Annotated in this window: 84 protein-coding genes, 2 tRNA genes and 1 pseudogene (2 of these 87 only partly in view); 37 read left to right on the top strand and 50 right to left on the bottom strand. The window is 32.2% G+C overall.

Going from position 1 to position 115,343, the window contains the following annotated elements:
- Window positions 1-308, bottom strand: partial view of a gliding motility lipoprotein GldB gene (gldB, locus tag Q4Q39_RS13695; protein WP_303283077.1) — the start only. Its footprint begins 655 nt before the window's first position; the window shows 308 of its 963 coding nt (coding positions 1-308); the start codon lies at window positions 306-308; its stop codon lies beyond the left edge, outside the window.
- Window positions 309-544: 236 nt separating this feature from the next.
- On the opposite strand from gldB, the gene nadE reads away from it, so the two are divergent.
- Together nadE and Q4Q39_RS13685 are read left to right on the top strand one after the other, a co-directional pair.
- Window positions 545-1,333 carry an NAD(+) synthase gene (gene nadE, locus Q4Q39_RS13690; protein ID WP_303283076.1) on the top strand — a complete coding sequence of 263 codons (789 nt, stop codon included), beginning with the start codon at window positions 545-547 and terminating at the stop codon, window positions 1,331-1,333.
- Window positions 1,334-1,431: 98 nt separating this feature from the next.
- Window positions 1,432-2,064 (top strand): response regulator, encoded by a 633-nt coding sequence (locus tag Q4Q39_RS13685; protein WP_303283075.1) that lies wholly within the window; start codon window positions 1,432-1,434, stop codon window positions 2,062-2,064.
- Here the strand turns inward: Q4Q39_RS13685 and dnaG are convergent.
- The 3 genes from dnaG to Q4Q39_RS13670 form a co-directional block, all read right to left on the bottom strand.
- On the bottom strand, window positions 2,059-4,017 hold the full coding sequence (gene dnaG / locus Q4Q39_RS13680) for a DNA primase (RefSeq protein WP_303283074.1): 1,959 nt from the start codon (window positions 4,015-4,017) through the stop codon (window positions 2,059-2,061). The genes Q4Q39_RS13685 and dnaG overlap by 6 nt on opposite strands.
- A gap of 350 nt (window positions 4,018-4,367) precedes the next feature.
- A complete protein-coding gene (locus Q4Q39_RS13675; RefSeq protein ID WP_303283073.1) occupies window positions 4,368-4,856 on the bottom strand; it encodes a hypothetical protein in 489 nt (162 codons plus the stop codon).
- A gap of 122 nt (window positions 4,857-4,978) precedes the next feature.
- Window positions 4,979-5,455: an Hsp20/alpha crystallin family protein gene (locus Q4Q39_RS13670; RefSeq protein WP_303283072.1), complete on the bottom strand. Its 477-nt coding sequence runs from the start codon at window positions 5,453-5,455 to the stop codon at window positions 4,979-4,981.
- A 431-nt stretch (window positions 5,456-5,886) separates the two neighbouring features.
- On the opposite strand from Q4Q39_RS13670, the gene Q4Q39_RS13665 reads away from it, so the two are divergent.
- A complete protein-coding gene (locus tag Q4Q39_RS13665) occupies window positions 5,887-6,687 on the top strand; it encodes a class I SAM-dependent methyltransferase (RefSeq protein ID WP_303283071.1) in 801 nt (266 codons plus the stop codon).
- 86 nt (window positions 6,688-6,773) lie between these two features.
- Here the strand turns inward: Q4Q39_RS13665 and Q4Q39_RS13660 are convergent, their stop codons facing one another.
- Complete coding sequence (locus Q4Q39_RS13660; RefSeq protein ID WP_303283070.1) at window positions 6,774-9,278, bottom strand: DUF5686 and carboxypeptidase-like regulatory domain-containing protein; 2,505 nt, start codon at window positions 9,276-9,278, stop codon at window positions 6,774-6,776.
- A gap of 149 nt (window positions 9,279-9,427) precedes the next feature.
- On the bottom strand, window positions 9,428-10,405 hold the full coding sequence (locus Q4Q39_RS13655; RefSeq protein WP_135877236.1) for a pyruvate dehydrogenase complex E1 component subunit beta: 978 nt from the start codon (window positions 10,403-10,405) through the stop codon (window positions 9,428-9,430).
- Between the two features lie 655 nt (window positions 10,406-11,060).
- Between Q4Q39_RS13655 and Q4Q39_RS13650 the strand changes: the two genes are divergently transcribed.
- The 5 genes from Q4Q39_RS13650 to Q4Q39_RS13630 all read left to right on the top strand — a co-directional run bounded on the left by Q4Q39_RS13650 (window position 11,061) and on the right by Q4Q39_RS13630 (window position 16,194).
- Window positions 11,061-11,807: an electron transfer flavoprotein subunit beta/FixA family protein gene (locus tag Q4Q39_RS13650; RefSeq protein WP_303283069.1), complete on the top strand. Its 747-nt coding sequence runs from the start codon at window positions 11,061-11,063 to the stop codon at window positions 11,805-11,807.
- A gap of 104 nt (window positions 11,808-11,911) precedes the next feature.
- Complete coding sequence (locus Q4Q39_RS13645; RefSeq protein WP_303283068.1) at window positions 11,912-12,871, top strand: electron transfer flavoprotein subunit alpha/FixB family protein; 960 nt, start codon at window positions 11,912-11,914, stop codon at window positions 12,869-12,871.
- Between the two features lie 121 nt (window positions 12,872-12,992).
- The gene (locus tag Q4Q39_RS13640; protein WP_303283067.1) at window positions 12,993-13,607 is read left to right on the top strand and encodes a bifunctional nuclease family protein; all 615 of its coding nucleotides are present in this window, start codon (window positions 12,993-12,995) and stop codon (window positions 13,605-13,607) included.
- Between the two features lie 17 nt (window positions 13,608-13,624).
- Entirely contained in the window at window positions 13,625-15,166 is a 1,542-nt protein-coding gene (locus Q4Q39_RS13635; protein ID WP_303283066.1) for a NupC/NupG family nucleoside CNT transporter, read from the top strand.
- Window positions 15,167-15,369: 203 nt separating this feature from the next.
- The gene (locus Q4Q39_RS13630) at window positions 15,370-16,194 is read left to right on the top strand and encodes a thymidylate synthase (RefSeq protein ID WP_303283065.1); all 825 of its coding nucleotides are present in this window, start codon (window positions 15,370-15,372) and stop codon (window positions 16,192-16,194) included.
- 57 nt (window positions 16,195-16,251) lie between these two features.
- On the opposite strand, the gene Q4Q39_RS13625 is transcribed toward Q4Q39_RS13630, so the two are convergent.
- Complete coding sequence (locus Q4Q39_RS13625) at window positions 16,252-16,548, bottom strand: isoamylase early set domain-containing protein (protein ID WP_303283064.1); 297 nt, start codon at window positions 16,546-16,548, stop codon at window positions 16,252-16,254.
- 280 nt (window positions 16,549-16,828) lie between these two features.
- Between Q4Q39_RS13625 and Q4Q39_RS13620 the strand changes: the two genes are divergently transcribed.
- On the top strand, window positions 16,829-17,743 hold the full coding sequence (locus Q4Q39_RS13620; protein ID WP_303283063.1) for a dihydrofolate reductase: 915 nt from the start codon (window positions 16,829-16,831) through the stop codon (window positions 17,741-17,743).
- Between the two features lie 104 nt (window positions 17,744-17,847).
- Window positions 17,848-19,773, top strand: a complete 1,926-nt coding sequence (locus tag Q4Q39_RS13615) for a glycoside hydrolase family 97 protein (RefSeq protein ID WP_303283062.1) — start codon at window positions 17,848-17,850, stop codon at window positions 19,771-19,773.
- A 193-nt stretch (window positions 19,774-19,966) separates the two neighbouring features.
- Here the strand turns inward: Q4Q39_RS13615 and pdxR are convergent, their stop codons facing one another.
- On the bottom strand, window positions 19,967-21,466 hold the full coding sequence (gene pdxR, locus Q4Q39_RS13610; protein WP_303283061.1) for a MocR-like pyridoxine biosynthesis transcription factor PdxR: 1,500 nt from the start codon (window positions 21,464-21,466) through the stop codon (window positions 19,967-19,969).
- Window positions 21,467-21,565: 99 nt separating this feature from the next.
- Between pdxR and Q4Q39_RS13605 the strand changes: the two genes are divergently transcribed.
- The 6 genes from Q4Q39_RS13605 to Q4Q39_RS13580 all read left to right on the top strand — a co-directional run bounded on the left by Q4Q39_RS13605 (window position 21,566) and on the right by Q4Q39_RS13580 (window position 27,092).
- Window positions 21,566-22,228, top strand: a complete 663-nt coding sequence (locus Q4Q39_RS13605) for a pyridoxamine 5'-phosphate oxidase family protein (protein WP_303283060.1) — start codon at window positions 21,566-21,568, stop codon at window positions 22,226-22,228.
- 4 nt (window positions 22,229-22,232) lie between these two features.
- The gene (locus Q4Q39_RS13600; protein WP_303283059.1) at window positions 22,233-22,763 is read left to right on the top strand and encodes a DinB family protein; all 531 of its coding nucleotides are present in this window, start codon (window positions 22,233-22,235) and stop codon (window positions 22,761-22,763) included.
- A gap of 229 nt (window positions 22,764-22,992) precedes the next feature.
- Entirely contained in the window at window positions 22,993-24,549 is a 1,557-nt protein-coding gene (locus tag Q4Q39_RS13595) for an NAD(P)/FAD-dependent oxidoreductase (RefSeq protein ID WP_303283058.1), read from the top strand.
- A gap of 272 nt (window positions 24,550-24,821) precedes the next feature.
- Window positions 24,822-25,712: an ACP S-malonyltransferase gene (gene fabD / locus Q4Q39_RS13590; RefSeq protein ID WP_303283057.1), complete on the top strand. Its 891-nt coding sequence runs from the start codon at window positions 24,822-24,824 to the stop codon at window positions 25,710-25,712.
- Entirely contained in the window at window positions 25,713-26,237 is a 525-nt protein-coding gene (lspA, locus tag Q4Q39_RS13585; RefSeq protein ID WP_303283056.1) for a signal peptidase II, read from the top strand.
- A 54-nt stretch (window positions 26,238-26,291) separates the two neighbouring features.
- On the top strand, window positions 26,292-27,092 hold the full coding sequence (locus Q4Q39_RS13580; protein ID WP_303283055.1) for a class I SAM-dependent methyltransferase: 801 nt from the start codon (window positions 26,292-26,294) through the stop codon (window positions 27,090-27,092).
- Between the two features lie 35 nt (window positions 27,093-27,127).
- Here Q4Q39_RS13580 and Q4Q39_RS13575 read toward each other — a convergent pair whose 3' ends face one another.
- The 7 genes from Q4Q39_RS13575 to Q4Q39_RS13545 all read right to left on the bottom strand — a co-directional run bounded on the left by Q4Q39_RS13575 (window position 27,128) and on the right by Q4Q39_RS13545 (window position 41,402).
- The gene (locus Q4Q39_RS13575; RefSeq protein ID WP_303283054.1) at window positions 27,128-28,405 is read right to left on the bottom strand and encodes a metal-dependent hydrolase family protein; all 1,278 of its coding nucleotides are present in this window, start codon (window positions 28,403-28,405) and stop codon (window positions 27,128-27,130) included.
- 217 nt (window positions 28,406-28,622) lie between these two features.
- The gene (locus Q4Q39_RS13570) at window positions 28,623-30,098 is read right to left on the bottom strand and encodes a RagB/SusD family nutrient uptake outer membrane protein (RefSeq protein WP_303283053.1); all 1,476 of its coding nucleotides are present in this window, start codon (window positions 30,096-30,098) and stop codon (window positions 28,623-28,625) included.
- An 18-nt stretch (window positions 30,099-30,116) separates the two neighbouring features.
- Entirely contained in the window at window positions 30,117-33,248 is a 3,132-nt protein-coding gene (locus Q4Q39_RS13565) for a SusC/RagA family TonB-linked outer membrane protein (protein WP_303283052.1), read from the bottom strand.
- 263 nt (window positions 33,249-33,511) lie between these two features.
- A complete protein-coding gene (locus Q4Q39_RS13560) occupies window positions 33,512-34,993 on the bottom strand; it encodes a helix-turn-helix domain-containing protein (RefSeq protein ID WP_303283051.1) in 1,482 nt (493 codons plus the stop codon).
- 602 nt (window positions 34,994-35,595) lie between these two features.
- A complete protein-coding gene (locus tag Q4Q39_RS13555; RefSeq protein ID WP_303283050.1) occupies window positions 35,596-36,489 on the bottom strand; it encodes a hypothetical protein in 894 nt (297 codons plus the stop codon).
- Window positions 36,490-36,501: 12 nt separating this feature from the next.
- Complete coding sequence (locus tag Q4Q39_RS13550; RefSeq protein WP_303283049.1) at window positions 36,502-38,196, bottom strand: SusD/RagB family nutrient-binding outer membrane lipoprotein; 1,695 nt, start codon at window positions 38,194-38,196, stop codon at window positions 36,502-36,504.
- An 11-nt stretch (window positions 38,197-38,207) separates the two neighbouring features.
- Window positions 38,208-41,402 carry a SusC/RagA family TonB-linked outer membrane protein gene (locus tag Q4Q39_RS13545; protein ID WP_303283048.1) on the bottom strand — a complete coding sequence of 1,065 codons (3,195 nt, stop codon included), beginning with the start codon at window positions 41,400-41,402 and terminating at the stop codon, window positions 38,208-38,210.
- A gap of 537 nt (window positions 41,403-41,939) precedes the next feature.
- On the opposite strand from Q4Q39_RS13545, the gene Q4Q39_RS13540 reads away from it, so the two are divergent.
- The 3 genes from Q4Q39_RS13540 to Q4Q39_RS13530 all read left to right on the top strand — a co-directional run bounded on the left by Q4Q39_RS13540 (window position 41,940) and on the right by Q4Q39_RS13530 (window position 45,101).
- Window positions 41,940-42,722 (top strand): LytR/AlgR family response regulator transcription factor, encoded by a 783-nt coding sequence (locus tag Q4Q39_RS13540; RefSeq protein WP_303283047.1) that lies wholly within the window; start codon window positions 41,940-41,942, stop codon window positions 42,720-42,722.
- Window positions 42,723-42,725: 3 nt separating this feature from the next.
- The gene (locus tag Q4Q39_RS13535) at window positions 42,726-43,841 is read left to right on the top strand and encodes a sensor histidine kinase (protein WP_303283046.1); all 1,116 of its coding nucleotides are present in this window, start codon (window positions 42,726-42,728) and stop codon (window positions 43,839-43,841) included.
- A gap of 135 nt (window positions 43,842-43,976) precedes the next feature.
- The gene (locus Q4Q39_RS13530) at window positions 43,977-45,101 is read left to right on the top strand and encodes a sensor histidine kinase (RefSeq protein WP_303283045.1); all 1,125 of its coding nucleotides are present in this window, start codon (window positions 43,977-43,979) and stop codon (window positions 45,099-45,101) included.
- Here the strand turns inward: Q4Q39_RS13530 and galE are convergent.
- Both galE and Q4Q39_RS13520 read right to left on the bottom strand, forming a co-directional pair.
- The gene (gene galE / locus Q4Q39_RS13525; RefSeq protein WP_303283044.1) at window positions 45,098-46,120 is read right to left on the bottom strand and encodes a UDP-glucose 4-epimerase GalE; all 1,023 of its coding nucleotides are present in this window, start codon (window positions 46,118-46,120) and stop codon (window positions 45,098-45,100) included. The two genes, Q4Q39_RS13530 and galE, sit on opposite strands and share 4 nt — an antisense overlap.
- The gene (locus Q4Q39_RS13520; protein WP_303283043.1) at window positions 46,113-47,270 is read right to left on the bottom strand and encodes a DegT/DnrJ/EryC1/StrS family aminotransferase; all 1,158 of its coding nucleotides are present in this window, start codon (window positions 47,268-47,270) and stop codon (window positions 46,113-46,115) included. The genes galE and Q4Q39_RS13520 overlap by 8 nt, the downstream gene beginning before the upstream one ends.
- Window positions 47,271-47,353: 83 nt before the next feature.
- Between Q4Q39_RS13520 and Q4Q39_RS13515 the strand changes: the two genes are divergently transcribed.
- Entirely contained in the window at window positions 47,354-48,634 is a 1,281-nt protein-coding gene (locus Q4Q39_RS13515) for a 3-deoxy-D-manno-octulosonic acid transferase (protein ID WP_303283042.1), read from the top strand.
- Between the two features lie 145 nt (window positions 48,635-48,779).
- A complete protein-coding gene (locus Q4Q39_RS13510; protein ID WP_303283041.1) occupies window positions 48,780-49,121 on the top strand; it encodes a hypothetical protein in 342 nt (113 codons plus the stop codon).
- A gap of 15 nt (window positions 49,122-49,136) precedes the next feature.
- Here the strand turns inward: Q4Q39_RS13510 and Q4Q39_RS13505 are convergent, their stop codons facing one another.
- The 5 genes from Q4Q39_RS13505 to Q4Q39_RS13485 form a co-directional block, all read right to left on the bottom strand.
- Window positions 49,137-49,370 carry a hypothetical protein gene (locus tag Q4Q39_RS13505; protein ID WP_303283040.1) on the bottom strand — a complete coding sequence of 78 codons (234 nt, stop codon included), beginning with the start codon at window positions 49,368-49,370 and terminating at the stop codon, window positions 49,137-49,139.
- A 19-nt stretch (window positions 49,371-49,389) separates the two neighbouring features.
- Window positions 49,390-52,725: a VCBS repeat-containing protein gene (locus tag Q4Q39_RS13500; RefSeq protein WP_303283039.1), complete on the bottom strand. Its 3,336-nt coding sequence runs from the start codon at window positions 52,723-52,725 to the stop codon at window positions 49,390-49,392.
- A gap of 13 nt (window positions 52,726-52,738) precedes the next feature.
- A complete protein-coding gene (locus Q4Q39_RS13495; protein ID WP_303283038.1) occupies window positions 52,739-56,059 on the bottom strand; it encodes a VCBS repeat-containing protein in 3,321 nt (1,106 codons plus the stop codon).
- Window positions 56,060-56,328: 269 nt separating this feature from the next.
- Window positions 56,329-57,744 (bottom strand): RagB/SusD family nutrient uptake outer membrane protein, encoded by a 1,416-nt coding sequence (locus Q4Q39_RS13490; protein ID WP_303283037.1) that lies wholly within the window; start codon window positions 57,742-57,744, stop codon window positions 56,329-56,331.
- A 25-nt stretch (window positions 57,745-57,769) separates the two neighbouring features.
- Window positions 57,770-60,748 carry a SusC/RagA family TonB-linked outer membrane protein gene (locus Q4Q39_RS13485; protein WP_303283036.1) on the bottom strand — a complete coding sequence of 993 codons (2,979 nt, stop codon included), beginning with the start codon at window positions 60,746-60,748 and terminating at the stop codon, window positions 57,770-57,772.
- Window positions 60,749-60,994: 246 nt separating this feature from the next.
- Here Q4Q39_RS13485 and Q4Q39_RS13480 point away from each other — a divergent pair, with 246 nt between their 5' ends.
- Together Q4Q39_RS13480 and bglX are read left to right on the top strand one after the other, a co-directional pair.
- The gene (locus Q4Q39_RS13480) at window positions 60,995-61,870 is read left to right on the top strand and encodes an AraC family transcriptional regulator (RefSeq protein WP_303283035.1); all 876 of its coding nucleotides are present in this window, start codon (window positions 60,995-60,997) and stop codon (window positions 61,868-61,870) included.
- A 414-nt stretch (window positions 61,871-62,284) separates the two neighbouring features.
- Window positions 62,285-64,582, top strand: a complete 2,298-nt coding sequence (bglX, locus tag Q4Q39_RS13475) for a beta-glucosidase BglX (protein ID WP_303283034.1) — start codon at window positions 62,285-62,287, stop codon at window positions 64,580-64,582.
- Window positions 64,583-64,855: 273 nt separating this feature from the next.
- Here the strand turns inward: bglX and Q4Q39_RS13470 are convergent, their stop codons facing one another.
- The 8 genes and pseudogenes from Q4Q39_RS13470 to Q4Q39_RS13435 all read right to left on the bottom strand — a co-directional run bounded on the left by Q4Q39_RS13470 (window position 64,856) and on the right by Q4Q39_RS13435 (window position 72,813).
- On the bottom strand, window positions 64,856-66,457 hold the full coding sequence (locus tag Q4Q39_RS13470) for an MFS transporter (protein ID WP_303283033.1): 1,602 nt from the start codon (window positions 66,455-66,457) through the stop codon (window positions 64,856-64,858).
- A 983-nt stretch (window positions 66,458-67,440) separates the two neighbouring features.
- A complete protein-coding gene (locus tag Q4Q39_RS13465) occupies window positions 67,441-68,466 on the bottom strand; it encodes an Abi family protein (RefSeq protein ID WP_303283032.1) in 1,026 nt (341 codons plus the stop codon).
- 290 nt (window positions 68,467-68,756) lie between these two features.
- Window positions 68,757-69,110, bottom strand: a pseudogene (locus tag Q4Q39_RS13460) (IS1595 family transposase); the annotation flags it as partial.
- 168 nt (window positions 69,111-69,278) lie between these two features.
- A complete protein-coding gene (locus Q4Q39_RS13455) occupies window positions 69,279-69,479 on the bottom strand; it encodes a hypothetical protein (protein WP_303283030.1) in 201 nt (66 codons plus the stop codon).
- A gap of 254 nt (window positions 69,480-69,733) precedes the next feature.
- Window positions 69,734-70,039 carry an HNH endonuclease signature motif containing protein gene (locus Q4Q39_RS13450; protein WP_135877203.1) on the bottom strand — a complete coding sequence of 102 codons (306 nt, stop codon included), beginning with the start codon at window positions 70,037-70,039 and terminating at the stop codon, window positions 69,734-69,736.
- A gap of 218 nt (window positions 70,040-70,257) precedes the next feature.
- Window positions 70,258-70,926, bottom strand: coding sequence for a response regulator transcription factor (locus Q4Q39_RS13445; RefSeq protein WP_303283029.1), 669 nt, complete (start codon window positions 70,924-70,926; stop codon window positions 70,258-70,260).
- 10 nt (window positions 70,927-70,936) lie between these two features.
- Window positions 70,937-72,610 carry a hypothetical protein gene (locus Q4Q39_RS13440; protein WP_303283028.1) on the bottom strand — a complete coding sequence of 558 codons (1,674 nt, stop codon included), beginning with the start codon at window positions 72,608-72,610 and terminating at the stop codon, window positions 70,937-70,939.
- A 41-nt stretch (window positions 72,611-72,651) separates the two neighbouring features.
- Window positions 72,652-72,813 (bottom strand): hypothetical protein, encoded by a 162-nt coding sequence (locus tag Q4Q39_RS13435; protein WP_303283027.1) that lies wholly within the window; start codon window positions 72,811-72,813, stop codon window positions 72,652-72,654.
- A 371-nt stretch (window positions 72,814-73,184) separates the two neighbouring features.
- Here Q4Q39_RS13435 and Q4Q39_RS13430 point away from each other — a divergent pair, with 371 nt between their 5' ends.
- Window positions 73,185-73,907: a hypothetical protein gene (locus Q4Q39_RS13430; RefSeq protein ID WP_303283026.1), complete on the top strand. Its 723-nt coding sequence runs from the start codon at window positions 73,185-73,187 to the stop codon at window positions 73,905-73,907.
- A gap of 39 nt (window positions 73,908-73,946) precedes the next feature.
- On the opposite strand, the gene Q4Q39_RS13425 is transcribed toward Q4Q39_RS13430, so the two are convergent.
- From Q4Q39_RS13425 to Q4Q39_RS13385, 9 genes are all read right to left on the bottom strand, one after another.
- Window positions 73,947-76,532 (bottom strand): beta-mannosidase, encoded by a 2,586-nt coding sequence (locus Q4Q39_RS13425; protein ID WP_303283025.1) that lies wholly within the window; start codon window positions 76,530-76,532, stop codon window positions 73,947-73,949.
- 160 nt (window positions 76,533-76,692) lie between these two features.
- Window positions 76,693-77,616 (bottom strand): T9SS type A sorting domain-containing protein, encoded by a 924-nt coding sequence (locus Q4Q39_RS13420; RefSeq protein ID WP_303283024.1) that lies wholly within the window; start codon window positions 77,614-77,616, stop codon window positions 76,693-76,695.
- Between the two features lie 104 nt (window positions 77,617-77,720).
- The gene (locus tag Q4Q39_RS13415; RefSeq protein ID WP_303283023.1) at window positions 77,721-79,316 is read right to left on the bottom strand and encodes a sodium:solute symporter; all 1,596 of its coding nucleotides are present in this window, start codon (window positions 79,314-79,316) and stop codon (window positions 77,721-77,723) included.
- Between the two features lie 46 nt (window positions 79,317-79,362).
- Complete coding sequence (locus Q4Q39_RS13410) at window positions 79,363-80,916, bottom strand: cellulase family glycosylhydrolase (RefSeq protein ID WP_303283022.1); 1,554 nt, start codon at window positions 80,914-80,916, stop codon at window positions 79,363-79,365.
- The gene (locus Q4Q39_RS13405; RefSeq protein ID WP_303283021.1) at window positions 80,909-81,967 is read right to left on the bottom strand and encodes a glycoside hydrolase family 130 protein; all 1,059 of its coding nucleotides are present in this window, start codon (window positions 81,965-81,967) and stop codon (window positions 80,909-80,911) included. Before Q4Q39_RS13405 ends, Q4Q39_RS13410 begins: the two co-directional genes overlap by 8 nt.
- A 35-nt stretch (window positions 81,968-82,002) precedes the next feature.
- A complete protein-coding gene (locus tag Q4Q39_RS13400) occupies window positions 82,003-83,547 on the bottom strand; it encodes a cellulase family glycosylhydrolase (protein ID WP_303283020.1) in 1,545 nt (514 codons plus the stop codon).
- 8 nt (window positions 83,548-83,555) lie between these two features.
- On the bottom strand, window positions 83,556-84,503 hold the full coding sequence (locus tag Q4Q39_RS13395; RefSeq protein WP_303283019.1) for an SGBP N-terminal domain-containing protein: 948 nt from the start codon (window positions 84,501-84,503) through the stop codon (window positions 83,556-83,558).
- 12 nt (window positions 84,504-84,515) lie between these two features.
- The gene (locus tag Q4Q39_RS13390; RefSeq protein WP_303283018.1) at window positions 84,516-85,985 is read right to left on the bottom strand and encodes a RagB/SusD family nutrient uptake outer membrane protein; all 1,470 of its coding nucleotides are present in this window, start codon (window positions 85,983-85,985) and stop codon (window positions 84,516-84,518) included.
- 10 nt (window positions 85,986-85,995) lie between these two features.
- Window positions 85,996-89,070, bottom strand: coding sequence for a SusC/RagA family TonB-linked outer membrane protein (locus Q4Q39_RS13385; RefSeq protein WP_303283017.1), 3,075 nt, complete (start codon window positions 89,068-89,070; stop codon window positions 85,996-85,998).
- A gap of 212 nt (window positions 89,071-89,282) precedes the next feature.
- On the opposite strand from Q4Q39_RS13385, the gene Q4Q39_RS13380 reads away from it, so the two are divergent.
- The gene (locus tag Q4Q39_RS13380; RefSeq protein WP_303283016.1) at window positions 89,283-90,143 is read left to right on the top strand and encodes an AraC family transcriptional regulator; all 861 of its coding nucleotides are present in this window, start codon (window positions 89,283-89,285) and stop codon (window positions 90,141-90,143) included.
- A gap of 487 nt (window positions 90,144-90,630) precedes the next feature.
- On the opposite strand, the gene Q4Q39_RS13375 is transcribed toward Q4Q39_RS13380, so the two are convergent.
- The 3 genes from Q4Q39_RS13375 to mutS form a co-directional block, all read right to left on the bottom strand.
- Window positions 90,631-90,714, bottom strand: a tRNA-Leu gene (locus tag Q4Q39_RS13375).
- Window positions 90,715-90,740: 26 nt separating this feature from the next.
- Window positions 90,741-90,812, bottom strand: a tRNA-Gly gene (locus Q4Q39_RS13370).
- Window positions 90,813-90,931: 119 nt separating this feature from the next.
- A complete protein-coding gene (gene mutS, locus Q4Q39_RS13365) occupies window positions 90,932-93,544 on the bottom strand; it encodes a DNA mismatch repair protein MutS (RefSeq protein WP_303283015.1) in 2,613 nt (870 codons plus the stop codon).
- Between the two features lie 559 nt (window positions 93,545-94,103).
- Here mutS and Q4Q39_RS13360 point away from each other — a divergent pair.
- Window positions 94,104-94,637, top strand: a complete 534-nt coding sequence (locus Q4Q39_RS13360; protein ID WP_303283014.1) for an RNA methyltransferase — start codon at window positions 94,104-94,106, stop codon at window positions 94,635-94,637.
- Window positions 94,638-94,756: 119 nt separating this feature from the next.
- On the opposite strand, the gene Q4Q39_RS13355 is transcribed toward Q4Q39_RS13360, so the two are convergent.
- Together Q4Q39_RS13355 and Q4Q39_RS13350 are read right to left on the bottom strand one after the other, a co-directional pair.
- Window positions 94,757-96,076, bottom strand: coding sequence for a beta-helix domain-containing protein (locus Q4Q39_RS13355; RefSeq protein WP_303283013.1), 1,320 nt, complete (start codon window positions 96,074-96,076; stop codon window positions 94,757-94,759).
- A 51-nt stretch (window positions 96,077-96,127) separates the two neighbouring features.
- Entirely contained in the window at window positions 96,128-97,006 is an 879-nt protein-coding gene (locus tag Q4Q39_RS13350) for a hypothetical protein (RefSeq protein ID WP_303283012.1), read from the bottom strand.
- Window positions 97,007-97,229: 223 nt separating this feature from the next.
- Between Q4Q39_RS13350 and Q4Q39_RS13345 the strand changes: the two genes are divergently transcribed.
- The 3 genes from Q4Q39_RS13345 (at window position 97,230) to Q4Q39_RS13335 (ending at window position 98,859) form a co-directional block, all read left to right on the top strand.
- Window positions 97,230-97,658: a DUF1801 domain-containing protein gene (locus tag Q4Q39_RS13345; RefSeq protein WP_303283011.1), complete on the top strand. Its 429-nt coding sequence runs from the start codon at window positions 97,230-97,232 to the stop codon at window positions 97,656-97,658.
- A gap of 196 nt (window positions 97,659-97,854) precedes the next feature.
- Window positions 97,855-98,343, top strand: coding sequence for a Panacea domain-containing protein (locus Q4Q39_RS13340; RefSeq protein ID WP_303283010.1), 489 nt, complete (start codon window positions 97,855-97,857; stop codon window positions 98,341-98,343).
- On the top strand, window positions 98,344-98,859 hold the full coding sequence (locus tag Q4Q39_RS13335) for a hypothetical protein (protein ID WP_303283009.1): 516 nt from the start codon (window positions 98,344-98,346) through the stop codon (window positions 98,857-98,859). It abuts the gene before it with no gap.
- A gap of 118 nt (window positions 98,860-98,977) precedes the next feature.
- Here the strand turns inward: Q4Q39_RS13335 and folK are convergent, their stop codons facing one another.
- The gene (gene folK / locus Q4Q39_RS13330; protein ID WP_303283008.1) at window positions 98,978-100,108 is read right to left on the bottom strand and encodes a 2-amino-4-hydroxy-6-hydroxymethyldihydropteridine diphosphokinase; all 1,131 of its coding nucleotides are present in this window, start codon (window positions 100,106-100,108) and stop codon (window positions 98,978-98,980) included.
- A gap of 194 nt (window positions 100,109-100,302) precedes the next feature.
- Here folK and Q4Q39_RS13325 point away from each other — a divergent pair, with 194 nt between their 5' ends.
- From Q4Q39_RS13325 to Q4Q39_RS13305, 5 genes are all read left to right on the top strand, one after another.
- Window positions 100,303-100,599: a GIY-YIG nuclease family protein gene (locus tag Q4Q39_RS13325; RefSeq protein WP_303283007.1), complete on the top strand. Its 297-nt coding sequence runs from the start codon at window positions 100,303-100,305 to the stop codon at window positions 100,597-100,599.
- Window positions 100,600-100,663: 64 nt separating this feature from the next.
- A complete protein-coding gene (locus Q4Q39_RS13320; RefSeq protein WP_303283005.1) occupies window positions 100,664-101,368 on the top strand; it encodes a queuosine precursor transporter in 705 nt (234 codons plus the stop codon).
- A 134-nt stretch (window positions 101,369-101,502) separates the two neighbouring features.
- Window positions 101,503-104,175 (top strand): AsmA-like C-terminal region-containing protein, encoded by a 2,673-nt coding sequence (locus Q4Q39_RS13315; RefSeq protein WP_303283004.1) that lies wholly within the window; start codon window positions 101,503-101,505, stop codon window positions 104,173-104,175.
- Window positions 104,176-104,382: 207 nt separating this feature from the next.
- The gene (rpsU, locus tag Q4Q39_RS13310) at window positions 104,383-104,577 is read left to right on the top strand and encodes a 30S ribosomal protein S21 (protein WP_169672274.1); all 195 of its coding nucleotides are present in this window, start codon (window positions 104,383-104,385) and stop codon (window positions 104,575-104,577) included.
- A 186-nt stretch (window positions 104,578-104,763) separates the two neighbouring features.
- Window positions 104,764-105,387: a LysE family transporter gene (locus tag Q4Q39_RS13305; protein WP_303283003.1), complete on the top strand. Its 624-nt coding sequence runs from the start codon at window positions 104,764-104,766 to the stop codon at window positions 105,385-105,387.
- Here the strand turns inward: Q4Q39_RS13305 and Q4Q39_RS13300 are convergent.
- Window positions 105,384-106,178, bottom strand: coding sequence for a DUF2797 domain-containing protein (locus Q4Q39_RS13300; RefSeq protein ID WP_303283001.1), 795 nt, complete (start codon window positions 106,176-106,178; stop codon window positions 105,384-105,386). The two genes, Q4Q39_RS13305 and Q4Q39_RS13300, sit on opposite strands and share 4 nt — an antisense overlap.
- Before the next feature lie 42 nt (window positions 106,179-106,220).
- On the opposite strand from Q4Q39_RS13300, the gene Q4Q39_RS13295 reads away from it, so the two are divergent.
- The 3 genes from Q4Q39_RS13295 (at window position 106,221) to Q4Q39_RS13285 (ending at window position 111,362) form a co-directional block, all read left to right on the top strand.
- Window positions 106,221-107,735, top strand: a complete 1,515-nt coding sequence (locus Q4Q39_RS13295; RefSeq protein ID WP_303283000.1) for a GH3 auxin-responsive promoter family protein — start codon at window positions 106,221-106,223, stop codon at window positions 107,733-107,735.
- Between the two features lie 127 nt (window positions 107,736-107,862).
- Window positions 107,863-109,419: an OmpA family protein gene (locus Q4Q39_RS13290; RefSeq protein ID WP_303282999.1), complete on the top strand. Its 1,557-nt coding sequence runs from the start codon at window positions 107,863-107,865 to the stop codon at window positions 109,417-109,419.
- A gap of 341 nt (window positions 109,420-109,760) precedes the next feature.
- Complete coding sequence (locus tag Q4Q39_RS13285) at window positions 109,761-111,362, top strand: OmpA family protein (protein ID WP_303282998.1); 1,602 nt, start codon at window positions 109,761-109,763, stop codon at window positions 111,360-111,362.
- A 254-nt stretch (window positions 111,363-111,616) separates the two neighbouring features.
- Here Q4Q39_RS13285 and clpX read toward each other — a convergent pair whose 3' ends face one another.
- From clpX to Q4Q39_RS13265, 4 genes are all read right to left on the bottom strand, one after another.
- Window positions 111,617-112,849, bottom strand: a complete 1,233-nt coding sequence (gene clpX, locus Q4Q39_RS13280) for an ATP-dependent Clp protease ATP-binding subunit ClpX (RefSeq protein WP_303282997.1) — start codon at window positions 112,847-112,849, stop codon at window positions 111,617-111,619.
- A gap of 76 nt (window positions 112,850-112,925) precedes the next feature.
- Window positions 112,926-113,600 carry an ATP-dependent Clp endopeptidase proteolytic subunit ClpP gene (clpP, locus tag Q4Q39_RS13275; RefSeq protein ID WP_303282996.1) on the bottom strand — a complete coding sequence of 225 codons (675 nt, stop codon included), beginning with the start codon at window positions 113,598-113,600 and terminating at the stop codon, window positions 112,926-112,928.
- Between the two features lie 143 nt (window positions 113,601-113,743).
- Entirely contained in the window at window positions 113,744-115,072 is a 1,329-nt protein-coding gene (gene tig / locus Q4Q39_RS13270; RefSeq protein ID WP_303282995.1) for a trigger factor, read from the bottom strand.
- A gap of 231 nt (window positions 115,073-115,303) precedes the next feature.
- On the bottom strand, window positions 115,304-115,343 hold the final stretch of the coding sequence (locus Q4Q39_RS13265) for a phage holin family protein (protein ID WP_303282994.1). 308 nt of this gene lie beyond the right edge of the window; the window shows 40 of its 348 coding nt (coding positions 309-348); the start codon falls outside the window, past its right edge; it ends in the stop codon at window positions 115,304-115,306.

Genomic DNA, 115,343 nt, shown 5'->3' with positions numbered 1-115,343 from the left:
GATTCTATCTCCAACTCCGTTTCATCGAAATCTTTAAATTCCTTTTCAACAGCATTAAATAATGCTATTTGTAACGTATCTTGTGTTTTAGCAATCCAAAATGAATCTTTATATTTTTCTGAAAACATAAAAGGATATGCCTTCTTCAGTTCTGGTAAACTTTCTTGGGTGGCATTTGCAAATAATAAATCAAAACGTTCTACCTTAATATCAGTACTTATATTAGCTATTTCATTTTCTAAAGCATTATTATCTTTACAAGAAATGGCTACCATTATTGGTATTAAACATAATAATAAATTCTTCATATAAAACTTAAACGACATAAATTTTTATTAATTGAGTGATTCGTTTATTTTTGTTTGCAAAGGTACTATTCTTATATCAATTTGATTATGAAATAACATATAAGAAACGACGTTGCTTTTTTTTATTTTATGATGTTACGATTAATTTTCATAGTAAAAGTTATAAAATGAAAAATGAACAAGTTGGTTTAAGCTATTTTATAATTTAATTGATATTAAATTTAAATTCATTTAATATGCAAACAGAAAAAGTTGTAGATTATATTGTTAACTGGTTAAAAGATTACGCAACAAATGCAGGTGTTAATGGTTTCGTAATTGGTATTTCTGGCGGTATTGATTCTGCAGTAACCTCTACATTATGTGCAAAAACAGGTTTAAATGTGCTATGCATAGAAATGCCAATTCACCAAGCAGAAAGTCATGTAACCAGAGCGCAAGAACATATAGCACAGCTAAAAAATCGATTTGACAATGTAAGTGATACACGTACCAATTTAACTCCAGTTTTCGAAGAATTTAAAACCGAAGTCTTTTTTGATGGTGACCAAGCAACAATAGATATGGCTTTAGCAAATACGCGAGCACGATTACGTATGACGACACTCTATTATTATGCAGGACTTTATAAACTGCTAGTTGCTGGTACAGGAAATAAAGTTGAAGACTTTGGTGTTGGTTTTTACACTAAATATGGTGATGGTGGTGTTGATTTAAGCCCAATTGCCGATTTGGTAAAATCTGAAGTTTATAAAATAGGAGACTATTTACAAGTACCAGAGTCTATTATGCAGGCTGCTCCAAGTGATGGATTATTTGGTGATACCAGAAGTGACGAAGACCAAATAGGAGCATCTTACCCAGAACTCGAATGGGCAATGAAAATGGACGATGAAGGCAAAAACGCAAATGATTTTTCTGGTAGAGAATTAGATGTTTTTAAAATTTACAAGCGTTTTAACACAGCTAATAAGCATAAGATGATTCCTATACCTATCTGCAACATTCCCAACTATTTAATGTAGGATTTTGTAGGTTATTAAAAAAAACACTACATTTACGGCAAGCTTACTCTCTCAATTATAATACTAATCTCTAACTAAATATTATAAAAGCTTTTATTATGATAAAATTATTAATAGCGGACAATCACCCAATCACAAGAAAAGGGTTAGAAGTTCTTTTTTCGGCATCTCCCAATATCAAAATTGTGGGAAGTGTAGAAGATGGTGAAGCCATCTTAGAATTCATTAAAAAAAATCCTGTAGACATTATTTTAACCGAAGCAGACTTCCCAAAATTAAATGGGTTAACTGTTTTACGTTATTTAAAAAACGACTATCCCGACATTAAAACCATTATTTTCAGTGGTCAACCGGAAGAAGTCTATGCCATAAACGCCATTAAAGCTGGTGCATCTGGTTTTTTAAATAAATCAGTTAATGTTATAAGTATCAACGAGGCTATCTTGAAAGTGCATGACGGAGGAATTCATTTAAGCAATGAATTAACTCAACAATTAGCATTTGGAAATAGAGTTAACAAAAGTGGTACTTTTTACAAGAAACTTTCAACTAGAGAAGCTGAAGTTTTAAAACTGCTAACGGTTGGTAGAAAAAACAAAGAAATCTCTAAAGAGCTAGACATTAACGAAAAAACGGTTAGTACTTACAAAGCAAGATTAATGCGTAAGTTAAAAGTTACTAACTTAGTTGATTTAGTTAATCAAGCTAAACTTAGCGAACAATTACTATAACACACGATTTAATTTTCTAGAGAGTAGCATTTTTAATCCAGAATAGTCTTTGACTTCTTCAAGAATATTTCTATTTACATCGTTTTTTCTTTGTAATGTTTCTTGTTGAAATTCCTTTACTTTTTGGTCTATTAAAAAGCATCTTAAGCTTAAAATTGTTTCACTAACCAATTGTGCGATACTTTGTGTTTTTTCTTTAGGAAAAATATTCATACGATTCCAGTCATCTAATGCATAACGTTCATCTTCCATTAAAATAGATGTAATTTCACTAGATGTCTGGTTATCAACTGTATTTATAAACGATTTAAGCTCAAAATGCGGATTCTGATTCAGTGCATCTATAATACTATAATATAGACTTTTAAATTGCGCATTAGAAAATTCCATTTCATCATCTTGAAGGTCTAGAAATATTTTTTCGAAGACCTTCGCTTGATGAATTACTGGTTCTAAAATTAATTCACCTTTATCATTTTCTTTTAAAACCAAATCCTCAAAATCTTCAACTTTATTACCATAGAGCAATAAGACTTCAATAATCTTTCGTTCCAAAACGTACTGCACATCAACCTTTTCAACAGGTTCTTGATGTTTTATAACTTCAAATGCTTTTTGATCTTTTTTAAACTGTTTATTTTCTTCTTGTGACTCCTTTTTATTAATTTGAGCCAATGTAGTAAATAGAACTTCCTCACTAATGTCCATTATTCTGGCACATTCTTGAATATAGATTTCCTTTTTTATTTGATCAGGAATTTTAGAAATACTATTTACAATATCTCTAACCGTATCTGCTTTTTTAATAGGGTCATTCTTTGATTCTTCAAATAAAACAGATGCTTTAAATTGAATAAAATCTTTTGCATTCTCATCCAAATAAAAAGTAAGTTCTTCTAGGGTGTTTTGTTTTGCAAAACTATCTGGATCTTCGCCTTCTGGGAAGGTACAAACTTTCACATTCATACCTTGCTCTAGAATAAGGTCTATACCTCGCAACGAAGCACGCATACCTGCTGCATCACCATCAAAAAGCACGGTGATATTTTTTGTCAGCCTATTTATAAGTCTAATTTGCTCAGATGTTAATGCGGTTCCTGATGAAGAGACGACATTTTTCACACCCGTTTGATGAAATTGAATAACATCTGTATATCCTTCAACTAAATAACAGTTATCTTGTTTAGCAATACCTTGTTTAGCATGATAAATACCATATAGCACGTTACTTTTATGGTAAATATCACTTTCTGGGGAGTTTAAATATTTAGCAGCTTTCTTATCATTCGTTAATATACGACCACCAAACCCTAAAACACGGCCGCTCATACTTTTAATAGGAAACATAACACGTCCTTTAAACCTATCAAAACGTTTAGCGTCCTTTACAATGGTAAGCCCTGTCTTTTCTAAATAGTCAATATTATAGCCTTGCTTTAGAGCCTCATCTGTAAAGGCTTGCCACTCGTCAAGCGAATACCCTAAATCAAATTTCTCAATAGTTTCTTGAGTAAATCCACGTTCTTTAAAATAACTTAATCCAATTGATTTTCCTTGATCAGTTTTATGTAGTATTTTTTGAAAATATGTATTTGCAAACTCACTCACTAAATACAAACTTTCACGTTCGTTTGCTTGTTCTTTTTGCTCGTTAGACTGTTCGGTCTCCTCTATTTCAATATTATACTTTTTAGCAAGATATTTTATGGCCTCAGGATAAGTAAAATGCTCGTGTTCCATTAAAAAGGATACAGCAGTCCCTCCTTTTCCTGTTGAAAAATCTTTCCATATTTGCTTTACAGGCGACACCATAAAACTTGGTGAACGCTCATCACTAAAAGGGCTTAAACCCTTAAAATTAGTTCCTGCTTTTTTAAGGTTTACAAAATCGCCAATAACTTCCTCTACACGAGAAGCTTCAAATACTTGGTCTATAGTTGTTGCTGATATCAAACTGTTCTGTCATTCCTGCGAAAGCAGGAATCTTTTAAATTGAAAATAAATTCCTTGTATGAGGAATAGCACTGTAAAAGTAATACAAACTATTGATATTAGAAACTTAAGATTTTTTGAATTTTACTTTGCAAGAATAATAATGTGTTTACTTCTATTTTCAAAATATAATTCACTAAAACTAAATCATATTTATAAGACATTAATCTTATAAATATACATACCATAAAAAAAGTCTACCTTACTTTTTATAGAAAACTTGTTTCTAAACTTATTACATTTGAAAAGAGAAATAAACACAATTATCTTTATAAATTGTTTTAGGTAATGCGAAAAACGACACCATCTGATTAGTTTTCTTCTTCAGGTTTTATAAATTCTGACTGGTATTTTTCTAAAAATTTCTTCTGTCTTGCAATCATTTGCTGTCTTATTTTGTCAATATCCATAAAGTCTTTTCCAAAACTACTTCCAAAAAAATCGTCATTAAAGAAACGTTTACTAAAAAGTGAATCTTGAGAAAAAACATCTTCAAACCCTTGATTTTCAAATTTTGAAAAACTCGAGAAAAATCTTGATTTATAAGATTGCATTAAACTATCTCTATCTATAGATGAAAGATTATTTAACTTACTGTCAGATGACCAAGAATAAATACTATCATACCTTATTAAATTCCCATTTTCATCAAATTCTTTATCAACTTTCCAAGCCCCTTTAGGCTCTTCAACTATATTATTTTTACTATTTTTCGGTTCTTCTTTTTTTGTTTCGCTTTTTTGTCCGTTACAACTTACACTCAATAAAACTGTTAGCAATAATAAAATACATTTTTTCATTGTTTTAAATTTTAAGATTAAACATTTTTTAATCATATTAAATAATTAAAAACTTATTGTTAGAACGAGGCTGATCTTTCAGCCTCGTTCTAAACATTTAACTATAAAATTTAGTGATACAATTATGAAATTTTAATTGTTCTTGCAGGCTTTTGTTTTGCCTCTTCTTTTTTTGGTAAAAGAATGCTTAAAATGCCATCTTTATAGTTAGCATTAATTTTTTCATCATTTACGCTTTCTGGTAAGGTAAAAGTTCTTCTGAACGAAGAGTAACCAAACTCTCTACGAGTATAATTCTCCTCTTTATGTTCATTTTCTTCATTTTTCTCTGTGAAAATTGATAATACATGATTGTCAAGATCCAGATGGAAATCTGATTTTTTTAGACCCGGAACCGCCATTTCTACCATAAAAGAATCTGCAGTTTCTTTTATGTTAACTTTTGGCAAGGTAATTCCAGTATTGAAATTTGATGTAAATACTGAAGGTAGATCTCTATTAAAAATATCATCTAACCAATTGGATAAACTTGGGAAGTTAACATTTGAATTTGTGTTTGCTAAACTTCCGCTTTTAGGAACATTTACTAAATTGCTCATAATTACAAAATTTTAAATTAAACATGTTTTCAAATTTGAAATCTTTTAATACTTCTTTTTTTTCAAACAAATCAAATAAAATACCAAAATGAAAAAAGTCTATTTTAGGCTAATATTGTATGAAATATTGTCATAATTATGAATAATTGTCATATTTATCCCTAAATAAATGCCATATTTATATTTTTACTTTCAGTTAAACTCCTGGAATCTAATATAATAAACTAACAACTGTTGAAACAAAGCCTTAAAAAAGCACTACATAAAACAATGTTATAGTACTTTACAAAAAATAAAAAATAATGCTAAATTACGTGCTTAAAAAAGGCCGTTACCGTTTTACTACATCTTATTTTCCCTTTGGAAAATGCTCCCGTAAAACTGCAGCTTAATATTTACGAATATATCATCGTAAAAATTAAATTTAAAAAATGAGAATTGTAGATACACTTAAATTTAAATTACTAAAAATCAAACCTATTCAATATTATTTTTTAGGCAAGGCGCATCTAAATGATAAATTTTACATTAATGACCATAAAAAGGGGGAATTAGAAAAAAAGAAAACACCTTCAAGAACTGAAATAATTAACCATATTTTATCTCTTTTTGACACAAAAACCACTTACCTTGAAATTGGTGTTCGCGACCCAGATGAAAATTTTAATCTTATCAATGCCGATAAAAAATATTCTGTAGACCCAGGCATAGAATTTGAAGAAAACCCCGTTGACTTTGCCTTAACTAGTGATGCTTTTTTTGAACAGCTTACAAATGGAAAAATCTTGTCTAAGGACATTAAGTTTGATGTTATTTTTGTTGACGGCCTTCATCTCGCAGAACAAGTTAATAAGGATATTGAAAACGCATTGAAGTATATCAAAGAAGATGGTTATATCGTAATTCATGACTGTAATCCACCAACAGAATGGCATGCCAGAAGTGAACATAATTACAGGTATACACCCGCGCGCCATAATTGGAATGGAACTACGTGGAAATCATTTCTAAAATGGCGATGCAATGACCTTGTAAAATCATGTTGTATTGATTCGGATTGGGGAGTTGGAATTCTATCAAAAACCCATCCAATAGGTAATAGCATTGACAAAATAGGTGAGTTTTATGAATATAATGAATTGAATGATAACAGAAAAGAATACTTAAACCTAATAGACTTTGAGGCGTTTAAAAATAAGGTGGACGTTATCCATCATAAAGCATCACATTAATCCCATCTTTCTATTTTTTCTTATTATGCATTCATAACTATTTTTATAAATAGAAATCAAATAGGCTGCAACAAATAAATAGGATTTTAAAAGTGGAATCCAAAGGTACCAGTAATACCAAATTTTCTAGCATCAGGATAGTCAACCTCATCTAAATAATTACCTCTGAAGTTAAAATCTATTCTGAATACTTTAAAAATATTACCAACACCCAAACTGTATTCATAATACATTTTATCTGATGGCGCAGCCAAAGGAATCTCATTGGGATTACCAGTTGTGCTCAATAAAATATTTTCATCAGAAACCTCTCCCCACACACCGCGTATACTCACAATTTCACGGAGATTAAGTTTCCTTAATAGTGGGATTCTCGAAAATACACGTCCGTTAAAATTATGTTCTAAATGTAACGATGCATATGTATCAGACACAAATTCGTAAAAGTCCAATTGAGAAAAGGTATTATAAATAGAAAAATACGTTTGATTTCCTGGTATAACGCTTAACAATCCTAGTGGCACTTCTCCAAAGGTCTTCCCCGCTTCTACTGTTGTGGTTAATCTACCAAAACCACCAACTTGCCAAGGCTGTATATAAGAGAACTGTACTTTTGTATAATCGAAATCACTATCAAGTACACTCTTATCACCTCGCGTTACTTGCGCAAATATCCGCGCAAAATCATCATTAGCCACACGACGTTCTACACCAAAACCTGTCATCTTTCTTTTTGGAAAGAAGGACATCGATAAGGTCGTTTCAAACTGCTTGATTTCTGATGCCACACCTGTAGCTGTATTATAATCCAAACTAAAAGTAGGAGAGGCAGACTCTAAAGTTCTGTAGTTACCCCCCAACCTAAAAATAACATTACGCCACGGTTCGGCTTCAATAGCTAAACTGGTTAAATTTATGGCCGTTAGCTTATCATTGGCACCTGTTCCAACAACTGATGAAGATGCTAAACTTCTTCCCAACACATCTGTAGAAGTCGTTAAACTCGCTCCTATTTGTTCCACATCACGACGATTACCTCCAGAAATAATAAGTCTACTCTTTTTATCTAACAACCACTTTCCGGAAATACCATATTTAAATTTATCATCCTCAAAACCGTAAGCAACGAATCCTTCTAATCTCCAAAGGTCATTTCTTCCAAAATAAGTACGTCCACCCGCTCGCAAACGTAATCCTTCCACTTCATTAAATCCAAAGGTTGAAAAAATAGGCCCATAATCTAATGGTAAGGTATTAAACTCTATATAACCCGATGATAAAATACTTCCTAAATTATATAGTTGTTTGAATTTCTTGACTGTTTTTAACGTGTCAAGCATTTTATAAACACCTTTTTCGTCTTTATTTAAAGCCTCTAAACGATTTTCTGCCCAAAAATCATCTCCCCGATGATAAACATCTTTATCATAGTTATAAACCTCTTGGTCATAGAATTTATCATCCAAATCTTTATCAAACGCATAATTATCATATAAGGTGGTACGCTTACCATAAACACCACGCGATTTTTCCTTTTTGTTAAAGGCAAAATCAGACATCATATAATCACGTTTTACAAGAAACAACGAATCATTTAATACTTCAAACTCCTGTTCTATATAAATCTCTTTTACCCAGTTAATATTAGCGCTTTTTGAGGCTTGCAAATTAATTTCTTTAATAGCATATGTACTATCTGCCACCCAAAAATCACCTTTAAAAGTGAGCTCGTTTTTTCGTCTTGGATAATAAATAATATTGTAACACCATTTATTATCTATAAACGTACTATCGGACAATACGTAGTTATAAGTACTAATTCCAGTTTTAGACAAAGGACTTACAAAACTCTTATCAAAAAACTTTAAATAATTATCGTATATATTATAATCGGAATACAAATCATTAACAAAATCAATCACTATTTGATTATCACTAAATCCAGAATTTTTATTTCCTTTTAGAACTTCTTTTTCTTTATTAATAATATTATCTCCATAAACTCTAGAAACGGCTTCGTTTATAAACATTGGCAAATATGTTTTACCAGTAACATGCGACGTATCTACTTCGTTAAAAACAAACTCCATACCTCTAAAAAGCCTACTCTTAATAAGTGCACTATCTATAGTATTGATATCAAATTCTACTTTTTCGTATTTATCGTATTCGTATTGTTTATATAGATTTAAACCATTTCTACGCTTGTGCTCCCAGATTTTTCTAAGTAAATCTATAGCTGGATTATTCTTTTTAGATTGTTTTCCTGTGGTTATAACAACCTGATCCAGTTCACCAAGTTGTTCTTTAATCGTAAACTTTAAATTATAATTCACTTTCTTCTCTAAGGTCACATGTAATGTTTCATATCCAATAAAAGAAACGGTGAGTCCACTCCAAGTCTCATCAGACTCTAAATAGAATTTCCCATTTTCATTGGTTATGGTTCCAATAGTAGATCCTTTAAAAATAACATTAGCAAAAGATACTGGTTCATTAAACTCGTCAAACACATAACCACTAACTTTAGTTTGAGCTATTGCAAAAAACACATTTAGTAGGTAAAGAGCAAAAAGTATTTTTATCTTCATCAAAATATTTTAATTATTTCTATAAAGACAAATATAAGTTGCCTTTGGTTGCATAAAATTGAAAAAATATAGTTTGAATCTATTCATAATATAAAAAACTTCATCAACAATCGTGCTAATGAAGTTTCTATAACGTAAAAAATATTAATTTATTTGTATAATACTTTTTTTACTGCTTTAATAACATCATCACTATTAGGTAGCCATTCTGCTAGTAAAACTGGTGAATATGGTGCAGGTGTATCTGCGGTATTAATTTTTACAATTGGAGCATCTAAATAGTCAAATGCTTCACTTTGTACTAAATATGTAATTTCGGTAGCTACATTCCCAAAAGGCCATGCTTCTTCCAAAACTACCAATCTGTTAGTTTTTTTAACCGATTCTACGATTGCTTTTCTATCCATTGGACGAACCGTACGTAAATCTATAATTTCACAAGAGATATTTTCTTTAGCCAATTCATCGGCTGCTTTATAAGCCTCTTTTATAATCTTCCCAAAAGATACAATCGTTACATCTGTTCCTTCTCGCTTAATCTCTGCAACACCTAAAGGCAATATATATTCACCTTCTGGCACTTCACCTTTATCACCATACATTTGCTCGCTTTCCATAAAAATAACTGGATCATCATCACGAATCGCAGCTTTTAACAATCCTTTGGCGTCATATGGATTTGATGGTACCACAACTTTTAATCCCGGTGTGTTTGCAAACCAGTTTTCAAATGCTTGCGAGTGTGTCGCTCCTAATTGACCTGCAGAAGCAGTAGGGCCACGAAATACAATTGGACATTTAAATTGTCCACCAGACATTTGTCTGATTTTTGCAGCGTTGTTTATAATTTGGTCAATTCCAACTAAAGAAAAGTTAAAGGTCATGTACTCAACAATAGGTCTATTACCTGTCATTGTAGAACCAATAGCAATCCCTGCAAAACCAAGCTCTGCAATTGGCGTATCAATAACGCGTTTAGCTCCAAATTCATCCAACATACCTTTCGACGCTTTATAAGCACCATTATATTCTGCTACTTCTTCACCCATTAAATAAATGCTTTCATCTCTGCGCATTTCTTCGCTCATGGCTTCACAAATAGCCTCTCTAAATTGAATAGTCTTCATTAACTTAATTTTAATTCGAGTTGCAAAAATAGGAATTATTGATTATAATTTGATATAAAAACTAACAGTAAAATTATTCACAAAAAAAAATTATTAATTTTATAGAAATTATACATGAATAATGAGGATTCGTTACTTTAAATTAGTTCCCTTTCTTTTTATTTCTTTCCCTACAATACTATGACGTGTTATTTCTATATGATTTTAGATCTATATTAAAAACCCAGAAACAGATATCAATTAAAAACCTACTTTATTTTATAATTTCTAATATTAAAAATCAACAGCCTTATTTTGACATGCCGGAAACATTGAAAATAAGTTTTTTTGTAAAATTTTAATCTTGGATAAAAAGTATCCATCAAGAAATAACAAGAAATAAGTAAATGATCTTTACTTTATAAAAATATTTCTTACCAATAACGAAGCAAAAGACCTAAAATTCATAAAGAAATGTCAATATTTATGCTTTTTTGATAATTTTAACGAATATTTACTATGCATGCATAGTAAATATTCGGAATAAAATAATTACCTTCGTATCCTTAAAATTAAGTCACTAATTGTAATTTTTAAAGGATTGTTTTTCAAATACTAATTACAAAAAAACTGACTAATTAACTTAAATAAAACTAAACGATTAAATTGTTATAATATGAAAATATTAGTGTGCATTAGTCATGTTCCTGATACGACTTCTAAAATTAATTTTAGTGAAGGTGATACAAAATTTGACACCAACGGTGTTCAATTTGTTATAAATCCAAATGATGAATTTGGTTTAACTCGTGCTATGTGGTTTAAAGAAAAACAAGGCGCCAACGTTACTGTTGTAAATGTCGGTACTGCTGACACAGAGCCTACGCTTCGTAAGGCTTTAGCTATTGGTGCAGATGCTGCTATTAGAGTAAATACAGTAGCGTCTGATGGCTTTTCGGTAGCAAAGCAATTAGCAAACGTTGTTAAAGATGGGGCTTACGATTTGGTTATTGCTGGTCGTGAATCTATCGATTATAATGGAGGTATGGTTCCTGGTATGATTGCAGGATTAACCAGTGCTAACTTTGTAAACAATTGTATTGGTTTAGAAGTTGATGGTACTTCTGCGAAAGCTGTAAGAGAAATTGATGGTGGAAAAGAAACAGTTTCTACATCCTTTCCATTAGTTATTGGCGGTCAAAAAGGATTGGTTGAAGAGAGTGATCTTAGAATACCAAATATGAGAGGTATTATGATGGCTCGTAAAAAACCTTTAACAGTTGTTGAACCTATTGATGCTAGTGCTGAAACAACATCTGTTAAATTTGAGAAACCTGCTCCAAAAGGTGCCGTGAAACTAGTATCAACAGATAATTTAGACGAGTTAGTAGACTTACTTCACAACGAAGCCAAAGTTATTTAATCGCAGATTAAATAATTCTGAATTCATTTTCAGAATCTTAACAAGAGAAAATAATATTAATGAGATCCTGAAACAAGTTCAGGGTGACAAAAAGTAAAATTTTTATGTCAGTTTTAGTATATACAGAATCAGAGCAAGGCACATTTAAAAAAACAGCTTTAGAAGTTGCATCTTATGCCAAAGCAGTTGCCAATCAATTAGGAACAACAGTTACAGCCTTAGCAATCAATGTAAGCGATGCCACTTCATTAGGAAATTATGGTGTCGATAAAGTTTTAAATGTATCTAATACACAATTAGAGTCTTTTAATGCTAGCGGCTATGCAGAAGCTATTAAACAAGCGGCAGAAAAAGAAGCTGCCCAAGTCATAGTAGTAAGCTCCAGTGCCGATAGTAAATATTTAGCACCTCTTTTAGCAGTAGGCTTAAACGCAGGATATGCTTCTAATGTTATTGAAGCACCAACCAGCACATCTCCTTTTACGGTAAAACGTACCGCTTTTACGAATAAAGCTTTCGAAATGTCTCAAATTAATACTGATGTGAAAATCATAGGTGTTTCTAATAATTCATTTGGATTGGTAGAAAATAGTAGTAACGCTTCCGCAGAAGACTTCTCGCCTTCAATTTCAGATTCAGGAGTTACAGTAGAATCTGTTGATAAAGCAACAGACAAAGTCACCATTGCCGATGCAGAAATTGTTGTATCAGCTGGTCGTGGATTAAAAGGTCCTGAGAACTGGGGTATGGTAGAAGAATTAGCAGACGTTTTAGGAGCAGCAACTGCATGTTCTAAACCTGTTTCAGATTTAGGATGGAGACCTCATAGCGAACATGTTGGTCAAACAGGTAAACCTGTAGCATCAAATTTATATATTGCCATTGGAATTTCCGGAGCCATCCAACATTTAGCTGGAATTAATGCATCAAAAGTAAAAGTGGTCATTAACACAGATGCCGAAGCTCCTTTCTTTAAAGCTGCGGATTATGGTATTGTTGGAGATGCGTTTGAAGTTGTCCCTAAGCTTATAGAGAAATTAAAAGCTTTTAAAGCGCAACAATAAATAATTTTTTATAAATTGTATAGTCGTATAGAACTGCTTAAATTAGCACTAAATACTTAAATCTGTCTTAGTCAGTTGGTAAAGTCCTAATTTAAACAGTTCTTTGCGTTTTTTATAAATTATGAGTTTAGTAAGATTAAATATAAAAGGAATATCCTATAGTCAAACCCAAAACGGTGCTTATGCCCTAATTTTAAACGAATTAGACGGCGACCGCAAACTTCCAATTGTCATTGGTGCTTTTGAAGCACAGTCGATTGCCATTGCTTTGGAAAAAGAAATTAGGCCTCCAAGACCATTAACGCACGATTTGTTTAAAAATTTTGCCGATCGTTTTGATATAGTTGTAAAACAAGTTATTATCCATAAACTGGTTGATGGTGTTTTCTACTCTAGCTTAATTTGCGAACGCGATAAAATTGAAGAAATTATAGATGCCAGAACCAGCGATGCTATCGCTCTAGCACTTCGTTTTGACGCGCCAATTTTTACTTATAAAAATATTCTTGATAAAGCTGGAATATACTTAAAAGTGAATCCGAAGGATGAAGAAGAAAACCAAGACAGTATTTTGGTAGACGATTTAATTTCTACCGAGTTAGAGCCAGATGCACCTCGTGAAAACCTTAAAGGCAAAACACTTGAAGAATTACATAGCTTATTAGATGAATCTGTTTCTAATGAAGATTATGAAAGAGCTGCGCATATTCGTGATGAGATCTCAAAACGAGAATAACATTTACTTTTTATTATATGAAACAGTTCTCTTTGGTCATTGTCTCTATTTTTTTCCTATTGACATTTTCAGTCATAGCTCAAGAGGCAAATGAAACAAAACTGTTGGATTCCGTTCAAAATAAAACAACTGTTCAACAAACTGTACCTGTAACTAATTCCATAGATACTTTAAACATAAATACGGATTCTAAAGCTGAAGATGTATCAACAATAGGCACTACAGACACTTCTGCTAACGCTATTATTCCAAGTCAAGGGTTTTCTATGAAGAGTTTATGGCGTGGGACTTTAGGCATGATTTCTTTAATATTAATAGCATTTCTTTTTAGCAGCAACAGAAAAGCTATTAATTGGAAAATTGTTGGTATTGGTTTAGCTTTCCAGTTATTAATTGCTGTTGGAGTTTTAAAAGTTGAATTCATCAAAGGTATTTTTGAATTTATTGGAGGCCTTTTTGTTGAAGTCTTAGAGTTTACAAGAGCTGGCAGTAAATTTTTATTTGAAGGTTTAGTTGTAGACATGGATACATTCGGGTTTATATTTGCCTTTCAGGTATTACCAACTATCATATTCTTTTCAGCTTTAACCTCTGTTCTATTTTATTTGGGTATTATTCAAAAAGTGGTAAAGGCCATGGCCTGGTTACTTTCAAAAGCCTTAAAAATTTCTGGAGCAGAAAGCTTAAGTGTTGCGGGTAATATCTTTTTAGGCCAAACAGAAGCACCTCTTTTAATAAAGGCTTATTTAGAAAAAATGAATAAGTCCGAAATACTTTTAGTCATGATTGGTGGTATGGCAACCGTAGCGGGTGCTGTACTTGCTGCCTATATTGGCTTTTTAGGAGGTAATGACCCAGAACTTAGATTATTTTATGCCAAACACCTTTTAGCCGCATCTGTTATGGCAGCTCCAGGTGCTATTGTTATTTCAAAAATATTATATCCTCAAACGGAAGATGTAAACACAGACGTTAAAGTTTCTCAAGAAAAAATTGGCGCTAACTTTTTAGATGCTATTGCCAATGGAACGACCGAAGGTTTAAAGCTTGCAGTCAATGTAGGTGCCATGCTTTTAGTATTTGTTGCTTTTATCGCTATGTTTAATGGTATGCTGGGTTGGGTTGGTGATATCTCGTCTTTAAATACATGGGTTATTAACAATACACCGTATAAAAGCTTATCTCTTGAATTAATTTTAGGCTATGTATTTGCTCCACTCATGTGGCTTATTGGTGTTGCAAAAGAAGATATGGCTTTAATGGGGCAATTACTAGGCATTAAATTAGCCGCGAGTGAATTTATAGGTTACATTCAATTGGCAGATTTAAAAAACACCTCTAATGCGATTCATCTTAATTATGAAAAATCTATAATCATGGCAACCTATATGCTGTGTGGGTTTGCTAATTTTGCTTCTATAGGTATTCAAATTGGCGGTATTGGTTCTTTGGCTCCAGGACAACGAAAACTATTATCACAATTTGGTATGAAAGCACTTATTGGAGGCACTATCGCTTCATTAATTTCTGCTACTATTGCAGGAATGATTATTGGTTAACAAATTCCTGTGGAGATTGGAATCTCGTCTTTATAGTTAATAACTTTATAATATATATTAAAACATCAAGCATTAAAACTTGATGCTTTTTTTTATTTTTATCACCAATTATTTTGTCATACTGAGCGCAGTCGAAGTATCCTAAATAAAGATTTCATAACATTTTTAATTTAAAAAGATTCCTGCCTTCGCAGGAAGTTACTATGCAGCAATATCACGACTTAGTAAAGCACGTTTTAGAAAACGGAAATGAAAAAGGAGACCGTACTGGCACTGGTACTAAAAGTGTTTTCGGACATCAAATGCGATTTAATTTAAGTGAAGGCTTTCCAATGGTTACCACTAAAAAACTACACTTAAAGTCAATTATTTACGAATTGCTTTGGTTTTTAAAAGGAGATACTAATATTAAATACCTCACAGAAAACGGTGTTCGTATTTGGAATGAATGGGCAGACGAAAATGGTGATTTAGGCCCCGTTTATGGCCATCAATGGCGTAACTGGAATAGCGATGAGATAGATCAAATCAAAGAAGTCATCCATGCTTTAAAAAATAATCCTAACAGTCGAAGAATGTTAGTCTCTGCCTGGAATCCATCAGTATTACCAGACACTTCAAAATCATTTGATGAAAACGTCGCTAATGGTAAAGCAGCATTACCACCTTGTCATGCTTTTTTTCAATTTTATGTAGCTAATGGAAAACTTTCGTGTCAACTATATCAACGAAGTGCAGATATCTTTTTAGGGGTCCCTTTTAATATTGCATCTTATGCTTTATTTACAATGATGATGGCACAAGTTTGCGGTTATGAAGCTGGCGAATTTATTCACACATTTGGAGATGCTCATATTTACAGCAACCATTACGAACAGTTGGAATTACAATTATCCAGAGACATAAGACCATTACCAAAAATGATATTAAATCCAGAGGTAAAAGATATTTTCGATTTTACTTTCGATGATTTTACTTTAGTAGATTATGATCCACACCCCCACATAAAAGGTGCAGTAGCGATATAAAAAAAGGTGTTTTCTTTCTATAGAAAACACCTTTTTAATAACTAAGGTTGGATTTAACTAAACGTTTAATACACCGTTTTCTGCCGATGCATAATCGCTCCAGGCAAAAGCATCTGCCTGATCATCATTAATGTAAGTCCCATCAACAATATATCTAAACTCATAAGAGTTATCTTTTTCTAAATCTACAGTTCCCTTAAACGTACCATTTTTAAGCTTCTTAAGCGTTGTTGTTTTTGTATTCCATTCATTAAAAGTCCCAACTACGGTTACTTCATTTGCTTCCTTAGCTGGTACAGAAAAAGTAACCTTGCAAACTGGTTTGCTCTTTAAGTATTGTTTTGTAATTGCCATAATTTTATATTTTGTGTGTTGTTTATACAGTAAATTTATAAAACTATTTTGCTTCTTTTTGTATATAATCTGGAAAACCAAAAAGAATTATCAATTTGTTAAGTATTGCTTTACATTTATTTAAACTACATAAAATACCTACATCATATTTATGAGATTGTTAAACTCAATTTTTTGTTTTACACTTGATTATCAGTGGTTTTGAAACAAAAACGATTTTATTTTAAAACACAAAAAATTCAACAAAATATTATAACTTTACATCTCTTATCAAATACTTATGTTTGGAAAAAAGAAAGAACAGCCTCAAATAGACAAAGAGCAATTAGAACTGATTCAAAATGCACAAAAACGTATTAAACAAAAGAAACGTTTATACGTTCATTTCGTTCTTTTTTTAATTGGTTCTATATTTATAATTATTGCCAATACCGTTCTGGATATAGGTAAAGATTTTAGACCTTTTGATAAAGAATGGTTTTTATCTGCCATTTTTGTTTGGCTTTTCTTTTTCCTTTATCATGTGTTTAATGTATTTATTACACATAAATTCATGGGGAAAGCTTGGGAGCAAAAACAATTGGACAAACTCATGCTTCAACAGAAGCTAAGAATAGAGCAGTTGAAAAATGAGCTTAAAAAGGAAGCACCTATTATTGCAGAAAGTGAACATTATAATGAATCTCTAAATAAAAAAGATAAAACGTCTGAGCTTACTATCATAGTTGCTGCTGCACAAAATGATGCTATTGGTAAAGACAACAAACTCATCTGGCATTTAAGTGACGATTTAAAACGCTTTAAAAGTCTTACGAATGGCCACCATATCATTATGGGGAGAAAAACATTTGAAAGCTTCCCAAAGCCCTTACCTAACAGAACACATGTTGTGATTACTAGGCAAACTGATTATCAGGTTCCCGAAGGTGTTATTGTAGTGAATAGCTTAGAGGATGCTATTAGTGCTGCTAAAAATGATCCGCAACCATACATAATTGGTGGTGGTGAAATATACAAACAAGCCCTATTGCTAGCCGATAAAATTGAACTAACACGGGTACATGAAGATTTTGAAGCCGATGCTTTCTTTCCAAAAATAGATGCATCTGTTTGGAAAGAAACTGCCAATGTATTTCATACTAAAGATGAAAACCATGAGCATGAGTTTTCGTTTTTAACTTATGAGAGGAAGTAGATCAAGACTGATTTGTAAAAATTAACTCCGTTTAACATAAAATATACAACCTTAAAACGGTTTCATATTAAGTTGATGGCGTTCATTAAAAAGAAGGAGTGAATATGAAAAATAAGACATTAATACTATTATCATTTGTGAGTCTATTATCCTGCTCAAAACAAGATGATTTTATCTTATCATCACCCAATGGAGAATTACAGGTAACTATTAGTAATAAGGATAATACTAGTGCTTTTTCAGTAATCTTTGCAATGGATACAATTCTGAAACAATCTACTTTTGGTTTACTGGTAGATGAAACAAACTATTCTGAAAATGTATCGTACTTAGACTTAACTAAAACCGAATTTGATGAAATATGGACAACAGTAAATGGCAAGCAATCTACCGTTCGCAATCATTATAATGAATATAAGCTTCGCGTTGCTAAAGCAAAGGAAGAAAATAAATTCCATGAAATTATTTTCAGGATATATGACAAGGGTTTTGCCTATCGATATAATTTTCCTCCAGATGCCATAGGAGATAGTCTAAAAATTGAGCAAGAACTAACACAACTAAATATTAACGGTGATTTCACCTATTGGGCTTATAATGGCGAGAATCATAACATGGGGCCTATTATGAGATCAGGAAAAAATATTAACAAGGTTCGTATTCCTGTTGTCCTACAGTTGGCCAATGAGAAATTCATGGCCATTCATGAAGCTGAGATAGTTGAATTTGCACCTTTTTCTATTAATGCTTCTCTAAACAATCAATTACTTGGATTTAATACCACATATTCAAGTCGTAAAGAATCTTTCAGAACTTCATGGAGAGTTTTTATGATTGGAGATAAAATAGGTGATTTAGTTGAATCTAATTTACTGGTAAATTTGAACGAGCCATGCAAAATTGAAGATCCCTCATGGATTAAACCTGGGAAAACAATGTGGGATTGGCGTGTTTGGGGTTATAAAGCCCAAGATGGTTTTGAATATGGGCTCAATACCAAATCACATAAGAGATTGATTGATTTTGCTTCAGAAAATAACATCCAATATTTATTGATTGATGCTGACTGGTATGGTTCTGAATTTAGTAAAACTTCAAATCCAACAACTTCTAGGGAAGGGATAGATATTGTAGATTGCATGCAATATGCCAAATCGAAAAACATAGGAGTTATTCTTTACCTGAATGACATTGGTGCTAAAAAATTTGGATTGGAAAGAGTTTTAAAGCAATTTTCAGAATGGGGTGCAAAGGGTGTGAAATATGGTTTTATGAGAGGCACGGTAGAGGAGAAAGTTAGACAGACCCGAAACGTTGTTGAGTTGTGTGCAAAGTATAAGCTAACCGTAAATTTTCATGATAACCCAATTGCACCTAGTGGTGATCGTAGAACATATCCAAACCTTATTACAAAAGAGTTTGGGCATTCCCAAGCTGATGCTAAAAAATCTTATTTCCCCGAGACTGCCGTAAATCAACCCTTAATAAATATGATAGCAGGGCCACTGGATTTATGCAATGGATGGTTCGATTTGAACAACGCCCATAAAGAAGGAAGACCGAGGGTATTTAAAGAAATCCCTGGCACTGTAGTAGCCGAGGTAGCTAAGCTTATTACTATTTATACGGGCTGTGCAGTTTTACCAGATAGCCCTGAAGAATATTTAAATAAGGATGACCTTTTTGATTGCATACGAAACATACCTGCACAATTTGATAGCTTCAAAGTACTTGATGCCAGATTAGATGAGTTTGTGAGCGTTGCACGAAAATCAGGTACGGATTGGTTTATCGGTTCACTAACCAATAGAGATTCACGCACAATTATATTGGATTTAAGCTTTTTACCGAAAGATAAAAAATACGAGGCAACTTTATACGAAGATTCTGAAGACTCCCATTTTCTTCACAACAAAGAATCTTATACTATTCGAAAGCAGCAGGTTAACTTTACTACAAAACTTTCGGTAAAAATGGGTGCAGGAGGTGGAAATGTTATATATCTCAAAAATATCAGTGATCCCCAATAAAATAACGAAACTCCACCATTTTATATAAGTAATAGCAGGGAAAGTGTAATATTTTCGACTTGTAGCCCGCTAAAGCTGTATAGCGGTTTGGCAGGTAAATGCCATGCAATCTGCCACTACTCATACAATGTACCGTTACCCAACATTAAAAAACTTCACGTTAAACTTTCAAAACACAGGCAATACAGATATACTAGTAACTAAAAGATTCTTGTAAATCAATATCCTGCATCGTTTTTTTAAACCGCCTAACAAACTCCTTAGCCTCCGTTTCATTATAACATGAAAACCCCATTCTTATAGCATTGTGTTTACAATTTGTTACATCATAACGTTGCCACTCAGAAATGATTAATTTATGCTCTTTGGCAATTTCTGTAACAGTATCCCATGAATACTTTTTATTTAAGGTTACCCATAGTGCCATACCACCTTTTGGAATTTCAAAAGACAAATAATCACTTAATTCTTCCTTAAGAAGGTTACAAAATAAATCACGACGGTCCTTATATATTTTAACAACCTTTTTAATATGCCTATCCAAACTTCCATCTTTAATAAAACTAGAAAATGTTAATTCTAAAATAGCATCGCCCTGTCTATCTACAAAACGTCTTAACTTGGCACATTCGTCTACAAAAGCTTTGGGTGCAACTAAGTAACCCACTCTAAAAACAGGCGCTACTGTTTTACAAATAGAGCCTATATAAATAACGTTCCCACAGGTATCATGACTCGACAAAGGCAAAATAGGTGCATGATTATAATGAAAGTCGTAATCATAATCATCTTCGAGAATAGCAAAATGATAGGTTTTAGCCAAGTTTAAAAGATGCATTCTACGTTTTGCACAAAGTGTCACAGTTGTTGGGTGATGGTGATGTGGTGTGGTATAAACCGCTTTAACTGCATAATTTTTACATAGCTTTTCTATGTCGTGCGTGTCCAATCCGTGCTCATCCACTTTAACTCTGAGTAATTTAGCATGTGCATATTCAAACGTCGTATCCGCAGAACTATAGTTGGTCTCCCCTACTATGATATAATCCTGATTTTCAACCAGTAATTGAGATGCTAAGAACATCCCCATCTGACTGCCTCTGGTTATAAGAATATTATCTTTAGTAATATTTAAGCCTCTGGTTTCACTCAAATAACATGCTAAGGTTTCTCTTAATTCTAAATTACCGTAAGTCGTTCCATAATTCATATATTTAAGCGTGTGTTTTTTATTCGCAATTTTTCTATAAATAATCGATAATTCTTTAACTGGCGCCAGTCTTTCATCCGAAACACCATCATTCACATACATATAATCATCTAAATGATCTTGTGGAAATTTTCGAGTTAAAAGCGACTTTTTATTAAAGGAAAAACCTGCCTTATCATCTTTCTTACTAACGGTTTTTTCAATCCATTCTTGCTGCTGTAATACTGGAATATCCTTATGAACAAAGGTTCCTTTTTTTGGAATACTCTCTATCCATCCTTGTAACGTAAGCTCTTCGTAACAAGCTATCACCGTTTTTCTATGTAATCCAATTAAATCTGCCAACGTTCTACTTCCTGGTAATTTTGTTCGCGGCGGAAGGGTTCGTTTCTTAATCAAATCAATAAACTGGTTTGTAAGTTGAATATAAACAGGCTGCTTGCTTGCTCTATCTATTTTAATAATGGTTTTATAAGGAATCATATCTGGACTATTTAAAAAATGATTTCTGGATGAATATGACAATCCATAAACTTACTAAATTTGTTTTAAATAACAAACATCAATCAAAATCGAACAGTTATGTCAACGTATGCAACATCAGAACTAAATCAAGTGAAGCGAGGTGCCAAAAGAGCCGTTTATGACGTAGAGCAAATCAATAATATCCTAGACGCAGGATTCGTAGGCTATGTAAGTTACAATTACAATGGAAAGGCAATTTGTCTACCTATGGCTTACGGAAGAATAGACAATAAAATCTATTTGCATGGCTCTCTTAAAAACAGAATGTTATTAGCACTTTTAGAGGCTAAAGAAGCGAGTATGACTATTATGCATTTAGATGCACTCATATTAGCGCGTTCTGGATTTCATCATTCTGTGAATTACAGGTCTGCAACACTATTTACTAGCATTACTAAAGTTGAAAACCGAGCCGAAAAAGAAACTGCTTTAAAATGTGTTGTAGAACATATGATTCCTGGTCGGTGGGACACATTACGACCTATGAATCTTAAAGAGTTTAATGGAACACTAGTTCTTGAAATGGAAATACAAACGGCATCAGCTAAGATTAGAGATGTAGGTGTTATAGATGAAAAGAGTGATTTAGACCTTCCCATCTGGGCAGGTATTATACCTATAAAACAAGTAGCAGAGCTTCCTGTTAAAGACGCCTTATTACCTAGGCAGATAAGAACTCCCAAGCATGTCGTATCCTATTACAAAAAGAATAAAACCTAAAACAATGCAAAAATCTGATTTAAAATTCATTCCAAACTTCTTTGATAGATACATTGCTTTAATTGATGATAATACTTATTTAATTGATGGATTAAAGACTAATGAAACTATTTTTAAAAGTATTTCTGAAAAACTGATTCAACATCAAGAATATCGATATAAACCAAATAAATGGACACCAAAAGAATTACTTCAACATGTTATCGATACTGAAAGAATCCTTACTTACAGAGCGTTGTGTATTTCCAGATTAGAACCGAAAGCACTTTTGGGTTTTGATGAAAATATGTATGTTGAAAATTCAAATGCAAATAATAGAAGTGTTGAAGACTTACTAAAAGAATTTAGATTAGTAAGACAATCAACGCTTCCTTTATTCGAAAGTTTTAATGAAGATGTACTTCATCGGGCTGGTATTAGTTTTGAGACAAAAATAAGTACACTAGCGCTTGGCTTTACCATTATTGGGCATGCTAAACATCATTTTAAAGTTTTAAATGAACGCTATTTTACTAATAACGTGAATCTTGGATAAGAAAATTTATGTCAGTTTGAGTGATTTTTGCAAAAAATCGTATCGAAAACAAGTAAATTTTCGCCCCAAAAAGCTTCTCGATACAAAATTCTTCCAGAATTTCACTTGAAGTGACATCTTGAACTCTTAAGCAAGATTCACGTTAATAAGTAAACTATATTACTACGACATCATTTAGGCATCGCATTCTTTTTCAAAATCTTCTCTTAAATTTGAGTAATTTTGCGTCATGGTAAAAGAGATTCAGCTTCGTATTTCACTTAAAGACGAAGAACGCAGTGACATTTTAATAATTAAATCGGCACATGCTTTAGATATAGATAAAAAAGATGTTACAGGCATAAAAGTCCTTCGTAAATCTATTGATGCTCGAAAACCAAAAATTATTTTCAATTATAAAGTGGCTGTTTATATTCGGGAAGCCCTCCCTAAAACCTCCGAATATACTTTTGATTATAAAGATGTTTCAAAAGCAAAGCCTATTCATATTATTGGATTTGGTCCAGCTGGAATGTATGCTGCCCTGCGTTGTATTGAATTAGGTTATAAACCTATTGTCTTAGAACGTGGTAAAAATGTACAGGATAGACGACGTGATTTAAAAGCCATTAACCAAGAGCATTTTGTTAATGAAGATTCCAACTATTGCTTTGGTGAAGGTGGTGCTGGTACGTATAGCGATGGAAAATTATATACCCGAAGTTTAAAACGAGGCGACGTTCGTCGAATTTTTGAAAACCTCGTATTTCATGGTGCTACCGATCAAATTCTAGTGGATGCCCATCCACATATAGGCACTAATAAATTACCAAAAGTGGTTCAAAACATAAGAGAAACCATTTTAAATTATGGTGGTGAGGTACACTTTGAAACCAGAGTGACAGATTTCATCATAAAGACCAACAAAATTCAAGCACTTCAACTTCAAAATGGTGAAGAAATAGCTGTAAACAGGGTTATTTTAGCTACCGGCCATTCTGCTCGGGATATCTTTTATCTATTGCATAAAAAGAACATAGCCTTAGAAGCAAAATCATTCGCAATGGGGGTTCGTGTAGAACATCCGCAACATATCATAGATTCAATACAATACCATTGTGACGGTAAACGCAATGAATTACTCCCGGCAGCTTCGTATAGTTTAGTAAGCCAAGTAAACAATAGAGGAGTCTATTCTTTTTGCATGTGCCCTGGTGGTTTTATCGTACCAGCAGCAACGGCAAATGGCGAAGTTGTAGTAAACGGTATGTCACCATCTAAACGAAATAACTTATATGCGAATTCTGGTATCGTTGTTGAAATTAATGCAGAGGCTGATTTACATAAATATGAGAAATTTGGTGTTTTAAAAGGCTTAGAGTACCAGAAAAATTTAGAAAAATTAGCTTTTACTGCGGGTGGAAGAAGTCAAGTTGCACCAGCTCAAAGACTCACTGATTTTGTAGAAGGTAAACTATCAGACGATTTAAACCCAACTTCCTATCAACCAGGCTTAAAATCAGCACCTTTACATTCGCTATTACCTAAATTAATAGGAAGTAGACTCCGAAAAGGGTTTCAGTCCTTTGGGCAAAAAATGAAAGGCTATTATACTGCGGAAGCTAATATTGTAGGGGTAGAATCCAGAACCTCATCGCCCGTCTGTATTCCAAGAAACGAGCAATTAAAACATCCAGAAGTTTCTAACCTATTTCCTTGTGGTGAAGGTGGTGGCTATGCTGGCGGTATTGTATCTGCCGCTATGGATGGTGAACGATGCGCAGAAGCTGCCATTGTGGGGCTATAATATCATAAAAAGACCGCTTTGCTTTCAGAAGTAAGAATAAACATTTTTTTAATAAAGGGTATTCTCTAATCAAGCAAAAATCAAGTCTTAATTCCATTTTCTAGCAGTTCTGAGGCTTTGAAACGATCCTATATCTTTTTAAAGATTTTATTTATACTTTTGCAGCACTAAAAACCAACTAAAAAGAAACATTTATAAGTGAATTTTTCTATATACCAGAAAATGATTGAATGAATGTTTCATGTATTTAAAAAAACAATAATTACTAATATATGAAAGCATATATATTTCCAGGTCAAGGTGCTCAATTTTCAGGAATGGGCTTAGACTTATACGAGAACTCTCCTTTAGCTCAAGAATTATTTGAAAAAGCAAATGATATTCTTGGTTTCACTATTACGGATACTATGTTTGAAGGATCTACTGAAGATTTAAAAGAAACTAAAGTAACACAGCCTGCTATATTTTTACACTCTGTGATTTTAGCAAAAACTCTTGGTGACGCTTTTAAACCAGAAATGGTTGCTGGCCATTCTCTTGGAGAATTTTCTGCATTGGTGGCAAACGGGGGTTTGAATTTTGAAGATGGATTAAAGTTAGTATCTCAACGTGCTTTGGCTATGCAAAAGGCTTGTGAATTACAACCAAGTACCATGGCTGCTGTTTTAGGCTTAGAGGATGATCTTGTTGAAAAAGTATGTTCTGTAACTGATGGCATTGTGGTTGCTGCAAATTATAACTGTCCCGGACAATTAGTTATTTCTGGAGAGATTGATGCCATTAATAAAGCATGTCAATCTTTAAAAGATGCGGGCGCACGTCGTGCCTTAGTGTTACCAGTAGGAGGTGCTTTTCATTCTCCATTAATGGAACCTGCCCGCGAAGAGTTAGCTGCTGCTATTGAAAACACAACATTTAGCAAACCCAACTGCCCTATTTATCAAAACGTGACAGCTCATGCTGTTACAGATGAAACGGCTATAAAAACGAATTTAATTTCTCAATTAACGGCTCCTGTACGTTGGACGCAATCGGTACAACAAATGATTACAGATGGTGCTAAGCTATTTACCGAAGTTGGTCCTGGTAAAGTTTTACAAGGGCTGGTAAAGAAAATAAATAGAGAAGCTGAAACGGCTTCTGCAACTTTTGAAAATAACTAAATGAAATTATCAAAACGATCTGTTTATATTTTATTAGTTATCATTTTAACTATTGCTGTCGATCAAATTTCGAAAGTACTCGTTAAAACACATATTGACCTTAGAACAAATATTCATCCTGGTGAACGTATTTCTTTAATTGGGGATGCTTTTATCATGATGAATGTTGAAAACACTGGTGCTTTTTTAGGCATGGGTAGCGATTTAAATCCTACACTTAGAATTATCCTATTACTTATTCTACCTATTTTAGTACTTGGGTTTGTGTTACGTCATGTCTTCAAAGATAAAAGCTTAGATATGTTTTCTCTTTTTGCTTTTGCAAGTATTATAGGCGGTGGTTTAGCTAATGTTTATGACCGTATTGTTTATGGAAAGGTTACAGACTTTTTATTTATCGATTTAGGAGGCGTTTTTAAAACTGGAATTTTTAATATGGCTGATTTATCTGTAACTACAGGCATGATTATTTTAGTTATTGTTAGTTTTAAGAAGAAAAAGCAACCTTCGGAATTACAACATTAAAAGATACAGCTGCTCGGTATAAAACTATTCTTGCTAACCTAAAAAAGTATTTAAATGGGAGCAAAATATGATAACATTGGGACTAATTACAATCTGACTCGAAAAGCGGACAAATACTTAACAGAACAGTTATTTGATCACTTAAAACCTATTAAAAACGGTCATTATTTAGACATTGGTTGCGGTACGGGAAACTATACCCATGAACTTCATAAAAGAGGATTTCATTTTATTGGTATGGATCCATCCAAACAGATGTTAGAAAAAGCAAAACTTAGGACTAACAGCATTGATTGGAAAATTGGTTCAGCAGAAAGCATTGACTTACCTGAAAGTTCTATGGATGGGATCATTGGTTCCTTAACCATACATCACTGGACTAATTTGAAAGTTGGATTTTCAGAACTTTATAGAGCTTTAAAACCGAATGGCCGAATTGTGATTTTTACATCGACTCCAAAACAAATGAAAGGCTACTGGCTCAATCATTACTTTCCAAAGATGTTATCAGATTCAATAATTCAAATGCCTACTTTAGAAAGTGTTAAAACGGCTATGCGAGATAACAGAATTGAATTTTTGGAAACAGTGAAGTATTTCATTAAACCTGATCTACAAGATCAGTTTCTATATTGTGGCAAACAAAATCCTGAACTCTATTTTAATAACCAAATTAGACATGGAATTTCTTCGTTTTCTTCATTAGCTAACCGAACAGAGATTGAACATGGACTGTCAGAATTAAGAAAAGATATTGATAGTGGAAAAATCAATAAAATCATGACATCTTATGAAAATGATTTAGGGGATTATTTATACGTTATCGGAAAAAAACCAGCAAATAATAATGCTTAAAGCATAGTTCATTTTTATAAAGAACCTCTTTAACGTTATTCTTTATAAACTTTTCCTTCTTTCATAACAAAAACAACATCTTCCATCGTTGAAATATTTTGAGTTGGATCTTCATTAGTGGCTATGATATCTGCGATAAATCCTGCTTTAATTTGACCTATTTTATTTTCCATTTCTAAAATCTTAGCGTTAGTAATTGTTGCGCTTTTTATAGTTTCCATTGCTGGCATACCCGCTTCAACCATAAAGCCAAATTCTTTTCCATTATCACCATGTTTAAAGACACCTGCATCTGTTCCAAAAGCAATTCCAACACCCCTTTTATAAGCTTTAGAAAATGTTTTTTGAATCTGCGGCCCAATGGCTAATGCTTTAGGAACAACAATATCTGGATAGAACCCTTTTATCTTAGCCTTTCCTTCAACTTCTTTTCCCGCTGTTATGGTAGGGACATAATAGGCGTCATGTTTTTTCATTAACTCCATAGTTTCTTCGCTCATCAAAGTACCGTGTTCAATAGTTTTTACGCCTCCTATTATGGCTCGTTGCATACCTTCGTCTCCATGAGCATGCGCCGCAACATGCATCCCATAATCTTTTGCTGTTTCACAAATGGTTTTAATTTCTTCAACTGTAAACTGCGGATTTGTTCCACTTTTGGCGACACTCAAAACACCTCCAGTAGCTGTTATTTTAATACAATCTGCTCCATTTTTATAACGTTGTCTTACAGCTTTTTTGGCATCTTCAACGCTATTTACAACGCCTTCTTTAGGTCCCGGGTTCCCCATTAGTGCTTTTCGATTCCCGTTTGTAGGGTCTGCATGTCCTCCCGTTGTGGCAATAGCCTTTCCTGCTGTAAATATTCTAGGCCCATCAACTTTTCCTGAATTAATGGCTTTTCTAAGTGAAATATTAACTCCAGAGCCTCCTAAGTCTCTAACCGTTGTGAATCCAGCTTCTAAAGTTGCTTTAGCAAATCGCAGCGAGTTAAAAGCAATATCGGCATCGTTTAACGTGTACTTCTCCAAATAACGTTTTGGGTTGGTTTCAAGCTCAAGATGTACATGCATATCAATAAGCCCAGGCATTACTGTTTTAGATTTTAAGTCAATAACTATATCTTCTGAATTTTGTGGTGACGTGTACCCTTTTTTAACAGATATTATTTTATCATTAGAAACAACAATTGTCATTTCTTCCAAAATTTCACTCTTTTGAGTATCAATTAATTTACCACAGTGCAAATACCTGTTTTGGGAGATCCCACTAAAAGAAAGCGATAGTAGAAGTATAAAAGTCAATTTTTTCATATCCAGAATTTAAATAGTTATACTCTAAATATACATATTCTCTTCTGAAGAAAAAGCATGTTGAATAATTTAAACCGAGAAAATAAATTCCTTATTTAGATTCCCGCTTTACTGAAACAAGTTCAGCATAAATCGTGGAGATGACAATTTCAAAGGTAACCCCGACACAGAGTGTCGAGGAATCCTTTTTGATTAAATAGTTGTATAGTTTAGTTAGTTACTGATTTAAACTTTCGTCCATATTAGGATTGGCATCTATTTCTGATTGTGGAATACTTAAATAAAATAATTCACTATCAATAGGAACATTAATAACCACTCTATGAACATCGTCTCTATTAATAGGCATTCTTAGCCTTTTAGCATCAAACCATTCTACACCTAATTCTCCATATAATTCTTTACGTCTTTCTAATAAGATTTCATTCATTAGATCACTGCCAGAATTAGTGGATAATACAGCATTAGGATCTCTTTCTTTTTGTAATGCAAAAAGTAAATCTCTAGCTTCTGGCTCATTGTTTAAGTTATATTGGGCTTCCGCATCAATTAATACCATTTCAGACTTTCTCATTAAAGGAACATCTGATGCAAACGTAAAAGCAAACTTAGTGGTTATAAATTCTCTGTATGGCGTTGAAGAATTATAAATGTCACTAAACAACCTTCTAACGTCTGTAGTTGAAAATTCATCTCTGAAATTTGTATTTGCATAAGTTGCTTGAAAGGATAATGACAAATGATCCATAAAAACATGAGGTGCCATCCAGAAAAAATTAGATTCATTTGAACCATCTTGAAAATGCCCCCAAAGCCAATCTTGATCGGTTAAATCGCTAAAACCATCACCCCAATTTGTAGATATTACGGCAGATTCAGCAGTCCCCCCATAAGCCGCTCTTGCAGCAGAAGAGGCTAAAGACCAATCATCTTGAGTAACCAACAACACACGAGCTAAAAACCCATTTGCAACCGATTTGTTAATGTAACTTTTACCAAGTCGTTCTTCTGGTAAATCAGGAATAGCCTCTTTTAAGTCTGATAAAATTAAATCATAAACATCAGACAATGGACTTGGACCATTTCCTACAGACTCTGCAGTAGCAGGTTCTGTATAAATAGGAATTCGTGTTACGCTTCTATCGTTATTATAATTAGGTGCAAACTCTAAAGCTAATTGAAAATAATGAAACGCTCTTATAGATTTCGCTACAGCTGTAAACTCTCTTTTAGTAGCGTCATCTAAATCGGTACTTTCTTTAAGTCCTTTAATTAAGACATTAGCATAATTTATTATTTCATAATTAAAAGTCCATGTAAAACTTGTTCTTCTAAAAGTAGGTGCTCTATTATCATGTGCATAATCAAATCTAAAAAAAGATGGTGATTGAATTAAATCATTTCCTTTCAGGCTTCGCGCAAAGTACATAGCATATAAACCTCCAGTATCAGGTTCAGATTGATTTCCTCCTTCAATACTATCATCTGTTAAATCGTCATCCCATTGTCCTTTATACCTAGCATATATACCCGATATAAAAGCTTGTACAATATCTCTATCTGAAAAAACGATAGGTTCTGAAATACCAGCTGTATTTTCAGGCTCATCTAAAAACTCTTTTGAGCAACTCGATAAAAAAGCAATTACCAAAACCAGTAAAAATTTTATATTTAATTTATTATATATTTTCATTGTGTTATTTTTTTTGATTTAAAACTCTAAAACAATCCCAGATGTTATTGTTTTTGATAATGGCGACCTACTAGTCGTTACACCATTAAACGCCTGTTCTGGATCAATTCCTTTATGCGATTGCCAAGTCAAAATATTATCTGCTTGTAAAAAGAGCCTCACCCTACTTAACCCGAGTCTATCTATAGTTGATTTTGAAAGGTTATAACCAAGGGTTAAACTTTTTAATCTTACATAATCATTTTTAAATAAGAAGCGCGTTGAACGTGATGCATGATCATTGTTACTGGTTAGTAATAATGGAAAATCGCTAACATCTCCTGGGTTTTGCCATGCATTAAAATTATCGGGATGTGCACTTAATCCTGGATTTTCGAAAGGGTTTATAAGTCCAGAATAGTCCGAATCTAATAAATAGGCTCCAAAACTAAAATTAAACAATACATTTAAATCAAACTGTTTGTATCTAACAAAAGACGTAAAACCACCTTCTATATCTGGCAACGATGTTTTCCCTTGGTCATACCTTGTTGCATCTTCATAATCTTTCGTTGTCACTTTATCAACTACATTACCACTGGTATCTAATACATCCATATACCACATACCACGACCATCTGTAGAGTCTACACCAGCCCATTCTCTAATAAAGAAATCGAAAATAGAACCTCCAACTCTATAACGTTTCGATCCGTCTAAAATCTCATCTTGAGGTAACTTAGTCCATTCATTTTTATTAAGAGCAAAATTAATTCCAGTTGTCCACGTAACATTCTCTGTGTTGACATTCATAGATCTTAATGAAGCTTCCCAGCCAAAGTTTTTAATAGAACCTATGTTTGTTACAATTTTATTTACCCCTAAAGAACGCGGAAGAGGTTTATCCATAATTAAGTCTACCGATTCTTTATTATAATATTCTAGAGAACCCGATAAAACCCCATTAAATAATTCGAAATCTGCTCCAATATTTAGAGATTCTACTTTTTCCCATCTTAAATTTCTATCTGCTACTCCTTCTGGTAATACTCCTGGATTACTTTCATTAACATAACCTGTTATGAATACAGACTGATAAGGGAAGCGACTTGTGGTTCTATTATTTCCTAATTCACCATAAGACCCTCTTAACTTTAAAAATGTAAGTGTATTATTTCCTTTTAAAAAACTCTCTTTAGACACAATCCAACTAGCACCTCCTGCTAAGAAATCACCCCATCTGGTATCTTCATTAAAGCGCGTAGAACCGTCTCTTCTTATTGAAAATTCTCCATAATATTTTTCATTAAAATTATAGTTAACCCTACCTAAATAACTATTAATTCTTGATGTAATAATATTACCACCTACGCCTTCAGGTGTTGTGCTTCCGCTCAAATTTTCTACTCCAGGTAAAAACCCAGTACCCTGAGCCTGTAAATTATCTAGTGTATTTGTATAAGCCTCGGTAATGGCATCTATAGAAAAGTTATGATTTCCAAAATTCTTTTTATAATTCAAAGATTGAATCGCATTCAATGTTGTTGTTAAGTTTCGGGTTTGAGATACACGTCCTCTTACGTCAGGATCTCCCGCCGCACCTATTTTATCATCATCAAAACTATAAGAATCAAACATAAAACTCTCATAGCTCAATCGTGTTTTAAAGGTTAACCCTTTTAAAAGTTTTACCTCTGCAAAAAGATTTGCTAAATAATTGGTTCTTACTCTTCTTTCTTTTCCTAAAGTTAAACTTGCTAGAATATTTTCACCACTAAAAACTGGCCTTGTATTATTTACTGGCTGACCTGTTACAAATCCATTACCTAAATCGAAAATTCGCTCTCCGAAAGAATCTCTTAATAAATTTCCATTGGCATCTCTTGCATATATAGGATATATACTAGACAGACCATAAATCCAAGAAATGGCTTGAGTTGTATTACCACTCGTTTGATCTGGAGTATTAGAGCTAGAACGTGAAAAACTAGAATTAAGACCTACTTTAAACCAATTATTTACTTGAGTTTCTATGTTTAATCGTGAAGATACTCTTTCGAAATTTGAGGGTACCACAGGCCCTTCTTCATCTAAATAATCCAAAGACATGAAGTATCTCGTTTTATCACTACCACCAGATACGCTAATATTATGATTTACTCTTAAGTAATCTTCTCTTATAACTTCATCCTCCCAATTAGAATTCCATAATAGGTTAGCACCTGCTACTAAGTTTCCATTGGTATCTATTGGGTTTGCAACACTAAATGGGTTGTATCCTAAATGATCCACCAGTCCATTTGTTGCATTTTGAGCGGCTACTGTAGCTGTTTCACCATTCTCATATTGATTTGTATTCCTTAAAGCTTGCCAAGTTAACTTTAAATAATCTTCTGGTTCAGCTAAATTATGAATCCCGATTGTTGGGTTTGATAATCCGATTTGGGATCTCAATGTTACTTTTGGAGCAGAACCAATGTATCCTTTTTTAGTTGTAATTAATATAACACCTCCTGAAGCTCTTGAACCGTATAAGGCCGATGATGATGCATCTTTTAATACTGAAACGGATTCTATTTGATCCTGACTTATCGTGTTAATATTACCATTAAATGGAGCACCATCTACAACAATTAGAGGCCCTCTTGCTAAACTCTGACTCGAAATTCCTCTAATTCTAATAGTAGGATTATTTCCAGGCTGCCCTCCGGCTGTTAATAAGCTTACTCCAGGTACAGCACCTTGTAACGCTCTTAATGGAGATGTTACTTGTTGTGTTTCTATTGTAGCACTTGAAACTACTCCAACAGATCCTACTATAGATTCTCTTGTTTGCGAACCATATGCAACCACAATAACCTCTTCAAGAGCTGTTGTGTCTTCTTCCATAGTAACATTAATTGTATTTGACTCTCCTACAGCAACTTCTTTATTTATATATCCAATAAAGCTAAATACTAGAACGTCTCCCTGGTTAACTTTAATTGAATAATTTCCATCGAAATCTGTTGCCCCTCCATTAATGGAGTTTTTAATCACAATCGTTGCCCCTGGTAGTGGTAAATTGTTTTTGTCCACAACTTTTCCAGAAACTGTTTTCTCTTGTGCAAATGATGATGCCATAGCAAACACCAAGAACACTAGCATTAAATAGTAGTTTCTTACTTTCATAAAATTAAAGGTTTATTTGAATTAGTCAAGCAGATTGAAAAAAGGCAGGAGGTAAAGATGTTTTTTAAGTGACTAATTCAAAAAATTACACTCTACTAAATGAAATTAAAGCTTAGAAGAATCTAAAATATTTTAAGTAAAGTTCTATTACCGCCCTGCCTTATTTGCAATTGCAGTGGTAAAAAAAAGAATAAAGGTAAAGTTTAAAGGTAACTCTGATAATACCTTACCTTACCGAAGATAATTTACCTAGAATTTACTTGTTATTTAACCTTTTTAAGTTGAGAATTTATAAACTCCGAAGGTGTTTGTGAGGTTTCTTTTTTAAATGCTTTATTGAAAGTAACCTTATTATTATACCCCACCTCGTAGGCAATGTCTATAATATTAAGACTTCCATGAACATCTTCTTTAAAAATACTTATAGCTTCTTTAATTCTAAATTTATTTATAAGCTCAAAAAAATTGATATTAAAATGTTCATTTATTATTTGCGAGGTATTATGCCTTGTAGTATTTAACCTTTGAGACAAAACTTCAAGATTAATATTATTTTCTTTGTATACTTTCTCTTCTACAAATAATTTAATTAAATTTTCTTTAAGCTCTTGCGACAACGCATTGGTAAGCCCAGATTTCTGGTACTTCTCCAAAGACATAACATCTTTTAAAGCGTATTCGTACTTAAAAATCTCTGGTTGTACATAAGCCATGTAAGCTAGATAAATAACCATAATAGACATGGTACTAACCTGTATATAATTAATAAAATAAGGGAAATCGAGAAGCAGTCCACTTACTGGCAAACCATAAATAACATAAGAGATTAGATAAATGATATGTATTCTATAGATTATCCTTTTCCATTTATCAATAGGTTGTTCTTTATGCTCTGCATTAATTTCTTTTTTTCTTTGAGTATATTGAAGTCTTCCTATCAAAATAGCATATATAGCAAGTGATACAACTTTTGTAATAAAGATTACATATCTATAGGTGTTATATGAATTATCTATTTCCAGCATGATTTCCATTTTTTCGTTGCTAGAAAGTGAATACATTGGAAATAAATACACAATTAAAATAAGTGTTGGTAAAAAGTGCAATAAATCTACTTTTCTAAACTTAAAACCATAAGTAACACTTTTAAAATAAAAATAAAGTAATGGTCCATATAAAAGCGCCACCACCGAAGCCATTAAATATGAATGAGGAATTTGATACTGAATATTGGATATAAACAAGACAAACTCTAAAATAAATAAAGAGTGCACCCCAACAAAACCGCTAATAAACAATTTAGCATATTTATTAGACTTTTTAGAAAAATTGATAATTATAGTGAAGAAAAAACCAATTAAGGAAACATATAAAAACAAAAATGTAAGCCAATCAATTTGCAATAGATAATATTCAGACAACTCATTATACTCATCAGAATCACTAATAACATCATAGGCCCCATTATTTAAAATTGAAACATCTAAGGTATTATCAATATACTTTTTAGTAAAAGTATAAGCGTCTTTAGGTTGATTTAAATTAGCATTTAAAATGGCTAATTCTTTAAATATTTTGACTGAATCTGGATGCTTTTCAATTAAAGCATCTTTATAAAGAACTAATAGTTCTAACTGAGTCATATCGTTACTGATATTTTTCTGTTCAATTAAACTATCTATTTGTGTTAAAAATAAATGGGGAGAAACATGGAAACTTGAAGCTGCAACTAATTTGTTTGACATAACAAATAAGTATAAAACAAAAAGAAATATTCTTGAATTATAAGACATCAATGGGTTGATTGAGAGTGGTTAAACTATGCTTTTAATTAGCAAAACTAACTTACCGTGAAATTATAAATAAAGGCGTCTATTATTCTTAAAAAAAACTTAAAAGAGTAACTCCCGATAATAATATACTTCATATTATCCTTAAATATAGTTTTTATCTTACAAAAAAGTGTAAATAACGAAAACTCATATGGGCTATAATTTTTGATAAAAATTAAATTATACTGTTTTTTTAAATCATTTTTTCTTAAAGATATTCTATATAAAATCGTCAAGTTTATATTTTCTACTACTATTTTTAATAATATAACATCGAGATAAAATATTTATATTTTTTAGACATCATTAAGATTGTAAATATGAATAGAAATACATTATTATATTATAAAATAACTTTTAAATTAATTATTACTTCTTCTTTGAATCCATAAAACACTATTGTTTTATATTTAATAATGATTAAATTAATATTGAGTAAAAAAGACTACCTAAAAAGGCAGTCTTTTTCAATTCTAATAATAGAATTCAAACCTAGTTTAGTTAGTTATAAGTTTTTAATTTGGTGTTAACTGAAGTGTAAATTGGATTCCAGCCAAACCACAACATGATGTTGCCGTATATGTTAAATCTAGTGTGATTACTCCAGTATCTTGGTCTAAACTAGTACCCGCTCCTTGTACCCATGCAACTTGCGCTCCAAATGGTATAGAATTTTCTGTAACGGTAATAGTTCCGCAAACATCAGTAAATTCTAAAGCAACAGGGAAATCTGGCCCAAAGATATCTGCGGTACCATCACTTAAATTATAAGTTCCTGCTGCAGGCTGCGTAATCGTTACTGGTTGAGGGCTTCTAAAATTCCCAGCAATAGGAAGGCTTGATGCAATAACTGTACTAATATAGTTACCTTCTAACATGGTAGGACAAGAAACTGGATAGCTAATTTTTGCAGCAAATAAACCAGAATTACTAACTGTAGTTCCCGTATTATCAGTACCATCATCATTTAATAAACTTAAAACACGACCATCGGACATTGTAAATCTTGCAGATACAGTTAAAACATCGCCAAGCTTAAAATCATCTGTACTACTTAATTCTGAAAAAGCTGCGATAACATCATTAGTAGTTAATGAAAAATCTCCTGGTAATGTTACATTAGTAAATAATACACTTGTATATGTTGGTCCTGCTAACGTAGAATACGTAGCAATTATATCTGCCGAACTTGGTGATCCTTGTGCTACTGAAGCATTAAAGGCTAAATTCACTGCTGAACCATTTAATATCTTGGTAAGATCGAATATCTGGTCTGAGGCAGCATCTTTAACAAAATTCGGAATAGCACCCGTTTCTAAAACAAGTGCCGAATCCCCACCATCATTATCGCAAGAAAAACTAACGAAAGTAATTATGGTTATAAGTAATAAAAATTTTATGTTTTTCATTTTCTATATTTTTTAGTTGTCCCAAAACACTCTATAGGTTGCCAAAGTTTTTTGCTCGGGAGCATTAACATTTAAGTTTAACTCATTATCTGGCCAAAAGAATGATCTATTATATGGATTATTTAATGTTGTATCTGTATCAAGTAAAGGAAAACCATCACCATTATCCAATTGATATTCGTTAGTCCCATCTGGATCGGCCAATACTGGATACCCCGTTCTTCTATAATCATTATATTGATCCATTTGATCTCCATAAGTAGCAACCCATTTTTGGGTCATAATTATTTCTAACCGCTTATCGGCACTCGCAGCTGTAAACTCTGCATTAATGTTAGTTATAAAATCTGTAACAGCAGTAGAGCCACTTAAAACAGGAACTGTTTGAGTTGTTCCAGTACCTGCTACAACCTGGTCTACTTTGGCAAAACTTGCTGTTACCGCTTCGGTCAACTTAGCACCAGCATCACCAGTTATTAATCCTACCTGCATTAATTCTGCCTCTATATATAAAAACTCATCATAGGTAAGTATTCTTCTAGGTGCTACTCCGGTACCACTTGCAACGGTTCTGGCAAAACCTAAACCATCATCATATCTACCACCACAAGGAAATATTCCAGGAAACGTAGCATCATTTGCAACGGCACCATCTCTCCAAGGTCCAACACTACTAAAACGGATTGTAAAAAAACCTGTAGAAGAATCCCAGTAATCAGCTCTAGGGTCTCCAGTAACAGGATCAGATTGATCTCTAGGAAACTGCCCAGCAGTTAATTGATTAGCCCAATAATATGGTATTCTAGGATCTTTATTATTGGTATGAATATTAGGATTCATTCCCATTAAAATCTCATAAAACCATGGACTTATATAATGATCTACTTGAGCACCACCATATGCAGCTTGAAATAATTGATTACGTTCATCTTGAGGTGATACTGTGGCTGTATGAGTGAATTGAAAATCATCAGCATTCGTAGCGAAAAAATTATCTTCTGCTACTAATGCATCTAATGCAGATTGACTGAACAAAGACGATGTTGACAACCGTATTTGGTTCAATAGTTTCAGTTTAAATGTGTTAGCAAATTTAATCCATTGAGCCGTAGAACCAGCATAGTAAAAATCGTCTGCAGCTGGAAGCAAGCCTCCGGGATTATTTAAATTCGTCTTGGCATCATCAATTAAATCAAAAACTGCTTGGTATACAGATTCAGAACTATCAAAAACAGGGCTTACAGTACCTTCTATTAACAAGGTAGCTTCAGAATAAGGAACATCTCCCCATAAATCTACAGCAACCGACATCATATAGGCCTTTAATAATTGCCCTATACCTTTATAAACTGTTGCTCCTTCTGTATCTGCCTGAGATATTAATGTTTCTAAATCTGTTAAAGTTAAATAAACATTATTCCAATCATTATTAAGGGTTATGTTATCAGCTTTTGTTCCATATTGATCTTGTTCACTTCTTGAAACACCTTGATGTGTTTGTGTTCCAAGGACTTCGCCACTAAAGTTATTCCAATCGGCAAGTAGTGCAACTGTTATTTCTATATTTGGCAGCAACTGATTAATTGGAGCTACCGTTGGATTATCGGTATCAGTATCAACATCCAAATATCTACTGCATCCAAAAAAAGATACAGTCACTATTAAAAACATTAGTATATGATACCTTTTAAATTTTATATTTTTCATTTTTCTTTTATTTAAAAAGTTAAGTTGATTTTAAATCCATAGCGTTTTGAAGTTGGTGCTGAAGAGTTTTCAATACCTTGTACTCTACCAGAACCAAAAGAAGTTACTTCAGGATCATAATTAGTATACCTTGGAACATTTGGTGCAAAATACCATAAGTTGTTACCTACCGCACTAAACGATGCTTTACCAAAAGGTGTTTTTTCCAACCATTTTGAAGGTACATCATACGTCAAACTTAATTCTCTTAAGCGATACACTGTACCATCATAAACAGTACCTTGATCTGTTGAGTTAATACCCCAAGTATTACTAGGCCCACCACCCGTGAAATACAAATCGTTAGTATCTATCTGTGTTGTATTTGGTATTCTATTTCCACTTGCATCTAGTGTATAATTTCCATTTACGTCTCCATAAAAACCTGGAATAATATGTGTGCGCTCTCTATCTTCTGTATCTCTGGTAACACCTCTTCCTAAAAGAGACCCTATACTTATAGATTGTATATCGCCACCTTGCCTCCAATCAATTTGAGAACGCAAAGTCAAATTTTTATATGTAAATGTATTGATAAAACCTATTTTGAAATCTGGAGTAGGATCACCAATAACATCACTAGTAGGATCTTGAAATATCCATCCTGTAGATTGATCTATTATGTAGTTACCTTCTTCATCTCTAAGGTGTTTCGACCCAAAAAAGACTCCGAATGGTTCTCCTTTAATAGCATATGCAATTTGATTTCCATCTAACCTAATTCTTTCAAGACCTTCAACCAATTCGGTTACCTCATTTTTGTTTTTTGTGAATGTGGTAAATAAATTCCATGTAAAATTCTCTGTTTGGATAGGTAATAGTGTCAATCCAATTTCTATACCTGTATTTGTCATCTCTCCAATATTGGTGTTAAATGATGTAAAACCACTAGATCGGGGTACAGATACAGGAGAAATTAAATCGGTTGTTGTTTTTTTATACCATGTAAAATCAATAGCTATTCGTCTTTTAAAGAACTCTAAATCTGCTCCAATTTCAATTTCATCTGTAAATTCTGGAGTAATCTCTTGATCTCCTAAACCGACTCTATTTCCAACAACAGGAATTGCTGCAAAAGGCACGCCTAACGCAAACGTTGTGTTCAAAAATTCAGCTGCCGCATCATTACCAACAGAAGCCCAACCACCTCTAAGCTTAGCAAATGTTAAAGTGTTACTATCTAGCTTAAGAGCTTCAGTAACAATTAATGATAAACTGGCTGAAGGATAAAAGTAAGATCGGTTGTCTAACGGTAAAGTAGAAGACCAATCATTTCTCCCTGTTCCATTTAAAAATAGAAAATCCTTGTATGATAAAGTTAAATCTGCAAAGACTCCAACATTACGTTTTCTTGCATAAGAATCTTCTAAACTGGATGTAGTGATTGTGTTAGCAAGTGTATAAATATTTGGAGAGATAAATGTGGTTCCTAAATTCGCATCTCGTTTAAAAGTATTTTGATATGTATTTAGTCCTGCTATTGCAGAAAAACCGATATCATCTGTTAAATCATAATTAAAATTTAACAAGAGTGTAGACTCAAGATCTTCATTAACAGCACCATCTGTAATAAGTGTTCCTCCTGTTAAAGCTGATGCTATAGATGCTGGGTGTCTAACTTCTCTTCTATTTAAGTTATATTTATTGTAGCCAACTCTAAACGATGCTGAAATATGCTCATTAATCGGAACTCCAATACTTAAGTTTGTTACAACTCTATTTGTGTTGGTTGTAATTTGATCATTTTCCCAAGACCAAAGCGGATGATCCCAACCTGTATTTGGAATAACTGAACCACCAGTAATAGGATTTGTATAAGGAATTGATAAATCCCATGCACGACCTAACCATAGTGATCTGGCAAAAGAAGATGAAGATCCGGCAAACTGCTGATTACCAAAAAAACCTCCTACTTGATCGGTATCTGAATAAGAAACAGAACCACCAACGGTTATGTTATTTGGAAGCTTAAAATTTCCACCCGCAGAAAAAGATGTTCTTTCGTAAGTATTAAAAGGCATATAACCTTTTTGTTGTAAATCTGAAAGCGTTACACTAAAGCTTCCATTTTCATTACTAGAAGACGCTGTAACAGAATTATCTAAAACGACTCCTGTATCAAATAAATCTTCAACATTATTTGGTTGTGCTTCATAAGGGAGTGTTTCTATTAAACCGGGACCATATACATCCGGAAATGCTGTTACCCAACTATTCCAAACAGGAATAGTTTCTAAAGTATCAAAAGCGGGTCCCCAAGATCCATTAGATCCTGCATTAAATTTAAATTGCGTTCCTTGTCCATATTTGTTCTGATAGTCTGGCAAATTTGCTATTTTCTCAAAATACGTTCCACTACTAACACTAACACTTAATTTATTATTAGCATCTTTATTAAGCGACGAACCAGATTTTGTTGTAATAACAATAACTCCATTTGTTGCTCTCGAACCATATAATGCTGCAGCAGCTGTACTTTTTAATACAGTTACAGTCTCAATATTATTAGGATCTAAACTGGAAATACCTGATTCATATCCTCCACCTCCAGTACTAAAACCACTTGGTGGTTGTAACTCTACTGTTGAAACCTGACGGTTGTCATAAGCAATACCATCAACAATAAATAAGGGTTGACTGGCACCACCTATAGTAGTTTGCCCTCTAATACTAATTTGGTTTGAAGCTCCTGCGACACCATTAGAAAAATTCACATTAACACCTGCTACCTTTCCTGATAACGATCTTAGTAAATCTGGTTCTGAGTTTTCAATAACCTCCTTAGATTCAACCTGGCTAACAGCGTATCCTAAGTTTTTAGCATTTCTTTTAATACCAAAAGCTGTTACTACTACTTCTTCTAGAGCAGTAGCATCCTCTTGTAATGTCATGTTAATTGTGTTGGAAGCATTAACGGTAACCTCTGTACTTGTATATCCAACAAAACTGAAGACAAGGACAGCCCCTTGGCTTGCTCTTATTGAATATTTACCGTCAAAATCTGAAGAAGTTCCGGACGTGGTTCCTTTAATTAAGACTGTTGCTCCGGGGAGCGGCAGACCAGAAACATCGGATATTGTACCCGATATAGTTTTTTCTTGTGCAAAAGATAATTGCACGACAAACGCTAGTAATAGCGTTAGTAATCCACTAAACTTTTTTTTCATTTTATTTATTTTATGAGTTAGTCAATGCAGATTGTAAGAAAGGAAGGCAGAAAAGATTATTTTTTTAAAGACTAATTCAAAAAAATTACATAAATGGAACCAAAGTTTAGTGTAACTCTAGTTTTTTGTAAAGCTCTTTAACTGCCTTACCTTTACAATTGCAGTAGTAAAAGAAGAACTTTAATAGTGTTATTTACTAAACTTTGATTTGAAGTAATTGTATTTTGAATTCAAACGATTAGTTTTGACGGTAAATGATTACAAATCAAATTCACCCTTCTTAATCAACCATTCGCAACAATATATAATTACTTAAAAATCATTAAATTAAACCATTGAATGGATATTTCGCATTTACGCACGGAAGGAAGCCTTAGAATTATGAAACTATAAAAAATTGATTTAAACATCCTTTTTATTGAATTGTAATAAATTTATTATGATTTGAAATTATCATTTCGTGCAGTGAACATCATCTATATACAGCTTTAAGTCGTTTTTTTGTATTAGTTTTAGTATACCAAATTAAATATATCCATGAGAAATCTCATAAAAGCTTTAATTATTGATGATGAAAGTTTAGCAAGAAAAAGAATCTCAAATTTGTTAAATGATATAAAAGAAATTGAAGTCCTTGAAGAGTGTAGTTCTGGTAAAGAAGCTATAAATGCTATATCTAACAAAAAACCTGACTTAATATTTCTTGACATTCAAATAACTGATATGACAGGGTTTGACGTGTTAAAACAAATAGACCCTTTAACTAGACCCTTAATTATTTTCATCACTGCTTTTGATGAATTTGCTCTTAAAGCTTTTGACTTTTTTGCTTTTGATTATTTATTAAAACCTTTTAAAGATGAACGCTTTTTTCAATCTACTAATAAGGTGATTGAGCTACTTTCTTCTAATAAATCGAATATATTAAATAAAAAAATAAGTGATTTACTTCGTTATATTGAAAATCCTAACGAAGATTTCCCAGAAACCAAGAAAACCAAACTAGCTATAAGAGCAAATGGTAAAATTTCTTTTATTGAAAAAGACAACATTAAATATATTCAAGCTTCTGGGTATTATGCAGAGATTTTCACGGAACAAAAAAAATTTCTTTTAAGAGAATCACTAAACTCTTTATTAGATCAATTAAAGCCTTATAATTTTGCCAGAATTCACAGATCTACCATCATAAACACCTCTTTTATTTCAGAAGTATTATACTCTAATTATGGTGAGATTGATGTAAAAATGCAAGATGAAAAGTTATTTAGAATTAGTAAGACTTATAAAAAAGAGTTTCAGAAAAAAATGGGGATTTAATATATGATAAAAAGGATTAAAGCATACTTCGATTATAAACTTATAGGTATTTTATCCTTGTTCTATCTCATATTTGTGATTATTTATGCTTCCAAAAATGCTTATTTAAGAATATATACTAAAAGAGATGTAAATTGGAGTGAATTCATTTTTGCAAACTTATTAGATTGGGCACTTATTGTCATTTTTATGATTTTTATAGCTTTTACAACCAAGCTTTTGATGCAAAAGAAAACAAAACTGGTTTATATTATATCTATACATTTATTTTTCTCATTCTTTATTGGTGCTTTTACAATTGGTTTATCACAGATTATAGAGCAACTTAAAAGTCCGTGGCCAATGGCAGAAAATTCGATTGCCAGTTTATTTACATCTTATATAAGACTTATAGATTTACATTTCTTAATTTATATGTCCTTAGTAACTATGATTTACATGTATTACTATTTTCAAAAAGTCCAAGAAAGCAAAATACAAACCATTAAACTACAAGATCAACTTTCAAAAACGCATCTAAAGTTTTTACAATCTCAAATGCATCCACACTTTTTATTCAATACATTGAACGGCATCCATTCGTTAATGGATATAAACATTTCAAAATCTAAGAGTATGGTAGTAGATTTAAGTGATTTACTAAGAAATGTTTTAGAGAAGAAAGATCAAAACTTAATTGAATTACAAGAAGAACTAGAAATACTAAAAAAGTACATACATATTAAAAAAGCTCGTTTCTCCGATCAATTAAACATTCACCTCAATATTGAAGAGGGCTTAGAAAATATTTTGGTGCCTAATATGTTATTACAGCCTATTGTAGAAAACTCTACAAAGCATGGTTATGATAAAGAACATTTATCACTCGATATAGCTATAAACATTTTTAAAAAGAATGATAAGCTTATAGTAAAGATTAAAAATAATGGTAAAGAATTGAAAGATAAACTTTCTGTTCTCTTAAAAAAAGGAACTGGTCTTAACAATATAAAGGAAAGACTAGATTCTCTTTATAGTAATGATTATAAGTTAAAAATTTATAACAAATCAAATAGTGTAATTACCGAAGTAAACATACCGATTAAATTGTCTATATCTCAAATTGAAAAAGGGTTTTAACTCTCTTTTTGTAAATATTGTGCAAGCCAGTTTATTCAAATTAAATTTAATTCTCTCATATTTTTATAGCGTATATATTTAAGTAATTCTATTTATATGGTGTTCATTTATATTATAATCTAACCGTTTTAAATCATGATAAACATTTTAAAAAAATATATCGATTTAAAACTAATTTTAATTATAATAATAGTTCAGTTAACCCTAAATTTATATGACATATTTCAACGCTCGTTTATTACAAAAAAAGGAGTCCTCAAATTAAATTATGATCTACAAGGCGCAGAGATATTTGGCAAGTTAGCCGAGTTTACAGGCGTAATTATCTACATGGTTATTGTATCTATCATTGTTAACTTTTTTATAAAAAGAAAAACCTCACTTTGGATTGTTGTTATATTCCATTTAACAATCCCAATTACGCTACCCCAGTTTACATGGACCATTTACCATATTCCAGAAATAATAAAAGAAAGAAGTTTTGAGTCTCTCCAGTTTACAGACTTTTATATTTCTAGATATATTTTTCATATTAAGTATTATTATACACTATATTTTCTTATTTTAGGTATTATATACATATACTTTTATTTTAAAAAAATTCAAGAAAACAAAGTTCAAACAGCGCGTTTACAGGCTCAACTTTCTGATACAAAATTAAAGTTTTTACAATCTCAAGTTCATCCTCATTTCCTTTTCAATACTTTAAACAGTGTCTATTCATTAATGGATATCGACTCTTCAAAATCTAAAGATATGGTTATAAGCTTAAGTGATTTATTAAGAAATGTTTTAGAAAAAAAAGATCAGAATCTTATTGAATTTCAGGAGGAGTTGTTTATTCTCAAAAAATACATTCATATTAATGAAATGAGGTTTTCTGACAACTTGAATTTTCACATGAACATTGAAAAAGGCTTAGATAACATTTTAATTCCTAATATGTTAATCCAGCCTATAATAGAGAATGCTATTAAGCATGGTTACAGCAAACAACATATTACATTAGACATATTTGTTAACATTTATATAAAACTTGACGTTTTACATATTATAATAGAAAACAACGGTAAAAAACTAGATGAGAGTCTATCCGATTTATTAAAAAAAGGACATGGATTATCCAATATTAAAGACAGGTTGCAAACACTTTACGAAGAACACTATGAATTCAAAATGTTCAATAAAAATAACAAGGTTGTCACCTCAATTATAATCCCTATTCAGTTATCGATATCGAAAATTGAAACAGATTTTTAATTCCCTCTTACCTTTTTTTCCCACTGCCAAGCAGAGCGCATAGCATCATCTAAAGACAATTCGGTTTTCCATCCTAATTCATCATTAGCCTTATTAGTATCTGCATAAGCAGAGATGATATCACCTTCTCTTCTATCGACAATTTTATAGTTTAATTTTACTCCAGAAACACGTTCGAAAGATTGAACAACTTCTAATACCGAGCTACCTTTTCCTGTTCCTAGATTAAACGTTTCATAATTAGATTTATTCTTGTTTTTAAGTAAACGACCTAACGCAATTACATGTGCTTTTGCCAAATCTACTACATGAATATAATCTCGAATACAGGTACCATCTGGAGTTGGATAATCATCTCCAAAAACAGATAGCTCCTTACGGATACCTATAGCTGTTTGTGTAATAAAAGGCACCAAATTTTGAGGCACACCAATTGGTAACTCACCAATATTTACAGATTCATGTGCCCCTACTGGATTAAAATAACGTAAGGCAATCGCTTTTAAATTTGGTGATACTTTGCAAGTATCATTAATTATTTCTTCTCCAATTTGCTTTGTATTCCCATAAGGCGATTCCGCTTGTTTTACAGGGGCATTTTCTGTTATTGGTAGCTCATCTGCCTGTCCATAAACCGTACAAGACGAACTAAAAATAAATCCAGCAGATGGTAGTTTTTGTAACTCTTTAAGTAAGTAAACTAAAGTGCTAATATTATTTTCATAATATAATAATGGTTCTTTTACACTCTCACCTACAGCTTTACTCGCTGCAAAATGAATCACACCTTTTATATCATTATGCTTCTTAAAAAAATGTTCTACTTTCTCTTTTTCTTTAAGGTCTAATTTTTCAAAAATGGGAGTTTCACCAGTTATTGCAGTTATGCCATCTAGTACCTTTTCTGAAGAGTTTGACAAATCATCAATTATTACAACGTCGTAGCCTTCGCTTTGTAATTCTACAACAGTGTGCGATCCTATGAATCCTAATCCGCCAGTAACTAATATTTTATCCATTTATAAATTTAATAATTGTTGATGTAATATATTCTATTTGTTCGTCGTCTAATTCGGTATGCATTGGTAACGAAATCACTTCTTTAACTAATTGATTTGTTACTTTAAAATCATCTTCATTATATCTTTCATCTCTATATGCTTTTTGATTATGAAGCGGTATTGGATAATACACCCCACAAGGAATGTTCTGTTCATTCAAATGCTTTGCCAATGCATCTCTATCGACACCTTTTATTCTTAGTGTGTATTGATGAAAGACATGACAATCACAAGAAGTGTCGCAAATCTCGGAACAGACCCTTGCAATTTTTGGAATAATAACATGATCGTGTCCTTCAAATGCTTTATTGTATTTCTTAGCAGCATTTTGCCGTGCTTTATTATATGTATCTAAATGTGGTAATTTTGCATCTAAAACCGCTGCCTGAATACTATCTAAACGCGAATTCACTCCTACAACATCATGGTGGTAACGTTCGTACATGCCATGGTTTACTATACCTCGAATGGTATGTGCTAAATCGTCGTTATTTGTAAAAATGGCCCCACCATCTCCATAACAACCTAAGTTTTTAGATGGAAAAAAGGACGTAGAAGCTACATGTCCAATAGCTCCTGCTTTAACGTTATTACCATCTTTATATTTGTAAGATGCACCAATAGCTTGTGCATTATCTTCTATTACAAATAAATTATGTTCCTCTGCAATCTGCATGATCGCTTCCATATTAGCGCATTGACCAAATAAATGTACAGGAACTATGGCTTTTGTTTTAGGTGTAATGGCTTTTTTTATAGCCTCAATATTTATATTAAAATCATCTTCGTTAACATCTACTAAAACAGGTGTTAGTTGTAATAGAGCAATCACCTCTACAGTTGCTGCAAAAGTAAAATCGGCAGTAATAACCTCATCTCCGGGCTTTAAACCCAATCCCATCATGGCTATTTGCAACGCATCTGTACCATTTGCACAAGGAATAACATGCTTAACTCCTAAATATTGCTCTAAATTCTTTTGAAACTCATGAACCTTAGGACCGTTTATAAATGAGGTGTTTTCTATAACTTCCTGAATAGAAGGATTAACAACATCTTTTATGCCATTATACTGACCTTTAAGGTCAACCATTTGAATTTTCTTCATCTAAAAAAATTAAGACTAATTTTAATGAATACCCATTGTGGGCTAACAGTCTACGAAATTACAAAATTCCTTCACGTTAACCAATGAATTTGTTTCAAAGAAATGTATTTTTACACCAAAGAAAAGCATTGGGTTTTATTTACAACATAGGTATTGATATAGCACATTTCGGATTAAAATGTGCTTCCTTATTTAATGAAAAAATTAAAAAGGGGGTTGTTGGTCGTCAAAATACTTTTAAGACTCTTGAAAGTCATTTAAAGCCTAATGATAAAACTTTATGGTTTCATTGTGCGTCTTTAGGCGAATACGAACAAGGTCTTCCTGTATTTAAGGAGCTAAGAAAACTCTATAAACATCATAAAATCGTACTTAGCTTTTTTTCTCCTTCTGGTTATGAGATTCGTAAAAACTCGCCCATTGCAGATGTTGTTATTTATTTACCTTTAGATAGCAAAAAACAAGCAAAACGTTTTGTAAACCTTGTTAATCCTGAACTCAGCATCTTTGTTAAATACGATATTTGGCCTAATTTATTAAATGAACTAAAAAGAAAAAAATTTCGTGCTATTTTAATTTCGGCTGCTTTTAGAAAAAACCAAACCTACTTTAAATTCTATGGTGCAGAATTGAGACGTGCCTTATTTACTTTCGAGCATATTTTCACTCAAAATGATACTTCAAAAGCATTACTTGAATCAATAAACTATAATAAAGTTACTGTTAGTGGAGATACCCGTTTTGATCGTGTATCTAGTCAATTGGAATTAAATAACAATTTACCTTTTCTTGAAACTTTTAAAGACAATAAATTATGTATAGTTGCAGGCAGTACATGGCCTGACGATGAAAACGTATTGATTAATTATATTAATTCCTGTAAGCATAAAAACGTAAAATTTATTATTGCTCCTCATAACATTAAAGCTTCACAAATAAATAACATCCAAGAAAAGTTAAATACTAAATCGGTATTGCATTCTAAAAAGAATGATAAACAGTTAATTAATGCCCAAGTTTTTATAATAGACACTATTGGAATACTCACTAAGGTTTACAGTTATGCAAATATTGCCTATGTGGGTGGAGCTATGGGACATACTGGATTACACAATACTTTAGAACCGGCTGTGTTTGGAGTTCCTATTATTATAGGCCCTAATCATGAAAAGTTTCCAGAAGCCAAAGCCATGATAACTATTAATGGCATGTTTTCTATTTCCAACCAACAAGAATTTAATAGCGTTCTAGACGAATTGATTCTAAACAAGGTAAAACGATTGTCTTGTGGGAAAAATAATAGTGATTATATCCAAAAAAACAAAGGTGCCGTCATCCAAATTATAGACTATCTGCGTATATAATGTATTTCGTAGAATAATTGTTAAAAAAATTAACATAAAATTCTTAGAATATACTAAAAGTTACTAAATTCGTAACTAACATTTTAATACTTGATTAGTAATCAGTATTTTAATACTCAAATAATTAACACTAAAACAAAGAACAATGAAAAAATTATTATTAAGTACCGCTCTATTACTTGTACTAAGTTTATCTTTTACTTCATGTAGAGATACTAAAAAAGCTGAAGATGCTGTAGAAGCTGCTGCCGATGCTGCAGAAGAAGCTGCTGAAGCTGCAGGAGACGCTGTTGAAGCTGCTGCTGACGCCGCTGGAGATGCTGCCGATTCTGCTGTAGAAAGTGCTACTGAAGCTGTTGAAGGAGCCGTAGATGCTGCTGGAGACGCTGTAGATGGTGCTGCTAAAACTGCTGAAGATGCAGTTGATGCTGCTGCAGACGCTGCTAAAAGCAAAGTTGATGCAATAAAGAAAGAAGCTGGTCACTAAATACCAACATATCTTTTAAACAAAAAGACTGCTATATGGCAGTCTTTTTTTATTGGCAGAAACCGTTTTAATGATACTATCAAAATACGCTACTCTCACCGAGGATGCATAGTCATTATCTGGAGTAAAAAATTGTTCTCTAGCTACCTTCTTGAGTAATTCTTGCATGTTAGTCTCTTCTTTCGCATAAGCCACGATAACTAATATAAAAAATAAGGTTTTTGATAAACACTTTAATGGTTTCAACATTTTTTTAGGAAACACCATTCTAATTAGACGCTTTTAGCAGACGTATAGAACCGTTATTAATTCCAACCAGAATGCCTTGAGCATTTTCACCAAGTTTTATAGCTTTAGACTCCTTAACATTAAAGGGTAAAAAGACACCACTTGAAGTAGGTTTTACTTCCTTAAAATCAAAATTTTTAATGCCATTTAATAATAATCCAACAGAAGCATCGGCTCGGGTTGTTTCAATTTCAACATTAAATTTATTTCCTGTAAGTAAAACATCATTAATACCATCTTTGTTAAAATCATTTACAACAATACTTTGTACTGTAGAATATTGTGCCTGATTTGGAAGTTTTTTAATTTCTAAAACACCTCCATTGTTAATTAAAAACACGGACTGAAACGTATATGCTTCATGCTTTTGTGATGTAAGCGCTTTATCGTCCAATATGGTTCCTATATCTGAAATTGCAAATTCATTATATGTTGCGAATTTCTTAGATAAGCTTGGCAATTGTTCCGTTGAACATTCTTTGCCACGTACAGGAACAATTTTATCTTTATAATCTTTAGCCAGGAACACGTCATTTGTTCCATTTTTATCATAATCGGAAGCAAAAACATAGAATGGTTTTTCTTCACTTGCTTTAAATTTATAATTCTCACCAAGATTCCCTACAATAAAATCTATATCACCATCCAGATCTATATCTTTTGCTTCAATAGTGTTCCACCAACCATTTGTTTTATTTAAAGTTGGATGCTCTAGTTTTTCAAAGACACCATCTTTAATTTGAAATAAGCTGATAGGCATCCATTCACCAACTACTAACAATTCATTTTTAGAATCTCCATCTATATCCTGCCACACAGCATCGGTTACCATCCCTATAAACTCTAGATCTTTAGCAAATTGAGACGTAACATCGGTAAAAAAACCTGAATTGTTTTGCAATAAATAGCTTTTAGAATGAGCTGGATAGCGATTAGGGACTAACCGCCCACCGACAAATAAATCTAAATCACCATCATCATCATAATCTAAAGGTAAAACACAACCTCCACTGGAGGTTATTTCAGGGAAATTATTTGACTTAACAAAATGTCCTTTTCCATCATTTAAATATAATCTATCTTGATATTCTGGAGATTTTTCATGAAATTCATTACCTCCACTAGCCACATATAAATCCACAGCTCCATCCTTATTGGCATCAAAAAACACAGATGCAACATCTTCATAGTTTTTATCTTTTAAAAAACTCGTCTGTTTACTTTCAACAAAGGTTTCGTGCTTTTTTTGCAAAAATAGCCTGCCGCTTTGATTTACTGCTCCTCCTAGATAAAAATCTTCAAATCCGTCATTATTAACATCTGCAACCGAAATACAAGGGCCTTCGGTTGAAAGTTTATGAGGCAATAATATTTGAGTTTTAAAATCGTCGAACTCATTTTCTTTATGAGTAACCTGCTTTCCCAAAAACGCATGCTTTGTTATGTCTTTAAAAACAGGATTGTATTGTTCCTTTTTTAGTTTAAGCCTATTGGCTTCCTTATAATCTACTGTTAAAACTGTATTTACTTTTAAATTACTGTGCAGGTTCACTTTTTTATCTGGCCAAACAACCTTTACAGAGTCAATAACATTTGTTTTTCCTAAACCAAAATGCGCTATGGGTTCTACCGAAGACAAATAGCCCCGCACGTTCTTTAATTCGTGATATTGAATACTATCTTTATTAAACACCGTGATTTTTGCACCTAATCCCAGTGTGTTATTTTTTGGGCCTTTTAATTTTACCTTTAGATAATTATTTCCTGATTTTTCTGAATTATTTTTGTAAACAAAAGCAGCATCATTAATATTATTTACAATTAAATCTAAATCGCCATCATTATCCAGATCACCTACAGCTGCCCCGTTAGAAAAACTAATAGCTTCTAACCCCCAATCTTTTATTTTATTAGAAAATTTTAAATCACCGTTATTTTTATAAATATAATTAGAGATTTTATTTTCATTAAACAGGCTCACTATATGTTGTACATTTTCACTTTTAGAACGCTTCTTTTTTTCTTTAGATTCTATATAACTTGAAAATTTACTAGTAGCATCTTTATCAAAAATATCCCGTCTAAAACCGTTAGAGATAAACAAATCTCGTAACCCATCATTATCAAAATCACTACCGAGACAAGACCAGCTCCAATCGGTTTTATCGATACCAGCAAACTGACCTATTTCACTAAAAAAGCCATTTCCATTATTTATCTGAAGCATGTTATGCATATATTGATAATGATTGCCTGCTTCCAAAATGCGATAAAAAGCATCTACATTCATCGAAGCCATAGTTGTTTTTGCTCGTACATGATCGGATGATGTCATATCCAATTCGACAAGGTCTTCATACCCATCATTATTGAAATCTACAACATCTATACCCATACCATAAAATGCGACATGATTGGTTATCGATTGAATGTTTTGCGAAAAGGTTTTATTGCCTTTGTTTTTAAAAAAGTAATCACTTTCAAAATAATCGTTAGCGACATAAATATCGCTAAAGCCATCGTTATTTAAATCGGAAGTCGATAAACCTAATCCATAAGCGTATGTTTGGTTGATTCCTGATTTTAAGCCAATTTCTTTATAAACCCCATTTACATTTTCGTAAAGTTTATCCCTATACAAAGGACTTTGTTCTTCTTTTCCTTTTTTAATATCATCATGAGAAAGGAAAAAACGTTTTGGGCGGTTAATTAAATACATGTCCAGATCATTATCATTATCCATATCGAAAAATGAAGCCATCATAGAAAATCCTGTATCTGCTATGTTATATTGTTTTGCTTGCTCAGAAAAAGTATTATCACCATTATTAATGTAAAGCAAATTAGTACGTTCTGCATCTGTACCTCTCCAGCCACCTTTACATACATAGATATCTAAAAAACTATCACCGTTAACATCTACCATAACAACTCCGTTATCCCAACCGTCTCCTCCTCCAACACCTGCTGAACTTGTTATATCTTCAAATCGAAAATTCCCTTTATTTAAGTATAACTTATTTTCAACCTGATTACCGGTAAAGTAAATATCTGAAAGCCCATCATTATTAATATCTCCTATAGCGACACCTCCTCCATTATAAGCATAATTATAAACAATAAAGAAGTTTCCTGGGTTTTCTTCTATAGTGTTATTAAAACTGATTCCTGTTTCTTTTGAAGACAAGCTTTTAAACAGTGTTTCTTTTTCAAAAATAATTTCTTTCTTAGCCTTTTCTTTTTTACACCCAAAAAGCATCCATAGACAAAAAACGTATAACCAAAGGGTTTTATTAAAGGGAGTTGTTAGCAACATAGTCTTTCTCATTTTATTTAACCTCAATAAACTTAAGGAAGTCATTATTATTTGAAGCAATAATCATTTGTTTTTCACCAACCTGTATCAGTGCTAAATCCTTAACATCTTTTGGCACATAAAATCCACTTTCCTTAATACTATAAGGCGTAAATGCACCTTGACCGTTTCCTGCCAAAAACACACCTGTTCCTGCATCATTTCTAGGCGTTTCAATCTCTGAACCATATAAATTCCCTGCTACTACCAAGTCTAAATTTCCATCATTATTAAAGTCTTTTACGAGTATCTGATTGATACTTGATAGCTGCACCTCATTGGGCAGTTTATGCAAAACAAAAGTGCCTTCTTTATTCTCGATGTATGAGGTTGCAAATGTATTTACTTGATAGTGCAATGAGTTTTCCAACTCTTCTTCCCCATATACGTCCACTAGAGTGGCTTCTGCAAATTCGTTATAGGTTTTAAATTTTTTCTTGATTTCTCCAACCTGAGAAGATGAACATGAACGTCCTCTAACTGGATATTTTTTACCCTCGTTGTAATAGCTAAGAACGATATCATTTCTATTATTATCATCAAAATCATTGAAATAGATATCGAAGGTTTCATCTTCAAATGATTTATATTTATAATTAAGCCCTAGATTTCCTGCGACAAAATCGATATCTCCATCATTATCAAAATCGCCACTCGCAAAGCTAAACCACCATCCTGTTGTATCTGTCAATCCTAAACTTTCAGAGATATCTTCAAAGTTTTTTCCTTGATTATTTTTAAAAACTTTTATGGGCGTCCACTCTCCAACAACAACAATATCTTTCCAACCATCTTTATCTACATCTTCAATACTTGCAGAGGTTACTAATCCCAGCTTATTGAATTCTGAGATTAAAACATTTGTAACATCTAAAAATTTAATAGTTTCTGGCGTACTAACGTTTTCTAAAATATAGGTTTTTGCTGGTGATGGATAGTTCCCCGGAACTAATCTGCCACAAATAAGTAAATCTTGATCACCATCTTTATCATAATCGAAATTATAAACACGAGAACCACTGGTAATCATTTCTGGCAGAGCTTCTTTAGATAATGATAAATTACCTGAACCGTCATTTTTATAAAGTCTATCCTGAAGTAAATTAGAGTGAGGTTCAAATTCATTTCCTCCACTTACTACATATAAGTCTTGATCGCCATCATTGTCTGCATCAAACATTAAAGACCCCATATCTTCACAAATGGCATCATTCTCAAAATTAAATTCCTTTTTATCAAATAATCCGTGCTTATTCTGATAGAACAATCCACCTTTTTGATTTGAAGCACCACTTACATAAAAATCATCTAATCCATCTTTATTTAGGTCTCCAACTGATATATATGGTCCAAAAGTGGATGTTTTGTGAGGCAATAATATTTCTTTTGCATAATCATTATACCTATTTTCTATATGCAGAAACAAAGAATCTAATTCCGTGCTTTTTGAATTAAAAAAGAATTCTTTTTCTAATTCCTTTTTTATAGCTTTTAATGTAGCATCTTTATAATTCAATACTAATACTTTATTAACCAAAATATTAGTTAAAACCTGTGTTTTACCATCTTGCCACTCAACTTTCAGGGAATCTATTATGGTTTCTTTTCCAATTCCGAAGTGAAGTTGTGAAGCCATAGAAGAAATATATCCGTGTTCCAAACTTAATTCTTGAAATTGCTTTTCCTCTTTTGTAAAAATTGTGCATTTTGTCCCTATGCCTTTTGGGTTTAATTCTTTACCATTGAATCGGACAGTAATGTAGTTGTTGTTTTCACTATTATTATTTTCAAATATAACGGCCTTGTCATCAATATTATTTAAAATAATTTCAAGATCACCATCATTATCTAAATCTGCATAAGCAATACCATTGGAAAAGCCTTTAAACTCTAACCCCCAGTCCTTGTTTATTTTTTCAAATGTTAGATCCTTAGAATTCTTAAACACAAAATTATCTGTTTTCTCCGATGGCATTTTCAAAGTATTCTTGAGGCTATTATCTTCTTTTTCCTTTTTTCCAAATGGATTTTTAGCGCTCTTAATATTATTAAAAAAATCGGTATTATTTATTTCTCTTCGGGTTCCATTAGATACGTACAAATCTTTCCAACCATCATTATCTAAATCTGCAAAAACGGGTCCCCAACTCCAATCAGTACTAGACGTATTAGATATTCTGGAAACATTATTAAACTGTGGTGTATTTTCCGAATTTAAAACACCTGTATTAAGCTGTAAACAATTGTGCATGTATTGGTAATAAAGCCCAGAATTATAAGTATCCCAAAATACCTGAGGATTCATACTTGCCATATTTGCTTTAGACCGTTTGTTGGTCGATGCATCCATATCTGCTTGGAAAATATCCAAAAAACCATCGTTATTAAAATCGGCTATATCAGCTCCCATGCCATATAAAGCCGTATGTTTTAAAGACTCTTCAATTGTATTTCTAAACGTTCCATCACCATTATTTATATAACAAAAATCTGCACTGGCAAAATCGTTACTTACATAAATATCTTTATAGCCATCATTATTTAAATCACTAACACTTGCACTTAAAGACAGGCTATATGACAGTAAACCTGCTTCTTTTGTAATATCAGTAAATACGCCATGACCTTTATTCTCATACAAATGGTTTGAATGCCTTGAAACTGCATGTTTTATATGCTGTTTAAATATGTATGGCGTTGTTTGAAAAGGCGTAATAGGATAATTGGCAACATATAAATCTAAATCTCCATCATTATCATAATCGAAAAAAGTACTCTGCGTACTATGCCCTTTATCTGCAATACCGTATTTTTCGGCTTCTTCTTTAAAACTTATATAACCGTCTTTGTTTAAGCCCTGATTTATCAATAATTTATTGGGGCATGCTTCTTTTTTCCCTGATACGCTTAAATAAATATCCAACCATCCATCATTATTTATATCTATTGTGGTAGCCCCTAAAAACCAATCGTCATTTGATAAACCTGCATCTGCTTTTTGGGTAATATCTTCAAAAGCCAAAGTTCCTTTATTGATATATAGTTTATTACTAACCATATTACCTGTAAAATACAGGTCTTGTAAATTATCATTATTAAAATCACCTACTGCTATCCCTCCTCCCATGTAAATATATGGGTAGTTAAAATAGTTTAGAGTGTCTGATTCTGTTAATGTATTTTCAAAATCAATGCCTGATGCTTCTGCACTTAATAGTGTAAACTGTTTTTTACCAATATCTTTTGAACAAGAAACAATGACAGTAAAAAGTAAAAAACTTTTGAATAATTTCATAATGAAACTAATTTTTGGGGTATTGAACTCATTTAGACTTTTTCAATTTGCTAAAAAATGGCTGTTTTCAGCTCTGTCTTAGTCTTTTTTTCCTTCCGTAGCTCTGCTATGCAACTCTAAAGAGTCTTCAACATAGGCAAAAACTTCTAATTTTCGCTTATAAATCCTAAAAGTCTAAATGAGTTCATTAACAAATATAGAAAATCCTGTATAGCGTATATACAGGATTTACTAATAAATCAAATTAATATAAAAACTAAACTCAATGTTTACAAATTAGTATTACCCTGTAGTTCTATATTTGGTATGGGCATCAAATACGAATCATTATCGAACCTTTGTAGATCTAACCACCTGGATTGTTCTCCTGCTAATTCTACCCATCGTTCATGCTTTATAGCATCTAATATAGCTGTTTCTCCAGACACATTAACAGCCGGCATAGAAACTGATGTTCTTGCTCTTACCTGATTTAAAAAAGCCAAAGCGTCAGCCTCTGTTCCACCTGAACGTATTTCTGCTTCTGCTTGCATTAACAAAACGTCTGCATAACGAAGTACTCTAGCATTAATACCGCTATTTGGTGTTTCTGTATCTCTGTCGTCTAAATTTTGATATTTTCTCCAAGCCGGGTTATCATCTGGACCTATACCACCAGAAACAAATGTATTTCTTCCTTCATTAAACGTATTAGTCATAGTTCCGTTATCACTATCATCAATAGAATAAAAAGTATCTGCATAACGCGTATCTCCATCTTCAAATTCATCTAAAAGTGCTTGACTTGGTTTTACATTATACCACCCTGAATATTCTTGGGCTCTAAACGATGTTTCAGAATTCCCTCTTCCATCCTGATTCCAAGAATCTCCATCACCTGTAGACTCATCAAACTGCACCTCAAATATAGACTCGTCATTATGCTCACCTTCTACCGTGAAATTATTTCTATAATCATCTACCAGATTGTAACCAGTTACATTTGCCAAAGCAGATTTTGCTCTAACAGCATCTCCATTTTGTAATAATACTTTACCCAATAATGCCCATGCTGCTCCTGAAGTTGGTCTACCAATCTCTTGTGACCCTTTTGCTGGTAAATTATCAGCTGCAAACTGCAAATCAGCAACTATAGCACCGTAAACATCTGCAACCGATGATTTAGCTCTACCACCTCTAACGATTTCTAAGTCCTGTACTAGTGGTATTTCTCCATATTTAGTTACTAAATTGAAATAAAAAAGTCCTCTTAGAAATCTCGCTTCTCCTAATCTTGATGCTATTTCAGTAGCAGATATATTTTCAAAGTTCGCTTCATTTTCAATAACAAAATTACAACGTCCTATACCTTGATAGTTATGTTGCCAATACTGATTATTACCATTATTAGCTTCATCAATATCCCTATTAATCATTTGAACTTTATCTGCTTCTAAATTACCTGCTGCATAGTTTTCACCTGCAACATTATCATTAATATAGAATTGATATCTGGCATAATTACCTACTTCTTGTAAATATGTATAAGCCGCAGTTACAGCCGCCTCTAATTGCACACTAGATTTAAAAAATGCTTCTGGCGACGATTGATTTGGGTTAGTTAAGTCTATTTCTGATTCATCGCAGGAAATTAGAATTCCAATGATTGCTACGATGCTAGTTAAAAAGATTTTAATTTTTTTCATGTTTTTTATATTACTAATTAATATATTAAAATGCTAGTTGAACACCAAGAATAAACGATCTAGGCTGGGGATAAACCCCTCTATCTATACCAACTCCTGCGGCAGCAGATTGCTGTCCTGGAGTTACTGTGGAGCTTCCTCCAATCTCTGGGTCATAACCAGAATAGTCTGTTATTGTAAATACGTTTTGTCCTGTAGCATACACTCTAAATTTAGAAAAAACGCCATTTGCAATTGATGACAATGTAGCTTTTGACAAACTATACCCAATAGTTAGGTTTCTAAGTTTAGCATAAGATCCATCTTCTATAAAACGATCTGAACGGTTTACATTATCAGAATGATCAGCTGTAAACCTAGGAACTGATGTGTTAGTATTTGTTGGTGTCCACCTATCTAAAACTGCAGTTCCAGCATTGAACAAACGCGTCATACCTTCCAGATCATATAGATTTGTATTGTATATATCGTTACCGCTTACACCACTAAAAAATAACGTAGCATCAAAGTTTTTATAATTTGCAGATAAATTTATACCATATGTAAATTCAGGGAAAGGGTTTCCTATTTTCACATTATCATTACTATCTATGCTGCCATCTCCATTTTGATCTACAAAACGAATATCCCCTGGTGCGGCATTTGGTTGCGCACTAGTGTCATCACCTTGCTGAAATAAGCCATCAGTTTGAAGTCCATAAAAATAGAATAATGATTCTCCCTCTGTTATTCTAGATAAATTCTCACCCTCAAAAACAGAACTTTCTATAAAAGATAAGTCGTCACTAAGCTTGGTTGCTTCATTTTTAGAGGTTCCTAGATTTAGATTAGCAGACCAGCTAAAATCTCCACCCTTATCATGATTATAACCAATATTAAACTCAAATCCTTTAGTATTTGTAGATGCACCGTTACGTTGCGTAAAAAGAGCCCCTAACCCGTCTGACGTCACATTAGGAATTGGCACAATAACGTCTTCAATATCATTATTATAATATTCTAAAGATACATTAAGAGCATTATTAAGAAGTCCTAAATCTAAACCTATATTAGTCATAGTCGCTTCTTCCCATTTTAAATCTGGATTTGGACTACCAAAATTAGAAGCTCCTACATTCCTTGCTACACCTATGTAATTATATGTATTTATTAAACCTGATTCAAAAGCATATTCTACAGATCCATCATTTCCTGTAACTCCCCAAGATGCTCTAAGTTTTAAGTTACTTATTGTATTAGAGTCTTTTAAAAACTCTTCCTCACTTAACACCCAACCTAAAGACACAGCTGGAAAGTTTGCCCATTTATTCCCTTTACCAAAACGAGAAGTTCCGTCTCGACGAAGTGATGCTGATAATAAATACTTGTTATTATAATTATAATTAACTCTACCTATATAAGAAATTAAGCCATATTCAAAAAGCTGATTAGTAATCTGTCCATTCCCTTGAATTACCGTAACAGCATCTGTTAATGGGTTTGTAGCTTGCGAACGGTTATTTCGAGCTTTAGTTTCAAATTTTTCAACAACTGCCAACAAGTCCAAATTATGAACTTCATTAAATGTAGTTGAGTATGTTAACGAATTTGTATATGTATCTGAGTTAAAAATATTTGCTTGCTGATCGAGCTGTGCTGCCGTACGCTGATTTATTCCTTCATCAAAAGAAGGACGGTGAATATTTGTCGACGTTGAAGTTCTTTCAAAACCATATTGAAACTTATACTCTAAACCATCAATAAACTCATAAGAAGCGTATAAAGATCCTAATATTTTTGATACATCGGTTGTATTACTACTTATCGTTTGAAGTCTCACTGGGTTTTCTGGATCTGAACCATTATCTAAAGTCGTATCTGTTCCTCCAAAACCTCCAGGGTTAGCTGGGTTAAAAACTGGCGTATAAGGCAATGATTTAATCATATGCTCTATTAACGTTCTATCTCCATTCTCTTCTTCGTTTTTCATTTCAGAATCCGCAATAGTCAAGGTTTCTCCTATTTTAAATTTGTTCCCTATTTTAAACTCACTATTCGCTCTTAAAGATGCTCTGTTGAAACCAGTGTTAATAATGATACCTTCCTGATCAATATAACCTGCAGAGATATTAAATACCGCAGTATCACTTCCTCCAGAGACACTTAAATTGCTATTATGTACAAAAGCCGTTTGAAACACTTCATCTTGCCAATCGGTATTAATTCTAGTAGACGCTTCATCCGTAGTGTATCTTGGAGGCAACCCATAGGTTCCTTCAGCATACTGTCTGAACTGATTTGTATCTAGCAAGTCTAATGTTTTTGGAACACTCTGAGAAGATATATAAGAATCGAAAGTCACTTTCGTTTTTCCAGTTTTACCTTTTTTAGTCGTAATGATAACAACACCATTAGAAGCTCTAGATCCATAAATGGCCGCAGTAGATGCATCTTTTAACACATCCATCGTTTCTATATCATTTGGATTAATTTCATTAATACTAGCAGATACAATACCATCTATTACATACAATGGCTGACTGTTTCCAAAAGTCCCTAAACCACGTATTTGAACTTGTGGCGCTGTCCCGGGAGACCCTCCATTAATAACCGTAACCCCAGGTGCTTGACCTTGTAAAGCTTGATCTGCAGATGTAATTGGCGTTCTATTAATATCCTCCGATTTTACTGAAGAAATTGCCCCTGTCACCAAACGTCTAGACGTTTTTCCGTAACCTACTACAACTATCTCACTTAAAGCGCTCATGTCTTCAACAAGAACAACATCAATAACCGATTTTCCATCAACAGCTATTTCAAGCGTTTCATATCCGACATAACTGAAAATTAATGTAGCGTTCGCATCTACATTAGTTAGACTATACTTTCCATCAAAATCTGCCCCAGTTCCATTAGAAGTTCCTTTTACTATAACATTAGCACCAGGCAATGGACCATTTGAGTCAGAAATAGTACCAGTAATGTTTTGAGAATGCATAGACAGACTCAAAATAAAAACTGTCAAAAAAAGTAATTTTTTAAATAATTTTTTCTTCATAAGTAATTGTAAATTAGTTTATTAAAAAATAATTTTTAATAATTTCATTAAATAGAGTAGATTTGTAAAGAACAAATATTATAACCTATATTATTTAATGAATAGTTAACATTTAGTTTGTGATACAAATTTAACATCAAAATAATCAAGCATATAATATGATTTTATCAATTATTAATATATATTTTTCACAATATCACAAAAACAAATCGAATGCTAGATAATATACACAGAGAAATAACACAGCTAACACCAGAAGATAGTTTTTTAGTATTTGACAGGATAAAAGATGATTTCGATTTTCCTATTCACTTTCACCCAGAATACGAATTAAACTTTATACAGAACGGCAAAGGGGTTAGGAGAATAGCCGGAGACAGTATTGAAGAAATAGACGACATAGAACTTGTCTTTGTGGGCTCAAATCTAGTTCACGGATGGGAACTACATAAATGCCAGAGCAAAAAAATTCACGAAATTACGGTACATATAAATTACGATCTGCTTGACGAAAAACTATTAGCAAGAAACATATTTAAACCTATAAAGGATATGTTTGAAAAAGCCGCTCATGGTATTCTGTTTTCAAAAAAGGTTTCTACAGAAATGGCTCCAAGACTCATAAAGCTAACAAAAACGGATGGTATAGATTATTATTTAGAGTTTATATCTATACTTTACGATTTAGCAAATTCAAGAAAACAACGTATGCTATCTAATTCGACTACACAAAAAAGAGACTTTGAAAATAGTTCAAAAATAAAAAAGGTTTACGACTATATTCAAAATAATTTCGACAAAAAAATATCTCTTGATGAAATATCGTCCCTAGTAAACATGACTCCTGTTTCCTTTAATCGGTTTATAAAAAAGCGAACAGGTAAAACCTTTGTAATATATGTAAACAGCACCCGTATTAGTCAAGCCAGCAAATTACTTTTAGAAACAGATTTAAGTATTGCCGAAATAAGTTTTAAATGTGGATTTAATAATATAGCAAACTTTAATCGCATTTTTAAAAAGGAAAAAAATGCGACCCCTAGTGAATTTAGAGAAGACTTTAACGCTTGCATCAAGCGAGTATTGTAGAATTTATCCTTCTATAAATTCGCTTATTTAAAAATTACACACTTCCTTTTTTTACTTATATGAATAAAAAATAGTATCATTATTTGATTATAAAAGGCAATTTAATACGTGCTAATACATCTATTTTTGTAAAACATATTCGTAAAAATAACAGCTTGAGCTTTTATCATAAAAACAAAAATTCATTAAAATCAATATATCAGCGAGATACAAGAGGTTCTATGTATCAAAAAGCACCGCATAGAATTATGTTAGATCATTATTAAAGTGTGACTATTTTTGTTTATTAAAATGAAAAAATAGTATTATACAAAACATAAATAATATAACATCTAATAATTTTTACAGCATTTAAAAAACACAAGTTGCTGATAATTAACATTTTAATAGAGTTGTTAATCTTTTATCATGAATATGAAATTTAAACTTATTACATATATAATAGTAACAATAATGTTTATGGCTTGCACCGATAATCACAATGAAAATACTATAACCTATTCTAAGGTAGATTCAATCAATGAAAAAGTAGATTCTCTCATTAAAATAATGACACTAAAAGAAAAAATTGGTCAAATGAACCAATATAATGGTTTTTGGGATGTCACTGGTCCTGTTCCTAATGGTGGAGATGCCGAAAAAAAATACGAGCACTTAAAAAATGGGCTTGTCGGTTCTATGCTTTCTGTAAGAGGGACAAAAGCAGTTCGAGCTGTACAAAAAATTGCTGTTGAAGAATCTAGATTAGGAATTCCATTAATAATAGGCTTTGATGTTATTCATGGTTACAAAACATTAAGCCCCATACCCTTAGCAGAAGCCGCTAGTTGGGATTTAGAAGCTATAGAGAAATCTGCTCAAGTTGCTGCAGCCGAAGCATCTGCTGCTGGTATAAACTGGACGTTTGCGCCAATGGTAGATATCTCTAGAGACGCCAGATGGGGACGTGTCATGGAAGGTGCAGGAGAAGATCCTTTTTTGGGAAGCAAAATTGCAGTTGCAAGAGTTAAAGGTTTTCAGGGAGATGATTTATCTGCTGTAAATACCATAGCTGCTTGCGCCAAACATTTTGCCGCTTATGGATTTTCTGAAGCAGGAAAAGAATACAATACAGTAGACATAGGAAATTCTACATTGCACAATGTGGTACTACCTCCGTTTAAAGCAGCTGTAGAAGCCGATGTTAAAACTTTAATGAACGCGTTTAATGAGTACGATGGTGTACCTGCTACTGGAAATAAGCATCTACTAAGAGATATTTTAAAGGACAAATGGGACTTTAAAGGTTTTGTAATTTCAGATTGGGCCTCTATAAAAGAACTTGTTGTTTGGGGATATGCAAAAGACAACAGAAGTGCTGCAGAAATGGCGGCATTGGCAGGTTCTGACATGGACATGGAATCACATATTTACGTAAACGAATTAGAGCAATTGGTAAAGGATGGTGTTATCGAAGAAGAGGTTATTAATGATGCAGTTAGTAGAATTTTAACTGTAAAATTTGAATTAGGATTGTTCGACGATCCCTACAGGTATTGCGATGAAACTAGAGAGAAAGAAGTTGTAAACAGCCCAAAACATTTAAGTGATGTATTAGATATGGCCAAAAAATCTATTGTTCTACTTAAAAATGAAAATCAGTTATTACCTCTAAAAAAAGAAGGTCAAAATATTGTCTTAATTGGAGCTTTAGCAAATGAAAAAAACAGTCCATTAGGTAGCTGGAGAATAGCATCCAAAGACAGTACTGCAGTTTCCGTACTAGAAGGAATGCAAAACTACAAAGGCAATAATTTAGTTTATAAAAAAGGGGCAGATGTAACTGTTGGTGGTACCCAATTCGTAAATGAAATTAAAATAAACACAACTGATAAAAGTGAATTTACAGATGCTGTAAATGCAGCCAAAAATGCAGATGTGGTCGTAATGGTTTTAGGAGAGCATGGTTTTCAAAGTGGCGAAGCCAGGAGTAGAACCGATATTAATTTACCCGGAGTTCAGCAAGAGCTACTAGAAACCGTTTACAAAGCAAACAAAAACATTGTTTTAGTATTAAACAACGGAAGACCTCTATCTATAAACTGGGCAGATAAGCATATACCAGCTATTCTTGAAACATGGCAACTTGGCACACAAGCAGGGCATGCTGTGGCACAAGTTTTATATGGAGACTATAATCCAAGTGGCAAGCTTCCTATGACTTTCCCCAGAAACGTCGGGCAAATACCAATATACTATAACCACAAAAACACAGGACGACCTGCTAAGGATAAAGACAATCCTAACTTAGTTTTCTGGTCTCATTATAGCGATGTTGAAAACACACCACTTTACCCGTTTGGGTATGGTTTAAGCTATACAACTTTTGAATATGGTAATTTGGCTCTTAATAAAAAGGTGTTTAATCTCGATGAGGATATTCATGTTTCTATCAACATTACCAATACCGGCAAAGTAGTTGGCAAAGAAGTTGTTCAACTTTACATTAGAGACCTTGTAGCAAGCACAACACGCCCTGTAAAAGAATTAAAAGGTTTTGAGCTAATTGAATTGCAACCTGACGAAACTAAAATAGTTAATTTCACTTTAAATAAAGCTAGTTTAGGTTTTTATAATAATCAAGGTGATTTTATTATAGAGCCTGGAGACTTTGAAATTTTTGTAGGAGGTAGTTCTAACAAAACTTTAAACACTCATTTTGAGCTAAAGTAGCAAACAACACTTAATCATTTTGCAAAAAGGAACACCAACCATGTTAGTGTTTCTTTTTCTTTTGGTTTTATTTTGAATGATTCTTTAAAATTTACATTCAATTATTATTCACTTAAATTTCCAACATTTTCCTAATAATTAGGAAGCGTGTGTTCAAAACCTCTAGTTAAGGGACTCCAAATACACGCAACGCAAACATATTTTATATTTAATACAAACCTGCATCTTTTAATAACGCCAACAGAAATCAATATAATTCATTTATTCCCATAACTATTCTGATGTTCTTCTAGCATTTAACTCTAAAGTTACCTCGTCTAATTTCTTTTTATTTAACGGATAGAAAAACATGAAGCCTGCAGCAATTAAAGATACTATTGCTGGAATCCAACTCATTAACATAATGATACCTGGAATGGCTCCACTAATAGCTACAGCATCTTGACCATCATAACTAAAGCTAGCCAAAACAAAACCGATAATAGCACCAGCTATACCACCTCCAAACTTTGTAGCAAATGATCCTGCTGAATATATAAGCCCCGTAGCACGACGACCATTTTTAAACTCTGAGTAATCTGCCGCATCTCCTAGCATTACAAAAAACAATGTAGGGAAAATAGCTGCTAAAAACTCTGAAACGATACCTATAGTAAAAATAGTGACGACATCATTTGGGCCACAAAAAACCAGTAATGCATTTACCAAACCAGACAAAATTAGAGCATAAATAAACAGGTTTCGTTTGCCTAATTTTTTTCCTAAAGGCGCCGTTATTATGGCTCCAGCGATAGAAGCCAGCATCAATCCTACTAAAAAACTTGCAGCTAATAATTGATCGTTTAAATAATGAGTAAAATAGATAACAACAATACCTTGCTTTATTGAATTATAAATATTAAACAACAAACCAACCGCTAATAAAACCAACCATGGCTTATTAGTTATTAAATCTTTTATATCTTTTCCTAGGTCACTTTTCTGATCTTTAGGAGGTCTAACCCTTTCCTTTGTTGTGTAAAATGTTATAAACATAAAAACAGCCAAAAACACTGAAAGCAAGTACATAGAATTACCATAACCTTGTTTTTGATCAATGATAGAGATTTTATCAGCATTAATATTTGCTTCTCCAGTTACAATAAATCTATATGATTTATTCGCTTCAACAGAAAAACTTTTCGCATGTGTAGGCGTATTTTCTCTTTTACTAATAGTTCTATCATCCCAAGTAAACAAAGCAATGCCGTCTTCTGTTTTTATATTAACATTAGATACATCTGATGGCGCAGACACCTCAACTCTATACGTCTTTTCATTTAATTTATCAACCTTAATGGTCGGATCTATATTCCCAAAATATGCAACTAAAAAAAGTAACACGCCCTGGACCAGCATTCCACCCCCAAAAGCACCAACCATTCTATAAGATCCTATACTTGTTCTCACTTTATCATCTCCAGTCATAACAGCCATTAACGCTCCATAAGGAATATTATTAGCGGTATAAATAAGTGTGAATAAGATATAGGTGATATAGGCATATGTTATTTTCCCCGAATCACTTAACTCTGGGCTTGTAAAAAGTAATGATAGAATAGTTGCTAATGGAATCGCAGTCCATAAAATCCAGGGGCGAAATTTCCCGTATTTAGATATCGTTCTATCTCCTATAATTCCCATTACTATATCACTGATACCATCACTAAATCGAGCTACTAAAAATAACACACCCACTGTTGCTGGGTTTAACCCAAAAACATCGGTGTAAAATATAAACAAAAATGTCGCAACGCCTCTCCAAGCTATATTTGCAGCCCCATCTCCTAAAGCATATCCTATTTTTTCTTTTATTGAGACTCTATCTTTTATCATAGACACATTATTCTTAAAATTAAACAAGCCTTGTTAGCACTTATGTTTAATCAGTTAATTGGAGGTTAAATTAGCTATTTCATGGTATCAAGTTAAATACTTTTTCTGTCAAATCCGATATTATTCTTTCATTTAGCTTATCAAAAAACTATTTTGTACCACAAACTCTTATATATGCATAACACAAGGTTCATTATTCTATTTAAGATTAAATAAATTATATTAAATTCAACATTTTAATTTAAATACTAGATTAGTAGAATGTCTCATATCCTGTCAGAAATATTAAAGCATTATCATATTTTCGGGCTGCTTAATTTGTTTCTTTTATATATTTTACTTCTTTCTTATTCCGACAAAAAATTAACGCTTTGGTATAGCACACTTGTACTATCTATTGTATTAGATTTATTTAACTATGTTGGCTTATTTAATCTATTTTTTTATTCTCCAAATTTCACCCTTGCTTACCTCCCTTGGTCAGCATTCACACCAATTGCACTTTACAAACTAACCTTAATCTCTCACAATGTGAAGCCTTTATCTCATAAAAAAGCATTTCAGTTATTATTCATGTTTTTTTGTATTATGTTTTGCTATTTTTTCATAAAATCGTACTACATTTTGCTGGGAGATTTAACTTTAAGGGATCACTATTTTCTTACTGAAAATTCTTTTGCTTATATAGAATATTGGATTATAAAAGTATCAATAATCACCATTCAAATTATAGGGTTAGCATTAAGTTTTTCGGCATCTATATACAACTTACCACAAACAAGAATAGTTTTTGAATCTAGCCCAGAACGGCTATTTTTTTGAGCGAAGTCCTTTAATCCACGTATAGAATCTACTTATTCAGATTTCCAGAGCGTGAGCATCTTGCCGAATAAATCAAATTAAAGGTGTATTATCTCAAATAACGTGTCGCACTAGTTAATGTTAGCGTAACGCTTAACTCTAACTTACGGTCAAAACCGATGCTATTCCTTTTCTTTTGGCTTAGGAATGGAAGCTTTTAATACGTCGTCTAAAGAAGTGTTTATTTTTAAAGGTTCTTCTTTAGGTTTTTGTTCTTTTTCTTTAACCAAAGCAGTATTGTTTAAATTATTTTTCCATAAAGGTTGTTCTCTCCAATCTTGAGGAAATGACATTCCTTTATAATTATCTATATTTGGATATTTATCTAAAAGACCAAGTATTTTTTCTTTAAAGGTATTTTTAGGGTTTACTCTATCTGATAAATATTTAACTATACAAATATAAGCATAAGACGAGTTTTTTGGAATATCTGTCATGTCAACCCAATCATAAATTGGCTGCTTTTTAAATTTAGATAATTTATAAGACAATCTTCTATTCCAAAAACGTGAGTGATGAGCACAAATATTTCTAGTATAAGTTATTATCATTAACCAATTTTCTAAAATAGGAGTATTAACTCCATAAAAGGCAGCAATCTCGGTTTTAGCAGATGAGTCTATAAGATTACTGTATAGTTTAGAAAGATGCGTGAAAGTAACTATTTCTAACGCCATCCAACTAGGTAAATAAGTATTCACATAGTTTTGTTTAAATTTTATTGCAAAGTCCTCAGTACTTTCGTTAACCATAGCATAAGTACTATCTAAACTTCTTCTATGCGTATCATTTGATTTAAATAACCTTTCATAAGTATACCAAAAAGCATCATACTTATGCGAAAGAACATATGTTATTTTCGCTCTGAAAGACACTTCTATTTTTTCTATTTCACTAGATAGTAATTGCTTTAATTCTCTATCAAAACAATATATTTTAAAAGCATTTTCAAGAGTACTGTTTTCCTTGAATTTATGCGCTTCCTTTGGTTCAGAGAGCATAGGATAAAGATATCCGCTTAATCTATAGTAACTTAAATTTTCTAATAAGTGAAGTGCTTTATCTGGATGCTCTACAGTTAAACCGCGTTCAATGAGTTTATCTAATTGCTCTTGATAAGAAAGAGGTGGTTTAACGTATATCTTCAATTTAAGTAAGGCTATAAAATAAATTACCACTCCTAATGCGCATCGTAGATAGGCGGGAGTGGTTTGTTGTGTACAAATATACAAAAATTTACCCCTTTTTTACCCTTTTTTACCCTTTTTTTGATAAATTTTAACATTTAATAAATTATAAAAATCACATTGTCAGTCATTTAACCCTTTGAGTATGAGAATTAATTTTAGTGTTTTAAGGTTAACCTTTTATAACTCAAAACACTCTCACTATCCACCAAAAACTTTTCAAAACGCTGTTGACTAGACAAATCTATAGTATTAAAACGTGCGCTAAATTCATCTAAATAGCGTTCTAAATGTTTATCGCTTACTTGGTGATATATACCATATAAACCACGCTTTAAAACACTCCAAAAGTTTTCAATAGTATTGGTATGTACAGAACCCTCAACATAAATATTAAGTGAATGCTTAACATTGTCATGCGTATAAAACTTTTTCAAGTGATTATATACTGGTGCTTCATCAGAATATATAGTAGAACCTTTAGGAACGTGCTTACTAATAAGCTTGCCTACATTATTTAGATCAGCACTAGGAACATGTTTTAGAACGACTTTGCCGTTTCGTTCTATAAGTCCTGGTGCGTTTGTTGCTATTATATTTGGCATGTTTTGGAAACGAACCAGTGCAAAAGCAGCACTATGGGTTGCACTATTATGTATCCCTTTGTCCATAGGGTTATTTTTGATGACTGATTTACCTTTTTTCTACCGTATGACTATTTCGTTTGTTGTATTATCCACGCTAATAGTTTCTTTATCTTATCTTGATAAACCTTATTCTGTAGACAAAAAAACAGATTCGAAATCTGCATTGGTTATTCTCGGTACGATGTTACTAACCTCCATTCCATTTGTTCTTAGAATATTCACTAATGATATTATTCTTCCCTCTTGGTTTGGTGCATTACTTTTATTTATGAATGTTGTTTGTCTGTATTTTGTATTTTCTAATAAAACCAATAATAGAAAAGCCATTGTACTTGATCCTCAAATTTTTAAAACTGAAAAATCTTTTAACATGATAGCGTACATAATTCTTATTATTCTTTCTGCCATCTATGGTTTTTTGTGGTAGAAATAGGAACACTAAACACACATAGAATTTAAAGTTATTGCATCTAGTATTTGCTATACTTAACACAAAAAGTGTTGAAATGTCTTAAAAATCATGTTCACGACACCTTACATACTGGTGCTTTCCTTGAAATATGGATAGTAACTATCTTATTTCATTTAAGGACTTCTATCCAGTCTAGCTTATCTGCTTTTTCAGTATTATTTTTCCAATGAAGAGGCTGTAAATTATCAATATTGTCGGCTCCACCATTTGATACGGGGTTTATATGGTCAATTTCCCACCCATAAGAAGATTCTCTATTACCGTGATGCCCCCATTTTATTCTTTTTCCTAACTCGTCATTTCTACAAATATCTGCATCTATCCCAGAAATGACCTTTCCTTTTTTCCAAACTGCCACTTTTTGAAATTCACTCCACTTTTTACCAACTTTATCCGTGTTTGGCTTTCTTTCCATATTTTATTCTTAAAAATTAATTATATGTAAACCTAAAACACTTCTAAAATCAATCAACCCCCAAGCATGATAACGAAACGCACGCTCTAACCCATGCCAATAGTTATTTTTGCTTATGATAATTATTGATAATCATTAATAGCATTTCAAAACTATTATTATTAAACAATAGTTTTATGCGGAAAACCGTAAATACAAAAAAATAGTTTTAAAATAATCTAAATTATGCCTCTATCTATAGCAATAGCAACGAGTTGTTCGGATGTATTAGCATCGAAAAGTACTTTAAGCTTATTAATACGTTTTTCAATACTTCTTAAACTACGTGCAGGTAAATCTTTTTCTTCAAAATATGAAGCAATTTGGTTTCTTTTTAATCCCTTTGCTAATAATTGCAAAAGTAATTCATCATATATATCTGTTTGGGATATATCATCAGCACTTCGAATTAATTGAGCCAGATTATGCGAGTAATAAATTTCGTCTTTTAACACTGCTCGGACTGCTTTTATCATCTCTCTTGATTCTTCTCGTCCTTTCTCAACATAAGCATCTACTTTAGAAACTTCTATCAATTTTTTTATTTTGCCAATACGATGCTCTACTGAGAATACAATAATCTTTAATTCAGGTTGCACATCCATGACTGCTCGTATTAATTCTTGCCCCGATGTTAATGTTCTATCTCGATGATCTTCCTTAAAAGATAAATCTGTTATTAAAAGCTCAATTGGATTTGCCGTATTTAAAGATGCTTTAATTTTCAAGAGTGCATCGTCACAATATTGAGCCGTAGCTATTTCTTTAATTTTTAAATCCTTAAGTATATTCTCTAAACCTTTATGAATTGAATTCTGATCTTCTGCAATTAAAACCTTTTGAAACATAATGAAAACATTAACTATTAAACTTTAATACAGCTTTAAAGCCGTTTCCTTTTGAAGTGATAAAATTAAAACTTCCTCCAATATTATTAATACGGGATTCCACATTTAGCAATCCATTCAATTTAACATCCTTTATTGAAACACCAATCCCATCATCTGAATAGATAATCTCCTTTTTACGACGATCTTCTTTAAACACTAAACTCACCACTTTAGCTTGGCTATGCTTTTTCATATTAACCAATAACTCTTGAACACTTCTAAAAATGGCCATTTTTTTATGATCGGGAACTTTTGACCAATTAATAGTACTTATTTTATTCGTAATAATTTTTGTTCCTTTTCGCTTATGCTGAATTAGCAAATATTCAAGACTTTCAGTGAAATTAATTAAATCAATACTAGCAGTTTGAGTCGATATATCTCGTGTACGCAAATAAATATCTTCTAAAACATCTAATAATTCTATCTTTTTATCTGCCTTAATTTCCAAATCATTTTCAACAAAACTCATAAGACTTGACACATCATTTGCAACCTCATCATGAACTTTTTTAGACATACGCGTTTCTGCCCTGTACACTTTCTTGATATTCTCTTTTTTATGTCTAGATTTTAAAATGAAGAATAAGAATACTGATATCAATAAAATAAAACCTGCTATAAACAAATAAAAGATTTTTAAACCTTTTTCCTTTTCTCTAGCAAGCTCATTCTCTTTTGCTAATTTCTCCTTTTCAGTATAATCGTATTTCATTTTAGCATACTTATTCTCCTGTACTTGCTTTGCTAAAGTTATGCTATCTAGAATTTTTACGTATTCAGCAATATTGTTATCTTGATTTAAATTTATAAGGCCTGACAAAGCATCTTTTATAAAGGATGGGCTATTAATCGTTTTTGCTACCTCATAGCCTTTATGAGCGTAATAAGCAACTTTTTCTAAATCTTCCCGATCTTTATAAATCTCTGCCAAATGCTTATAACTTGAATAGATTCCTGCATTATCTTTTATGGCTATTCTCTGCTTCAAGGCTGTCATTAATTTCTCTACCCCTTCTGGTTTATTGAGTTTTGATTGAACAAACCCTAAATTATCTAAAGCTCTCGATAATTGTTTTTTGTCATCTTGTAAAAGGCTATTTTTATAGACTTTTAAAAATTCATTTTCGGCCAATTCATATCTATGCTGTCGGATATATACCAACGCCTTGTTATTCTGAATAATATTAATGTAATCTTTAAGCTTAGCGATCTTTAACCCTTCATCAAAGTATCTAATAGCTCCTTCATAATCTAACAACGCCAAATAAATTCGCCCTAACTGGTTATACAAACCAATCTTATTATTTATAACATTCTTAGAATCCTTTATAGTCTCCAGCAGTTTTAATGCCTCGACAACCGATATTTCGGCTCCAAAATAATCTCCTAACTCATTCTGTATAATAGCTATTTGTCTTAAATGACGAATTGTAGATCCAGTATCATTTGACTTAATACTTTCATTTTTTTTTCGTTCATAAAAAGCATACGCTGTTATAAGACTTGAATCTGTTGTAGGATTATTGGCCATATGACTATAATAGCTCAAGCTATCTAATTGCCTACTGTTAATAACCTTAGCTCCAAACCCATTTTTAACAACAAAAAAAAAGAGGAATGATAATATGGTATATTTCATTCCCCTAATGTAATAACTAATTTTTATTCAGCAATCAGTTTTTACGACGTTGGCGGAGGAATATTCCCTCCGTCTCCACAACAATCTGGGAGATCTTGAATATTTATCCCTTGTACGTCAGCATCAGTCGTGTTTTGAGGTGTACATGACATAAAGTTAGCTCCAATTAAAAGAAATACAAATACATATAAAATGGTTTTCATAATTTAAAATTTTGCAAAGAGATCCCTGTCCGAGCTTTTACTCAGATAACTTTGTTTACAGCAACAGCAACCCCTTTTGGGTTATTAATTTTTGTTGTTTTGGGAAGTGGAGACTGTATAGTGATAACAAATAATTACTTCCCAATGCAACCATTCGTTTATCACTTTACGGTTTTCCGCACAATTCAGTTTTACACATTTATTATGTTAGCACGATATAACTTGAATTGATTCTGAAGCGAATTACGTAAGGTTATTAAAAACAATTGTTGACACGCTATTGTCAACTTTTTGACATCTTTTTGACACAGAAACCAAATTTAATTAAAGCGCTGACCTACAATACATTAAACCCTTAAAAGAACATAATAGTGGAACTAGGAAAAGACGAATTAATTCAGGAATTAATTGAATTGGTATTTGTAAAAGCCATAAAAGCATCTAAAAAAACGAAGGCTTATGGAATTTCAAGATATCTTGAAGACGTATTAAATGAAAAAATTACAGAAAGAACTCTCACCAGATATTACGATGGTTATATTTTAGATAAAAAAAGCGAACGAAGAACTCCAAGCGAACATAATCTAAATATTCTAAGCCAATATTTAGGTCATGAAAATTACAGGAAATTCCAGCAGAATCGTGAATACGAAATAGTAAAGAATGAACTAAGAAAAGAAATTATAAGTATTAATAACAAACTGATTAAAATAAAAAAGATAGGTTTATTCACCTGCTTGCCTTTAATAATAATGCTAGTATTATTTATTTCGAAATATTACAAAAAAGACTGCATGATATGGGTTAATGATCATTATAAAAAGGTACGATGTTCTGAAGTAGTTAATGAAAATAAATCACAAGAGATCGTTCTAAGAGAATTTAAGAGGCCATGCAATTGTAAAGACTATATTTTCTATAAAAATGAAAAATCAATTGTTCATTATACCAGACTCAATAATAACATTGATTTTTTTATAAGTGCTAGTAAACATCCAATATTTGAAGGCGTATATATGAATTCTATAACCAAAACCATTATTCAGTCTGAAATAAAGCCCTGTAGCTTTATTAAAATCAGCTCTGAAGAATAATAGCTTATAGAACGATTAGAAGCCACCCTTTTTCGTATTTTAAAAAGAATCAAACAACGACATTATTTTTAGACTGTTTTTAAATGCATCAATTGTAATATCTTTCCCTTCTGAGTAAAATAAAATTTTATAATTTTTAGCAGGTAAAATATCCTTAAAGTTTTGAGAAAAACGTCCTTTTACGTCACTTCTTAAACATACATTTTTAGCTAAAATATTACTATTCATAGTGATTTCAAAAGTAGTATCATCTTTTTTAATACAATTAAAACTCACATTTGGATTGGTTAGTTTTAAATCTTTTGGTTCTGTAAAATAAAAAACGTTATCATCAATTTCTGTATTTTCCTCCCCTATTAACTCTATGTGAATTAGCGATTTTTTTAAAAGCTTCTTTTTAACAATATTCGAAATATCTTCAGAAAAATATAAGGTACTTGAATTTGACTTAATCGAAATTACTTTCTCTTCATTGAATAGAACCTTTCCATTGAAATCTAAAGCTTTAAGGCTTAAAATAGCATTTTGATTCTTTAGTTCATCCGAAACCACATATACTTCTAAACTATCACCTTTTTGAAACGGTATAACTGAAGTGGGTTTAAAAGCCTCTTTCACACCATATTGTAACGCTTTCCAATTACCATAATAATCCATACTTGACCAAGAGGCCGCTGGCCAACAATCGTTAAACTGCCAATATAAGGAGCCCATACAATAGGGCATATTTCGTCTATGCGCTTCGATAGCTGTTGTAATGCCTTTAGCTTGCAATAATTGCCCAACGTATAAAAAAGACTCAAAGTCTTTAGGTTTTTTATAGTTTTGAAGCATATAGTATTCAATATTCTCATTCCCCACAGATGAACGTTGATGTGATTTCATAACTTCCGAATAGATGTCCCAATCTTGTTCTTCAGTATATTTTTTTACACTTTCAAATTCTGGAAAAGACTGAAAACCATATTCAGACATAAATCTAGGAATCACTTCGTTGTATTTAGAAAACGGTTCTTTATTGGACCATACTTTCCAATAATGGTAATCTCCAGCGGTTAAACTATCTAAGGTACCAAAACCAGAACTTGGCGATGATGACCAATAAAGCCTATCACGATCATATTTATTTACGGTATTTGGTAAAATATCATGAAATACATCCTCGTAAGCTTTCCATATTCTATTCTTTACAGCTTCTCCCTGGCTTTTAGTAACCTGATCTATCCATCCCCAATTATTCCAAGCTGTTAAAATTTCATTATCACCACACCACAAGGCAATACTGGGGTGTTGACGCAAACGTTTCACATTATATTCTGCTTCTTTTTTTACATTGTCTAAAAATGCATCATTTCCAGGGTACATGGCACATGCGAACATAAAATCCTGCCAAACAAGAATACCATACGCATCACACAGATCATAAAAAATATCTTTTTCATAGATACCGCCTCCCCAAACACGAATCATATTAAAATTAGATTCTACTGCTGCTTTAATAATACGTTCGTAATCTGCTTTAGAGACTCTATTCAAAAACACATCTTGGGGAATATAGTTAGCGCCTTTCATAAAAACAGGCGCACCATTTAGCTCAAAGTAAAAACTCTTTCCTAAATCATCTTTTTTCTGTATAACTTCTATAGTACGGAGGCCTACCCTTTTTGAAACAGCATCAATTATAGTATTGTTCTCTTTTATGATTGTTTCTATAGTATATAATTTTTGATTCCCTAAGCCATTTGTCCACCACAATTCCGGACTATGAATTGTTATAGGAATTTCTAAATTATTTACACCTTTTTTTAATGTAATTTCTTTATTTATTTTTCTTGTTGAATCAATTAAAATTTCGATATCGGCTTGAAAATCTTTACTAGCTTTAATTTCTATTTCTGCAATTAAACTAGCCTCAGTTTCGTCTAATTTTTTTTGATGAATAAACACATCAGTAAGTTTTGCTGTATCCCAAGCAACTACCTTCACCTGCTTCCAAATACCACTAGTCACTAATCTTGGGCCCCAATCCCATCCAAAATGATATCCTGGTTTTCTTGAAAATACGGCGACTTGTTTTTTACCTACCCCTCCTTTTTCAGATTGGTCATTAACCGCATTAGGCAACTCATACCCTAATCTTTCTCTTTTTTTTAAGCCTATTTTAATTGGTGATTCTAAAACAATTCGCAATACATTTACGCCTTCCTTTAATAGGGGCTTACATGGTACTTGCCAGCCTAAAAACATATTATTAGCTTTTAGAACAAGAGAATCATTCAAATAAATATTAGCATAGGTATCTAACCCCTCAAAATGAAGTTGAACATGCTCTTTCTCTAAAATATTATTAGGAATGGTAAACGTTTTTCTATACTCCCAGTCTTTTTTATCAATCCATTGTAAAGTATCTTCATTTATACGATAAAATGGATCTTCAATAATTTTATTAGTTATTAAATCTGTATGAACTGACCCTGGCACAGTTGCTGGGAGCCAACCAACATCTTCAACATTTTTAAAAGTCCAATGTTCATCTATTGTCTGTTCATATTGATTTGACTCATTTTCACAACAAGCAGACAAACATAAAAAAACTAAAAAATATTTAAAAAATTTGTAAAACATAACTATTAAATACTGGATAATCTATTTAAAGTAGTAATTGGGATTAGCTAATCTTAAGTATAAATCCGAAAAAGCAAAATATTAAGCACACATGGTTAAAAAAAAACACCACTTCCTTTAACAGAAGCAGTGCTTTAATTTGCAAATACTAATCTCTAAATTAATTTTTAACAAATTTTTTAGTTGTGGTATTTCCATTTTCATCTTGAACAGATAGCACATATAAGCCAGAACTTAAATGGTCTACTTCGATTTCAAAAGTATTCGATTCTTTTACTAATTGACCTGTTAATGAATATATTGAAATCTTTGATATGTCATTTAAGGTCTTGGCACTGGCTTGAATATTAACAACTTCATTTGCAGGATTTGGGGATACACTAAATTGAACACCATCAACATCATTGTTTGAAAGTGTTTTAGTTTCTAATTCTGCATATGCATTAAAATCACTATCAGGTAATGCCTGTATTTTTGCTGTATACACATTACCATCTGCCACTGTCACACTACCATAAACTCCTGAATATATGTAACTTGTAGTGCCAGCTGGCACAGTGGTTATATACTGATCGCCACTTGCTCCTTGGACAATAAAAATATTAAAACCATTAGTAGCGTTAGGATCATCATCCCAGGTCAAGGTAAATTCGTTTGGGTTATTATAAGAAAGTGCCAAACCCGTCGGCGCATCAGGATCCATAGGTGGAGTAGCATTAACGGTTGTTGTAATATCAGCATAAGCATTAAAATCACCATCAGGTAACGCCTGAATTTTTGCTATATAAGTCCCCCCATCTGTAACTGTAACAGAACCATATGTACCAGTATAGATATAACTAGTAGATCCCGCTGGAACTGTTTCGACATATACGTCTCCACTGCTTCCTTCAATAATAAATATATTGAATCCTCCTGTTGCTAATGGATCGTCATCCCAAGTTAATGTAAATTGATTTGGTGTTCCATCTGTAGTAGCTAAACCTGTTGGTCCATTTGGATCCTGCGCATTGACCACACTCGACGACAAGAAAAGTATTAGCATTAAAAAACTTGATAGGAATTGAGTAGTTTTACAAATCATAATTATATTTTTATAGGTTAATAAGTTTATGTGATTTGTAAATTTAAACCTAAACACAATCTGACTATGACTAAATACTGCTAATAACTCCCTCTTTTTTGAATTTATTGATAGAGGTACATCACCACAAAACAAAATGCTATAAGTACAAGAGACCAAAATCTAAAATTTTTATAAAAAGGAACACCTGCCAATTCTTGTGTTTCTTCACGATATATTTTTCTAGTCCAGATATAGTCTTCAATTGCCTTTTCATCATCTGGAGGGGACAACAGGCTTACAATAATTATAATAACACAACTTATAACAAAATACACGGGTACTTTAAGTAAAAAATGAATGTCTCCCAATAGCTCATAATTTAATGTATATTTTAGCAGTACAGTTAAAAAAGCTGCTATAGCACCACCTATTAATCCCCAAAATGCTCCATGTTTATTAATACGTTTCCAAAAAACACCCAGCATAAATACTGCTACTACTGGAGGCGCAATATAAGTTAGCATTTCTTGATAGTATTTTAACAAAGAATCAAATTTAGATACAAAAGGAACCCATACAACAGCCAATACTAAAACAACCATAGAAACAACTTTACCAACATATACCTGTTCTTTTTGTGAGGTGTCTTTTTTAAACTTAGTATAAAAATCCATAGTAAATAAGGTCGCAACCGAATTAAGTAAGGCACTTAATGTAGAGGTTAATGCTGCAATCATTGCAGCTAGCATTAAGCCCAGTAAACCTATGGGCATTAGTTCAATAACTAATTTCGGGTATACCATATCATTTTTGGGTAAGCCAGGGAATAAATGCTTGCCTATAACTGCTGGAAATATGATAATAAAAAGGATTAATACAGTCAAAAAACCAACCATTAAAATTCCTTTCCTTCCATGGTCTACAGATTTTGCTGTGAGCACCCGTTGCACCAACATCTGGTTATTTCCCCAAAAATAAAAGCCTAAAATAGGAATCCCAACAATCATACCTAGCCATGGCACCGAACTATCATTTAATGGTCTTATAAGTTTCATCATCATATCGCCTTCCAGAAGTAAACTCTTTAAATAGTCTAATCCACCATTATTCATTGCCAAAAAGGTTAGAATAAGCGTACCAAAAAGCAGTAAAACGCCTTGAATTAAATCTACACGGATGGCAGCAGACAGTCCTCCTGGTATTGTATAAGCAGCCACTATAATTGCAAAAATCACAGATAATTCTACTATTGAAAGTGATGGAAATACCAATTTCATCAATAATGAAGCGGCATATAATGCTCCTGCCGCATCTAAAAACGTTGAGCCTAAAAGGGTAATGAATGAAAAATAATATCTAGAACGTTTATCAAAACGTTTTTCCAAAAATTCTGGTATCGTAAAAATTCCGGATTTAATATAAAACGGCAGGAAGAACATCGCAAAAAATACCATGACCAACACCGAAATTAAATCGTAATTAAAAACAGCAATACCTGTGGAATAGGCATCTCCACTTTTGCCTATAAGAGTAGTACTTGAAATACTTGCAGCAAATAATGAAAAACCAATGATTGGCCAAGTCATTTTTCTTCCTGCTAAGAAATAATTGTCTGTAGAATCGCTCCCTTTTTTTGAATATTTAATACCAAACCATACAATAAAAATAAAATAAACAATAAGCACAATATTATCTACAAGTCCTAAATTATATTCCATAGTGATGATTTCGTCTGTATTAAATTATGTTTTAAAATGTAGATTACTATTTGAGCAAGATAGAACTCAAAAACAAAACACTTCTTGGTTGTACAGTAATGTTTACAACCTCATTTTCATTGTATTCAAAAGATTTTGATGGCACTGGAAACCCATGAGTATTTAATGCTCTTTTTTCATCTACATATTCGTAAACATATAGGTTCTGACTTTTTATTAATGCTTCAGTTCCAATATTAAATGTTTTATATCCCTCTGATTGATTAACAACTGCAAGTGTAACACTTTTATCTGTAATTGAGGCGATGGCCCGAATACTATCATTTTTTATTGAAAACTCTGGCTTGTATAACTTAGTATTTGGAGGGAATAAATTACACAGTAAAGTCCATGAATAGGACCAAGGTCTTGGAATTTTATCTACCTCAAGATTCCCAAATTCTTCGGCTAAAATATTCCACATACCCCATTTTTTTAATTGGCTTTTCTCACCTAAATCTCCTACAGTATGCATAGCATCATCTAGATCCCATGCAACAGCCCCTCCTACTCCAGCAAGCATGCTCTGTATGGCTGCATCTGCCATATCGACCCCGTAAAAATAGTCGTAAACAAACATACTGGAATCGTCGGGACCTGCAAAAGGATCGGCTTTTCCCTTCTTAAGGTTTTCTTCCTTAAGATCACCGCTGTATTTCATTCCTAACTCACCAAGAATTAATGGTTTTTTTGTCTTTTTAACTTCGGTCGTAAATGGTGTTAAGTAGGTTTGAAAATTCCCTGTTCTAATTAACTCTTGGTCTGCATAAATATGAAAATCGTATAAAGCTGTTATGCTATCCAGATCAGTTATTGTTGAATATACCCAATCTTCTGCTTTTTTTGGATGCGTTGGATGATTCCATTGTGTTACCGCATCTGGTCCAGCTAAGGTCACATATTTATTTAACCCTTTAGATTTTAAAGCATTATTTAGTAACTGGTAGCCTGTCTTCCATTGCTCCCAATCGCCATCTGTAGATGCCCAATAGCCATTAGGCTCATTAACTAAGTTATAATACTTGATACAGGTGTATCCTTTTTTAATAATTAAATGATCAAGATATTTAGTAATCATTTCAATCCAACGAACATCGTCTGCTCTATTAATATTATTTGGATTTTTATCTGTTTCCCAAAGCCCTGGCGCTCCCCATTCTCCAAAAAGAACGGTAATGTCCTTTTTCTGGCAATAGTCTAAAAGTTTATATAAACTTTTAACCTCTTGTGTATTGAAATCCAAAATGGGTTGATTATTTTCATCTAATCCTTTGTAATAACGCCAAGTAGAAACATCCATAACACGTATAATGTGTGGGTTTACAAAATCTAGTCGTTTGTATAATTCGTTCCATTTTTCGTCTGTCATTAAGAAACCCCATTCTGCTTCATCTGAATCGGCATGGGGATAAGCAGACCACTGCACCCCATGACCGATAAATGGCAGGTCGATGATATTGGATTTCTTAAACTTAAGCGTATGACTTTTATCAATCGTACTTGCTTCTTTACAACTAAACAAAACAATCAACAATATGAAACTAACTAAAACTTTAGGCATTTAAACTGTTTTTTAATTGACCTAGCAATTCATTAACACTACACGTGGCTAGGCCGACATACTTATCTGCACCACCATAGTATACATATAGAGTATCCTCTATAATAACATTTCCTGTTGGAAACACACAACCATTATAATAACCATTAATTTCATAATCATGCTCTGGTTCCATTATCCAATCTTTAATGCGACCTATTACTTTTGTAGGATCGTTAATGTCTAGTAGTGCAGCACCAACTCTATAATAACCTAAGCCTCCATTTTCTACACCATGATAGATAATTAACCAGCCTTCTTTCGTTTTTAAAGGTGGGGTACTTCCTCCTATTTTCACCTCCCAAGAATCTTCTCTTCCTGCAAGTAATAAAGTACTTGGCTCTTCCCAAACCATTAAATCTTCTGAAAAACGAATCCAAATTGCAGGATAATTTGTTCCATACTTTTCTCCAATCCATTCTTTTGGTCTGTGTAGCATGGCAAATTTTCCATTTATCTTTTCAGGAAATAAAATAACATCTCTATCATCCAAATTTGAAGAAGTAACTCGTCCTAATCGTTTAAAAGTTCTAAGATCTTTTGAAATAACCAATCCCGAATTTGCTATATTATTTTTATAGACTAAAGGTGTATCTTCTCCAGATTCCGGCAACCGAATAACATCATGTTCAAATTTCCAATATTGTCCTGGAGGAAACGGCCTGTATGCATAGGTTATATAGAATTCATCTCCAAACTTTATTATTCGGGCATCTTCTACGCCTCCCATATCTGGTCCATCAACACTAGGCGAAAATACAGGATCGTTTGATACTCTTGCAAAGTTAATACCATCTACACTTTCTGCTAATCCAAATCGGATTAGATGTTCTTCGTCATCTCCAGCTGCTCTATATAACATAGAAAATTTACCGTTTTCGTACCAAACTCCAGGATTACAAACAACTAAGCTTTCCCATTCGTTTAGAGGATTAGGGCTTAAAATAGGGTTGTTTTCATGTTTCTTTAAACGAATGGTACTCACTTTATTTATTGTTGTATTATTATTCATTAGTTTTTCTGATTGAGAGACTTTAATCTTTTAATTTAAAAATCAAAGTTTGTATATACGGTAAGTGTTTGAGGTTTAATGTTAATTTCATTTCCTTTTCCTATAGATAGGTTTTGCTCTTCTGGTAAAGGAAATCCATTAGCATCAGTTAATCTGTTATCTTCTTTATATATGAACTTTTTTAACCCCGAAAGTTCAGTACCGTTATCTAATGAAAAGTTTATATTGTATTCATTAATACTCATGTTGTTAATAGCAATCATATATTTTCCATCTTTTTCCACAGCAATAGCATCCAATCCTACTAATTTTGGGACTTCTACTTTATACACTTTAGATCCTTTTTGCATGTATCTTGAAATAAGAGAGAAAGAATAAAAATGGGGCCTTATAGTCTCTTTTTCAGGTTTCCCTAACAGTTCATCTCCTAATATATTCCAATATCCCCAAACTTTTAAATCCTGACCCGTATTCGAACTACTATGCATCGCATCATCTAAGTTCCAATTAATGGCACCAGCAAACCCAGAATTTATAATTTTTAAATTTAATCCAACTAAATCCACGCCATGTATATATTGATCTACCAGGGTGTTAGAATCAGTTCCAACAAATGGATCTGAATTGATGTTATTCAAATTCTCGTTACTTAATTCCATATCCATCACAGAAAAACCTGTCTCATATTTAAAACCGAATTCTCCAATTACTGCTTGTTTCCCTTCTGGCATTTGAGATTTATAGGCCTTTAGCAATGCTTCAAACTCTCCACTAAACAAAGAGCCTTTTGATGGATACGTATGAATATCATATAAGTCTATTTTATTTCCTAAATCTGTTTCTGTATTTGAAATCCAAGACACATCATTATCATTAAAAATGGCAATATCTGGCCCAGCTAACTTCACTTTACTATCTAGTCCTGCATCAACCATTTTATCATAAAAGTAAGCCGTTGCGTTTTTCCAAACGTTATAATTACCGTTGGCTGCCGATCCGTTTAAATTAGGCTCATTTATTGTTGTATAATATTTAATACATGTAAAACCTTGTGTATTTACCAGGTAATCTAAGTAATTAACAGCATTATCAATTCTGCTTTCAAAAATCATATCATTTCCAGAGTCTACCTGATTATAACCCCAATCCCCTAGCATAACAGTAATGTCATTATCTTGACAGTATTGTAAAATCTTACCTAATCCTTCATACATTGCTGTTGGTTCATAATTATCTGCACCAGATATTGCATATTTATCGTAAGAACCAAATACAACACGTATAAAGCTCGGTTTCATGTAATCCAAACGTGTATACATCTTATTCCAGTCTGCATCTTGTATTGGTTGATTCCAATAACGGTATGCTTGCGGATATGGATCCCATTGTACACCATTACCTATATAAGATTCTATTAATACCTCTCCCGTTTTAACAACCAGATCTTTTGATTGTTCTTCAATTTTAACATCATATTCGTCATCATCACAGCCAAAGGCCGTCATGATTATTACAAAGTAAGTTATTACTACAAATAGTAAACTCAGTTTATAACGAGTTTTTATATATCCTTTCTTCATCTCTTTAATTATATATTATCTAATTCAAAATTGTAATAAATTGTATAGGCGTTTTGTATGTGAGATTCTGCATCCCAATGATCCCATGTAAAGGAATTTTCCCAAATATCAAAAGCTATACTAATATTGCCTTGTGCATCAACTGTTACATTACCCTTTACGCTAGGTCCATTTTTGTTACCTTCCCAGAGAGTTATTACGTTTCCAAGCTCATTAAATTCCCAAACACCATTTCCTTTTGGCATTTTCCTGAACCTGTGCGAATAGTCTCTTGCATTTCCTTGATGATCTGGATTTAATACAAAGGAAGAAAAGCTATTATCGTCTCCTGCTTCATAAGAAAAGGTTCCTTCAGGATTCCCTTTTTCATTAATTAAAACAGTTTTAAATTCAATAGTATTGTCTTCTTCGAAAGCTGCATCAGGAAAATCTTTTGCTAGTACTTCTGGCACATAATTGGCAGGATCATAAGAACTTGTTGCAACATCATAGGCTCCAAAAACACCCCAACCCCAGTCATTATTTAAGCCTATATGCCAATCGTATAGAAATGAACGTATCTTCCACTCACCATCTAAAATAGGCTCGTATATACTAATCTTCACAGTCCATTCCCTAATTTTACCAGTCTCTGAAACAATTTGAAAAGTATGCGAACCTCCATTATCAAAATTTACTGCCTCTCCTTTTTGTGGAGAAACTGTTGCTTTTTCAGATACTTCAAATTTTGGTGTAATACTACTTAAGTCTATATCTTCTCCAAAAGCAAATAACTCTATGGTTCCTGAACCTTCTCCTTCTGGTTTTATTATTGCTGGTCCTACTTGTCCATCAATCTTAAAAGATAAAAATTGCCTATCATTACTTACAACACCCTCTAAAGGATCATCTTGACATGATATAACAGAAGTCGCAACGAAAATAAAAAGTACTAATTTTAAAATTTGATTTTTCATAATTCTCTTTTTTTAGTTATTTAACTCGCCTTCAATTGCTGGGATTGGGAAAAAATAAGCGCTATTTGTGATTGTTTTCCCATAAACACCAGTTAGGACGGATTGTATTTTATTTGTTCTTCTTAAATCATATAGTCTATGACCTTCAAAAGCTAATTCAAAAGAACGTTCTTCTATAATTTTGTCTCTAAAATCTGCTACAGACAATCCTGGTAATAAATCAACTAAGCCAGCTCTATTCCTAACTCTATTAACTGCATTATAACCTTCGGTTGTTGGCCCTTGTGCTTCTGCATAGATTAAAAGAATATCTGAGTACCTTAATAAAAATGGATGTGTACTTGTATTATCTCCAATAAATTCTGGGTCGATGTATTTTCTAGAAAAAGGCTGAGACTCTCCTCCTGATGGTGTCCACCGGATATTCCCACTTGCGTCATGTAGTTCATCAATTACTAATTCATTTCTTCTTCTATCATTAGTATTAAAAGATGATAAAAAAGGAAGTTCTGTAACATATACTCCAAACCCTCCATGTGTGGCTGTTCCATCTGGTAAGAAAGAGGAACTAGGTGCATTTGCCGGAATAAAGAATTTTGATAGTTTTGAAAATTCTCCTTCAATTAATCCACTTCTATCTTGAGGTATAAAAAAGATATGCTCTGGACCGTTAAATGCTTCAGGAGTCGACACATCATAAATATGAATTAAATCTGGATCGAATGTATAAACCGATTGGTTATTGATGACCTCTGAAGCTGTTTGAGATGCTAAATTATAATACGTATCGGCACTAGAAACCCATTCATATCTTGGACTTCCTGTACTTTTTGCTGACGCCATTGTGATGTATACTTTTGAAAGCAGTGCCTGTGCTGCAACTTTATCTGCTCTTCCTCCCACTCGCTCTATTGGAAGTAAGTCTATGGCGGTATTTAAATCTGATATTATTGTATTATAAATAGATTCTATAGAAGCATTTTCAGCGCCAAATACTTCACTCAACTCATCTACTGCACTTGTTTTTAATGGCACTTCACCAAATAACCTTACAAGCATAAAATGATGCCAAGACCTTAGGAATAGGCCTTCTCCTTGAAATTTATTTCCTAAATCTTTGTTATAACTAACTTCTTCAGTCTTTTCAATAACTGTATTGGCTCTATTTAATCCAATATAAGACAGTCTAAAGAACTGTTCTAAATTCTGGTTTTTATCATCGACGTTAAAGATTTCAAATTGGTCTATATTTAAACCTTCTCCTTCTTTTGGAAATGTTTCTTCTGACGCTGTTGTTGGAATATTCAAATAAGGTCTTAAATAATCCAAAAAAGTCATTGTCTGATAACTATGTAGTACCGCTGAATTTGCTTCTTCTGCTGTATTATAAAAGTTAGAATCTGACAAAAAAGTTGTTGGTTCTGGATCTAAAGAACATGAAACCAACACGAATGCGAATATTGCTATATATATATTTTTCATAATTAATTTTCTAAAATGTTATATCTACACCTAATGTTAATCGTCTTAATCTTGGCACTCTATTTTGGTCAGTCCCTTGTAAATTAACTTCAGGATCAATACCATTGTAGTTAGTGAAATTGTATAAATTATCTCCACTAAAATAAACCTTGGCCTTATTGATTGCTTTAATACCTTTAACAGGCAAATTATACCCTAATCGAACATTTTGAATCCTAACAAAGCTTCCGTCTTCGATCCACCAATCTGAAAATGCGACGTTTCTATTCTCTCTTAAAGAAGGAAATGCTGTTGAACGGTTATCTGTTGACCATCTTTGTAAAAGATTACTTGTTTGTCCGCCACCAGCTCCTGTACTATATTTATTAATGTTTGCGACATCACCTCCAAATGATCCATTAAACAAAGCTGTTAATTCCCAGTTTTTATAAGACATATCGAAAGTTAAACTAGCTGTAAAATCAGGATTCGGATCTCCTATTATAGTTCTATCTGCTCCAAAAGGATCTATTTGACCATCTCCATTTATGTCTTCATACAAGAATTCTCCAGGTTGAGCAGCTGCTCCTGTAAAACCATTAAATAAACCTTCTTCTTCGCTTTGAATAATCCCTCTAACTACTGCCCCATAAAATACATTTATAGGTTGATCTATAGCAAAAACATTAATCCTTGATCTATATTGATCTCTAAAATTAGTACCAGTAAATCTAAATTGATTGCCAAAATCGTCCGTTAAAACTCTTGTACTTTCTGGAGAACCTAAGCTTATTACTTTATTTTCATTTTTATTGAATATAATGCCTGCAGAAATTTTAAAATCTTCTTTTCTTATAACGTCATAATTCAAACTCAATTCAATACCCTGATTTTCTATTTCACCTGCATTAATTCTTAAAAAATCAAAACCTGAAGTTGGAGGCAATGCACTATCTACAAGTAAATCATCAGTAAGTTTATTATAAAAGTCAAAAGAAAAATCTAAGCGATGATTAAATGCAGAGAAATCAAGTCCTGCGTTAAGAACTTTTGTTGTTTCCCACTTTAAGTCTGGATTACCTAAACCTCTTGATTCTATAAAGATGCCATTATTCGAGATAATGTTTGGTCCTATTGTTGTTACAAAACCACCATTTGTAAAATAACGTCCATTTCCTAATCTGTTTAATGTTTCAAATGGGCCTATTGCTTGGTTACCTACAATTCCATAACTTAATCTTGGTTTTAATTGATCTATAAATGGTGCACCATCTTCAATAAAAGGCTCTTTTTGCATTTTCCAACTTATGGCTCCCGATGGGAAAAATGCATACTTATTATTTGATCCAAAATTTGAAGAACCATCTAAACGACCTGTAAACGTAAGTAATACTTTTTCTTTAAAAGTATAATTTACCCTTGAGATTGCAGAAGATAAAGCTGTTTCTATAAAATTATTAGAAGTACGTTGCTCATTACCTAAACTTAAGTTTCCAGCACCTAAAGAACCATTTATAAATCCTTGAGATCTTAGTTGCGATGTTCTAACCTCAAAATATTCACTGGAATAACCAGCAAGTAAAGTCAAGGCGTGTTTTTCTGCAAACACCTTATTATAAGTAAAATATGCATCTGCCACAACGCGTTGATTTTGGAAATTGTCATTAAAAGCCACTCCTTTTCCTTCAAAACCTAATTGCGTATATGTATCAGGAAAATATCGTTCTTGAAATGACGAACCTAAACTATAGTTAAATTGAGATTTAAACTTTAAATTCTCGTTTATTTCCCATAAAAATATAGATGAAGAAATTAAATCTAATGTTGTCGTTTCATTAATCCTCAACTCTGTAAGTGCAGCTGGGTTGAAAAAATCATTATCATTAGCTTTGAAAAAATTACCATCCTCATCATAAATAGGAAACAATATATTTCGGTCAAAAGAAATCCCACCGTTATCACTTCTCTCCCCTCTAGAAAAATTCATATTAGTAGAGAGACTAACCTTATCTGTGAGTTTTTGATCTATTCCAAAACTAACCGTTACTTTGGATAAATCATTATCTCTTACAACACCATCTTGTGTATTGAAGTTTAATCCAAAATTATATTTTGTTTTTTCTGTTCCTCCATAAATACTTACGTTATAATTATTATTCAATGTGGTTCTAAAAACATAATCAACATAATCTGTGGTTGGGTATCCTTCTCTTATTTCTGAGATAGATGGAAAATAAGTCCCATTAACATCTTCTCCTCCTATATATATAGGAAGCAAACCAGAATTTACTCGGCCTTCATCTGTTAACACAGCAAGATTTACTGGATTTTTATATATGTCAAATTCTGTAGCAAAATCACTAAAAGTAGCATTTGCTGTAAAATCAACGACCATTTTACCTTCCTTACCTCTTCTTGTGGTTACTAATATAACACCGTTAGCTCCTCTGGAACCATATATTGCAGCAGCAGAAGCATCTTTTAGTACTTCAACAGAGACAATATCTGCAGGATTAATTTGTTTTAAATTACCAGCGTCACCAAGAGGAAATCCATCAACTACTATTAAAGGTGTTGTAGCAGTAAACGAACTTGCTCCACGTATTCTAACATTTAACCCAGCTCCAGGGTCATCTGAAGGATTCCCAATGACTAAACCTGAGACACGACCTATTAACAACTCTTCTACTGAGTTCGCAGGTATTTCTGACAGGTCTTCAGTGTTAATCTTACTAACAGCGCCTGTAACATCGCTCTTTTTAACCGTTTGATAACCTATAATAACAATTTCATCTAACTGCGAAATATCTTCTGACAAGACAATATTAAAAGTTGATTTACCTAAAATTGGTATTTCTACAGTTTTATAACCCATTGAAGAGATTACTAAAGTAGCGTTATCGTTTACATGTAAAGAAAAAGATCCATCAAAATCTGTGGATACTCCATTTGGAGTATTTTTTTCAACAATTGAAGTTCCAGGGACGGAGTAACCCAATTCGCTCATAACTGTTCCTGATACCTTTATTTTTTGGGCAAAAGAAAAACTAGCATATAGACTGAGTAATAGAAATATTACAAATGATTTGTTCTTTAATTTTTTCATTGATTAGGGTATAAAATTTATCTAAAGCAAAATTAGATCACTTGAATAGTAAAGAATGACTCTTTTCAACCTAAAACTATGCTTATATTGAATTTATTCATTTTCAAAAATCCTAAGCATTATCAAATATTTAAAAAATAATCAATTAAAATTATATTTATTAGTTTTACAGTTTACATTACTATTAATTCCCCAAAAAAGCATCCTTTATTATGAAAACTATTAAAGAGATAACACCTTTAAAATCAAGCGCTCCATTTGTTATATTAAGGCATAAAAATGCAAAATTCGACTATTCTATTCATTACCATAATGAGTTTGAATTAAATTTAATCACCAATTTTAAAGGAAAAAAAGTAGTAGGCGATGCTATAGAAAAATGCGAATCTGTCGATCTAACATTATTAGGCCCAGATTTAAAACACATCTGGAAATCTGATGAAGAAGTTAGCAATGCAAATGTTACAACAATTCAATTTCAAGAACAATTCTTACCTCCAAAAATTCTTGATTATAAGATATTTAAAGATATAAGGGCATTATTAGAATTATCTAAAAGAGGGATCTCTATCCAGAATCCAACAAAAACTAAAATTGTAAAAAAAATATCAAAACTAAAGGATACTGATCATTTTGGCTCTTTTCTTTTATTTTTAGAAATTTTACATGATTTATCTAAATCTGAGGATAAAAAAATATTAAGTAGTGCTGCTGGTAATAACCTCAATCAGAAAAGTGAAAGCAGGCGAATTACTATAGTTACCAAGTATATTGAGAACAATTACCACAAGCAAATTAAGCTTTCAACATTAGCAGAAATGATTAATATGTCTGAGTCTGCTTTTAGTCATTATTTCAAAAAAAGAACAGGTCAGAGTTTTATAAAATACTTACTTGAGCATAGGCTAAGTATAGTTACTAATCTTTTATCTGAAACAAACAGTCCTATTAGTGAAATTTCATATATGACTGGATTTACCACGTTATCAAACTTCAACAGATCCTTCAAAAAAAAGCATGGTGTATCTCCAAAACAATTTAGAACTAATTATATCAATCAAATAAAGAGGTAAAAGATTATAAACCAGAGGTCTTAAACCCACTTTTGTGGTTCTGTCGCATCTATTAGACCTGAGTCTAACATAATGAATAGCAATAGTTTTCTTGTTTACACTGTCTTATCTGAATCATGAAAAAGATCCCTTATTGTAGATTCTAATAGCGTGTTTGTTCGAACCACTCTTATCCAATATTAATTAATTCAGGTTTGCCATTATTCTCAATAGCTTTAATAAGAAAGGATTGGGTACTCACTCTCTTTCTTCTGGTTAGAAGGAAATCGATGGTATTTCCCTGTTTGTCAATTGCTCGACAACTTAGTCCAAATCTAAATTTAAAAATATACCACCAGAGCAATAATTGATTTAGGAAAACAATGGCCTTTGAACATGACGTTTTCATCCAAAGATATGATCCGTTTTGTTTTTTTAAATTTTAAGAGAATTTATTATATCTGGGGAATAAAAAAAGCCTTTACAAGAAATCTTGTAAAGGCTTTAGTACTGAAGACGGGACTTGAACCCGTACGTCCTAATGGACATTGGATTTTAAGTCCAACGTGTCTACCAATTCCACCACTTCAGCATTGGTATATTTTAAGAAAGTATCAGAGCGAAAGACGGGATTTGAACCCGCGACCCCCACCTTGGCAAGGTGATGCTCTACCCCTGAGCTACTTTCGCAGTCATTTTTAATGAACTTACCTACGTTAAGCAGGCGATGCAATATCGTGATTGCGGATGCAAATTTAAAATATTTCTATTAATTGCAAAGCCTTTTAGTAAAATAAATTTATTTTATTTTACGCCCGCTTTTTTTTGACCAACATTCGCTTAATTTCATTGAGTTTCATAAGCGCTTCAACAGGTGTAAGTGTATCAATATCAGTACATAGTATTTCTTCTTTAATATTCTCCAATAATGGATCATCTAAATTAAAAAAACTTAGCTGCATCTCATCTTCAATAGATTTAACCTTATCTGTTAATTCTTCACTGGAATGAGACTTTTCTAATTTCTTCAAAATCTTGTTTGCACGATGCAATACTTGTTGTGGCATGCCAGCCATTTTAGCCACATGAATACCAAAACTATGCTCACTACCTCCTTCTACTAACTTTCTTAAAAAAAGTACATTGTCTTTTAATTCTTTAACTGATACATTGAAATTCTTAATACGATCAAACGTTCCAGTCATTTCATTTAATTCATGATAATGCGTTGCAAATAACGTTTTAGATTTTGCTGGATGTTCATGTAAATATTCACTAATTGCCCAAGCTATTGAAATACCATCATACGTACTTGTTCCACGCCCTATTTCATCAAGTAACACCAAACTCCTATCTGATATATTATTAAGAATAGATGCGGTCTCATTCATTTCTACCATAAAGGTCGATTCTCCCATAGATATATTATCACTGGCTCCTACTCTAGTAAAAATCTTATCTACTAAACCAATACGAGCCTCATTTGCAGGCACAAAACTACCTATTTGAGCTAATAATACAATTAAGGCTGTTTGACGTAAAATAGCCGACTTACCAGACATGTTAGGCCCCGTAATCATAATAATCTGTTGGGCTGTTCTATCTAAAAACACATCATTGGCAATATAGGCTTCACCTATAGGCAATTGCTTTTCTATGACAGGATGACGGCCATCTTTTATCACTAAATCAAAAGAATCGTCAATAACTGGGTATATATAATTATTGTCTTTAGCTAGTTGAGCAAATCCGCATAAACAATCTAATTGCCCTATTAAATAGGCATTTTGCTGTACTACTTTTATGTATAGGCTCATCCAGGTAACCAATTCTGAAAACAACTGTTGCTCGATGGCCTGAATTTTATCTTCGGCGCCTAATATTTTAGCTTCATATTCTTTAAGCTCTTCAGTAATATACCTTTCTGCATTTACTAAAGTTTGTTTTCTAATCCAGTCTTCGGGTACCTTATCTTTATGCGTATTACGAACTTCAATATAATACCCAAATACATTGTTTGAGGCTATTTTAAGAGATGTAATCCCTGTGCGTTCACTTTCTCGCTCTAGCATATTATCCAAATAGTCTTTCCCAGATTTTGATAAATCTCTCAACTCATCTAATTCTGATGAGAAACCAGGGGCAATACTATTTCCTTTTAATACATTTACAGGAGCATCTTCATTAAGTGTTTCTTTAATTTTTTCACGAAGCACGTCACAACCTTGAAGGTTATCACCGATGGTTTTAAGTGAATCATTATCACAATTCGATGCTAACGACTTTATAGGAACAATAGCTTCTAAAGAATTTTTTAACTGAATAACTTCTCGCGGATTTACCTTACCCGTTGCTATTTTAGAAATGAGTCGCTCTAAATCACCAATGTGTTTAATATGATTTTGTATGTCTTGAAGGACCGTATGTTCATGAGTTAAAAAACTAACGACTTCATGACGCTGTTTAATCTTTTCAGCATTTTTTAACGGCAATGCCAACCACCGTTTCAATAACCTTCCGCCCATAGGTGAAATGGTTTTATCAATCACATTTAAAAGGGTAACAGCATTATTATTAGTCGAATTATAAAGTTCTAAGTTCCTAATAGTGAATTTATCCATCCACACATATTCGTCTTCTGCTATTCTAGAAATAGACGTAATATGTTGTAGTTTGTTATGCTGCGTTTCCGATAAATAATGAAGAATAGACCCCGATGCAATGATGCCTTCGTACAAATCTTCAATACCAAAACCTTTAAGTGTTTTAGTATCGAAATGTTTTATTAATGTTTCATGAGCATAATCCGTTTGATAGATCCAATCTTCCATATAAAATGTATGGAAATCGTCTCCAAACGTTTCATTAAACGTGGTACGTTTCTTCTTAGAGACTAAAACTTCACTAGGTCTGAAATTCTGCAACAACTTATCAATATACTCCGCATTTCCTTGTGAGGTTAAAAACTCTCCTGTAGAAATATCTAAAAACGAAATGCCTATGTATTTTTTATCAAAATAAATCGAACACAAAAAATTATTTGATTTTGAGACTAAAACCTCATCATTTAAAGCAACACCAGGAGTCACCAACTCTGTTACACCACGTTTTACAATTGTTTTGGTTTGCTTAGGGTCTTCCAACTGATCGCAAATAGCTACACGTTCGCCAGCCTTAACCAATTTAGGCAAATACGTATTTAAGGAATGATGTGGAAATCCTGCTAATTCGGTTTCACTTTCACTACCAGCACCACGTTTGGTTAGAATAATTCCTAAAATACCCGCGGTTTTAACAGCATCTTCTCCAAAAGTTTCGTAAAAATCGCCAACACGAAACAACAATAAAGCATCTGGGTACTTTGCCTTAATCGCATTGTATTGTTTCATTAAAGGCGTCTCTTTTTTTGATTTTTTCTTCATTTAATCTTTTTTTTATTTCCGTGAAGACAGAAATCTACCAATAGCAAAGTGGTTTTTAAATGTTATTTTTGCAGATATTGTAAGATTGCTAATGTAGTATTATTTTGATTTTATTTGAAATTCAGATAATAGAAGTTATCTACAATTATGATAAGATTTTAACAATGATTAAGTCAAAAATGTAATTGTCATTGAACTCATCTTGACTTTTTGTTTTTAACCGAACCCGCCTGCCGGACGGGCAGGAATGAGATGAAATTTGTTCAGATGAGGCATTTTTTGCAAGGCATAGCAGTGCTAAGCATAAAAAAAGTAACAAAATATGGGCGAATTTCAGCCATTTTTTAGGAAATAGAAAAAGTCGAGATGAGTTCATTATGAACATTATCGAAAACAAAATATATTTTGTCTGAAGATGCATAGAGAAGCTAAGGAAGAATCTTTTAATTTAACAGATTGCCACGTCCTTCGTCCTCGCAATGACATAAACAATAAGATTTCCACCGAAATTTATCTTGAGCGATAGTCGAAAGACAGAAATGAAAGAAAACAATTTTTAATGCGCAAACTAAAAAATAGTGAATTAGACCGATTGAGTGTCAATGATTTTAAATCGGTAAAAAAAACACCGATTATTATTGTTTTAGACAACATTAGAAGTCTTAATAATATTGGCTCCGTTTTTAGAACGAGTGATGCTTTTTTAATTGAAAAAATCTATCTCTGTGGCATCACAGCTAAGCCTCCTCATAAAGACATTCATAAAACCGCTTTAGGAAGCACGGATACTGTAGATTGGGAATATATTAAAGATACCATGCAATTAGTTGAAATGTTGCAGGCTGAAAGTATAAAGGTGTGTGCTATTGAACAAGCTGAAAACGCTACCATGTTAAATGATTTTAAACCTGAAACTAACACGACTTACGCTTTAGTTTTTGGCAATGAAGTAAAAGGGGTTGCTCAAAATGTGGTTAGTGCTAGCGATACTGTTATTGAGATTCCACAGTTTGGGACTAAACACTCATTAAATATTTCTGTAAGTTGTGGCGTTGTGGTTTGGGATGTGTTCTCTAAGTTGAATAACTCATAGAACACTATGGAGCTAAAATCTAAAAATTTATGTTTAACACCAAATGAACATAAAATGATACCCCTTATAATTCGTTTCTATCATATTTAACTAATAATTCACACAAGGATTTTCAACGATTAATTATTAGTTATTTTTGAACCATTACTCATGGCTATTATTTTGTTTTTAAGCAATCTATAATCTGGCCTTTTACCATTGTTTAAATCAACAAATAATTCGGAAGGATTAGCCTTAGAGTAGGTATTAAAAAAAGAAGGGTTTTTGTACCAGCTTTCTAAATCTTCATTGTTATCGTTAAAATTAAAAAAAACTGTTCCTTTACAATTATTAAAATAGGTATTTTCAATTTGTATCCTTGTCAAACTGGCCTCGTTAATTTTGATATTTTCATCAAGTATTACTGCTTTACTAAAACCAGATATGACACTTCTGTTAATTTTAAAATTTGTGTTTTCTCCTATATATATAGATTCCTTTATCAAGCCTACTTCAACTTCATAATCTAAGTTTTTAGTATCCGTTAAAAGTGTCATGTTGTTTGCTATTACCTCTGTTTCTTCTTTAGTAAAATCGACTTCTTTAACACTATTGTAAGAGACTGCATTAATACATCTAGATTCACCGGATGATATATAAGGTGATCGAACAGCCAATGAGTTATTTATATGACATACTGCCCCATAGCTAAAATTATAATCATTCCCATTAGATTTATATGAAACCATTTTATCCAAGTTAACCTCTCCTCCAATAACGTTAAAGGAGTTGCCCGCAGAATAGCTTACCATGACATTATTTATTGTAGTTTTCGCCCCGACACCACCTAACAATAAAGCATTGGAAGCATGAGACCTTTTCGTTTTTGCTCCTGCATATTCCACTCTTACATATGATATAAATCCAGAGTTGTCTTTTAGTCCCTTTCCTCCAAAATTTGTGTGTTGATAATTTGAGGGTTCAATGTCTGCATAAAAAGAAGTTCCAGAACTTTTCTCTAATTTGTTAGTATGCCCATCTCCAAGTATTATTACACCTCCCCAATCTCCTGCCTTTTTTGTGGTTTCATTTGAAGTAAAAACAATAGGATCGGTTAAAGTCCCTTCGGCTATTATAGCAGCTCCTACAGTAATAGTAAGCGTTGCTTTAGATTTGGAATCTCCCATAATCACTGTTCCTGGTTCTATACTAAGAATGGCATTATTTGTAACAAAAACATTTCCTAACAACAAATAAGTGTGTTTTTTATAAAGTGTTGTATCTTCTGTTATATTGCCAGTCAATGTATGAGTACTTTCTCCGTAATCTACTGTATTGGGCTTAAATTCTGCCCAGGTATTAAACCAATTATTAGTTCCTATGATACCTCTTTCTTGTTGCGCACTAACACTTACAGAAACAACTATTAGCAACCATATTATTTTAGTAAAATTTTTCATGATACATGTTTTTTATTAAAATAGTTCTTTATTAGACTTCATAGAACCTTCTTAACTTTTAACAGAAAAGCCGTTTAAAAAATTATTATCTACCAAATACATTTCTTTAGTTCGCTTATTTTGAATTAATACGCGCTCTTCTTTAGTGTATAATTTCTCTTTAGCTATACGTAAATTTAAAACCGTTTTTTTTGATATTAATTGATCTTTCAAAAACCTATTGGTTGGCTTACTTAATACAAAATACTCACCTACAACCGAGAAATCTCCTGTTATCTCTTCGGGAGGCACTATGTTATTTTGTAACGTATAACCCTTTTTATTTTTTAGGTTTTTAATATCTTTTATTTTCTTAGTATTGGATAATGTCTCTCTTAAAGTTGCAATTGATTCATAAGTAGGTTTTTCTGGAACTTTAATTTTATTATCTAATTTCAATAAAACCTTGTTTAAATGTGCTTTCATATTCTCAGGATTTAAACTAAGAAGTAAAAAACCAGCCTTCATTTCTTTATTTATGTAGCTATCGGAATAAAAAAGATCTTTAATATGATGTTTTGAAGCTAGAATTTGTGCTTCTTTTAAAAGCGTTACTTTATTTCTGAAAGATTTACTTGAGCTATTAAAAGCAACAACTTTACTTTTAATAGTCGATATATCATTAAATCTATCAAGCGTCTTATAATAATCTGCCGCTTTAGAAATACTATCGGCCATGACCTTCTCTAACTCACTTTTTAATTTAGTGTATTCTGGATTTAATGATCCCTCAGTTTTTATATAAGAGACGTCATAAATTTCTGAAGTAGATTGCCCTTTTAACGTTTGTTTTCTAGTGTTGAGCCTGTTAAATTCGTAGTGCTTTTCTTGAGAATACGTATTACAAACCGTTAAAAATATAAGAGCTGACCATATGAAAAGAGTTTTCATAAATTATAAATTAAGTTTAACAAAGTAAATGAGGGTGCCGTCAAATGTATATACTAACCTTCTATAGCCTCAAAAAAATTCGCTTAAATACAAATTTTCTGGTTTAAACGGCTTGCAATATGGTATTTAGTCATGATTTAACTTGATTGAAAAACTTGAAAATCATAACTTCGTTTATCAATGTACCTATTAGGGTATCGTATATTTTCGAAACTAAAACTGAATGACACATTTAGAAGTAAAAACAGATCCTAGAGTTGAATCAATTTTCAATAATTACCCTGATTCCGTTAGAAAGAAAATGACAAACCTTCGGGAATTGATTGTTGAAACTGCAAATGACATAGAAGGAGTAACCCATCTGGAAGAAACGCTTAAATGGGGAGAACCAAGTTATTTAACCAAAAAAGGGAGCACCATTAGAATAAATTGGAGCTCTAAAAACCCCGATCAATATGCTATGTATTTCCAATGTACTAGCAGGTTGGTCTCTACATTCAGAACCGTTTATAAAAACACACTAGATTTTGAAGGCAAAAGAGCCATCATTTTACAACTACATAAAGAACTTCCTAAAGAGCCATTAAAAAATTGTATTGCTGTAGCTTTAATATATCATAAAGTGAAGCACCTACCTTTGTTGGGAATGTAGGCACTTAACAGATTTTAATTTGTAGCTTTTTGTTTACAATTTTATTTGGTTCTAAGCTTACAAAGTTATAACTTCGCCTATCAATCAATTTAATTCATTAAAACGGAATTATATCTTAAAATTGGCAGTAAGCTGGAAAAACATTACTAATAGAATAATTTTAGGTTAAGATTTTAATATTCATTACTTTTGCAAAATGAAAGCGACAGCATTAGGACATATAATAACTGACTATGTTAATAGTAAAGGAGTAACTGTATCACCGAAAAAATTACAGAAACTTGTTTATTACATAGAAGCTTGGCATTTAGTTCATTTCGATTCTGAATTAATAGACGAAAATTTTGAAGCTTGGGTTCACGGACCAGTAGTTCCTGAATTATATCAAGATTTAAAAAAATTTGGATATAATGATATTCAAGTAATTAATGATGAGCTTGACTCTTCAGAAGAAAGAATCGAGAAAGTCGCTAAAGAAAATAATTTAACTGAAGACCAAATTGAACTTATTTATTCAGTATTAAACAAGTATGGGACTTTAAGTTCGTTTGAGCTCGAAATGTTAACTCATAGTGAGCAACCTTGGATTGAAGCAAGAAAAGGTTTTCCACCTCACGAAAGATGCACAAATATTATCCCAAAAGATAGAATGAAAGAATTCTATTCTGCTCAATTGATTGCATAAATGGCTAAAAAGAGTAGGAAAAAAGGATTTGAAATTCCAGATCCTAAAAATCAACTCGAAAGTGCAATAAATTCATTGTCCAAATATAAAGTCGGTGAGCAAGGCATCCCTTTTCATTCTGTGAAAAATTTAAAGCCAATTTTCGCATTTGATTATTTGTCTCTCAACGAAACAGAATTGTGCTTTAATGTTAAGTCCAATGACCGAGAAGATTTATTGGGCTTTTTAGAAGGTTTAAAAAAAGTTTCATGTTTCACTTATGAAAAAATGCGTTTGACGAAAGCGTTAAGATTTCACTCTATTAATTTATTAGACAAAAAAGTCAATTTAAACCCTTCTGATTTTCTTAAAGTATTAGCACCAAGCTATCGTGGAATGACAGAAGATGAACTTCCCACACTTTACCAATTTGACTTACAATATAAAATCGAAGCACGTGCTGTCGGATTTTTATATAAGGGAGTTTTTTATGTAGTTTGGTATGACCGAAATCACATAATATACCCAAAAAAATAAAACCTACCGCCTACTTAGGAAAGTCCTAGCGGATTTTCTATTCAGTTTTTATTTGCTGAATTAGGTACTTAACCGTGCAATAAACCATATACAAACACGATAAACGGAACCCCAAAAATCACTCCCCACAAATCTCACCCAAAAGCCACAAGTAATCCAATCTATTATCAACAAAATCCTTATTCGAAATATCAATGATTTTCACATTAAAATCAGGTTGTGATTTTAAAAAATCTAAATACCCTGCATTAATCTTTTCTAAATAGTCGTTTTCAATATTCTGTTCGTAATCACGTCCCCGCTTTTTAATATTCTCTTGTAAACGTTCAGTATTTTGATATAAATAGACATACAAATCGGGTTTTGCGATCTCTTTGTACATTAAGTAAAATAACTTCCTATACAACTTAAACTCATCTTCCTGCAATGTGATTTTCGAAAAAATGAGTGATTTAAAGACATCGTAATCACTCACAATAAAATCTTTAAACAAATCGAGTTGTGATAAATCGTCTGATATTTGCTGATAACGGTCCGCTAAAAAAGACATTTCCAAAGGAAAGGAATAACGAGTAGGGTCTTCATAAAATTTAGGCAAAAACGGGTTATCGGCAAAACGTTCTAAAATAAGCTTCGCATTGAAATCATATGCTATTTTATTTGCCAAACTAGTTTTACCAGCACCAATATTACCTTCAACAGCAATGTAATTGTACTTAGAAAAATCAAAAGATTTTCTTGGATTTTTCAACCAAATATTAATAGGTTCTAAAACACTTTCATCATCACACTCCTCTAACAAAACCGACACTTCCTTATCTAGTTTTGGATGTTTTACTTTAGACGCTATATTATGAAGTGGTAATAATACAAACTTACGTTTTTCCATTTCTGGGTGTGGCACTTGGAGTGTTTTAGTTTCAATAATACGATCTTCTGCAAAAAGAATATCTAAATCAATAACACGTGCTTCATAGTCTTCAGAATCTTTCCTAGTACGCCCCAAGTCCTTTTCAATAGTCAATAAAACCTGTAGTAATTTTTTAGGATCAAGGTGACTTTCTAAAACCAGACAAGCATTAAAAAAATCATCACTTTCAAATCCAAAAGCAGGCGATTTATATACTTTGGAAATCAATTTTATATTGCCTGCTCTAACATGTATTAAATCAATAGCATTTTGCAGGTTCTTAAGTTTATCTCCCTTATTACTGCCTAAAGCAATATGAAATGTTGTTGGTTTTATCATAAGTATTGGCAAAATAACTAAAACAATTTTTAATCGTTTATATTTACCTTGGTGATTTATTCACAAATTGTCTCGAAGTACTTCAAAAAATCGAAATACTCGAACAGACATGAATAGAGTTAGCATGTCACTTCGAGTAATTTTTCGAAACTAAATGAAGAAAAATTGTATCGAGAAGCTTTACTTCTATAAATATGAAAATTTATTATGTTTATATTTTAAAATGTTCCGACAAAAGTTATTATACGGGTATAACATCTAATTTAACTAAACGTATTGTAGAACATAAATCCGGAAAACACATGGATAGTTACACTTATAAACGCCGACCAATAAATTTAGAATTTTATGCCAAGTTCACAAATGTTGATTTAGCAATACAAACTGAAAAGCAAATTAAAAAGTGGTCCCGAGTTAAAAAAGAGGCTTTAATTAAAAACGAGTTTGAAAAGCTTCCTAACTTAGCCAAAAAGAAATTTAGTAAGAATTAGTTCTCGATACATCTCGCTTAGGCGAGACACTCGAACCGACATAACCCTTTTATTAACAAATTGTATGACACTAAAAGACAAACTTGCTGCTCAGCGTATCTACATACTTCTTGGTGCTTTATTTATAACATCCTTGGTGGTATCAAATCTCATTTTTCAGAAGTTTTTTTATTGGTACCCATTAGACATTGAAATTTTCGGAAGCAAGCTTTTTGAAATCTCTGTTGGTATTTTACCCTACCCTATCACTTTTTTAATCACCGATTTAATTAGTGAAATTTATGGTAAAAAGCGTGCTAATGATGTTGTAGTAACAGGTATTTTCGCTTCACTTTTTTCACTTTTAATAATATTGGTTGCAGACAGCGTTCCTGCCACAAGCTGGTCTTACGTTAAAGACGATATGTTTAATACGGTTTTTGGTAATTCTATTATTGCTGTGTTTGCAAGTATGCTCACCTATTTATTTGCACAATTTGTAGACATTCAAATTTACCATTTTTGGAAACGACTCACTAAAGGCAAACACCTTTGGCTACGAAATAATTTTTCTACTTGGTTTTCTCAATTTGTAGATACGTTTACTATAGTAACCTTATTATGCTCTTTTGGTATTATCGACTGGTCGAATTTTAAAGGTTTATTAATTAGTGGGTTTTTATTTAAGGTTTTTGTTGCAGCTTGTGATACACCTTTTCTATATTTGGGCGTTTATTTGTTTAGAAGACGTTTCAACTTAAAAGTGAACGAAGAAATTGATCTACTTTAAAACCTTAATAATAAATTTATATTAAATAAAAACAAGTATCATCTTTCTAATGCCATTTTTACGTATATTCATAACGTGTTCAATATCAACACTCCACTAATCTATTCATAACCAAAAGTAAAAACACCTACACCATGAAAAAAGCTTTAAAAATATTAAGTATTACTTTGCTAATCATACTAGCCCTTTTAATTGCTATTCCTTTTGCTTTTAAAGGGCAAATTAAAGACATGGTAAAACAGTCTATAAATGACAACTTAAATGCGCAAGTAGAATTTAGCGATGTGAGTTTAAGTTTTTTAACAAGTTTTCCCCAAGCACATGTCTCTGTAACTGATTTGGTGATCACTAATTTTAAGCCTTTTAAAGATGAGACCTTCCTAACATCAAAGAATATTGCGCTTACAATGTCTATTAAAGAATTGTTTAAAATGTCAGGCGGAGACCCCATTATAGTAAACTCTATTACTGTTGATGAAACCTTACTAACGCTTAAAACAGATAAATTCGGCAACACTAATTATGATATCGCTAAAAAAGATGAAGAAAATACATCAACCGAAATAGAAACAGAAACAAGTGGCTTTTCTTTTGATATTGAAAATTATAGCATCAACAATAGTGCTTTGGCGTATATAGATGAAGGATCGAAAATGACCGTTTACATATCTGAACTTAATCATGAAGGTAAAGGTATCTTTTCCGCAGAAACGTCAGAACTAGATACAAAAAGTGAAGCAAATATTAGTTTCTCTATAGATAGCAGCACCTATTTAAGCAATAATCCTATTAAACTTGATGCCATAATAGGATTAGATCTAGCAAATAACAAATACACTTTTAAAGATAATAAGGCGCTTATAAATAAATTACCTCTAGAGTTTCATGGCTATGTACAGCAATTAGAAAATGGCCAAGAAATAGATATTACTTTCGGAAATCCTGAAACATCTTTCAAGAATTTCTTAGCAGTTATTCCTGAAGAATTTTCAAAAAATATTGAAGGTGTTCAAACTACGGGTGATTTTAAAGTAAAAGGTATTGTTAAAGGTTTAAGTTCTGAAGAAACAATTCCTACGTTAGATATTAGTTTAACATCGAACAACGCGTCTTTTAAATATCCCGATTTACCAAAACGTGTAAAAAACATTACTATAAATACAGTTATAAAAAATACCACAGGACATGTTGATGATACTTATGTTGATATTAAAGCACTTAATTTTAGTATAGACGAAGATATGTTTAAATCGTCTGCTTCTTTAAAAAATATTGCTAAAAACATGTCTGTAAATGCCAGCATTGATGGCTCTTTAAATTTAGCAAACGTAACTAAAGTATATCCTGTTGAATTAGAAAATACATTAACCGGTACCTTAAAAGCAACTATTAACACTGCTTTCGACATGAATGCCATTGAGACAAATACTTACGAACGTATAAAAAATAATGGCTCTGCTAGTATTAGCGATTTTGTATTTTCTTCGGAAGATATTGTAAATCCGATTCATATTTTTGAAGCGAATATGTCTTTTAACCCAGGAACGGTTTCCCTTAATAGCTTTAAAGCCAGGACTGGGAATAGCGATATAAATGCGTCTGGTACTATTAAAAGTTTATTAGGCTTTTTATTAAGTGATAATACGCTTCAAGGGTATTTTAATGTGAATTCTACTTTTTTTAAAGTAAGTGATTTTATGTCTGAAGATGAAACCGCCTCAACAAATAATAAAACTACTAGCGATAGTGAATCGTTAAAAATTCCGGCTTTTTTAGATTGCACTATTAATGCCAATGCAAAAACGGTACTTTATGATAATTTAAATTTAAAAGATTTAAAAGGCACGCTTATAATTAAAGATCAGCGAGCAACACTTAAAGATATGACCTCAAATTTATTTGATGGTGCTTTAGCTATTTCTGGAGATGTTTCTACAAAAAACGAAACACCTACTTTTAATTTAAATTTAGGTGTAGATGGTTTTGATATTAGTCAGTCATTTAAAGAATTAGAACTTTTAAGGAGTCTTGCTCCTGTTGCCAAAATACTTCAAGGAAAACTAAACACCAATATTAATTTGGCAGGTCATTTAGATAGTGAATTTTCACCTGAATTAAGCAGTGTTTCTGGTGATGCCCTTGCTGAATTATTAACGACTAAAATTAATGAAAATAAAGGCGAATTATTTAATCAGCTAGAAGGTTCCTTAAGTTTTATAGATTTTGATAAATTAGATTTGAAGGCTCTTAAAACGACATTAGAATTCGCAGATGGAAAAGTTAGTGTAAAACCATTCCAATTAAAATACGACGATATTACTATTGATGTTTCGGGATCTCACGGTTTTGATAAAAAACTAGAGTACAGTGCCGTTTTTAATGTACCTGCTAAGTACTTAGGAAGCGATGTTAATCAATTAATTGGTAAAATTAATGATGAGGACGCAAAAAATATAACAATTCCTGTTACTGCTAACATTGGAGGTACATATACAAAACCTTCGGTAAAAACAGATTTAACAAGCGGTGTTAAAAACCTAACAAAGCAACTTATAGAAATTGAAAAACAAAAAGCGCTCAATAAAGGTAAAGACAAAGTAAAAGATTTGATTAGTGGCGTTATTGGTGGGAATAAAAGCAAAACCGACTCTATAAAAAAAGAACAAAGCAGCTCAGTTGAAAAGGTTTTAGGAGATATTATTAAAAGCAAAAAAACACCAAAAGATTCTACCAAAACAGACGCTACGAAAGATGCCGTAAAAAATGCTCTTGGTGGTTTATTAGGTGGTAGGAAGAAAAAAGGTTGATACAAAAAAATAAATCCGTATTTTTGCACATTATTTTAAATAAATCCTTTTTTATTAGGATACTAATTTAAAAAAGTTATTATTGTTATTAACCACTTCTATGAATTTAATAAAACGAATAGCATGGTTAAAACATACTTTAAAAAACAAAGTATTAAAAACGTATTTGCGGATAGTCCTAAAAACGAACGAATTTAAAAATCACACATGCTAAAGATTATTATTAAAGAAGGTGAAAATATTGAGCGTGCCTTAAAACGCTACAAAAGAAAACACAGAAACATTAAAGTTATGCAAAACTTGAGAGATGGTCAGTTTTTCACAAAACCATCTGTTAAGAGACGTCGCGAAATTCAAAAAGCTGCGTATATTCAAAACTTAAGAGATCAAGAAGATATTTAGAATTCCCTATTATAAAAAAGCCGCATTTGATTTAAAACAAATGCGGCTTTTTTATTGCAATAATTTCAAGATCATATTTTAACAAATTGAAAAAGTCTAAATGAGTTCAGTATATAACATCTTCAAAAAAGCGCATTCTTATTAAAATTCATGTAAGCTTTTAAGTTTAATCACTACAAAAGCTTTATGATTTCAATCTATTTATTAATAGGCATATTAGCTGCTATTCTTGGAGCGCTTCCTTTAGGCGCTTCTAACATTGCTGTTATTAATACAACTTTGAAGCAAAATGCAAAGAAAGCTTTTAAAATTGCCGTTGCTGCTGGAATTGCAGAAGTCATGTTATCATATTACGCCTTACATTGCAATCTAGAGGTCAAAGATTTTTTTAATAATAATTTATGGGTACAAATAACCGTTGCCTTACTTTTATTTGTTGCTGGCATTTATTTATTCTTTAAAAAGCAATCTGAAAGAAAACCAAAAAAAAGAACGATAACACAATCTAAATATGCGACTGGTTTTTTTCTTGGTATATTAAACCCTCCTGTCTTAATCTATTGGGTCATCGCTTTTGGGATTATAAATAACAATGATGTCATGTTATCATTACAGTCATCATTCTCCGTACTATTTTTATTTTTTTGTGGCGTTTACTTAGGCAAGTTACTCACCTTGTACTCTTATAGCAGGTTTAGCATATTGATTAAAAACAAGGTTCAAAACATATCACTTGTTATCAATAAAGTAACTGGTGTTTTATTAATCGTTATTGCTTTTGTACAAGCTGCGAAATTGTATGTCGTTTAATTAATAGTGATATTAACAACCAATCCCTCATTAGCACGAACATTAAAAACAGTTTCATCTTCAAAAATAAGGTACTGCCCTTTTATGCCAACCAATTTGCCTGAATACTGTTGTTGTTTAACTATATTTAAACTTTTAGGCTTTTCAGGGTATTTATGTACTGGAAACTCTAAATTAGTTTCTGTGTTTGCTTCAATAAAATAATCTTTAGCTTCATCAGGGATATACTGCTTTAAACGTCCACGCCACTCTACTAAACTTTCATCCTTAATATCATTTTTAAGCATCTTTCTCCAGTTCGTTTTATCTGCTACATAATCTTTCAAAGCAACCTCAGTAATACCTGCTAAATAACGATTAGGAACCTCAACAATTTCAATAGCCTCATGAGCCCCTTGATCTATCCAACGTGTTGGCACTTGGTTTTTTCTTGTAACGCCAACTTTTACATTGCTTGAATTTGCTAAATACACAATATGCGGCTGTAACTGAGCGCGTTTTTCAAATTCTAAATCCCGATCTTCCTTACCTAAATGAGCTGTACTTAACTCAGGACGCATAATCCAATCGGCAGCTTGAGGCACTTCGTAAAAGCACTGTTTATCAAACCCTTGTCTAAAAATAGGCTTATCTAATCCGCAGTTTAAACACTGATATTTAACAAATTGAATCGTCATGCTTTTATTCAATAGTTGGTTCATGTTTAAAAAATCATTTTCAAACACCAAATAGTATTGAATTGGATTAGCAAACTCTGTTTCCATTTTTGTTAAAACACCTTGGTAAGTCATAAAAAAAAGTATTATTTTTAAAATCTTAAAGATAAAATAAATATGCCAATACCTATAGTAAATTCGATTGCTTCTTGGTTCTTAAAAAAACGATTCCATCAAATAGAATTGTTTTTAAAATACCCTAACGAAGTACAAAACGAGTTACTATTAAGCCTTATAGACATTGCTAAAGACACTGAAATTGGCAAAAAATACGATTTTTCTACAGTAAAAAACTACAGGACATTTTCTGAACGCGTTCCCATTAAAAATTATGATGGCTGGCAAGATGTTATTGAACGGTCCAGAAAAGGTGAGACCAATATTTTTTGGCCCAGTCCAATAAAATGGTTTGCAAAATCTAGCGGTACTACCAGAGCAAAAAGTAAGTTTATTCCAGTAAGTATAGAATCGCTTGAAGATTGTCATTACGCCGCTGGTAAAGATTTATTATGCATGTATCTTAATAATAATGAAGACTCACAATTGTTTACTGGAAAGAGTTTACGATTAGGGGGCAGTAAAGAATTATACAAAGAAAACGGTACTGTGTTTGGTGACTTATCTGCTATTTTAATTGATAATATGCCTTTTTGGGCAGAATTTAGTAGTACACCAAGTAATAAGGTTTCTTTAATGAGCGATTGGGAACATAAAATGCAAGCCATTGTAAATGAAACCATAGATGAAAATGTAACAAGTCTTGCTGGTGTTCCTTCATGGATGCTTGTACTACTCAACAACGTTTTGGATACTACTGGAAAAGAAAGTCTTCGTGACATCTGGCCAAATTTAGAAGTCTATTTTCATGGAGGGGTTAGCTTCACACCATATAAAGATCAGTACAAAAAAATTCTTCCTGAAACCGATTTTAAATATTATGAGATTTATAATGCTTCGGAAGGGTTTTTCGCTATTCAAGATCAAAACAACTCTGATGAATTATTATTGATGCTGGATTATGGTATTTTCTATGAATTTATTCCTATGAATATTTATGCTACTTCTGAAGAAAGAGCGATTCCTTTAAGTGATGTCCAACTTAATAAAAATTATGCTGTAATAATTACTACTAATGCTGGATTATGGCGTTATAAGATTGGTGACACTGTTCGGTTTACATCATTAAGTCCCTATAGAATAAAAGTATCTGGTAGAACCAAACATCATATTAATGTTTTTGGAGAAGAGCTAATTATTGAAAATGCCGAAAACGCATTAAAAAAGGTATGTAAACGTACCAAAGCCGAAATTGTAGATTTCACAGCTGCTCCTATATTCATGAAAGACAAAGAAAAAGGAGCTCATGAATGGCTTATTGAATTTAAAACACCTCCTAAAGACATCCATTATTTTAATGAATTATTTGATAATGCTCTAAAGGCATTAAATTCTGACTACGAAGCTAAACGTTATAATAATTTAACACTTAACAAACCCAAAATTAATATAGCCAGAGAACATTTGTTTTATGATTGGCTGAAACAAAACAATAAACTGGGTGGACAACATAAAATACCTCGACTTTCTAACACGAGGGATTATATGGATGAGCTATTACGTTTAAACGAATAATTTTGTAGGTTTTTTATTATTCACAAAGCGCTTGGTCGATTAATATTGTTTATTATCTTCAAAAATTATATTTTTAAAGTGTTGATAACAAGTTTAATAGCATCACAAACCTACAATAGCCCCTCAGATGAAAACTTATTTTTTAATTATCCTATGCCTTCAATGTACCCTTTTATTTAGCCAACCTACTAAACTTACTATAGGAACTAATGGCTTTCAGTTTAAAATTTCCGATACTGGTATTAATACTAAATTCTCAGAAATTGGATCTGGTTTTTTTAAAGACAAGCTTATCATGGTATCTTCAAAAAAAATTGGAGCATTAGCAAAAATAGACCCCAATACAAATGAAGCCTATAAGGAACTATATTGTTTAGATACTTTAGGTAAAGGGATTTTAGCTAATCCGTTGTTATTTTCAAGAATTTTAAATACAAACGATAGTGAAGGTCAAATTTCTTTTTCACCAAATCAAGAAACGGTCTACTACTCTAGAAGCAGTAAAACAAACTCTTTAGAGTTTAAACTTTACAAAGCTATTTTAGAAGAAGGTTCACACGGCAATTGGGTTAACGAAAAACTGTTAAGTATTAACAAAGAAAACGTATCCATAGAAAACCCTTTTGTTAACGCTAAATGCGATAAACTATATTTCTCTGCTAACATGCCTAATGCCATTGGCGGTTATGACATCTACGTTTCTAATATTAATCCTGATGGCACTTTAGCGACTCCTAAAAATTTAGGTGAAAAAATAAATACTCCTTTTGATGATAAGCACCCATATGTTTCTATGGATAATGCGTATTTATTCTTTTCCTCAAAAGGCCACAAGGGCATGGGAGGGTTTGATTTCTTTGTTAGTGAAATTTCAAGAGATGGTTATAAAACTCCTATAAATATGGGTAATACTATCAATTCAAGGTATGATGAAGTTGCTTATTTTAATATAAACAAAAGTGCAGGATATTTTTCATCAAATAGACCAAACGGAAAAGGTGGTTTCGATATTTATTACTTTACTACGAATCACATCAAACAAACCATTGAAGGTAAAATTTTAGATTTTAACACTAAGGCTATATTACCCAATACCATCGTTATTCTAAAAGATAGAAATCAAAAAGAAATTGAACAGTTAGTTACAAGCAAAGATGGTACTTATAGATTTGATGTTGCTCCATTAGAGTCTTACACAATTACAACTAAAAAAAGGTGCTTTAAAGATGGCTCATTTGATTTTGCATCGTATAAAAGTGAAAACACAACTTATAACAAGGATTTAGAAATAATCGCTACAAATCCCATAACAGAAGCGACTAATGAATTTAAAATGATAACTAAAAACATATATTTTGACTTTGCTAAACATAGTATAAAAAAAGAATCGTATGCCACCTTAAACAAAATAATAGAAGTACTCAACAATCATCCAAAAACAAGATTAGCAATTAATGCGCATACCGATAATAAAGGCTCTGACACCTTTAATTTAAGTCTATCTAAAAAACGAGCTAAATCAGCTTTAAATTATTTAATTAAAAATGGTATTTCAAAAAATAGACTTTTGTCTAAAGGTTATGGAGAAAGTAAACCATTAATTGATTGCAAAAATTATTGTTCTAAAAAAGACTTACAAACTAATAGGCGCGTTGAATTTGTTATTTTAAGTACTACTCCATAAAATATACTTTAAAACAATTTCATCTTGAAAAAGTGGTATTAGAATAATTGGGCATCTAAAAGTTAGATTCACTTTTATCCTTTTCTAAAAAAGACATGAATTATATAATTACAAATATTTTAATTTCACATATAAAAAATTCAATAACAGATAGTTGTAAATATAGCTACTTAAATTTGTTATCACACTAGAACAACAAAAGGTCTTTTTTTTACTAGAACTCTCAATAAAGTAATTGGTAAACGAATTAAATAGCTATTCATCTAAGAAATTTTCAAAAACTAAGGTTCAGGATTACATTTAACATCCATTTAATTTTAATCTCTCTAATCCCTCAAAAGATGAAAACTAAATTATCTTTTTTCATTTTCCTTATCTCTAACATTATACTTAGTCAAGGACCTTCTAATTTAATAGCATCGAATAATTTTTCTTTTAACAATTCACGTTCATCATTAAACTCCATTGATGCTAACGGATTTGAGTTCGAACTTTTAGACGCTGGTGTTAATACTAAATATTCCGAAATTGGATCTGGTTTTTTCAGAAATAAACTTATTATGGTGTCCTCAAAAAAACTTGGAGGACTAGCAAAAATAGATCCTAATACGAATGAAGCGTATAAAGATTTATTTTGCCTAGACATTGATAAAAATGGTTCATTAAGCTTACCGCTTTTGTTTTCTAGAATACTAAACACAAAAAACAGTGAAGACCAATTAACATTTTCTCCAGATCAAAAAACAGTGTATTATACCAGGAGTTCTAAAGAAAACTCAATGGAGTATAAATTATATAAAGCTATTTTAGAAGAAGATTCTCATGGTAATTGGATTAATGAAGCCCTTTTGAGTATTAATAAGACAAATGTTTCAATAGAAAACCCTTTTGTAAGTCCTAAAGGTGATAAATTATATTTTTCGGCAAATATGCCAGAATCTATTGGGGGTTACGACCTCTACGTTTCAGACATAAATGCAGATGGTACTTTAAGTACCCCTAAAAACCTAGGAGATAATATTAATACACGCTCAGATGAAAAATATCCATCCCTTTCTATAGATTCAAAATATTTATATTTCTCTTCAAAAGGACATAACAATATAGGTGGATTTGATCTTTTTACGAGTAAAATTTTAAGTAACGGGTATAAAACTCCAAGAAATATGGGGAACACCATTAATACGCGATATGATGAAGTTGCTTATTTCTTAGCTGCTAAAAATAAAGGCTATGTATCTTCTAACAGACCAAATGGAAAAGGTGGTTTCGATATTTATACAGCTACTAATGATGAAATAATTCAAACAATAAAGGGTCAGGTTTTAGATTTAGAAACCAAAATAAAACTCCCTAATACCTTAGTTATTTTAAAAGACGAAGAAGGTAAAGAAATTTCAAGACAACGAACTAAAACTAATGCTAGTTATAGCTTTCATGTGACTCCTTTTGAATCGTATAGCATTACAACTCAAAAGGACGGATTTAAAGATGGTGATTTTAAATTTGAAGCGACTAGAGCTTACAATACTTCATACACTAAGGATTTAGAATTACTCACTACAGAACCTGTTATCGCAAAAGTTGAAGACGAGTTAAGAATTGTTCTAGAAAACATATATTTCGATTTTAACAAATGGGGCATCAAAGAAGAGTCTTTTATTTCTTTAAACAAAGTTCTTAAAGTTTTAAAGGAACACCCAGAAATGAAATTAGTTATTAATGCGCACACTGATAACAAAGGTCGAGATTCTTATAATTTAAACTTATCTAAAAAACGTGCTGCATCTGCAGTAACTTATTTAATAAACAACGGTATTAATAAAAACAGATTACAATCTAGAGGGTATGGTGAAACCAAACCAAAGATTGATTGTAAAAATGATTGTACCGACGAAAATTTACAAGCTAACAGGCGTGTGGAATTTGTTATTTTAGAATAACGAAGAGTTTATAAACTTTATAACACGTTCTTAATTCCGATTAAATACAACAGTAAAAGTTTTTAAACGAGTATTTTGTCTAATCATCTAAAAGGCAAAAAAAACCTTTGTGCATGATCTAATTAAGTATACTTTTAAAAAGTTTTTAGAAACACTGTGAAAATTTATCCATAATGTCTTTTATTAATTAACATCCATAAAAATAAAAAACCACGCTGCATAGCGTGGTTTTTTTATACTATATATTCAACTTTTTATGAAACTGCTTTTAGTTTCTTCAAAGTTGTTTTCGTTAATTTATCCTCTGCGTATACTTTAGTTACGTTTAATTTCTTCTCATTGCTACTAGGCAGCTCAAACATCGCATCTGTTAATATTTCTTCACAAAGAGAACGTAATCCTCTAGCACCTAATTTATATTCAATAGCCTTATTCACAATAAAATCTAAAGCACCGTCTGTTATGGCGAATTCAATTTCGTCCATAGCAAACAACTTCTTGTATTGCTTGACAATGGCATTCTTAGGCTCGGTTAAAATCGCTCTTAAAGTCTTTGCGTCTAAAGGATCCATATATGTAAGTACAGGTAAACGCCCTATAATTTCTGGAATCAATCCAAAATCTTTTAAATCTTTTGGAATAATATATTGTAGTAAATGATCTTGATCTACAACTTCGTCAGACATAGAAGCACTATACCCCACTGCTTGCATATTCAAGCGTTTTGATATCACACGATCAATACCATCAAAAGCACCACCAGCAATAAATAAAATATTTTCTGTGTTTACTTCAATAAATTTTTGATCTGGATGCTTACGTCCTCCTTTTGGTGGTACATTAACTACAGTTCCTTCAAGAAGTTTTAATAAGGCTTGTTGTACCCCTTCTCCAGAAACATCACGTGTTATAGATGGATTATCACTCTTACGAGCAATTTTATCAATCTCATCAATAAAAACAATGCCTTTTTCTGCTTTTTCTAAATTATAATCTGCAGCTTGTAATAAACGTGTTAAAATACTCTCTACATCTTCTCCAACATAACCTGCTTCTGTTAAAACAGTAGCATCTACAATAGCTAATGGTACATTTAACATTTTAGCAATTGTTTTTGCCATTAGGGTTTTTCCTGTACCCGTTTGCCCTACCATGATGATATTACTCTTCTGAATTTCTATATCATCTTTAGTAGGTGGTTGTAACAAACGTTTATAATGATTATACACCGCCACAGACATCACTTTTTTAGTCATGCTTTGTCCGATAATATATTCATCAAGAAACCCCTTAATTTGTTGGGGTTTACGGAGTTTTAACTCAGCAGACAAATCACTACTATCACTTTGCTTAGATTCTTCAATCACAATACCATGCGCCTGCTCTATACATCTATCACATATATGAGCATCTAAGCCTGCTATTAATAAATTCGTTTCTGGCTTTTTTCTACCACAGAACGAACATTCTAATTCTTCTTTTGCCATTAATCTATATCTGTTTTTTTGTGTAAATCACTATAAATCCCTCAATAACAATTAACTAAAATTACAAATTTTTTATTTAATTACGAGACAAAATCTCATCAATCATGCCATATTCCTTGGCTTTATCAGCTTTCATCCAATAATCTCGATCACTATCTTCGTATACTTTGTCGTAATCCTGCCCCGAATGCTTACTAATAATCTTATAAAGCTCTTCTTTTAAAATCAAAATCTCTCTAGCTGTAATTTCGATATCACTAGCCTGCCCTTGTGCACCTCCCAATGGTTGGTGTATCATAACTCGCGAATGTGTTAATCCGCTACGTTTTCCTTTCTCTCCAGCACATAATAAAACAGCTCCCATAGAGGCTGCCATACCAGTACAAATAGTAGCTACGTCAGGTTTTATAAACTGCATAGTATCATAAATCCCTAAACCAGCATACACACTTCCTCCTGGAGAATTAATATAAATTTGAATATCTTTTGAAGCATCAACACTTTCTAAAAACAATAATTGAGCTTGTATAATATTAGCAACTTGATCGTTAATAGCTGTACCCATAAAAATAATACGGTCCATCATTAAACGAGAGAATACATCAAAAATAGCGATATTCATTTGACGTTCTTCAATAATATTAGGCGTTAAGCTATTTGGGTACATACTACTCATTATTTTATTATAATATGTACTGCTTATCCCTTGATCTTTTATCGCGAATTTTTCAAATTCTTTTGCGTAATCCATAGTTTTTTTAATATTTAATTCGATTAATTGCCTGATTCACACTTAAATGACAAAAAAATCTATTTTAAAAAATTCTTTTTTTTGAATAAAAAACGCTTAAACCTGTAGATTTAAGCGCTTAAATATAAGGAATTATTCTTTACTTATTTATCGCCGTAAACTTCTTTAACAAACTTTTCATAGCTTAATTCTTTAACCTTAATATTAGCTTTTTCTTTGTAAACTGCTAATAATTTTTGGCTGATTAATTGCTCTGAAATTCTACGTGCTTCGTCTTGGTTTGATAATACACGTGCTGCAATGTCGTCTAACTCTTTGTCTGAAGGGTTCATTTGACCAAATTGAGCCATTTGCCCTTTAATCATTTCTCTTGCATGATTTTTAATGTCATCCATAGTTACTTGAACATCATTATCTGTAATAAGTTTTCCTTCAATTAATTGATAGCGTAAACTTTTTTCTGATTTTTCATATTCTTCTCTTGCTTGCACCTCATCCATTTCTTTCTCACCAGCAGTTTGCATCCACTTAGTTAAAAATTCGGCAGGTAAATCAAACTTAGTACTTTCAACTAAATATTCAGTAACATCGTTTAAAAGCTTCTGATCTGCTTGTTGTACAAATTGCTTTTCGGCATCTTCCTTTATCTTCGCTCTTAACTCGGTAACAGTAGTTACAGTATCTTTTCCAAAAAGCTTATCAAACAACTCTTGATCTAAATCTGCTAATTCACGCTCATTAATTTCATTAATTGTGAAATTCACTTCAATATCTAAACCATGTACATCATCATGACTTAATTTTAAAGCATGCATTAATTCATGCTCATCATCATAAAGTCCTTTAGTTTTTAATGTAATAACATCTCCAGCTTTAGCTCCTATAAATTGCTTTTCTGTGGCTTTCCCTTTAAATTTATCTAAAGTTAAAGTTACTGTGTTATCTATTTCTTTTTCTTCATTTGTATAAACTCCAGTAATTTCACTGTCTTTTACAACAGTATCTTGAGAGACTAACTTCCCGTATTGTTTTTGAATACGTTCAATCTGCTCATCAATCATTTTATCATCAGCAACAATATTATATTGAGTGATTGCTTTTTTACCTTTTAATTTCACTTCAAATTCTGGCGCTAAACCTAATTCAAATTCAAAAGAAAATTCATCAGCTTCCCAGTTAATTTCATCTTGTGGTTTTGGTAAAGGCTGTCCTAAGACATCAAGTTTTTCTTCCGTAAGGTATTTATTTAAAGCATCTTGCAATAACTTATTAACCTCATCAACCAAAACAGCTTTCCCGTATTGTTTTTTAACCATCCCCATTGGCACATGCCCTTTTCTAAAACCAGGAATATTTGCTGTTTTACGATAGTCTGTTAATATTTTTTCAACTTTATCGCTATAGTCTTCTTTAGCGATATCTACTTTCACAACAGCATTTAATGCATCAACGTTTTCTCTTGTAATATTCATTTTAAATTATATAAAGCCTCATGTCAGGCATTTAACAATACGTTTTCTTTTAAAAAACTAAAATTTATGTAACCAAAATTGGGATGCAAAAATATAATATTTTTACATCCTAGCAAAGTTTTTAACTGCTTGATTTCATGTGATCTTATTTATTGATTTTCAAAGATCAAATGTCATTCACTATTAAAATATTTAGTTAAAAAAATCAGTGAGGCAGAAGTTTGTTTAAAGCTATTTTTTATCGTCTTTTAAAAGCGAATGAAGTATGGAT

The organism is Flavivirga amylovorans (assembly GCF_030540875.1).
In the GTDB taxonomy this organism is placed as follows: domain Bacteria; phylum Bacteroidota; class Bacteroidia; order Flavobacteriales; family Flavobacteriaceae; genus Flavivirga; species Flavivirga amylovorans.
This window is presented reverse-complemented; position numbering and strand designations above follow the sequence as displayed.

Excerpts from the sequence above, each read along its gene's own strand:
- nadE (WP_303283076.1), top strand. The coding sequence starts at position 545 with ATGCAAACAGAAAAAGTTGTAGATTATATTGTTAACTGGTTAAAAGAT.
- Q4Q39_RS13685 (WP_303283075.1), top strand. The coding sequence starts at position 1,432 with ATGATAAAATTATTAATAGCGGACAATCACCCAATCACAAGAAAAGGG.
- Q4Q39_RS13675 (WP_303283073.1), bottom strand. The coding sequence starts at position 4,856 with ATGAAAAAATGTATTTTATTATTGCTAACAGTTTTATTGAGTGTAAGT.
- Q4Q39_RS13670 (WP_303283072.1), bottom strand. The coding sequence starts at position 5,455 with ATGAGCAATTTAGTAAATGTTCCTAAAAGCGGAAGTTTAGCAAACACA.
- Q4Q39_RS13665 (WP_303283071.1), top strand. The coding sequence starts at position 5,887 with ATGAGAATTGTAGATACACTTAAATTTAAATTACTAAAAATCAAACCT.
- Q4Q39_RS13660 (WP_303283070.1), bottom strand. The coding sequence starts at position 9,278 with ATGAAGATAAAAATACTTTTTGCTCTTTACCTACTAAATGTGTTTTTT.
- Q4Q39_RS13655 (WP_135877236.1), bottom strand. The coding sequence starts at position 10,405 with ATGAAGACTATTCAATTTAGAGAGGCTATTTGTGAAGCCATGAGCGAA.
- Q4Q39_RS13650 (WP_303283069.1), top strand. The coding sequence starts at position 11,061 with ATGAAAATATTAGTGTGCATTAGTCATGTTCCTGATACGACTTCTAAA.
- Q4Q39_RS13645 (WP_303283068.1), top strand. The coding sequence starts at position 11,912 with ATGTCAGTTTTAGTATATACAGAATCAGAGCAAGGCACATTTAAAAAA.
- Q4Q39_RS13640 (WP_303283067.1), top strand. The coding sequence starts at position 12,993 with ATGAGTTTAGTAAGATTAAATATAAAAGGAATATCCTATAGTCAAACC.
- Q4Q39_RS13635 (WP_303283066.1), top strand. The coding sequence starts at position 13,625 with ATGAAACAGTTCTCTTTGGTCATTGTCTCTATTTTTTTCCTATTGACA.
- Q4Q39_RS13630 (WP_303283065.1), top strand. The coding sequence starts at position 15,370 with ATGCAGCAATATCACGACTTAGTAAAGCACGTTTTAGAAAACGGAAAT.
- Q4Q39_RS13625 (WP_303283064.1), bottom strand. The coding sequence starts at position 16,548 with ATGGCAATTACAAAACAATACTTAAAGAGCAAACCAGTTTGCAAGGTT.
- Q4Q39_RS13620 (WP_303283063.1), top strand. The coding sequence starts at position 16,829 with ATGTTTGGAAAAAAGAAAGAACAGCCTCAAATAGACAAAGAGCAATTA.
- Q4Q39_RS13615 (WP_303283062.1), top strand. The coding sequence starts at position 17,848 with ATGAAAAATAAGACATTAATACTATTATCATTTGTGAGTCTATTATCC.
- pdxR (WP_303283061.1), bottom strand. The coding sequence starts at position 21,466 with ATGATTCCTTATAAAACCATTATTAAAATAGATAGAGCAAGCAAGCAG.
- Q4Q39_RS13605 (WP_303283060.1), top strand. The coding sequence starts at position 21,566 with ATGTCAACGTATGCAACATCAGAACTAAATCAAGTGAAGCGAGGTGCC.
- Q4Q39_RS13600 (WP_303283059.1), top strand. The coding sequence starts at position 22,233 with ATGCAAAAATCTGATTTAAAATTCATTCCAAACTTCTTTGATAGATAC.
- Q4Q39_RS13595 (WP_303283058.1), top strand. The coding sequence starts at position 22,993 with ATGGTAAAAGAGATTCAGCTTCGTATTTCACTTAAAGACGAAGAACGC.
- fabD (WP_303283057.1), top strand. The coding sequence starts at position 24,822 with ATGAAAGCATATATATTTCCAGGTCAAGGTGCTCAATTTTCAGGAATG.
- lspA (WP_303283056.1), top strand. The coding sequence starts at position 25,713 with ATGAAATTATCAAAACGATCTGTTTATATTTTATTAGTTATCATTTTA.
- Q4Q39_RS13580 (WP_303283055.1), top strand. The coding sequence starts at position 26,292 with ATGGGAGCAAAATATGATAACATTGGGACTAATTACAATCTGACTCGA.
- Q4Q39_RS13575 (WP_303283054.1), bottom strand. The coding sequence starts at position 28,405 with ATGAAAAAATTGACTTTTATACTTCTACTATCGCTTTCTTTTAGTGGG.
- Q4Q39_RS13570 (WP_303283053.1), bottom strand. The coding sequence starts at position 30,098 with ATGAAAATATATAATAAATTAAATATAAAATTTTTACTGGTTTTGGTA.
- Q4Q39_RS13565 (WP_303283052.1), bottom strand. The coding sequence starts at position 33,248 with ATGAAAGTAAGAAACTACTATTTAATGCTAGTGTTCTTGGTGTTTGCT.
- Q4Q39_RS13560 (WP_303283051.1), bottom strand. The coding sequence starts at position 34,993 with ATGTCAAACAAATTAGTTGCAGCTTCAAGTTTCCATGTTTCTCCCCAT.
- Q4Q39_RS13555 (WP_303283050.1), bottom strand. The coding sequence starts at position 36,489 with ATGAAAAACATAAAATTTTTATTACTTATAACCATAATTACTTTCGTT.
- Q4Q39_RS13550 (WP_303283049.1), bottom strand. The coding sequence starts at position 38,196 with ATGAAAAATATAAAATTTAAAAGGTATCATATACTAATGTTTTTAATA.
- Q4Q39_RS13545 (WP_303283048.1), bottom strand. The coding sequence starts at position 41,402 with ATGAAAAAAAAGTTTAGTGGATTACTAACGCTATTACTAGCGTTTGTC.
- Q4Q39_RS13540 (WP_303283047.1), top strand. The coding sequence starts at position 41,940 with ATGAGAAATCTCATAAAAGCTTTAATTATTGATGATGAAAGTTTAGCA.
- Q4Q39_RS13535 (WP_303283046.1), top strand. The coding sequence starts at position 42,726 with ATGATAAAAAGGATTAAAGCATACTTCGATTATAAACTTATAGGTATT.
- Q4Q39_RS13530 (WP_303283045.1), top strand. The coding sequence starts at position 43,977 with ATGATAAACATTTTAAAAAAATATATCGATTTAAAACTAATTTTAATT.
- galE (WP_303283044.1), bottom strand. The coding sequence starts at position 46,120 with ATGGATAAAATATTAGTTACTGGCGGATTAGGATTCATAGGATCGCAC.
- Q4Q39_RS13520 (WP_303283043.1), bottom strand. The coding sequence starts at position 47,270 with ATGAAGAAAATTCAAATGGTTGACCTTAAAGGTCAGTATAATGGCATA.
- Q4Q39_RS13515 (WP_303283042.1), top strand. The coding sequence starts at position 47,354 with ATGAATTTGTTTCAAAGAAATGTATTTTTACACCAAAGAAAAGCATTG.
- Q4Q39_RS13510 (WP_303283041.1), top strand. The coding sequence starts at position 48,780 with ATGAAAAAATTATTATTAAGTACCGCTCTATTACTTGTACTAAGTTTA.
- Q4Q39_RS13505 (WP_303283040.1), bottom strand. The coding sequence starts at position 49,370 with ATGTTGAAACCATTAAAGTGTTTATCAAAAACCTTATTTTTTATATTA.
- Q4Q39_RS13500 (WP_303283039.1), bottom strand. The coding sequence starts at position 52,725 with ATGTTGCTAACAACTCCCTTTAATAAAACCCTTTGGTTATACGTTTTT.
- Q4Q39_RS13495 (WP_303283038.1), bottom strand. The coding sequence starts at position 56,059 with ATGAAATTATTCAAAAGTTTTTTACTTTTTACTGTCATTGTTTCTTGT.
- Q4Q39_RS13490 (WP_303283037.1), bottom strand. The coding sequence starts at position 57,744 with ATGAAAAAAATTAAAATCTTTTTAACTAGCATCGTAGCAATCATTGGA.
- Q4Q39_RS13480 (WP_303283035.1), top strand. The coding sequence starts at position 60,995 with ATGCTAGATAATATACACAGAGAAATAACACAGCTAACACCAGAAGAT.
- bglX (WP_303283034.1), top strand. The coding sequence starts at position 62,285 with ATGAAATTTAAACTTATTACATATATAATAGTAACAATAATGTTTATG.
- Q4Q39_RS13470 (WP_303283033.1), bottom strand. The coding sequence starts at position 66,457 with ATGATAAAAGATAGAGTCTCAATAAAAGAAAAAATAGGATATGCTTTA.
- Q4Q39_RS13455 (WP_303283030.1), bottom strand. The coding sequence starts at position 69,479 with ATGGCTTTTCTATTATTGGTTTTATTAGAAAATACAAAATACAGACAA.
- Q4Q39_RS13450 (WP_135877203.1), bottom strand. The coding sequence starts at position 70,039 with ATGGAAAGAAAGCCAAACACGGATAAAGTTGGTAAAAAGTGGAGTGAA.
- Q4Q39_RS13445 (WP_303283029.1), bottom strand. The coding sequence starts at position 70,926 with ATGTTTCAAAAGGTTTTAATTGCAGAAGATCAGAATTCAATTCATAAA.
- Q4Q39_RS13440 (WP_303283028.1), bottom strand. The coding sequence starts at position 72,610 with ATGAAATATACCATATTATCATTCCTCTTTTTTTTTGTTGTTAAAAAT.
- Q4Q39_RS13435 (WP_303283027.1), bottom strand. The coding sequence starts at position 72,813 with ATGAAAACCATTTTATATGTATTTGTATTTCTTTTAATTGGAGCTAAC.
- Q4Q39_RS13425 (WP_303283025.1), bottom strand. The coding sequence starts at position 76,532 with ATGTTTTACAAATTTTTTAAATATTTTTTAGTTTTTTTATGTTTGTCT.
- Q4Q39_RS13420 (WP_303283024.1), bottom strand. The coding sequence starts at position 77,616 with ATGATTTGTAAAACTACTCAATTCCTATCAAGTTTTTTAATGCTAATA.
- Q4Q39_RS13415 (WP_303283023.1), bottom strand. The coding sequence starts at position 79,316 with ATGGAATATAATTTAGGACTTGTAGATAATATTGTGCTTATTGTTTAT.
- Q4Q39_RS13410 (WP_303283022.1), bottom strand. The coding sequence starts at position 80,916 with ATGCCTAAAGTTTTAGTTAGTTTCATATTGTTGATTGTTTTGTTTAGT.
- Q4Q39_RS13405 (WP_303283021.1), bottom strand. The coding sequence starts at position 81,967 with ATGAATAATAATACAACAATAAATAAAGTGAGTACCATTCGTTTAAAG.
- Q4Q39_RS13400 (WP_303283020.1), bottom strand. The coding sequence starts at position 83,547 with ATGAAGAAAGGATATATAAAAACTCGTTATAAACTGAGTTTACTATTT.
- Q4Q39_RS13395 (WP_303283019.1), bottom strand. The coding sequence starts at position 84,503 with ATGAAAAATCAAATTTTAAAATTAGTACTTTTTATTTTCGTTGCGACT.
- Q4Q39_RS13390 (WP_303283018.1), bottom strand. The coding sequence starts at position 85,985 with ATGAAAAATATATATATAGCAATATTCGCATTCGTGTTGGTTTCATGT.
- Q4Q39_RS13385 (WP_303283017.1), bottom strand. The coding sequence starts at position 89,070 with ATGAAAAAATTAAAGAACAAATCATTTGTAATATTTCTATTACTCAGT.
- Q4Q39_RS13380 (WP_303283016.1), top strand. The coding sequence starts at position 89,283 with ATGAAAACTATTAAAGAGATAACACCTTTAAAATCAAGCGCTCCATTT.
- mutS (WP_303283015.1), bottom strand. The coding sequence starts at position 93,544 with ATGAAGAAAAAATCAAAAAAAGAGACGCCTTTAATGAAACAATACAAT.
- Q4Q39_RS13360 (WP_303283014.1), top strand. The coding sequence starts at position 94,104 with ATGCGCAAACTAAAAAATAGTGAATTAGACCGATTGAGTGTCAATGAT.
- Q4Q39_RS13355 (WP_303283013.1), bottom strand. The coding sequence starts at position 96,076 with ATGAAAAATTTTACTAAAATAATATGGTTGCTAATAGTTGTTTCTGTA.
- Q4Q39_RS13350 (WP_303283012.1), bottom strand. The coding sequence starts at position 97,006 with ATGAAAACTCTTTTCATATGGTCAGCTCTTATATTTTTAACGGTTTGT.
- Q4Q39_RS13345 (WP_303283011.1), top strand. The coding sequence starts at position 97,230 with ATGACACATTTAGAAGTAAAAACAGATCCTAGAGTTGAATCAATTTTC.
- Q4Q39_RS13340 (WP_303283010.1), top strand. The coding sequence starts at position 97,855 with ATGAAAGCGACAGCATTAGGACATATAATAACTGACTATGTTAATAGT.
- Q4Q39_RS13335 (WP_303283009.1), top strand. The coding sequence starts at position 98,344 with ATGGCTAAAAAGAGTAGGAAAAAAGGATTTGAAATTCCAGATCCTAAA.
- folK (WP_303283008.1), bottom strand. The coding sequence starts at position 100,108 with ATGATAAAACCAACAACATTTCATATTGCTTTAGGCAGTAATAAGGGA.
- Q4Q39_RS13325 (WP_303283007.1), top strand. The coding sequence starts at position 100,303 with ATGAAAATTTATTATGTTTATATTTTAAAATGTTCCGACAAAAGTTAT.
- Q4Q39_RS13320 (WP_303283005.1), top strand. The coding sequence starts at position 100,664 with ATGACACTAAAAGACAAACTTGCTGCTCAGCGTATCTACATACTTCTT.
- Q4Q39_RS13315 (WP_303283004.1), top strand. The coding sequence starts at position 101,503 with ATGAAAAAAGCTTTAAAAATATTAAGTATTACTTTGCTAATCATACTA.
- rpsU (WP_169672274.1), top strand. The coding sequence starts at position 104,383 with ATGCTAAAGATTATTATTAAAGAAGGTGAAAATATTGAGCGTGCCTTA.
- Q4Q39_RS13305 (WP_303283003.1), top strand. The coding sequence starts at position 104,764 with ATGATTTCAATCTATTTATTAATAGGCATATTAGCTGCTATTCTTGGA.
- Q4Q39_RS13300 (WP_303283001.1), bottom strand. The coding sequence starts at position 106,178 with ATGACTTACCAAGGTGTTTTAACAAAAATGGAAACAGAGTTTGCTAAT.
- Q4Q39_RS13295 (WP_303283000.1), top strand. The coding sequence starts at position 106,221 with ATGCCAATACCTATAGTAAATTCGATTGCTTCTTGGTTCTTAAAAAAA.
- Q4Q39_RS13290 (WP_303282999.1), top strand. The coding sequence starts at position 107,863 with ATGAAAACTTATTTTTTAATTATCCTATGCCTTCAATGTACCCTTTTA.
- Q4Q39_RS13285 (WP_303282998.1), top strand. The coding sequence starts at position 109,761 with ATGAAAACTAAATTATCTTTTTTCATTTTCCTTATCTCTAACATTATA.
- clpX (WP_303282997.1), bottom strand. The coding sequence starts at position 112,849 with ATGGCAAAAGAAGAATTAGAATGTTCGTTCTGTGGTAGAAAAAAGCCA.
- clpP (WP_303282996.1), bottom strand. The coding sequence starts at position 113,600 with ATGGATTACGCAAAAGAATTTGAAAAATTCGCGATAAAAGATCAAGGG.
- tig (WP_303282995.1), bottom strand. The coding sequence starts at position 115,072 with ATGAATATTACAAGAGAAAACGTTGATGCATTAAATGCTGTTGTGAAA.